The sequence below is a fragment of the Maribacter sp. MS6 genome (assembly GCF_056839185.1).
In genome coordinates, this window is record NZ_CM166389.1 from 1095591 (window position 1) to 1210933 (window position 115343).

The following is a 115343-nucleotide window of genomic DNA, read 5'->3' on the forward strand; positions in this document are numbered from 1 at the left end:
TTCCGCATGTAGGCTTTCTATCTCCGCAATTCTATCGGTATGATAAGACTCTGGAATATATACCTTACAGGCTATTCCTGCTAAATCCGCAGCCAAGGCCATCGCTACCCCATAATTACCGCAGGTGGCAAGGGATACAACGTTATATTCCCTACGTAAAGCGTCATAAAGTTGAGCGAAGGCAATCCTATCCTTTTGGGTACCGGTAGGGTTATCGCCTTCATATTTTATATACAGTTGTCTTAGGTCAAATTCACGCTCAAGCGTTTTTGCACGGCTCAGTCCCGTATCGCCAACTTCCAAGCTTATAATATCTTCATAACACTCCAGTCTATCCACTAAAGATTTGGAAGTATCCTTCACTAGTTCACTTAGCTTTCTTGCCTCTGAAGATACTTTGTTATCCGAGGTTTTTACACCATCTTTAAGATTCATATTTCATTGTTCTATGCTTCCTTTAAAATACATTAAAATTAAACAACAACTGCTTCTCAGTAAAGTAACTTTTTTTCTTTGAAAAAGGATGCATAGGTACGTAGTTTTGAATTTTATTTTTAGAATTTAACACTGTTTTTATGCATGTAGATGACAGTAGTACATTTTACTTGGTTGTTGCTTATGTACTCAAAGTAAAAATTAACAATAATAAATGGTGTCATCTGTCTATTTTTAGAATTATTTTTAAAGCTTGAAGAACAAGCCTGGTACAAACCACCTAGTTTTAGACCAACCATTACATGTTTAGATATCCTTTTCATCCAGTACTTAAAAGCCACGTACTCCTTTCCTTTGCACTGTTCATTTGGATATTTATCTTTTTATACCTGACCGCACCCTTGGATGTAAGTGAACTCACATCTGCTGAAAAGTTAACCTATTTGCCCCTATATGGGATTGTAGGAGCTATATCCTACCTCGCCATGCTCCCTTTCCAAAACTGGCTATTGAAAAAACGAAAGCAAATCTGGTTTTTGGTAGATGAACTTCTCTTTTTTACAGTATTTCTTGTTTTAGGTTTTATACTGGCACGTTCAGTTTACTTATATGTTATCGTTTACGGGGAACCCAATCCGTATCCCATAGGGTATTATTTTTTCAATCTGTATTTACCGGCGATCAGCATCGTTTTGCCCATTATTCTAATCGGCAGATGGGGCATGGGAAAATATCATGAAAAACAACTGGAGGATAAAAAGGTAGAAATAAAAGGAGAAGGCAATTATGAAGGATTACGCCTAGCACTTAACGATATTATCTGTATAAAATCTGACGATAATTATATTGAAGTTTCCTATGTTTCTGGGCCAGTAGTCAAAAAGCAATTGATCAGAGGGAAACTATCGCAGGTGGAAACAGATATTGATGCCCTTACGCGAACCCATCGTTCCTTCCTCATCAATCCCTATCATTTTTTACAATGGAAATCGGAAAACGGTAAGACAAGTATAGAGCTTACCCATTCCATTTTCGTCCCAGTCTCCAAGACCTACACCACGGCCCTAAAATCCCAATTACATTTCGCCACAAACTAGGAGTATTTCACCCCAAAGCCCATATAATATAGGTTTCTATTGGGTACTGTAGCGTAAGTTTGTTTCATCATAAATCTATAAACAAACCGGCATGCAAACAAAATCAAGCTTAAAATTAAAAGAAAACCATACACTATCTACCGGTAACTTTAAACACAGGATATTCCTTTTATTAGTGGCTCTAGCTTTTTACACATCAGGGTACGGACAAGACCAATCTTGTAATTGCATAGATGACATTACATTTCTGGATGAGCGATTGAAAAAGACACCTGCCTATTCCAACTCAAAAGCAAATTATGCGAAAGTGTTCAACGCCGTATCCGAACAGGCAAAACAGAACCCAACGACATTTGAATGTTACTACCTTATGAACAAACTGGCATTGGCTATTAATGACAGACACCTTAAAATCTATGGTGCTAAAACAGAAATGAACAGCGAATTACTTGCGGATAGTATTGCGGTAGATTCCTTCAAACTAGCTGAAGATTACAAAGTATTTCCAAAATTGAACATCAATTTAGATAGTTTAGAAACCAAACTGAGAATGACAACCAGAGATAGTAACGAAGGTAGCTACTACCGAGGTACTGCGATGAAAATAGGGGTCGTAAAAAGTGCGGATATTAACGAATTTATGATGGTGGTACTAGCCTCGGAGAACCCAATTTGGGTAAGAGGCGAGGTAGTGGGAAAACTGATTCCCTATGGCACCGATTATCTTAGATTTATTGGCGGTAATTTGAATTCAAAAAGATTGATCACCTTCGCCGAACGCATTAAGAATGGCATTTTCTTAACCTATGGCTTTCAAAAAGACCCCGACCGGACCAACTTTTCCAAGGACAATAAAATTGAAGAAACTTTTGGGATAAAGGAGCTTTCCAACACGCTTACCTATTTAAAAGTGAGAAGTTTTAATTCCTTTTATCCAGAATTGGCCGAAGCTGAGAAATTTTACAAAATAATAGCTACGGAATTAGGCGACAAAGAATTGGTGCTGGATCTGAGAAATAATGGAGGTGGCGGTAACAGAAACTCCAATATACTACTAAAGCTGCTAAAAGACATAGATACCGACAAACAAATCCATGTGCTTATCAATCATAACACAGGTAGCAATGCGGAACAGTTTGTAGCAAAATTAAAATCATGGAAAAACGTAACCTTATATGGAGATAAAACTAACGGCACCATAAGCTACGAAATAAAAAACAGTGTTTATACGTTACCCTGCAGTGGTTTTATTGCCGAGCTAACCTCCAAGAAACACAGTAAATTTATAGCCTACGAATCCAAAGGGGTACAGCCAGACGTGACATTGGATTATAACAAAGATTGGCTGGAACAGCTTATTGCGTTAAGCACAAAATAATAGAAATATCCTTAATTTCTTAGTGATACCATGGTCTAATTATTTGACGGTTTGTAAATTAACGGTGCCCTTTAAGGGAAGTCTACGAAAAAGTTGACTTCTCTTTTTAACTAAGATTAGGATGAATTCTCGCATTTAGCATGTGGGTATTCATCCATTTCATTTAAAAAATTTAACATTTGATTTGGACTAACGGAGTTGTTTTCAGTCATTCCATTAGCTTTGTCGATGAGCGACATCCTGTAAAAATTAACACACTACCAACTAGTGTATTATCTACTTTTGATTACATTTTTAAAAACCATAAAAAATCAATGAAATCAAACCTTTTGTTTTTTGTTTTAACACTGTTATCGGTGGGTACATTAGTCGGGCAGCAGGAGCTTCCCATACAGATAGATGACACCAAGATCAAACCTCTGAGGAAACTGGTAGATAGTTCCCTTCAAGTGAATTTAGAACGGGAAATTGCAACGCATGCTGACTGGAGCCGACTAATTGCACAAAAGAAAATGGCGATAGGTATCGTAGATTTAAGCACCCCCGAAAATGTAAGGTTTGCCAGTGTTAACGGAAACCACATGATGTATGCTGCCAGTTTGCCTAAAATAGCTATCCTCCTTACCGCTATGGATGCCATAGATAAAGGAGAATTAAAAGAAACTACGGAAGTAAAGAAGGATATGCGATTAATGATCAGCAAATCCAATAACGCAGCCTCTACCCGTATGATTGATCGTGTAGGCTATGAGCGATTGGAAGCTGTGATGACGAATCCTAAATATGAATTTTACGATGAGGATAAAGGTGGTGGTCTTTGGGTAGGAAAGCGATATGGTGGTGGTGGTGACACGAACCGCGAACCGCTTAAAAATCTGAGTCACGCAGCAACGGTAACCCAAGTATGTAGGTATTACTATCTACTTGCCAATGGAAAGCTTGTTAATGAAAAACGTTCCAAACAAATGTTGGACATTATGGAAGATCCAGAGCTACATCACAAATTTGTAAATACTTTGGACCAGATTGCCCCTAATGCTCGTTTGTTCCGTAAATCGGGCTCTTGGCGTACGTTTCACTCCGATTCAGTATTGGTATGGGGAGAAGACCCAGACCGTAGGTACATTCTTGTAGCCTTGATAGATGACGCCGACGGAGAACAAATTATTAGAAGTTTAGTGAAACCGATTGAGAAGGCCTTAAAAAAGCCAGTACTTTAGTAGCGGAATAATTCTAAGGTCCTGTTAAGTAAATGATCAAGAGCTTCCTAAAAAAAATATTCGATATACGGGAGGGCGAATTCAAAGTATCGCTTTGGATGCTCTCCTATATATTTTTGACCATTGCGGTACTATTGATCGTAAAGCCTACGGTAAATGCAATATTTCTCTCGGAACTTGGCGTAGAACAATTGCCTTTTGCCTTTTTGTTGGTGGCCATTACAGCTATTGGAAGTTCCCTCTTTTATTCTAAAGCTGTATCTAAATATGCCCTAAATAAGATCATAAGAACTTCTTTACTAAGTTCCATACTTATTTTAGTTGCTCTAGGCGTCTTGTTGAACACCGGTATCGTAAATACTTTTTTGCTTTACTTCTTTTATACTTGGGTGGCTATCTATGCTGTACTATCTGCCTCCCAGTTTTGGGTACTTGCTAATTTAATTTATAACGTAAGGGAAGCCAAGCGATTATTTGGCTTTATAGGGTCCGGTGCTATCCTGGGAGGAATTGTGGGCGGCTACCTCACTACTATTCTTGCACCCTTCATCGGGAACGAGAATTTGGTATTCGTTGCTGCATTTTTGTTGTTGCTCTGCATTCCGCTTTTAAGAAAAATATGGGCGGCCAAAGCCAATACAACGGGCAAGGGAACGAAGAGGGAAAGTACACTAATCAATAGCGAGAGACCATTTCAACTTATACTTAAATCCAAACATCTTACCTATATCGCTTCTATCGTTGCCGTTAGTGTTCTGGTTGCCAAACTAGTGGATTATTTGTTCAGTGATTATGCCTCGGCAGCGTTCAGTGATGCTGATGAGCTTACCGCTTTTTTTGCGTTTTGGTTTTCTACCTTTAACCTGCTTTCCTTGGTGATGCAATTATTCTTTACCCACCGTATCGTAGGTATATGGGGCGTAGGTTTTTCATTGTTATTGCTTCCCATAGGAATATTTGGAGGCAGCATCTTTTTTCTACTGCTACCAGAACTTTCTGCCGTGGTAGTTATAAAAGCAATGGACGGAATTTTAAAACAGTCCGTGCATAAAAGCGCATCGGAACTCCTGGCCTTACCCTTACCTTTTGAACTAAAGAACAAGACAAAATCATTTATCGATGTTGTTGTAGATAGTATCGCCACAGGAATTGCAGGATGTTTGCTGATTTTTGTAATTAGGGGATTGGAACTTCCCTCCTTTTACATCGGCATCTTAATTCTAGTACTCGTAATGGTTTGGCTACTTTTCATCTTTAAGGTACGCAAAGAATATTACAAAACCTTTCGCACTAATTTAGAGGTACTCACCGATAAAAAGGTCATTGACAAGAAGCTAGTGGAGAAGCCCATTTCAGTGGTCGATGGAATGAAAAAAGTATTCCATAACGGCACAGAGGCACAGCTCCTTTTTATGCTGGATAAATTAATGGAAATCAATGACAAACGTTTTGAAGAAGATGTTGAGGGTTTATTGGAACACCCCTCTGTAAAGGTAAAAACAGCCGCCATTCAGAACCTTTATTTCTTAAATAGCCAAACCATGTCAGCAGATGTGGGCGCCTTATTACAGATTGATGATACCGCTCTTACTGTGGCCACACTCGCTTATATACTTCATTTTTCCGACAAGGATACTTCCTTCGTTTACGACCATTATCTAAAGCACGATACACCACGTATTGCGAATGCAGCCTTATACTGTTTGGCGCGTGAGGCGCGTGCAAATCCTGCGCTACAAAACAGCTATTCCCTTAAATCCAGAATTACAGAGAAAATAAGCAGTATAGAAAAAAAAGAAGCTCCGAAAACTGAGGTAATTGCAGTGTTGGATACGATTGGAGTAGCTGGTTTATCCAACTTTTATCCAGTACTCACAACCTTTAGTCAAAGTGAGACCGAAGTATTATCCTCTGCGGCGATAAGTGCAATGGGACAGACCTCGTACCTACCATTTTTAAAACACATTATTCCCTATTTAGCAAAAAAAGCACAACGAAAAACGGCACTTGTTGCATTGCACAACTATGGAGTACAGGTAATACCTACGCTACGCGATGTTATTCAGAACAGAGAACACCCCTTACCTGTACTCCGTTTTATACCAATGGCAATACAATCGTTCAACTCACAAGTGTCCGTAAAGCATCTATTATCGCTTTTGAAGGATACCGATGTAACCATTCGTTTAGAGGTCATTCGTGCATTGAGTGTTATACGGAGTTCCCATCCGCAGCTCAAGTTTGACCGCTTTAAAGTGGTCTCCGGTATTTATGAAGAGTGTAAATTACACCATCAGACCTTGGCTGCCATGCATACTCAAATTATTATTTCGTATCGTAATCGCAAAAAGTCAAAAAAAGAAATCAGTGATGCCGAACGTAACGCGCGTACTAGCTTGCTGGAATTACTGGAGCGCCGTTTGGATGCAGGCTTAGAGCGGATTTTCAAACTTTTAGGCCTACGGTACCAACAAAAGGATATGGATATCGCCTACGAAGGACTCCTAAGCGGAAAATTGGAAGCACAGACCAATGCCATAGAATTTTTGGATAACCTGTTAACGGGCGACTTAAAACGTAAACTACTTCCCATAATTGAAGATTCTGCATTGGATATCTCCTCGGAGGCGGAACTTCAAAAAATAAAGCATAAGGTACCTTCCGAAATAGAGTGCTTTCAATTGCTGCTACAGGAAAACGATCTTAAGGTGAAATTGGCCGTATTGTTCTTGATACAGCAACAGAAAGAGGTAAAGTACCTTCCTATTGTAGAAAACTACTTGCACAGTGAAGATGTGAAATTAAGAACCTTTGCGATGAATGCTTTTGCTGCATTAAGCTAAGGTTTTTATGTATGATTTCATTGCGTGTTTCACAAACAGATTTAGTAAACAAAAACGAACACGAGAAAATTCCTTCGGAATTTTCCAAATGAGCAATGACCAAAGCAATTAATTATACACTCCTTTATTGGCAAATGTTTTTATTAGAGGTAATTGAAGAATAACTCCACAAAGCAACCAAGAATAAAACTAACTAAAGCTACTAAAAACGATATACGTTTTAAATTATATCTATTTGAAAATGCGAGCCACAGGCAAAACAGAGCACAAATAGAAAGAACAATAGTTCCATATAGAGGTACTATACTTTCGAAAAGGCCAATCTGATTAAAGAGAGGATCTAACAAAGCAGTAAAACCAAAAAGAGCTAAAGCGAAATTTGTCTTTTTGTCTGCGATCAACAGGTAATAACCGGCAATTACTAATTCAACAGTTAATGCTAATGGACCAAATTGGTTATAATATTCTCTTTTAAAATATGCCTCGAAACCTTTAGGAAAGTCAATCTTCATTATAAAGACAACGCTCAAAGCAAGTCCAATAGTCATAAGTATTATGGCAATCGTTTTTCTTCTCTTCACAAGGTATTTTTACATGTTTGCCAACCTCTGAGCTAGGCGCATTGCGGGGGAAAGGAAACGTTGAGTTTCCGTCTATGCACGAAGCTAAAGCTTATTGTTTTGATTTAATAATTCTGGTCTAAAGCTAAATCCATAAGATTTAACGGTTTAATAAATATACACAGACCTTTTGATTTAGCCTTAAAGTCCGCGTTAAGTATAGGTTTTGTTGTCATTAATTAGGATACATTTGAGTAAGAACGTTCCCTTACGTTTTACATTTATTCCGTTCGAGTGAAGTCCATCTCGGAAATGCAATCGTCTAAAATAAGTCCTTCAATAATGCAGCGTTTTAACAAGCTACTAAGAGATTGAATTATTCTAATTTCTCTAAATTTTTTTATATTCCTTAATAACTTTTAAAGATTTATCAAGATCATTATTTGAAACCATAACTTTTACTTGAATAGAGCCACCAGGTAATGAAGAAAATGTATTTAGACCCGCCATAATTTGATCTTTTACGTATGATTCAATTTGTTCGTCTTCCAAAAGACTTTTAATCATTCCGGCTTCCCATAGTGTGCCTGAAAAAACTTCAACGGATTTAATGTTATTGTTTGCATCCATAATTAAGAATTAAATAAGTTTTTGAACGAATTAATTTTTTGAGTAATTAATGACAACGATTAGGCTATGATTAGTTGCGGTGTGAAATCCGAAGGATTTCCGCCCGTGAAATAAACATACTAAATATGCGTGGATTTTCCGAAGGTAAAATCCGACAGCAATTAATTATAGGTGTTGTTAGGCAACGTTATTTCTGTTCGATACTTTTTACAAGATTTTCGATAACTCCGTTATACCAACATGTTTGAAGTCCAAGTTTTTCATTTACAGGAACTTTTTTAAATCCATCTATTTTTATTTCTCCATTCTCTAGTTTATATATTGGCTCGTCCTCCTCCCCAACCTTTTTTGATATTGAAGCACTATGAATTCCTAAAAAGAAAGTCCGAGGTTCTTGGGAAAAAGTAATTCCTCCTTTAATTCCGTAACTAGATGAAGGTTTTACAATAACTGGAGCACCGCTCATTCCCGGCATAAGATTTCCATCCATTAAGAAATATGGTTTTCCTTCGAAAGGAGTCTGAAGTGGTGTAGAGATTATGCAGGTTTTTGCAATTGGTGTAAGATTTATATTGTCAGTAAATCCTCTTGGGTAACCTAAAACCACTAAATCTGAACCTACTTCTAAAAATATTTCTTGAGGTGGAAAGTCCGAAGCTGAAAAACTAGCAATAATGCAATCTTCAATTAAAGCTTTATCAATTGGTATTGCAACAACATCAACTTCAGGTTCAGAATAGCCATACCATTTTAGTTCATCTTTATCACGGAGTGGTATTTCAACGGTTTTGAATTTTTTTAAATCGTTTTCATCCGTATGAAGTTTAATTACCAATTTTGAGTTTAGATTATTCAATGAATAATCAACAACATGCCTATTGGTAATTAAATATATCCTGTTTTGATATTGATAAAAAAAGCCCGTTGCAGTGCTAAATACTTGGTTGTTGTTTACCTGGAAAAGCATAACAACTGAAAATATTAATTTATCCATCATCTTTGTTTAATGTTGCCTAACAATCGGGTATAGATCATATGATCTATATCTCTTTTATAAGTGCAATGTAGTGAAAATCGTTTCAACCCCCATGTTCATTAATCATAGTCGTATAGTATCCGTTTACAATCGAAAACAAACGTTTATCATCTGATAAAAAAGGGCCCTACTGATCAAAGTAGGGCCCTTAAAACTAGCGCGTGCATCAACACTATTTCTTCCTTATAATCTTATCAATGTTCCCTGCCAAATACATGTGGTCGCTAGCCGAGTTTTTACGGAGTACATTGGTCATTAACACCACTATATAGTTGCAGTTATCCGGGTGTTCTACAATAGCAACGGAGTTCATAAAATTAGTAACGTTGCCCATATATTTACCGCAGGCCTCTCCTTGGCTTCTATCGCATTTATATAAAGACCCGGATTTAAAATAGACCGCTGCTTCCTTTAAGGCCGGAGCTTGTGCATAGCGTATTCTGCGATCTGTCATATACATTAATCGTTTCATTTCTAGGCTAGACTGTTCATCTACTACCTTCCCTTGTTCCAGTTGTATTAAAAATTTCATCATGCCTTGTGGGGAGCCTATGCTACCCCCCTTTTCCCCTACGAACGCATTTGCCCCTCTGGTGAAAAAGCGACCTAAACGCCATTCGTCTTCAGCGATACCCAAATCGCGTAGCGGCAGGTTCACGACATCATTGCCTAGATCGGTGATTTCCTTTCTTGGGGTATCCTTAAAATAGGTATCGGCCTGTTCCTGGCTTAAATCGGGGTATTCCGCTCCAAACGCAGCCATTAACAAGACTTCTCTCCATACGATACTTGCGGCGCCGTTATTGCTTACAGAAAGCATGTGATCCGCCCATTCGTACAAGGAAAATACATCACTGGCTATTACTTGCCGTTTAACCAGGGTATTCTTTTCTACATTATAAATAGGAATGGTGTGCTCGTCCGTTAAGCCCCAAGGCCCTGCCTTTACCGATTTGTTTTTCAACAAAGCGACCCGGCTTTCCCAAGAGTCTGGATATAGCTTTGCCAACTGCACGAACAAGCCATGCAGCACGGCCAGCTTCCCTACGCTGCCTGGTTGATACCCTGCGGTCTCGTTACGTTCCGCATAGCGAATGTTGTTTGGGTCGGACATATCCAGCACCGTTAAGGAGTAACTTTTGTCCAAGCCCCGAAATAGGGTGCTTATTTCCTTTTGAAAATCGGCATCTACCGTCATTAAGGCCATAGCACTATCGGCCTTTCTGTCCAAGAGGTTCAATTTAATAGCGCTCCAAGATTTCATGGCGCCCGCAGGCAGGGTAGCGGCATCCTTGATTTCCCCTTTTTTAATAAGCTCTAAGCGCTTTAGACGTTTAATGCCCGTACGCTCATAGCCATCGATGGGATAATAGGTATAGGTTGTAAACGCAGACCCTAGGATAAGAACCAATAGTAAACCTGTGATTTTTTTCATTATAATTTTTTAGATAGTAAAATTGATTTATTGGCATCTATTGTAGGGGTAATGGACTCCAAATAACTAGAGCTTACCGCCTTTTTATTTTCTACGAAGGGTCGTATCTGAAACAACCATAATTTATCATTTTGAAAACCGAGTTCTACATCGTAGGCACCATCGTAATCCGAATTTGTGGCGTTTGGCAAGGTTTTACGAATGGTATTCGCCAAGGTCCGTATGGCATCAATATTCCTGGTCTTCAAGATCGATTGTTCAAAAGAAGCCGATTGTTTACCCGTACCTCCGGTAGCTGGCAAACTATTAAAGTAGGGGTCTCTGGCGGGTGCCAACAAGCGTGCCCCACCTTTGTTATAAATAGTATAGGTTTCTGCGGATTGTCCATCTACGGCACCACCGGCACCACGGCTAAAAGCAACCGTAAGATCTTCCTCGTTCCCGGAGTTGATGCCCTTCGTTATCAATACACCGGAATAGTCCACAGCTACACTTGGGATGACCAATATAGAGGGGAATACGTTCTCTGGGTTAAGCAGATACTTCTGACGCCATTTAAAACTACGTTCCGTGTATGGTGATGCCCAAACCTCCTTAACACCATTAAGAATCCTATCCTTATCCAATACATTGAACAACGTAAGGTTGAGACCCGCACCGGTAAAATCCTTTAAATCTTCCATGTTGGTATCACTGCGCAAGAATACCGGAATTTCTCCCAATGGCTTACCTAAGATAGAGGTGAACTTCTCCCCTATTTCTGTCAAAAAATCGCTTTTCAAGGGCATCTTTTTAATGGCTTCCCGTAGGGTTTCCAATTGACGCAACTGGTAGTTTTCTACCTCTGGTTCCGAAACACCAGCGGTTCGCATCTTTTCGGCTTCGGCGAACATATCGTTCAAATAGTCCCAATACGATTTCCCTTGGTCCGGCATCGGTTGGTTCATATGGTCCCTAAAAATCCCAAAAGGAATTACCAGTCCTTCTACCACCTGCTCTGGAAATAGTTGTTTAAGCTGTCCCAAATTCGCTGCTTTGGGGCCGCATAATTCCCCAGAATCGCTTGCATCTACGTCTCGCATATTTAAAACACTGGTATTGTCTAACCGTATTTTTTCGATGGGCACTTCTATCTTATCCGAATTGCGTTCTTTTTTAACAAACAGTTCCCGTTCCTGCAGTGTCATCTCCGCTTCTGGTTTTAGGATGACATTCCCTTTATTGGAAACCGCATAGAACACCCGTTGGCCATCATACTTCTTCAGGCTTTGTAAGTTTTGATCCGATAGGGCGGCATTGGGTATCCCCAAATTACGGGCTAGCAATTGTACATGGGAAACCATATTCCCCTCTGCCACCGTGGCAATTCCGGCAACAGGTTTTAAGTCGGATGGTGAACGTTGAAAAATATAGATTTTGTCCGATGCGACTTCAATATCTTCGGACGAACCCCCGATGACCACCAATTCTCCAAACGCATATCCGGGGTTAAGACCACGGAAGGTACTTTGGTTGGGGATGTCCATCACTTTGTTGGTCAACGAGGATTCTTTTGCAATAAAATCGCCCAATTCCCCTACACTTTTCCCTAAATGTAGCGCAATAGAGCCTCTAATACGGTCATCTATAAAACCATAAGCCTTAGGTTCAAATCCGGTATAAATATCCACGATATCTTGATAATTCGCTTTCACCATAGCGGCACTCCATTCTACCGTTCCTCGTGCTGTTTCTAACATAGTAGTAAGCTCCGCTAAGGATAATTCCTCCATTTCAAACTGACTAAGCACACTAACAATCTGGTTCCATTCCCAGAGTTCTATATACCCTGCGCCAGCCGCGGCCGTTCCCAGGGTACAAATTTTTTCGAGTTGTTCGCCTACCGTACTTGGTTCCCATTTTTGGCTGCTCACAAACAAAATCTCCTCTAATTTTAAGCTTACATCCAACAATTGCAAGCGCGCCATAGGGCGTTTCTCTTCTAAAATACCTTCTCTAATATCCAGCAATAATTGTGCTGTTTGAGATACCATATTATTTACGGGTGTTACTTCTGATATACCGTTGGCATACCCTGCAATCTTATCACCTAAAACAGTTCCTTGCAAAAGCTTGGCCTTTTCAACCATGCTTATGGGGTTTACCGGAGCAAAAAAACGATTCATAGTCTTTACCAATGCGTCCAATTGTTTGTCCAAATCAGGAGTTAACTTGGCACTGTGCTTTTGTTTAAAATCGACAACCTTTTGGATATCCGTCTTTTCCGGTAAACTGTGAATCTTCACACGCAAATCCATGAACGGAAGATATAAATCGGAAATCACCTTAGATTGACTTCGCATTAATTGAGAAACGTTATCATCTCCACTATGCGGAACATCCCTCAAGGATTGCCGTACCAAAAAATAGCTTTGTTCCAAGACATCATCCTTGGCCAATAACCAGGTATAAAAATCGATACCCCAAGCCTCTTCATCCTCTACTTGCACTGCACCCCTATAAAACTGGCCTTTTTGGTTTACCCAACCGTTGTCTATGGTGCGCAAATATTTATCCAATTGATATTGTTTAAGCCGCGACTGGTTTTTAGTCCCATCCCAAAATTCTTCTTTGGTGGTATAGGACAAAATCTGCCCTAAATAAATATGATGCTCTTTTCCAAGCGTTTCTACCGCCTCCTTATACCTTGCATGCTGTACGCCTGGCCCTATATTATCTGGGCATGGATCTTTTGGGGCACGTACACTACCATCTGTACAAAACCAACGTATGTCTCTGTACGGACCTCGAATGTCGTCTTTAAATGTGTTGATTTGATTTGTAATTTTTGTGTTCGGAACTTCTTTCTGTCCAAAAGAAACCATGGTCCCCAAAAACAATACCCATACAACTACACCACACTTTAATTTCATTACTTATCGGATTAGAACCAGTTTTAATTAGGGCCCAAAGGTAGTATCTATTTTGAATTACAAACGTTTTAACAACGAAATTATTAACCCAAAAAAATGAAACTTAGCTTTCTGTAATTCAGCAATTTAGAGTCCAATAAAAGTGTCATAAATAAATCATAAAAAAAGATATCTGCATGTGATTATTTCCTTCATTTGCTGCGAAAATTCCAAGCTATATTCCTGGCAGGAATCCATTCAAAAAAATAGATAAACCTTAAAAAAACAATCAAATGAAAACACTATTTATTTCTTTGCTGCTTGTGGTCACCTCGCTTTCCAGTACACTACCACAAGAGACCGAAACAATGACCGCTACTTTTGACGGTTACGAAGAGGGCACCTATTATTTTACCGATAGCGATGGCTATTCCAACGAGTTTGGTCAACTTTCCAATGCAGCCAAGAAGATGTACGACCTTTCTTCAGATAAATTTGTGGGTAGTACCTTTCAAATTACTTACACCAGCGAAAGCGAAATCGATGATTCAGACGAAGAAATCACCATCAATACGATCGTTGCTTTAAAGTTAATGGAATAGTTCCGCCTGTACACCATCATTCTATTAGGGCCGTTAAGGCCCTTTTTAGTTGTTTAAAATATAGTCCTATCCTTATGGTAGACAAGTTTTCATAGCCGATTCTTTTTTGTTACTTTGCGGCTCTCCTAACATAAAAAAACAACATGGTAGTTCTTGGTATTGATATAGGCGGTTCTGGTATTAAAGGAGCCTTGGTAGACTCCGTAACCGGAGAGATGTTGACCAAAAGGCATCGTATTCCTACTCCAAAAGGCAGAAAGCCAAAGGATATGGCAGAGGTGGTGGCCGAGCTAGTGAAACATTTTGATTACAAAGGACCCGTTGGTATCGGCTTTCCTACGATTATCAAACACGGTATCTGTAAATCTCCGGGCAACCTGCATAAAAAGTGGTTGGGTATGGATGTAAAAGCGCTTTTCAGTAATGCCACCGGTTTACCGGTTACCGTCATCAACGATGCAGATGCCGCTGGATATGCAACAATGAACTACGGTATTGGCAAGAACAAAAAGGGCTTGGTAGTTATGATCACCATTGGTACGGGTCTGGGAAGTGGTGCGTTTTGGGATGGAGAATTGATTCCGAATTTTGAATTGGGCCAAATCCCTTATAAAAAGTATAAGAAAATTGAATTGTGGGCCGCAGATTCTGCCAAGGAACGCGATAATCTTAGTTATGACAAATGGGGAAAACGCTTTAATAAATTCCTTAAATATGTGGAGTTGATCATTGCCCCTGAATTGATTATCCTGGGCGGTGGTGCTTCAAAAGATTTTTCCCAATTCAAACACCGCATTACTATAGAAACCCCTGTTGTTCCGGCAGAATTACGAAACTCTGCAGGGATTGTTGGTGCAGCAGCGGCGGCACTACACCAAGCACCTGTGGACTAGCGCAGGGCAAGAAACGATAAAAAATCCCCAAGTGTTCGCTTGGGGTTTTTTATTTGGGAACTAGTTACTCTAATACTTTAGCACCTTTTGGAACAGTAAAGAAATCTTTGTTCAGCTGCTGTTCAAAATGAATATCCGAAACTTCTATCTTGGTAATATACGCACCTGGTTTTGCATCCTCCGTTAGCCAATGGGTTTTATAACCGCTAGGGAAACGAATCCCGTCAACGGTTTCTTCGCCTATGACCTCCATAAACTTTTCTGGCAAATGACCACCATCCTTAAAATATGCCGGGTAAGACACAATGTAACGAATGGCACTCAACAAATGCGTGTCCTCTTGAAAATAAAGTATATAATAATCATCCGGTGCATCTCCCGTACCCGCATCAAAGGTGACTTTAACTACATCTTGAGATACCTCTTTATAGACCGTCTTAGGCAAGAGCTCCAAGTTCACCCCAGCGCCATCTAGAATAAAGGGCTGGCCTAAAAAATAAATTGGCGTTAAGGCCCAAAACTTGGTGTCATATGCAAATGCCGTACTATCGGCAGCCTGTACCCATGCTGTTTTTCCCGTCCACCCAAAGTGAGCGGTACTATCGGTTGCACTGGTATGCCTTGCCCTATTACTCCAAGTATCTATGGTCTGATAACTATCTCGTGGAGTTTTGCCGTCTAAGGGTCGATAGTTAAACCTGAACGATAATGGTCCGTTACCATACCATGTTTCCAAACCACCATGAGCTTCCATCGCTTTCCAAACTATTTTCCCGGCATCGGTATTATTTAATTCGATTTTTGCTTTTTCTACACGTTTTGTTACCCAAGAGGTAGGAGTGTATTGGACCGCGTCATTTTCCATGGCAGCTATTGTCGGTTTTTCTAGGGATGTTTGTTTCTCTTTACAGGAAGCAGTCAATAGTAAAAACAGCGTAATAAAGACAATTGAATAAAATTTCATAGCTAGGTTCGTTTTTTGATATTACGTTTTAGATTAAATAGCCTTATGACCCATACTGGCTTCTTTTCTATGCTCATAATGCTCAGCAATCTGTTCATCAAACTTTGAAGGATCTTCAAAATTCAAAACATTTTCTTTGAGTCGTTCCTCACCTCCAAAAATTACATGTAATTCTTTGTTTTTTAATCCTTCCAAAGATCTTTTAGCGACCATTTCTGGAGAATCCATTTCGCGGTCTTTAAATTTCTGCATCATATCGGTATCCGTTGCCGTGGGATAAACACAGGTGACGGTAATATTTTCCGGAGCCAATTCTCTACGAATTGAATCAGAAAATTGACGTACGGCGGCTTTAGTACTTCCGTACACTGCGTAAAAAGGCATTCCCAACAATCCAAGTCCGGAAGAAACATTTAGAATTGACGCTTCCTTAGAGTTCTTCAAGAGTGGAATACAATATTTGGTCAATAAAAGTATTGCCGTAAAGTTCACGGCCACCTGATCGTAAAGATCTTCGTCCGAAAGGTCCTCAAGTGGTCCTGCGGAAACAATTCCGGCATTGTTTATTAAAATATCCAAAGAACCCCATTTATCCTCTATTCTCGCAGCGGCCTCCCGCAAAACATCTATATCGGCAACATCTCCAGAAATACGGATGAATTTCACCTCTTCATAATGCTTGGATAGTGCCTTTAAACTTTTTTGATCTCGGGCAATAATGGCAATATGCTTAACCCCGTTCCGTACTAATTCATCAACCATACATCTGCCTATACCACGGGTACCACCGGTTATCAAAACCTTTTTACCTTCAAATTCCATGTGCTTTGTTATTTTGGATTACGTTGTGACTATCAATTTAAATTATGAAAAATGTAGCAGGAATACTATAAAAAACTAGCATGTTTAAGTAGAATTACGGAAGCGCTAATTTTTGATGTGCGTCCTTATGGAATCATTAAAAAGGAACGCTATTTTCTTTCCTTATTCTCCGGACTTTGAATATTTTAAAATAATAAAGGCATAAAAAAACCCTGAACAGGTCAGGGTTTTTATCTATATAACAATCAACTAAGATTATGCTATTTTATAACGCTTACGGTCTACTTCCGTTAAGTGAATTTTACGCAACCTTAAGTGCTTTGGCGTCACCTCAACATATTCATCTTTCTGAATATATTCTAATGCTTCCTCTAAAGAAAACTTAATGGCCGGCACAATTTTGGCTTTATCGTCTGCTCCAGAAGAACGAACGTTGGACAATTTTTTTGTTTTTGTTATATTAATGGTCATATCATCTCCGCGAGAGTTCTCGCCAATAACCTGCCCCTCATAAATATCCTCACCCGGATCTACAAAAAACTTACCTCTGTCCTGTAGCTTATCTATAGAATAAGGAATGGCTTTTCCTTTTTCCATAGACACCAAAGAACCGTTCTGGCGTTGTGGAATATCCCCTTTCATAGGCTGGTATTCCAAAAAGCGATGTGCCATAATGGCCTCACCTGCCGTAGCGGTCAATAATTGATTTCTAAGACCAATAATTCCCCTAGACGGAATTTGGAATTCGCACAACATACGATCTCCCTTTGCCTCCATACTGGTCATTTCTCCTTTACGTATAGAAACCATCTCCACTGCCTTACCGGATACTTCCTCCGGAAGGTCAATAGTTAAATGCTCTATAGGCTCACACTTTACACCATCAATTTCCTTGATAATAACCTGTGGCTGACCAATTTGTAGTTCGTAACCTTCTCGTTTCATCGTCTCTATCAATACAGAAAGGTGCAACACACCGCGGCCAAAGACCAAAAACTTGTCTGCACTATCGGTTTCGTTTACACGCAAGGCCAGGTTTTTCTCCAGCTCACGCTCTAAACGTTCCTTGATATGTCTCGAGGTCACAAATTTACCATCCTGACCAAAAAATGGACTATCATTTATCGTAAACAACATACTCATCGTAGGCTCGTCGATTGCAATCGTTTTTAAGCCTTCCGGGTTTTCAAGATCAGCAACCGTATCGCCAATCTCAAAACCTTCTACACCTACAAGCGCACATATATCTCCTGTTTCTACTTCGGTTACCTTTTTACGTCCCAAACCTTCAAAGACAAAAAGCTCTTTTATTTTAGATTTTACGATGTTCCCGTTCCGTTTTACCAACGAAATTTGCTGACCTTCTTTTAGCGTACCTCTTGTTAAACGCCCAATAGCGATTCTTCCCGTAAACGAGGAGAAATCCAGCGACGTAATTAACATTTGTGTATTTCCCTCTTTGGGCTCAAAGGTTGGTATGTGTTCGATAACCATGTCCAAAAGTGGCTCAATGTTATCGGTTTCGTCCTTCCAATCCTCACTCATCCAATTGTTCTTGGCAGAACCGTATACGGTAGGGAAATCCAACTGCCATTCTTCGGCTCCCAATTCGAACATTAAGTCAAATACCTTTTCATGTACTTCGTCCGGAGTACAGTTTTCCTTATCCACCTTGTTGATAACAACACATGGCTTTAAACCCAAATCTATCGCCTTTTGCAATACAAAACGTGTTTGTGGCATTGGCCCCTCAAAGGCATCTACCAACAACAGTACCCCATCGGCCATATTCAAAACACGCTCCACTTCACCACCAAAATCGGCGTGACCCGGAGTATCTATGATATTGATCTTCGTATCCTTATATACTACAGAAACGTTCTTGGAGGTAATGGTAATACCACGCTCACGCTCCAAATCGTTGTTATCCAAGATAAGGTCGCCCGTGTTTTCGTTCTCACGAAAAAGGCTGCAGTGATACATAATTTTATCAACCAAGGTCGTTTTGCCGTGGTCAACGTGCGCAATAATTGCGATATTTTTTGTATTGGACATTAGGGTCTATTTTAAGCGTGCAAAGATACTTGATTTTCTTATACGCACACTTAATCTTTTGTTATTTTTATCTTACTGATTTTGAGGGGGTTTCGAAGTTTTATTTGTTTTTTCCTTTTCCCAATACCCACCCTAAGCTTACACTGATAGTTGGACCAAATAAGTCATCGTCAAAAAAGTTGTCAAAATAATAGCCTAGGCCAAACTCCATGCTATAATTGAATCCCCTAGGGTAGGTACGTTGTATCCCATAAACTGGACCTACAAAACCGGAATACCCATCGCCAGATTCCAAATTACCGATTACAACCTCTTGAATGAAAAGTGTACCGGATGCAGAGATGTAATTACCTGAATTTCCCATAATTCTCTTGTCCTTTCGTAGTCTGCGTTCCATATTATAATAATATCTGTATTGTCCGTTTAAGGCAGGAAAGAACGCATATCCCTCGGTATTTGCCCCAAATTGTAAACCCACATTAGCATTCAGTGTTTGATTTTTACCTAAACCCACTTCATACTCCAGACCTGGGTTTATGAAATTAATTTTAAACTGATTGTCCTCAACATTTTTGCCGGATTGTGCATGTGCTCCAATAAAAGAGGTAAATAAGAGAAGTAAAACAAATTTTTTCATAATTGTGATCGGTTAAAATTGATTCAACACTATGAATCAATTCCTATGCCACTTAGTACTATTCAATTCTATTTTTTTCCTCTTCCAGTCCCGTTTTCCTACTTCGTGCTTTTTTAATTTCGTCCCTTCCAAAATCATAGCTTAAACTAAAGGCAACTTGTCTACTATCGCTCCCACCACTACCATCTATAAACAAATTGCCAAATTGGTTGGTTCCCTGCCAGGGTATCGTGTATAGGATGTCATTGAAGGATAATCGTGTTGTAAATTTACCCTTCAAAAATTTCTTTTGAAAAGCCAAGTTTAAAGAGCCCAAAGCTTTTATAGTGTAGGTTCCGCCCCAAACGCTAGGTGAACTGTACCAGCCCGATACTTCCATTGTTATATCTTTTGGCAACGTAAATGTGTTCTGGGCATAAAGGGATAGTGTTTCCTGCTTCAGGGATATGAATTCCGTACTATTGGCGGTATAGGAACTCGTGTAGGCGTTAAGGCTTATATAGATATTCCACCAATTATTGATTTTTCTGGGGTACGAAATACCCAAATTAATGATTTCCTGATCGGCTACGTTACGCGTGGTGATAAAACTCCTGTTCCGCGACTCCGCCACCGTAACCCGGGCAAAGTAATCCGATACATAACTATAACTCAAAGACGTCGTTAACCTATAATTGAAGGTGTGGGAGAACTTTACATTATCCGTGTACTGTGGTTGTAAAAAGGGATTTCCTACGCTCGAGTACAATTCGTCTATTACATATTCAAACGGATTCAAAGATTCATAGTTTGGTCTTTGTATCCGTTTACTATAGGTCAAGGCAAACTGATTTTTCCGATTTAATTGGTACGTTAGTCCACCCGATGGAAACCAATTTGTATAATTTCTGTTCACCTGATTCTGTTCATTTTCTTGCGTACTCAACAAATTACCTTCAGAAATTGTGTTTTCCATACGAAGCCCTGCCTGTAGGTTCCATTTTTCCCACTTGTAATTATAGTTGATATAAGCGGCGTTTATCTTTTCTGTATATTCAAACGTGTTGCTTCTTGTGTTGTCCAGTACAAAAATGCCATTGACTCCATTGAAAAAGTCAAAGACGTTATTCGTGTGTATGTCGGAAAGCTTAAAGCCAAGTCCTAATTTTCCTTTCAACAGGTCTTGTTCATAGTCCGTTTTAAAGGTGACGATGGTAATATCCGTAGGAGTTATCTGTCTGGTAGCATTTTCTCTAAGGATTTCGGTTTCATCGTTGTTAAAGTAGATATTTGGTTGAAAAGACTCCCGATCACTATCATACTTTCCAAAATCTAAATCAATGTTCAATGTATACCCTAAAGTATCGGCATATTTATAATTGAGGTTTCCATTCAGGTTATAGGTAGTGCTTGAACTTCTGTTATCGGAAACCAGCACGCTGTCATTAACCATCGCACCAACTAGGCGAATAGGGGTGCGGGAATTATTATTATTGAAGCTGTTGTTGAAATTTCCATCTAAAATCACTCCGAGTGTACTTTTTGCTGATGCGTAGAAATCGTAACCCAATTTTATATTATTGCTGTTCCTATCATACAGGCTATTTGTGCGGGCCAATAATTGAACATCACCCTGTGTTCTTAGTAGATTCAAGTATCCCGTACTTTTACCAAAACGATTGCTATAGGTACCGAATAAATTTCCTTTTCTGGAACGGTTATTAAAATTAATGCTGGTATTGGTTCGGCCAAAATCTCCCACGGTCAATCCTGCAGTTACGGTGCCGTTTGTACCCAAGCTTTTATCTTTTTTCAATTTTATGTTGATAATCCCTGCACTGCCAGCTGCATCATATTTTGAGGATGGTTGGGTTATGATTTCTATGGCTTCGATATCCGTAGCTTGAAGGCTTTCTAAATAATTCATCAGGTCCTCCCCTTGTATAACGGATAAGCGACCATTTATAAAAATTTGCACTCCAGCCTTGCCTTCCACAATGATACCGCCGTTATTGTCAATAACCACCCCGGGAGCTTTTCGCAAAAGTTCAAAAGCACTTGTTCCGGTCGCATTTATGGTATTTTTTACATTAAATACCGTTTTATCCGCCAGAACCTGTACCAATGGTTTTTCTGAAATCACTTCCACTTCATTCAGTTGTTCGATGCTGCTTTCCATACTGATTTCACCTAGAACCAAAGGACTTTGAAGCACCAGAAGTTCTTTTTGAAAATCCTTAAAACCTAAACTGGTGATTTTCAAAAAATAGGCGCCCTGCACTATTCCTTTAAGTTCAAAGCTACCGTCTTCCATACTTATCGTCGCCTTCACCAAACTTGAGTCAGACGGGGCATAAAGGACAACTGCAGCAAAAGGAAGGCTTTCTCCCGTATCGGAAACAAGTTTACCAGATATATTCTGTCCATTAAGTAAAAATCCCCAAAGACCTATGATAACAATAACATATCGTTTCATTTTTCTGATTTTTACAGTTCAATGCAAAGGTGTAATCTTAGGCTATTACTATAAACTAGAATCAGCCCAACGGTGCGTTAGTGGTTACGAATTGTCTGAAGGCGATTTATCCGGTTATAGGACCACTCATCAGAAAGTCCTTTTAGAAATTGGATTTGCGCCTTAGATTTAAGCTTATATTTAAAAAACATATTATGAGATTTTTACTTTTACTCTTGGCCCTGCTTTTCAACTACTTAGTTTCGGCACAAGACTATTTTGCCCTGGTAGTAAAAAATGACAACACTACTTATAACTATCCCGAGAACGTCATAATTACTGTAATTGATAGTATGGGAAATAAAACGAATATTGGGAAAAAGGAAGGAATCACCCTCAAAGGTAATTATACCTTATCTATTGCAACTCCATGGAAAAAGGAACCAGAGATTCTAAAAAGCGACGGAGGTGTTCTAGAAATTTTCATACTGCCCGCCGAAAGAAAAAACTGGACACCAGAGGTAGATAATCGAACGGTAACAACCCGTTACGATACGAATCCAAATAAACCTTCCCTTGAACTTAAAGAAATACTGGTTTCAGACAAAAATCCTAACCACTATAACTTACTGGCAGTGTTCAACAACGGTTTGGTTTTTAAATATGAAGATGGCGATGTTAGGGCCTGGCTGGATAACGAAGAAGTTGAAGTCACAAATCACTATCTTGTAAAGACACCAGAAGGTTTATTAAAAGCAAGTTTTGACCCAAAGGGAGGTGAATTTTGGTATGTTTTTGAAATTTAATGAACCAGATAACCAAATAATGGACAGGAAAACGACTACTACATTCAATAATACCAAAACGAAGGAAGTCCTAGCAGTTTTACTTTTCTACTTTGTTTTTGCATGGTTATATCGAGTTGTCCTCTGGTACAATGGGATGCGTTATATAGATGAGGGGTTTTGGGGCTGGTTAAATCTTCGTGGATTCTGGTTGGCCTCTGGAAGACAATATTCCTTTTTACTTTTAGGTTCTTTTGTCATATGGTTTTTTGGGTATTATGTATTACGTAAAATATCAAGAGTATGGCAAATTTCCGCTGTACTATTTCTTCTTCCGGTGGTTACCTATGTGGTTCGGGAAATGAGGTATGCAATTATTGACACATTAGGAGAAAGAAGATTGACAGGGTCTGGAGAAATTTGGGATTGGTACATTCCGTTACTCTTCCTATTCGTGCAGTTTGGATGTTTTTTTGCCTATCGTTATTTCATTGATAACCAACGTAAACTTAAAATAGAAGGCGAATTAAGGCAGGCAGCACTTAAAAGCGAGCTTTCTGCTATAAAGGCACAGCTTAATCCACATTTTCTATATAATGTATTTAATACCATCAACGCTTCCCTACCACCCGAAAACGAAAAAACAAGAAATATGATTGCCCAGTTAAGCGATCTATTTCGCTACCAATTACAGGCCTCACAATCGGAACTTGTTCCTCTAAGAGAGGAATTAGAATTCGTGAAAAAATATCTGGATTTGGAAAAAGCTCGATTTGATGAAAGACTGCAGATTGACATTGATGTGCCCGAGAATTTATTGGACGAGAAGATTCCCCCTATGCTATTGCAACCCTTAGTTGAAAATTCTGTAAAACATGGCCTTTCCAGTTTAATCGATGGTGGCTCGATTACGATAAAAATTAAAAAAGCCGATGAGAAACTAAAGTTTGAAATTTCTGATACCGGAATTGGAATCAAAGAAAAAGCTAGCGTCTTTGATAAAGGAATAGGTTTGACGAACACCCGTTTACGTTTGCAAAAAATGTACAATTCACGTTTAGAATTATTGGATAATGAACCTCGAGGTCTAAAAATCAGGTTTAGCTTATGAAACAAGAAATTTAAATAGTTAAATAGTTTGAGAACATGTAATAACGAAATACATCTGATAATTTAAAAACTAATACAAATACGCAGATGAAAAAAGTACTGATTGCGGATGATGAAAAGGCCGGTCGCCAGCTTATAAAAGAGTATTTAGGAGATTTCCCGGAACTGATCGTCATTGGGGAGGCCAATAATGGTGTAGATGCCGTAAAAGAAATAAATAAGTTTAAGCCAGATCTGGTTTTTTTGGATATTCAAATGCCTGGATTCACTGGTTTTGAAGTATTGACCCGATTAGAAGAAATTCCAAATATCATCTTCTCAACTGCATACGATAAATATGCACTACAAGCCTTTGAGGTACACGCTATAGATTACCTACTTAAGCCTTATACCAAGGATCGATTCAAGAAATCCATAGAAAAATTGAACCAAACCACTGAAAGGGTGGGTTCTTTGGCACAATCCCTTATTATGGATAGGACCGATTATCCAGAAAGGGTGCTGGTAGAAAAAAAGAATAAGTGGATTACCGTTGCAGTTGCGGATATTATTTGGATAGAAGCCTATGGAGATTATTCAAAACTGCATATTGCGAATGCTATTTTGGTAAGCAATTATGGCATATCTGCCCTCGAAGATAAACTAAATCCAAAATCTTTCTTACGCATCCACCGTTCGTCCATAATCAATTTAAACAAGGTAAAGGAACTTCATAAATACGGCAAATCCTACGATATAACCATGGAAAATCGTGAGATAGTTCGCGTGAGCAGAGGGTATTTGAATGTTATCAAAAAAATAACATTTTAATTAAATACAGGTTTTCTTGATTTCCGTTTGGTAGCCACCCAACCAAATGTAAACCCAATTAATGGACCATAACCACTTTCGACACCATCGCCTCGATAATATCCTGCGCCCAATTCTGCATTAAAATTAAATCCTTTGGGATATGTTCGTTGAATACCGTATACCATGCCGTAAAACCCTACATTAAAATCATCAGGCCCAATGATATTGGTCGTTAATCTAGCTTGCGAAAAGAAAATGGCCTGGGCCGCAGCAATATAATTGCCAGAGTTACCCGATACGTTTTTATCCTTGTTGATCCTTCTTTGAAAATTATGGTAGTAACGATATCGATTATTCAAGGCCAAACCAAAAACATATCCCGGTTCGTAGGCTGCCATGCCCAAACCCAAAGCCGTAGAAACAGTTTGATTTTTGAATAATCCCAATTCATAACTGATTCCTGGACTCAATAAATCAAATTTCAACTGATGACGCTCTAAGTTAACAATACCAGTGCCTTTCTCACTGGTTTTTTGCGCCAAAAGAGTATTCCAAAGAAAAGGAAGCAAAAATAAAATCGATACTACAACCATTCTTCTCATACTATGCGACTTTTTAAAAATGCGTTCAAATGTGTTTAAGAATTTAATGCGCTTAACCTTTCAAAACCTATTGTTTTACATCTATATGAAAAGGATAAATAGATCTCAATTCTTTGGCTTTATCACAACATACCAAAACGAAGTTATTTGGTATGGAGTTTTAATTAACATTGTGAGCCTATTTAATCAAAAACAGGTTTGCGAGCCTTTCGTTTGGTTGCTACCCAGCCAAAGGTAAAATTGAGCAATGGGCCATATCCGCTTTGGATACCATCTCCTTGATAGCGGCCAAAACCAACTTCCGCATTTACATTAAATCCCTTTCTATTGGTACGCTGGACACCATAGACCCCTCCAAAAAACTCCATTGCATAATCATTTCCAATGTCAAAGTTGTCCGTTAACCGTAAGGGTCCGAAAAATGCAGTTCTTGCCGCAGAAACATAATCTGCCGAATTTCCGGTCACATTTTTATTAATATCCAGTCTATTCTCAAAATTCAAGTAATACCGCAGTCTGGTATGCCATGCAAAGCCGTAAGCATAGCCTGGTTTCCAATACGCTAACGCTGGATTAAAACTGGTCGAGACACTTACATTTTTAAACAATCCCAGTTCATAACTCACACCCGGGCCAAAAATATTGAACGTTACTTGGTGCCGCTCCAGATTAACAATACCATAGCCTTTCTCGCTCATACGTTGTGCCTGTACTTGGAATCCAACAGCACATAATAAGAAAAATATCGGAAATGCTTTTTTGTACATCATTAGGTGATTTACTGTCTAAAGCTAAACAGTTACTTGAGACCAGCGCCACATTTTAATGAAATTTTATGAAAATGAAATTAAATACAAAGATGCCCGCTGTTGGACTTGTCCTCTGAAGAAGTAGTGTTAAACTATCAATCTCGATACAACGTGAAACCACAGATGCTTGAAACCTGAAAGCTCAAACTAAACACCACACTGTAAAACTAACTCACCTTCCCACACACCATCGTTTCTCGCTGAAAATCCAGCCGATACTCAGGTTTACTACGGGATAAATTGCGCCATCGAAATCCCCTGTATAACAGGCAGCTCCGGCATCCACCGAAAAATTAAATCCAGAATCATAGCTCCGCTGCAATCCGGTTACGACTCCTGCGTAACCAAAGGGTCCTTTTACGAGTTCATTATTAATGGTTCTGGTATCGGGGAAAAATGCAGCTACCGCCGGAGCAATGTAATTTGCAGAATTTCCGTAAATGGTTCTTCTGTTCCGCTGCCTGGCTTCAAAATTATAGTAGTAACGATACTGAGCGGCTACCGCTGGAAAAAAACCTAACTCTTCGTATACATCCGGCAACAATGGGTCCAAGGCCACTTGCAACCCAGCTTTTATATCCAAGGTGGTATTTACGCCGAGCGCCATTTCATATTCCAAACCTGGATTTATCAGGTTTACCTTAAACTGGCGGAGCTCACAGTTCTTACCAAACTGAGCCATTCCATTGCCGGCGATTAAAAGCACAGAAAAAAACAATAAAGTTCTTAGGCGTATCATCCGTAGATTTGGGTTTCTCACAATAGTACCCCTATACAACAGAAAGAAGCTTAAAATAGTATCTTTGTTATCTTAAAATATAGCCAATATGAACCTTACCTTAATTCCACAACTAAAACATACCCATTCCAAGAACTTCTTTCTCCTTTGTGGTCCTTGCGCCATTGAAGGGGAGGACATGGCGTTGCGTATCGCGGAGCAAGTTGTTGCCTTAACGGACAAACTTCACATTCCTTATGTGTTTAAAGGCAGTTTTAAAAAAGCCAACCGCAGTAGATTGGATTCCTTTACTGGAATAGGTGATCAGAAGGCACTTAAAATATTGCGTAAAGTTTCTGAAACCTTTAAGGTTCCAACGATAACGGACATTCATACAGAACAGGATGCGGCCATGGCAGCTGAATATGTGGATGTGTTACAAATTCCTGCGTTCCTGGCAAGACAGACCGATTTATTAGTTGCGGCGGCCAACACAGGGAAAACCGTGAACATAAAAAAAGGACAATTTATGAGTCCGGAAAGTATGAAACACGCCGTAACCAAAATTACCGAAACCGGAAATGAACAAGCGCTTATAACAGATCGTGGAACCATGTTCGGATATCAGGATATGATTGTAGATTTTAGAGGGATACCCACCATGAAACAATACGCTCCGGTAGTATTGGATGTAACCCATTCTTTGCAACAACCCAATCAGTCCTCTGGAGTTACGGGCGGTAGACCGGCCCTGATTGGTACCATGGCCAGAGCAGGCATTGCCGCTGGCGTTGACGGACTGTTCATCGAAACCCACTTTGATCCTGCAAATGCAAAAAGTGATGGGGCAAATATGCTCGATTTAAGTTTACTTGAAAAACTATTGACCGACTTAGTAGCGCTACAGACTACCATGAACAGTCTCTAAGAACAATCCAATAGTGTTTCGAAAGCATAAATACATGATGAAAAAGTCATTTCCGATTTTACTGCCAATTTTATGGATCGTGCTATTGTTCTCCTGTAGCGAACCTACGCTAAAGAAAAAGGTTAAAACACCCAACATCGTTTTCATCATATCGGACGACCACGCTTACCAAGCCATTAGTGCCTACGACAGCACATTAATCAGAACGCCCAACATAGACCGTTTGGCTCATGAAGGTATGTTGTTCACAAATGCATCGGTAACCAATTCTATCTGCGCACCCTCGAGAGCTGTTATTCTAACTGGAAAACACAGCCACATCAATGGAAAAATAGACAACTTAAGTCCTTTTGACACTACGAATACCACGTTTCCCATGCTACTTCAAAAAGCCGGTTACCAGACCGCTATGTTCGGAAAGCTTCATTTTGGAAACAATCCCAAGGGCTTTGATGAATTTAAAATACTCCCCGGACAGGGCGATTATTACAATCCAAAGTTTATTACTGCTACAGGAGATACCGTTATACAAGGCTACGTCACAGATATTATCACAGACCTGACCTTAGATTGGATGGAAAAGAAACGGGATACAACAAAACCGTTTTTATTAATGTACCTACACAAGGCACCGCATAGGAGCTGGTTGCCGGCTGCACGTCATTATCCTGAATTTACGACCAACGAATATGCGCTCCCGGCCACCCTATTTGATAATTACAAGACACGAGGCGATGCGGCCAAAACTGCGGAAATGGGTATTCTTAAAGACATGCTATTAACGTATGATCTTAAAGTCCCAAAAACAGTATTAGATGGTATGGGAATCTCCGAACGACTAGGTTCGGGTGGTGTTGACAGATTGAACCCGGAACAGCGGGCAGCTTGGGATGCCATTTACAAACCTATTGCCAAGGACTTTATGGAGCGCTACCCAGATATGAACGATAGCACGCTTACCGTATGGAAGTTTCAACGCTACATGCAGGATTATTTGGGAACTATTGCCGCCGTAGACGAAAATGTAGGTCGGTTGTTGGATTATTTGGATACCGAAAACCTCACTAAAAACACTTTGATAGTCTACACTTCCGACCAAGGCTTTTACCTTGGGGAGCACGGCTGGTTCGATAAGCGGTTCATGTACAATGAATCCTTTAAAACACCTTTATTGATTCGCTGGCCTAATGTGATTACACCAAATACAACGGAAGACGAGATGGTTCAGAACTTAGATTTTGCCCAAACGTTTTTAGAAGCAGCCAACGTGGAAGCTCCGGAAGATATGCAAGGCGAGAGCTTAATCCCCCTATTGAAACAGGAAAAGGACACCTGGAACCGTGAAGCGGTATATTATCATTATTACGAATACCCTGCAGAACATGCCGTAAAACGGCATTATGGAATTACCACCAAGCGTTATAAACTAATGCACTTTTATCACGATGTAGACCAATGGGAACTTTACGATCTTGCCAAAGACCCTACAGAAACAAATAATGTGTATAATTCGTCGTCGTATCATGATATCGTAAAGGAAATGAAGACAAAACTAGCGGAAACAAGAAAAAAATATAAAGATTCAAAAGCCATGGATAGCATGTACATTAAGCGCTACGAAAACTTAAAGAAGGACTAACTTTTCCAGAACTTTTTATCCTTTACGGAGTATGCATCAACTAAAATTTCCTTGAGTATGGGTTCCTCTATTTCCGTTAGGGATGTATACCGCAGGGATTTAATCATTTTACGACCTTTCATTGTCATTTTATCCGAATGCTTGGTCAAGTGGGCAGAACGCCAAAAACCCACATCTACATATCCTTTTTTCTCTGAAACGTTGAAGTAACAAAACGGACTATCTTCCAAATAGTAGCAGGGTAATTTCCATTTGAATTTTAAAGTAGCATCGGGCACCGTGCGCTCTATTATAACTTTTAGGTACAAAAGTATTTCCCTAAAAGGTTCCTCTTGATTTAAAATATAATTTTCAGCTTGGTTCATTTATTTCTGGTCATTTGCTCCTACAATTTACCATTTCTTAAACAGAATAGGAGTAATTTATATTGGCCTATCTAGTATATTTGAAGTAAACCTGAACCAATGAAAACCTATCTTTTTGTATTAGCACTTTTTGGAACCTTTATTTTGTATGCCCAAGATCACTCCCATACCGGTGCACGACCATTCAACTACCCTAATATTGAAGGGTATCAAACCTTAAAAACAGATTTACATATTCATACCGTATTTTCCGATGGGAAGGTATGGCCCAACATAAGGGTACAAGAAGCCTTGCGTGAAAATTTAGACGCTATTTCCTTAACCGAACACTTGGAATACCAACCGCATTTGGACGATATCCCGCATCCGGACCGTAATCGCTCCTATGAAATTGCAATGCAAGAGGCAAAAGACCATGATTTATTAATTATTCATGGGTCGGAAATCACACGCTCAGCTCCCATTGGTCACAACAATGCCATTTTTATAACAGATGCCAACACATTGATGGCAGATGACGGACTCACGCCCTTTAAAGCAGCCAAAAAACAAGGCGCTTTTGTATTTTGGAACCACCCGGCATGGTACGCCCAAAACCCAGATGGGAATCCCGTACTGAGCGATTTTCAAAAGGAACGTATAGCGAATGGAGAACTACACGGTATAGAAGTAATAAACTCCGTTGATTACGCTGAAGAATCCCTAACCTTGGCTTTAGAGCAAAACTTAACGATTATGGGCACCAGCGATATTCACGGACTTATAGACTGGGACTATACTGAAAAACAAAAGCAACGCCCTATAACCCTAGTTTTTGCGAAAGAGAGAAGTATAGAAAGTATACAAGAGGCTTTATTTACAGGTAGAACCGTTGCCGTTTACAACGACTTGTTGGTTGGGAAAGCCGAATTTTTGAAGCCACTTTTAAAAGCGAGCATTCAGGTAAAATCTGCCAAATACATCGATAAAACCCAAATACTTGAAGTGGAACTTGAAAATGTATCCAGTAGTCCCCTACTCTTTCAAAACGAAATGCAATATAGCTTTTACAGCAGTTCCCCAGTTTTTGAAATTCCGGCAATGGGCACATACACCCTTCGTATTAAAACATTGGAGGCAAAACAAAGCATGGATTTAAAGCTAAAAGCCATAGGCACTTTTACCGCACCGAAGGTATCTCCGGTTATCCAGTGGAATATATCCGTTGAACAGTAAGCCCTGTACTTTTTTTGCATCAAACGATACAAAATTGAAAAATTTGATTTAACTTTGAATTTCAAAGTACTTTTAAATGGAATCAAAAAAATATCTCGACGACCTTTCCAGCATCAAGGATTTAATGAGTCGTTCTTCCCGCTTTATTTCACTAAGTGGCCTTTCTGGAATCATGGCAGGTGCTTACGCATTAGTTGGTGCGGCGGTAACCTACTTATACCTTTTACCAAAAGAAGGGGATTATCTTACATTACACAGTTGGAATTTTCAAATCATTCTCGGTATCCTTATCGCGGTAGCTGCACTCAGCGTAATTACTGCATTCTTGTTAACTTCTAAAAAAGCAAAGAAAAATAAGGAGAAAATATGGGATGCTACGACCAAAAGACTGCTAATCAGTTTTTTGGTGCCTTTAGTCGCCGGTGGGATTTACATACTCATCAAATTATCCAGTCAACATTACGGACTTACAGGTGCTTTAATGCTTATCTTTTACGGACTTGCATTGATCAATGCCTCTAAATACACCATCAGTAACATTCAATATCTGGGATATGCTGAGCTTATTTTAGGATTGATTTGTGCGGCCCTACCCGGTTACGGATTTTGGTTTTGGATTTTAGGTTTTGGCGTTTTTCATATCATTTACGGCAGTCTCATTTATTTTAAAGAGGAAAAAGCCTAACATGGGGTTAATAGACAACATTAATAAATTATTTGACCATCGCATTCGTTTAGGGATGATGTCCATTTTGGTAGTCAATGATGACGTAGATTTCACCAGATTAAAAGAGCTTTTGGCCGTGACGGACGGCAACCTGGCAAGCCACACCAAAACTTTGGAAAAGGCAAATTATATAAGGATTGAAAAGTCTTTCATCGGTAAAAAACCGAACACCAAATACAGCATTACCAAGGAAGGGAAATTGGCCTTTCAAAAACATATTGAAGCACTTGAACATTTAATACGGCAACAAACATAATTTTTTTATCATTTTACTTTGAAATACAAAGTACTTTTAAATCTAAAACATGGAAACATTAAAAAAGAACAAAGGATTTGCACATTGGATCAGAACGAGTATCACCGCTAGAATGTTTATGGTAGGCTTTCTTATTTTGGTACTGTTGATACCACTTGTTTTCATCAAGGAACTCATAAAAGAACGCTCTGAACGGCAAGAAGAGGTCGTTTCGGAGGTAGGTAATTTATGGGGAACGGAAGTGCTACTGATGGGACCCATACTAAAAGTTCCCTATAAAACCTATACAGAATCTACCACCTACGATACCGAAACCAAAAAAGGAATTACCAAGCGTAAGATACATATCAACTACGCCTATTTTTTACCCGATAACTTAACAATCGATGCTCATGTGGACGCTATTAAAAAAGAAAGAGGAATATATGAAACATCTGTTTTTTCAAGTGAAATGGTGCTTAAAGGTACTTTTGGTATTCCCGATTTTAAACAGAAAGATGTACTACCTGAAGATGTGGTTTGGGAAAAAGCTACCATCCTCGTAAAAAGCTCGAATCTCAAAGGGATAAAAAACCAGATTGAAATGCAGTTGGGAGGCGAAACGACCTCTTTTTTGCCTAGATACAAGGATCAACAAAACCAATCTTATCTAGCAGATTTTGTACCCATGCACGAACTGGAGAGTCCGTTTTTGGATGAGGTCACACTCCCTAAAACCAAATCCATCGCTTTCAACACGGCTATTACCATGAACGGAAGTTCCAAGATTAGATTTGTTCCCGTAGGAAAACAAACAAAACTGCACATGACCAGCAATTGGAAAGACCCTAGTTTTACGGGTAACTTTCTACCGGAGGAAGACGAAGAAAAAAGCGTGACCTCAGATGGTTTTGTAGCCAACTGGAACATATTACAAATCAACCGACAATTCGAACAATCTTTCTTTGGCACACTGCCAGATTTAAAGGAATTTTCATTTGGAACAGCACTTTTTGTACCGGTTGATGAATATCAAAAAAGCGAACGTTCTGCAAAATATGGCTATCTGGTCATTGCACTTACTTTTCTAGTTTTCTTTTTGATACAGACCATTAGCAAAATAAATATCCACGCCTTTCAATACTTAATGATAGGAATCGCCTTGCTTATGTTCTATACCTTGCTCATCTCCATATCCGAGCACCAAAATTTTCTAAAAGCCTATCTCATTGCCAGTGCAGCGGTCATTGGTTTGATTACCATTTATTCCAAAAGCATTCTAAAACATAGGAAATTCATCCTACTCATATTTGGGTCGTTAACAGCTTTATACTCGTTTATTTTCGTGATTATTCAATTGGAAAGCTATGCGCTTTTGGTAGGGAGTATTGGATTATTCATTATTCTAGCTATTGTAATGTTCGCATCGCGGAAAATAGATTGGAGTTCGGGTGCTTAAGCCAATTTAAAATAGAAAGGTGTCTACCTTAGTTTTAGACACCTTTCTAAAACAAGAATCATGATATTAACCGAGCATGCCGCAACTCAATTAAGTACAGGAGCCATTGCCATCGCCTTATTTTCAGCAATTTTAGGAGGGCACCTCACGGCAAGTTACCTGCTATTCTTACCCGATTCCGATGTGATCGCTATTTTTATGAAAATCGTATTGGGTGTCGTACTGCTGAATATAGTATATTTTCTGATTTGCTTTTCTGCGCTGTTGACCAACATTCCAAATAAACCACTGATACTAAAAGCTGGGTTATTTATGGGAATTAATATTCCTATAGCCATAGGCTATTTAATTATAGTAATGACACAACTACCGTTTGGATAATACTAACAGATGAATTTTTTAGTGTCTACTCCTTTCCATCTATATAATCCTGCAAATAACTATACCGTTCGGTCAATTTTCCGTTTTGGGTCATTCTAGCTCTGTGCAAGACTCCGTGTTTGTCACTATTAAAAAAGGCGGGGATTACGTTCTTTAAAAAAGCTTCCCCAAAACCTACACTTGCATCCCTTGGTAATTCACAAGGTAGGTTATCCACGGCCATAACGGCAATGGCATTTGGACTTATAAAATCGGTCTCGGTTTCCGTTTGTGGGTCATAGCCATAAATAGGATCCGCAATGGTGGAAGGTTTTATGGTTGTTGCTACCGGACCATCGATATCGCAGCTCACATCGGCCACTACCGTTATTTTAAACTCGGGATGTTTGGCATCTTCACGGGTATAAAGATAGGGTGCCCCTTGCCCATAAAAATGACCGGCAATGTAAAAGTCTGTTACTTTGGCAAAACGGAAAAAATTGCTTTTGTATTCTTCGGGATTTGCAAAAAAGTCGGCCTTATTGCCTCGTACTCCGTCCTTACGTTTGTTGTATTCGGAAGCATCTATCTGGCAATACACGGGCTCTTGAAAATCTTGCTCCAGATATTCGGTTACGTTTACACGTCGCATTCCCATACCGTCCAGCATTTCACGGGAGCCATTACCCACTCTTCCCCTACCTGTCAACAACACCTTGATGTTCGGTAGTTCTATTCTTTTCAGTTCCGAAATGAGCTCTTGTTGGTCCGACAGGGTTTCTGCCTTGGGTAAGGCAAATGTTTTATATTTTAATCCGTAGGCCCTAAAGCCATTATAAGCGCCAACAATCCCAGCATACCTGCCAAAAGCGACCAAACGTTGTTCTTTTTCGTTGGTAATGACCTCATGATCATATAATTCAATATTTTTCGCTAGAATAGCTTGGAGCAAATCGCGATTGTAGGGCTGTTTTTTAATCGTATGCGAAAAGAAGAAATACTTTTTGTTGGGAATCAAGTTTTCGATTGGTACTTCTTTAACACCGATAAGGACATCACATTCTTCCATTTTTGAAGCTACTGTAATTCCTGCTTTTTTATAATCAGCATCTAAAAATGTGCGTATGGGTGAGGGCTCCACTATTATTTGGGCTTCCTTAAACGACGAAAGGACTTTTTGACATGCCTCTGGTGATAGTACTACCCTGCGATCTGGGGGATTTTTGCGCTCTTTTATGATTCCGAACTTCATGTATGCTCTTTTGGTATAAATTTTGACCTAAATGTAGTGGGTTCTGTATAGGTTCGCAAGTTTTTGTTAGCTTTGCTGCCCGCGTTAGGGATAGAGACAAGTACCTTGTACGGCCAACAGCCCGACCCTTTTGCAAAAAAGGGTAACGCCCAACCTTAAAATTAGTCTTGAGGTTTAGTTCTTTAACATATTGGGGCCGACTGGTTTTGACAGCGAGACCAATGGCATTGTAAGCATGTCGAGCGCTGGGGTACAGCTCGTTAATATCATACTTCACACTTTTAATTGGCGAAAATAATTACGCTCTTGCCGCATAATCTGAATTATAGTAGGATTTGCCTCGTCCCTACCAGGTAGGGAAGCGAGATGTTCCTGGGTAGCCCTTGTTGATGGCGACCCATTTAGGAGCACCAGAAAAGTCAACATAAGGTTGTTGTTCGCTTTGGCAATAACACTAAAACTTAAGAAGCTAAGCGTTTGTTAGGCCGTTTCCGGTCAGGCCTGCGTCGAAAATTAATCGGAAACTAAACATGTAGAAAGCACTGACGTTGCTTGTTTGGACGAGGGTTCGAATCCCTCCGGCTCCACTTCTAAAAAGCCACCCTCTGGGTGGTTTTTTTATATAAATAATACTACTTTGTTTAACCATACCATTGCATTCCAATCGTATAGATTTGCGGATAAAGCTAACATAACAGCTTAAAAATTAAGGTATCATCCCAAAATATTGACATTTTATTGCCCCATTACCAACCTCACTTGTGCCGATGAAACTTCAGCCTTTTCAATAACTATACTGAGCGCGCCTTCTTGCACGATATTTCGGTCAATTACAATTTTGATTTGATTTATACCTACTGAAAGACTTATGGTAGCAACCCTATTCTTTAATTCCAAGGGCATTTCTCCCACCCATCCCTTTATACCGGCTTCTAAATTAAACCCGATGTTGACGTTTCCTTCGCTTAAGGCTTCTAAATCAAACCTAACAAAGCTGTACTTCTGGTCAGGACCCACTTCTATAATAGGAATTTCCTCAATTGGTAAATCACCGGATACCTTGCTATACATAGGTGAAAAGGACAAGGCATTCTCTTCACTAAAGAGTTTGCCTAGATTTTTCTTATCAATTTTTTCCAAAATCTCCTGCTTAGCAGATGCCATATCCCAACGCCTTACTAACTGCTCAATGGGTACGCGATAATCACCTGACTCCCCAAGCTTTGATAAAAAACTAACCAAATCAATAAATTCTTTTTTCTCTATGCTCGCCGTCAAACCTGCAGGCATGAGTGAACCTGACACCTTTTCAAGCTTCTCAATAGCGTTTTTAGGTATTGTAACAATTTCGCCGCTCATCCCTCGTATATCAATTTCTGACGATTTAACACTTACTAAATACCCCATTACAATACTACCGTCGGTTCTGGCTACCCGTTGAAGTTCATAGCCTTCCTTAATTGATGCCGAGGGTTCCAGTATAGATTTGATAATGGTCTCCACGGGAGAACTCGTTCCAAGGCTACTTAGATCTGGACCCATGAGCCCACCTGCACCACCAATGGCATGGCAGGAAACACAATTTATTTTCCTAAAAACTTTTTCGCCCCTAGCCGGATCCCCATTGGCCCGATTGATATCCAATACCAAACTTGCCATTTCCTCATCACTTAATTTTTGGGGCATATTTTCTGTTGATAAGATACCACCCGAAGCTTCCAATGCCTTAATCATTAAGACGACGTCTTCATGCTGATGTCTGCCCCATGGAATCTGACGCTCAAATACAGGTCTAATAGCCATGGCTATAGCTTCCGGCACCTTCTGTTTCATCACTAACTCCGCTAACGCTTTTGTCGCCTCTTGCGAAGCCAGAAACGCTTTAAAAAACGCGGAGGCATCCTGTTCCATTGGCCAATCCCTTAATAATTGGAACCCAAAAGTGGCTGCTTTTGAAGAATTCAGAACTATCAGCTTGGTCGTTGCCAGAATTCGTAAATCAAAGTCGTTCTCGCTTTTGGTAGCCAGTTCGGTCAATAAACGTTCTGTTTGGGGTTTGTTTAATTTGGACAAAGCATCAACTGCGGTGTTTTTGACGTCCAATGCATCTTCTCGAATCAATCGAACCAATTCATCGTTCATTGCTGTGAGCCCCCAATGACCAATCAGACGAATCGCATTCAGTATGATTTCTTGATTATTGCTTTTCAGAAAAATATGAATTCGATCTAGGTTACGGTCAGGTTTCATACCTGTTTGACTTGCAGCTTGCACAAGAGCATCAAGTTTTTCAGTTACCCCTTTTTCTTGGGCACTATAATTTTTTAACGCCAGGTCCAGGAGAATGTTCAAATGTTCTTTAGTACCCCATTTTGAAATCACAGAAAGCACATCTTGTTGATATTGCCTAGGTACTTCATGATTGCGATACAGCGTAACGAGCTGCGCAATGGCATTCGGATCTTTCATAGATTTAAGCGCAAAAACGGTCTTATCTGTACTCTCTAAAAACGTTGGTTCGGCCGTTAGGCGTTCCATCAAGGGAATTTCAAGTTCTTGTACGGTTTGCCATAGGGCATAATCCAAAAACTCATCCATAGGATATTCTAGAACGGACAATGCCGACCTGGCAGCCTTGGCGGTACCCACTTTTCGAAGCGCAATAACCGATTCAAGTCGCACCCTCGGATGTTCATCATTGCTTGTTCTTTCCAAAACTTCCATAATGTTCGCCACGTCATTATGCCAGAATTGAAGCGCTCTTATCCCGGCTGCACGGGCATTGTGGTTGTTTGAATCGATAAGCTCCAAAAGAAGTTCTTCATGGACCACATCCAAAGATTGATATACCCAAAGCGCCTCAAGCAGGTGATGGTGGTAATCCTTATTTTGATCATCTAACTGCACTATCCAATTTTTCAGTTGCGGTAACACATCATTCGCGCCCTTTTCTTTCAAAAGTTGTTTTGCATGCGAACGTCGCCAATTTTCCGACAGTTTCAGTGATTCGAGAAGTTCATAAATGGTTGCCTTTGATAGATCGAGACGCTCCACAAGCGGACGATTCTTTGCTGTAATCCGCCAGATTCGACCATGTTCTTTGTCCCTCCTTGGGTCATGAAAATCTTTCTCCCCATGTTGAATGATTTCATTAAACCAATCTGCCACATAAATTGCACCGTCGGGACCCATTGCCATATCTACAGGCCGAAAAGTGACGTTGTCGGACCACAATAAATCTTCAACCTGCTTGGAAGCATACCCACTTGAGCGCTCTTCCAATTCAAATCGATTAACCCTATTTGCACGAAAATCACCCGCTATAAAGCTGCCTTGCCAATCTTGCGGTACATGCCGACCAGATAGGATTTCTAAACCCGAATGTTTTGGTTGACCCGGATTTAAGCCACGTAAAATTCTTTCCGCACCAGGAGATGTTACAAATGTGGCGCCAGGAAAGGCGTAATTAATACCTTCGCTACCTGCCCCATCCGTGAGAAAGGACTGGCCCCACCGATTGAACTGTAGGCCCCATGGATTAATTAACCCTTTGGCGTATACCTTCAAGTCAAGCGTTTCTGGCTTTAATTGCCACACACCGCCGCCTTCTAAACGTTTCACTCCTGTGGGAGTTTCTACATGGCTATGGATATAGATGGATTGGTTAAAATAGAGGCGACTTGCGGGTCCTCTTCTAAAGGTATGTATCAAGTGGTGGGTATCTCCGGTTCCAAAACCACTCAAGACAACACTTCTTTTGTCTGCTTTTCCATCACCATCCGTATCCGAAAGATGTAAAATTTCTGTAGAGTTTGCCACATAAACACCACCATCTCCCGGGAGAATACCGGTGGGCACAAGCAGTCCCTCGGCAAAAATAGTGGATTTATCTGCCTTTCCATCGCCATCGGTATCTTCAAGGACGTATATCTTGTCGTTTGCTTCTTCCGCAGTTTTTAGATGCGGATAGATAGTGCTACTGACCACCCACAATCTACCCTTTTCGTCCCAATTCATCTGAATCGGCTTCACCACCATTGGTTCCTCGGCAAAAAGAGTTACCTCAAATCCTTCCGCAACATGTAAAGCATCAGATTCTGTCAAAAACCGGGTAGCTTCACCATCGTTTGGATTTCCTTTAAACTTGAAAAACAGGATGACCGCTACAACCAATATCAAGGCAAGCATAGCTCCCAATTGCAAAAAAAACTTCTTTTTATTCATGTACAACTATTTGTAAAATTTGCGTGGGACCAATCATGCATTTCCTATTGTCCTTCTTCTGGTTAATTTCGCTTGTGACTACTGCGTTGGTTTAAGTTGATATAGCTGTGGTTCTGGTTTTTGGCTTAAAAAAATCTTTTTCTCGTATTCTTCGATTATGGTACTTAAATCTTCTAACCCTTCTGCATGGCGACCTTGTTCATGTGAGCGAAAACCAATAATATAAGTTCTGTTCATAGGACGGTATTGGTGAAAAAACATTTCATTCTTTTTCAGGATAGTTTTACGCAGCATATTCGCTTGATCGAGGCCAATTTCTCGGTTTACCTCTACACCGCCAGCCCAGACTTTGGCAGATGCGGTCATTAGCTCCAAACTACCGGAAAAGAGCGTGTGATTTCCATCCTTTAGCCCGTCTATTCTTACTAGTAGTCCATTAGCCTGGGCAAACCTATTGGTTTGTGGGCCGGGTAATGGCAGATATGCTTCATTGACCTGAAAATTAAGTTCATCCTTTTCCCCGTCAAGCGCAAGAATACTCGCCTTTGCGGTTCCCTTAATCGACTTAGTGGCGACATCAATGGTTATTGATTGATTCGTGCTAGGGGGCAATCCTAATTCCTTTTGAACACTAGCCGCAAGAACGGAATATCCGTATTCATTCAAGTGTATACCGTTGTCGGAAACCTTGCTATCTTGATTGTATTGCAACAAAGGATTAAAGACATCAATGTATGTTATACGCCGAGCTGCTGCAATTTTGTAGATAGCAGTATTATACAATTTTAACATTTCATTACGATCGGCTTGCGATTTGAATGCTATTGAATAGAGCATTGGAACCGTAGAAAGAAGAATCGACTTCGCCCCAAGTTCGTCAATGGCATTAAGTAATCTGTTAAGCCCTTGAGCAAAAACAGGAATGCCTTTTTCACCCTCAAATGCCTCATTTGCACCATAGGCCAAAAAAACTACCGTAGGACGCGCCTCTTTTAATTGCTTTATAAGTAAGTCATAACCACTAGGGGCGGTGATATAGGTACGCGCCTGCCCAAAAACGGTATCACCGCTCCAACCCAAGTTTCTAAACGTAATATTCTGTTGGGGCCATCTTGTGGTGAGCAACAGTTCTAGATAACCGAATTGTAGATCATTCTCAAAGAGGGAATTTCCAAGAAAAACCACCTTATCACCGTCATTTAAATTAAACACTTTACCAGTGGCTTTCTGACTACCTTCTATATTCATTTGAGCTACCGCATCGGTAAGGGCCAAACCAAAATAAATTAAGAAAAAACCTAAAAAAGGACCAAAATTTTTTTTTATTGTAGAAACAATCATCCCTAAAAATACTCAAAAAAATATGCCCCCTCGAAAGAATATGCATTACCATCTTTCTTCATTTAATCATTTTTTCCTAAATCGATAGATCCAAGGCGTGATGCTATACCAAGTTAGTAGGGCTTTTTAGACTTTCCACAATTTTAGGCTGCCACTAAGCTATTGAAAGGCCTACATGTCCAGTCTAGAATTGACACAAAATCATAAGACGTAAAAAATTAAAATAGGGTTGTAGCTATGAGTACTAGCAGGTTTATATCATCTTAAATAATCATTGGTAAGTCGTGGCAACTAAATAAAGGTTCAAATACATCCATAGAAAAATATTTACTATTCCAAACTCATACTTCTGCTCCACCGCATACCGCAACAGTTCCCCTGCCCCACTTAACTCTAGTTTACGGATCATATTTTTGCGGTGGGTGTCTACCGTGCTTTTTACAATAAACAGTTCCTCGCCTATTTGGTGGCCGGTATGGCCTAAAGAGAAAAGACGAAAAAATTGTATTTTAATTAATTTAACAAGTTTTCACTTATAAAAATACCTATGAACGGGTATTGCCTAAATCAAAAACCACATTTAATTTCACGTCAAACTAAAAAAAGGCTAATTGTGAAGGCAAAACGGGATATTGTAACAGGACGCGAAGCTGTGAGTAAAGCACAACTCCAAAAACTGAGAAAAGACTATGGCTTAAAGGAAATGGATCTAAAATTTACGATTGCATTTCGAAGCAAGTCAGCAACAAACCCACCGTTAATGCTAAGGCAACTTTTATGGAACTAAGGTGGATGACCATGCAAAAGTTCTTACCAAAAAAGCTTTTATTTAAGTTAAAATAACAGATTACTACACACGTATTTCCGTTCTTATTCAGACCTCTTTAAGACAAAAAACATTCACTAGTGAGAGCCTACAAAAAAACTGATTGGAATATCCTTAAAACCTGCGGCAAGAAACCTTTTAGAATAAACACAATTTAGATAATAAAACAACCTAATCCCTTCTTTAAAAAATTACCACATTAGATTCGAGGGAACTCTAAACAGGTAATACAGAGAGGGGGTTTTTCAATTCTAAAAAGGACGCTAAAAGTTATTAACATTTAGTCTTGAAAACTTTTTCGTGCATTTCATCGAAAAAAAATAGCGTTTCATCCGGAAACCATTTTTCTGCTTTATTTTTAGCTCCAGTTAAATAAAATGATAGATATTTTCAAGCGAATGCAAGTATTCAAAGCCCCCAAATCACTTTTATTCTTCCTTCTAATCGGTTTAATAAGTCTGCTTAGCTCATGTAGCAAAGAGCATGATTTGGTATCCGAGTTTGTAATAGCAGAAAAAATACAACTTCAAACCGTTACAGAAGATACGACTATTGAAATGTTGCCTTCGATTGAATCAAAACAAATTGAAAAAGGCACCACCAATGTTGGAAAATAGTAAGCTAAACAATTTAGCAAAACACCCTACCTAACTTATATCCATTCCTGGACTGCTATTTTTATATTGTTTTTAGCAACCTTAGCCCACCAAACGCAGTCAATTCCCATTCTTAAGTGGCGTCTTATCACATAGCCTTTACCCTATTTATTTATCGTTATTATTTCAACTTCACCACTTTATTAATATCTTAGGTTACATAGATAGACAATTATAATGATGTCCAAAATATTTCGACGCAACATTTCACTTACCGGTACGATAACGCTCACGGGGTTAAAATTGACACAAGCGAAAGACTACGCAGCCGGAATACCAGGTATCAAAGTAGCGCTACAACATAGTTTCAAGGAGATGGGGGCACTGGAAGCCCTATCAACCCTTTCCCATATGAACCAAAAAGAAGGATTTGATTGCCCAGGCTGTGCATGGCCAGACCCTGAAGCACCCTCCAAATTGGGAGAATATTGTGAGAACGGAGCAAAAGCATTGGCCGAAGAGGCTACGTACGAAAAAGTAGATGCGGGTTTCTTCAAAAATCACAGTGTTGAAGAAATCTCTACCTGGTCCGATTTTAAAATTGGGAAAAGCGGAAGGCTCGTGAGTCCTATGGTGTTAAAAGAAGGAAGTATACACTACGAACCCATATCTTGGGAGGATGCTTTTTCCCTTATCGCAAATGAACTCAGGTCCCTAGACCATCCTGATGAAGGTGTTTTTTACACTTCAGGAAGATCTAGTAATGAAGCTGCTTTTTTATATGGGCTTTTTGTGAGGGCTTTTGGTACCAACAACATGCCCGACTGTTCCAATATGTGCCATGAAAGTAGTGGTGTTGGGCTTTCTGAAACCTTAGGTATAGGCAAAGGTTCGGTTACCTTAGAAGACTTACACGAAGCCGAAGTGGTCATGGTAATGGGGCAAAATCCAGGAACCAATCATCCAAGAATGCTATCCGCACTAGAGGCCTGTAAAAAAAACGGTGGGAAAATAATCAGTATCAATCCTTTGGCAGAAGCGGGACTCATTCGGTTTAAAGATCCACAATCTGTCAATGGCATACTCTCAGGAACGACCCTGACCGATATTCACTTACAGGTAAAAATCAATCAAGATGTAGCACTCTTAAAACTCATCATACAAAAATTGACTGCTCTTGATGCTAAAGGAGAAAGGGTATTTGACCATGAATTCATAAAAACCTATACCCAAGGTTATGAATCTTTTTTGTTGGACCTGGAAAATTATACAGAGGCGGAACTATTGGAACGCTGCGGAATAGACATAAAACAAATAGACGAAACCGTAGCATTGCTTGCCAAAAAAAATAAAATAATTATTTGTTGGGCCATGGGACTTACCCAACATAAAAACGGAGTTGCCAATGTGAAAGAATGTGTAAACCTACTCCTTCTAAAAGGGAGCTTAGGAAAATCCGGTGCGGGAACCTGCCCTGTTCGCGGACACAGCAATGTACAGGGCGATCGTACTGTGGGCATAATGCATCACGTATCCGAAGAGTTGAACCAAAGCCTAGAAAAAGTTTTTGGTTTTACCCCACCAACAACAGAAGGACTGGACACTGTACATGCTATCCAAGCCATGCATGAGGGAAAAGCCAAGGTTTTTATCGCGCTTGGCGGGAATTTTGCCTCTGCGGTCGCTGATACTCAGTATACGGCAGATGCCCTTCAAAGTTGCAACCTAACGGTACAGATAAGTACCAAATTGAACCGAAGCCATCTCATCACAGGAAAAAAAGCTTTGATACTGCCTACGTTGGGTCGTTCGGAAAAGGATGTAAAACAAGGCAACCCGCGATTTTTGACCGTAGAAAATAGTATGGGAAAGGTACACCGAACAAAAGGAGTATTGGCACCAAAATCCGACCAATTAAAAAGTGAACCGGAAATAATTGGCGGTATTGCGCAAGCATATTTTAAAGGAAAACATCCAGTAGACTGGGAAACCTTAGGTACTGACTACGATGCTATCCGAGATAAAATCGCTGCAACTATAAACGGATTTGAAGCCCTGACGGAAAAATCAGAAGGAACTGGATTCTACCTTCCCAATAATGTTCGTGAACTGGATTTTAGCACACTGCCAAATGGGAAAGCTCAATTTAGCACCTGTGATATTGCCGATCACAAAATGAACCAAAATGAGCTGCTGCTTATGACCATTAGATCCCATGACCAATTTAACACCACCATATACGGTTTAGATGATCGCTATAGAGGCATACATAACGAACGGAGGGTCATTTTTATGAATCAGGCCGATATGACTGCACAGCAACTAGAAAAACTAGAGATAGTAGATTTGGTAAGCAATTATGACAACATCCAAAGAAGAGCCGAACAGTTTTTAGTTGTTCCCTACAACATTCCTAAAGGGAACGTGGCCGCTTACTTCCCGGAAACCAATATGATTATACCCTACAACCATTTTGCAGATTACAGCAATACGCCTATTAGTAAATCGGTAATAGTGAGGGTGGAAAAAAGGTAGTTGGCAGGCTGGCAGTTGAGTTTAATGTTATTTTGAACTTAAGACTAGCATTTGATTTTGACCTTTGTATTTTATAACAAACTTAATAACATGTACTGCATCGTAGATATAGAGACCACTGGAAACGGGATTAAAGGCAACCGAATTACCGAAATATCTATTTTCAAATATGATGGACATATACTAGTAGATGAGTTTACGAGCTTGGTAAATCCACAAGCTGAGATTCCCCATTTTATTACAGGGCTTACCGGTATTGATGACAACATGGTGCGCAATGCACCGGTGTTAGAAGAAATAGCCTCCAAGATACTAGAGATAACCAAGGATACCATTTTCGTTGCACACAGTGTAAATTTTGATTACAACGTTATCAAAAATGAGCTCAAAGGTATTGGCGTGGAGTTTTCCCGTAAGAAACTTTGCACGGTACGCCTTTCAAGAAAGCTATTACCGGGCTATAACTCCTATAGTCTAGGCAAGCTTTGCTCTGCAATAGGGATTCCCTTAACAGACCGGCATCGTGCCCGTGGGGATGCACATGCCACGATGCTGTTGTTTCATAAGTTATTGCGAGCCAAGGGAGCCGATACTGTATTTAAAAGCTTTTTAAACGCACGTTCACAAGAAGCCACCTTCCCGCCTAGCCTTCCAAAAGAAGAATTTGAAAAATTACCTTCTACCTCTGGTATCTATTATTTTAAGGATAACAAAGGAGGTATTATTTACGTGGGTAAGGCTATTAACATTAAAAAGAGGGTACTTAGCCATTTCTATGATAAGTCAAACAAAGAATTGGCCTTATGCAAAGACACTTATTTCTTGGATTATGAGGAAACAGGTAATGAACTGGTGGCCTTACTACTAGAATCGGCAGAAATTAAAAAACATTATCCTAAGTACAATAGCGCTCAAAAAAGAACGATACAGCAATACGCCATTTTTAGCTATGAAGACAGAAACGGAATTTTACATTTAGCGCACAATAAACTTAAGTTAGCCCCAAACCCTTTGCGTATCTTTTATAACCTTACAGATTGTAGAGCCTATATGGAAAAGATATGTGAAGAATTCGAGCTATGCCCTAAATACTGTCATTTACAGGAAAACGTTCAAAGCTGTTCTCACTTTAGACTCAAAAAATGTTGTGGTATCTGTACCGATGTCTCTAAATTAGAAACCTACAATAGGCAAGTAGAACAGGCTATGGCTTCTCTTAAGAAGCGAACCAGCGATTATATCATTAAAGGTAAAGGAAGAAATCAGGAAGAAGAAAGTATTGTACTAGTCAAAAACAGTCTATATGCAGGTTATGGTTTTGTTGACAAACAGGAACAATTAATGGGGTATACGAATCTTGAATCCTATTTAAAACCACAAAAGAATACCTTGGAAAGTCAACGAATTGTGGAGTCCTATGTCATTAAGAACCCTAGCAGCACAATTGAAATTGAAAAAGAAATTTGGGAAGGTATATAAGTCTTAATCGTTTAGGTTTCTATACATCCGCATCACAAAAACAATCCATACCACAAATATGATACCTACAAATATGGAATACAGAAGTACAAAATCCACTATCTTTTACCCTTAAAATAATTCATAAACCCTAAAATGGTAGGAGCCCAAAACGCAATAAAAATACCGTCCAGTTTTTTACCACTAAGAAAAAGTACTTCAGAAACAATAATAATAGAAAAAACCACTAGAAGCAGAATACAATTCATTACCCCAATGCGTTCAATGAAATTTTTAATCATCGCTGTAATACAATCTCTAATTAAAGTTACTAATTATTTTAACACTATGGTTAATCTTGTTAAGTTTTTCTTAACAATTTTCAAAAAAACATTTATTCACGCCTAAAAATAACAAATTCTGAAAAACTTGCTACTTAAACACAATATTTTATCATTTAATAAAAACGCAACCACCGCCCCTTTGCCAAATTCAGCAGTGCTTTCTACCACTAACACGTTTCATACAATTCTCTATAAACGTAGCCAAGCTTTAAAAGCTATGGGAGAAACCTATCCTAGCTATCTGCAGTAGAAGCTTTTTCAAGAGTGAATTGATAATCATGTCATGTCTATTTTTAACTGCAATGGAGAACAACGACGTAGAAGCATTCTTTCCTTGCAATTTGTAACTATATCTTCCAATATGCATGGATTCGCTTTTTTAAGCTCAAAACTCCTACAACATCAAAAATAACAATTACACAAGATGTCTACTCCATTGAAAGAAGGGATCTCAGCGCCAAGGCATCTTACAAAAACCAAACTAATAAGGTTTAAATACTAGCACTAAAAAAATACTGATTCTTATTCTGGGAAACTAATTAAGATGCTAAGCCATAAACACTTTTCGACAGCTACTTTTTTCTTTCGCTATTTATAAAACTAACCAGAATAGCTACTAAAATTACACAGACCAAGGCAAAAACACCTATCATTATAATTCCGTTACTCCAATTGACCAAAGGATAAAATGTACGCATACTATATAAATTAGATTGTTTATTTAAGATTGTCGGTATTTAAACCAAAAACACCATAAAGAGGACAAAAACCCACAATACTGGTTAGAACAAATATTCCAGCTACCGCCATAAGCACATACGCAGAAGAAGCTTCAACCATGCCCAAGTAAACCATGAAACTTCCAATAATTGCAATTATAACTCGTATCGTTCTATCTAATACCCCCATGTTTTTTTTCATACCTAATGTACTTTTGTATCACTCGGTGTTTCCAATTATTATATAAACACGAAACCTAAATCCAAGCTGCAGAAACTATTATATACGAGGTAAAATTACAGTGCGATAAACTGATAAAAAATGATAAATATCAGGTTTATAGGGTAGATGGACACACGTACTCCGATATAGGAAGTCCTTCTTTTTTTAAGGCTCCAAAACCTCCAGATACGTCTATTAGATTGTGAATTCCCCTACTCTTTAAGATGGATGCTGCAATTACGGAACGATAGCCACCCGCACAATGCAAAAAGAAAGTTCCATCCTTAGGAAAATCTGATAAATAGGCGTTGATATTGCTTAGCGGCGTATGTTTCGCATTCAATACGTGTTCGGATGTAAACTCGCCTTCTTTACGAACGTCGAATACAGGAATCTTTTGAGCAGACAATTGCTCTTTTACATTTTTAGCCGTCACCGAGGTAATACTATCCGTTTCCTTTCCGGCGGCCATCCATGCATCGATACCTCCTTTAAGATACCCTACCGTACCGTCGAAACCTACTCTGGACAACCTTGTAATCGCCTCCTCTTCCTTACCTTCTGGTATTACCAAAAGCAATGGTTGTTTGGTATCCGCAACTAAGGCACCCACCCAAGGTGCAAAATCTCCGTTAAGACCTATAAAAATTGAGCGTGGAATGTGTTGCTCTACAAACTCGTTTTGATGTCGTACATCTAAGACCACAGCCTCGGTCGTGTTGGCCGCCAACTCAAATTCTTCTGGAGTCATTGCAGTAGTTCCCCTGTCTAAGACCTCGGCAATATCCTCATAGCCTTCCTTGTTCATTTTTACGTTCAATGGAAAATATTTTGGTGGAGGCAATAGACCGTCCGTAACTTCTTTCACAAACTCCTGCTTCGTCATATCTGCCCGTAGCGCATAATTTACACTCTTCTGATTGCCCAAAGTATCCACTGTTTCCTTCATCATATTCTTCCCACAGGCAGAACCTGCGCCGTGAGCGGGATATACGATAACATCGTCGGCCAAGGGCATAATCTTATTCCGCAGACTGTCATACAAGGTTTCCGCGAGCTGCTCCTGCGTTAAATGTGCAGCTTTTTGTGCCAGATCTGGTCTCCCTACATCCCCTAAGAACAAGGTGTCACCAGAAAAAATAGCATAATCTTTACCTGCTGCATCCTTTAAAAGATACGTTGTGCTTTCCATGGTATGCCCAGGGGTATGTAGTGCTTTAATAATTAACGCTCCTAGTTTAAATTCCTGCCCGTCCGTTGCGATAATCGCTTCAAAAGAAGGTTTGGCAGTAGGACCAAATACAATCGGGGCACCGGTTTTTTGTGATAAGGTAACATGGCCACTAACAAAATCGGCATGAAAATGGGTCTCGAAAATATATTTAATTTTTGCACTGTCTGCCTCCGCACGCTCGATGTATGGAGTTACCTCGCGTAAAGGATCAATTATGGCAACCTCGCCATTGCTCTCAATGTAGTAGGCACCTTGTGCCAAACACCCTGTATATATCTGCTCTATCTTCATATCGCTATTAGTTTTAATTTAAAATATGTCGTCATTAATTTATGAGCTTATACCGCATCCTTTTTACAACGATTTTCATAGGCTACCCGGGAGCTAAGCTCAGAAACAGCCTTTGGGTCATCGAAAAAAGCAACCGCCTCTTTTGTTTTTACGAATAAATATTCTCTTCGTAGCTCATTTATAATACCGCTGCTAAATATAACATCCCTAGTAGGGCCTATTGCTCCCGCAATGTAAAACTGAACTCCCATATCATGAATTTCGCGGATGGTCTTTGTCAGCATATCCGCTGCGGTTGAATCTATATAGTTGATGGCTTCGGCATTCAAAATAACACCTTTTAGCGCCTTACCTTTTTTTGCTACTTCTTTCAATAACTCGGACTTAAAAAATGTGGCGTTTCCAAAATACAGCTGAGCGTCGAACCGTACAATAAGTAAATCATCTCGGTGCGTTACCTCGTCGTTAAAACGCTTTACGTTCTTGTAGTAGTCGGTATTCTTCACATTTCCCAAAACGGCAAAATGAGGTTTTGAGGTTCTATAGACCATCAACAATAAGGAACCTAGCATCCCTATAAAAATACCTTCTTTGATACCTAAAAAAAGTGTGGCCAAAAAGGTTATCAATAGCACTACAAACTCATCCCGCCTGTTATCCCAAAGCGTTTTAGCATAACCAATATCGATTAGTTTGATGACAGATACCATAATAATACTCGCAAGTACCGCATTGGGCAAAAATTGAAAAATTGGCGTTAAGAACAACAATGTCAATACCACCAATGCTACACTGAACAGCGCTGCTAAATTGGTTTTGGCTCCTGATTGATGATTTATAGCCGACCTAGAAAAACTAGCAGTTACGGGATAGGCCTGAAAAAAAGAACCTATAATATTGGAAGAACCAAGGGCTAGCAACTCCTGATTTGGATCAATAGTCTCCTCCCCGCTTTTTACCTCCAGAGCTTTACCAATTGAAATAGCTTCCAAATATCCAACCAAGGCCAAGGCCAAGGCAATAGGCCATAATTGTTCTATGCTATTCCATTGTAAGTCTGGCATCACTAAGCTAGGTAGTCCGCTAGGAACGGTACCTACCAAGGCCACTCCGTATTCACCTAAATTTAATACATAGGTCACCAACATTGCCAATATCGTAACAATTAAAATACCGGGAATACGAGGATTCCATTTCCTAAAAAGCACAATAAAAAGAATCCCTATGCTACCAATAATTAGGGTGTACATATTTACTTCTGAAACATAGTTAATTGCATCCATTACAAGAAGATGGAATTTACTACTGTTACCGGAAGAACCTGTACCAAGGAGATGTTTTAGCTGACTTAAAATAATGATAATCGCAGCACCAGACGTAAATCCACTAATCACAGGTTTGGAAAGGAAATTGACCAAAAATCCCATTCGCATTAGACCTAAAACCATCTGTATTGCACCGACAAGAAAAGCCAAGACGGCCACCATGACGATATACTGCTCTGGACCCGCTATCGAAAGCGTGCCCAAGCCTGCCGCTACAAGTAAGGAATCCATTGCCACAGGACCTACCCCAATTTTTCTTGAAGTACCTAAAAACACGTAGGTGAGCACTGGTAAAAAAGCAGCATACAAACCATAAACCGGAGGAAGCCCTGCAATCATTGCATAGGCCATCGCCTGGGGCACCAAAACGATACCAACGGTAAGACCCGCTATGAGATCTTTTGAAAAGTAGCTCTTTTTATAAGTAGCGACCCACTGTAAAAAGGGAAAAAACCGGTTCACACTACAAAGTTACATAATAATGGCCGTACACCTCAACACCAATACAAAAAGGTGATTAGGCGGTACGGACCGGTAATTAGTCATTGAGTTTACCCAAGAATACATTTACCTTTGGGTTAATAGGATTGCCAGACGCTCTACGAAGTACTACAACCTGTCCTGCGTGCCAAACCGCATCTTCAATAGGACCGTTTATTTGATTCCAAAATGGAAACTCCGAATTACCATTCTTCCGAATAAATGCTATGGTATGTTTTGAGATATCCTCAGAGGCCAAAAAAAGGCTGCTCGCCAACCTGAAATTCTCCAAGGTTGCTGCACGCCTTTCCGATAGATTTAATCTTGGTTGTGCTACAGTTAAATCAGTAGGTTCCCGCTTGGCCGAGTTGACTATGGTTCTAGAAAGTCCGTAAAGATGGTCTAGCGTTTGCTCTAAGGTTCTGCCATCTTCACTTGGCTTGTAGCTTGCATCGATTTCGGTTAAACCTTCTGTGGCCCAATAATACCGGAACCCTAAACCATCTATCATCCTTGAAACGATAGCACCTGGTGTATATTCCATAGGAGCAGTTGGGATTTGGGCATAGAAAAAAGTATCGTCATTCATTTCTTGGGCGTAAATATTAATACCTAATAGGAACATGGATACTACCAGAAGATGTTTCATTTGTGATAGCTATTTTTTAAACGGTTTAATACGTATTGTGAACTCTTTTTTATCAGAATCCAAATTAGCAAAACCATCATGTAGGTTTTCTTGTGCCACGGCGTAGGGATAAAAGGTAATGGGTTCTATACATACCATGTTGGGTACTTCCGTCCACAACATGAAATCTCCAAATCCAGTGGTTGTAATTTCCACGGACTCGCTATCCAACAGTTCAATTTGTTTGCAATTGGATACATGAAGCGCCCTACTCCCAACTGCCATGACCTCGGCAATAGAAATGCTTTTCGTATTTGTTTTAATAGATGCATTCGAAATATGTACTTTAAAAGCAGGATGATAGCCCAACATAAACGGCATATCCTTTTCTCCTTCCACAATAAAAGAAATTCCTAAACCAATATCCGAAAGAACAAAAGCTTTGGTAAATTCAAAGTCATAGGGCCACGACAGGTCCGACTCTACAGATTTGTTAGGGTATTTAGAATTTTTTACTACCGTGTTGGCCTTATATCGTTTCTTAAAAACTACAGTTGTGGCGGTTTGCTCCACTAGCACATATTTTAATTCCCGTAGCAGGCCATGCTGATCCTGTATTGCCTCTCCCTTTGGTGTTTGGACCCTAAAATTAGCTTTGTCCGTTGGGCCTATTATGGGAAACATTTCTGTATCGGAATTGCGCCATCCTGGACTTCCCTTTTGGTGAATAAACTCGTGACCTGCAATTTCATAACCTACCAATTCACCTGCTTCAATCTTTACGGTTTCATTCCCTAAGGATAGTACTACATTTTTCTGCATTCAATTCTTGTTTTCAAAAACTATGTATTAAGTAGCTCACCATACTTTTTGGCATTCCTAAAAGCCATTATAAATTCTCAATCTCTCGATCCATCCACTGCAAACGATCATCTATCCAATCGGTCATATACTCCAATTCTTGCTGGTAGGTATTCCCTACAAAATTATTAGGCCAAATGTAGGTTCCTAATACAGGCCATCTAATAAAGTTGTTTTTTGCCGAACCTGAGGAGTTGAATACTGCCGTATAGGAATCGATTTTGGACAAAATTGAACCGTTGGACAAAGAACTGCCGCGTAGTTCGTTCCATCTAGATTGCAATCTAGCTACATAGATAGGGTCTTCCAACAGGCGTTCCCACCAAAAAGGTACCTGCCAAAAATCATTTGGACAACGTTCATTGAACTGGTAGGCCCAAACGTTAGTTGTTCCACCGGCGCAATAATCAGCGTTACCAAAAGCAAGGTTAAAATCCCAAATGGGTCCCATTTTTAGCTTTCCGTTTTTATCCTTGTGCATAAAGGTGCTTAAACGATAACCATCAACATTGTTAGAAAGCTCGTTCAAAATAAAGAAATCTATAAAACTATCTACATCTATAAAAGCCTGGTAACCAGTTTCGATGTTAGTAAAATCATCAGAAGCCAAAGCAGCCTCGAACCTGCCCACATAATCGGAGATATAGGCTTTTTGCTCCATCGTAATATCCTCTGCATCCGGCTCTTCGTACAAAAAATTTATTTCCTGCCCTACCAAAGAACCAGGAGGTGAAAAGGCCGACCCAAATGAGTTTTGTTCGTTATACCCTTCACCTAAATTGGTACCAGCAGTTTTATCTATTTTTAAAATATAACCTCCGGTAAGATCATCGCCCGAGTTTTCATCTTCTTTTAAATTGTTGATATCGATACGGCCAGAATCCCTTTTTAATTTTTCCATAAAAACGTACACTCCTTGATAGGAGTCGTTTATAGCAACTTCCACAAATTTTGTCCTACTAGCGTATTGGTTCATATCTCTGGACAAATCGTAAATCAACATATTGCGCATCAAGGATTTATCGCTATACGGGGCGTATAGAATCCAATCCTCTTCCTCTGGAAAGCCCAGTATGGAAACATCCAAATCCTCATTGGTGGCATCTCGTGTTTCGAAACCATACGATTTTTTTGGAAAAAGTTGGGAAGAAGCACCACGTATCTCGATACCCATCCGACCTTCATAGGATATCGTATTTCCCTCGGTAACCAAGAACGTAGCATCGACCTTTGGTTCGTCAACAATCTGGTTTCCATTCGTAGAAATAGCGACCAAGGGCAATCTGTCCTCCGGAAGAATTTCCGTGCCTTCCGTTTCTTCTTCCGCTGGCGTGGTAGCAGTTGTATCGTCAGAGCTACAATTGATAAGCACTAGTGATAAAAGCACAAACGCCAAATTACGGCAAACTAACGAATAGAAGGTTGATGAGATTTTCATGTTTCTAATTTTTTAACTAAGATAGTAAAAGCAACCGATGTAAATGGGTCACGTATACAACACTAGAAACAGTCAAAGCCTAGTAACCTTTTATTTTTATTGATTTATTAACCTGTAAATAAGCAAAGCGGTTCTTTTTGTAAGTGCCTCTATGGAATTAAGGTTTACTGTCTCCTCAGGAGTGTGCGCCCCCGTACCCATTGTTCCAAGGCCGTCTAAACAAGCAACATAATCGGCTACAAAAGAGGTGTCCGCAGCACCGCGTTTGCCAGGGTCGTATGCCACTACTTCCCCTTGGCCTAGATCTTGGCTTACTTCATTCAACTGTTCCAAGAGCTCCAAATTCGACTCTTTAGGCCCCATGGCAGGATAGCTATCCGTAAAGGTCACCGTTGCCGAAGTCATGGGTAGATTATCGGCTACGATAGCTCTCATTTTTTCTCTGGCACGTTCTTTTTGCTCCTCGGATATAAAACGGAGTCCGCCTCGCACCTCAGCTTTCTGTGCCACTACATTTGTTTTTCCAAATACGCTACCTTTGCTCGTAGCCTCATCATACTCCACAAAGGTGCCTCCCATGAGTGTTCCAGGATTGAATGTCAATAGATCTTCCCCTTTTACGTCTGTATAAAATTGATGCAAAATGCGGGACATCTCAAAAATAGCACCAGCGCCCGTGCGCTCACTAAAAACGCCTGAGGAATGGGCTCGTTTTCCGGTCACCTCAACTTTCCAACCAGAGGAACCTCTGCGGGCTACGGTCGCATAATTGAACCCTGTAGAGGTTTCAAAACCTAGAGCAATGTCACTGCGCTTGGCGGCATCTACCAAATCCTTTCTACTTACACTTAAAGGGCTCCCTGTACTTTCCTCATCCCCCGTAAAGGCAACGATAATTTGAGAATCATCTAACAGCCCTTGTTCTTGGAGAGCCTTTAGCGCATATAAAATAATGACATTCCCACCCTTCATATCGTTTCCACCTGGGGCATGAGCAGTGGAATCGTTTATTTTGGTAAAGGTTTGAAACGGACTGTCTTCCTCGAATACCGTATCTAAATGACCAATAAGCAATAATTTCTTTCCTTTTTTACCTGAGGTTTCGGCAAAGAGATGCCCGGCGCGATTCATTTCCGCAGGCATAGGAATCCAAGTAGTCTCCATTCCTATCTCATCAAAAGCAGCTCCAAATACATCCCCCACTTTTTTTACCCCGGTCAAGTTTAAGCTTCCGCTGTTAATATTGACCACTTCTTCTAAAAAATCTATGGCTTTGGCGTTATTTGCTTCAATACGCTTAATAATCTTCTTTTCTGTTTTCGATAATTTTTGAGCCGATACCGACCCAATAAAACAAAAACCCAACACGGTGAGCGCAATTTTTACTCTTGACATCTTATTATATATTTTTGCTTAGTTAATTTCTGATTTCCTAGTCTACAAAACCCTGTGCTTTCATCCACTCATCGTTGAACATTTTTCCTACGTACCTGCTCCCATGATCATGAAAAAGAACCACGACCACATCATCCTTTGTAAAATGTTCTTTGAGCTGAAGCAAGCCCTTGATAGCGGCACCGGCAGAATTCCCTAAAAACATAGCCTCTTCCTTTGCCAACCGCTGAGTATAAATGGCAGCATCCTTATCCGTGACTTTGGTGAACCCATCGATGACACCAAAATTCACGTTCAAGGGCAAAATATCTTCCCCAATACCTTCTGTGATATAGGGATAGATTTCTTTTTCATCAAAAATGCCGGTTTCATGGTACTTTTTAAATACCGAACCGTACGTATCTACACCCCAAATCTTCACATTGGGATTCTTCATTTTTAGGTAGGAACCTACACCGGATATGGTGCCGCCCGTACCTACACCAACAACAAAATGGGTTACCTTTCCATCCGTTTGCTCCCATATTTCGGGACCTGTACTTAAAAAATGTGCTTTACAGTTTGAGGGGTTGTCATACTGGTTCACGTACCAAGAATTGGGTATTTCGGTAGCCAACCTTTTAGCCGTACTGTAATAACTTCTGGGGTCTTCCGGAGCAACATCTGTTGGACATACATGCACCTCGCTACCTACCGCCCTAAGAATATCCATTTTTTCCTTGGATTGTTTGTCGCTTATCACACAGATCATTTTATACCCTTTTATGGTGGCCGCTAAAGCGAGTCCCATACCCGTGTTCCCCGAAGTACCTTCAATAATAGTTCCACCAGGTTTTAAAACCCCTGCTTCCTCCGCATCTTGTATCATTTGCAACGCCATACGATCTTTGACCGAATTACCCGGATTAAAGGTCTCGTATTTTGCCAGAACCAAACACGGCAACTCCGCCGTTAGTTTGTTCATCTTAACCATTGGGGTATTCCCTATTGTTCCCAGTATATTTTCTACGTAATCCATGTTTTTTCTTCTTGCTATGCTGGTTTAACTATAAACCAGCACATAAATTCTCAATTTATATCTATCGTAAAACCAGCGATTCCCTAAACCAATACTAAAAATGGTCGCTACTCAAACCGTATGGCCTTTACCGGGGTAATTTTAGTAATGATGTACGATGGCACCAGCAACATTAGAAGGCAGAGCACCAGCACACCCAGATTTAATAAAACTACCGTCATCACGTCCATATGCACAGGAATATATTCTATATAGTATTCCTTAGGATTGGGAAATTTAAAAGGTTTAAAAACCGCTTGTATATAAATAATACCCAAACCAATTATATTTCCCCAAAACAAACCAACTCCTATAAGGTAGGCCGCATTGTATAAAAACACCTTTCGTATGCTCCAATTATTGGTTCCCAATGCTTTCAGGATTCCAATCATAGGCGTACGTTCCAAAATTAAAACCAAGAGTGCGGTAATCATATTAAAACCACATACGACAATCAAAATACCGATAATCAAAATGATATTAAAATCGAAAAGACCTATCCATTCAAATATATTTCGGTATTTATCCTTTAGGGTCTTGGTATCCAAATCGGAGAGCGTTTTACCGTATATCTCCTGGCTTTTTTTATCAATATCCTCAAAGCTTTCCAAGAATATTTCAAAGTTGCCTACCTCATCCTCGGACCATTTGTTCATACGCTGAATATGGCGAATATCAATAAAAACAAAAAGTCCGTCTATCTCCTCGAACCCACTATCATAAATCCCCTTAATGGTAAATTTTCGCTGATTGGGCAATACATTGGCGTCCTCGTTCTTTAAAAAAAAAGTGAAAAAGGAATCGCCTACGGTCATGTTTAATCTATTGGCCATGAGTTTGGACATGAGGATATCCCCGTTAAGTCCGGCATTGTAATTGGGGAGCTCCCCTGCTACCAAATACTCCTCCAATGCCTTCCAATTGTAATCGCTGCCCAGGCCTTTGGTAATAACGCCCTCAAAGGTATCGGCAGTGCGAATAATACCAGCTTTGGTAGCTACCGCCTGCACATGAACAACACCCTCGACACTCGTAAATTCGGGATAAAAATCCTGCTTTTTAGAAACCGGAACCACAGACACCTCGGAGTTATTATTATCGTAGTTATAGATCTGTACATGCCCGTTAAAGGCCGTAACCTTTTCCCTTATCTTATATTTAAGACCTACACCTGTGGCGATGGCAATTAGCATCATAACCAAACCCAAAGCAATAGCGGCAATCGCTATTTTTATTATTGGTGCGGAAATGCTAATTTTATGCTCCTTACCCGTAATAAGCCGTTTAGCAATAAAATACTCTAGGTTCAAATGATGTTATTTATATCCAAGTTCAAAAATACAGTTTTATTATCGTTTTTAATCAGCTTAGGATGCGGAAACCCTACCAAATCAACGGAACAAAATGTGGATAACCATACCCTAAAGGAAGTAACTACGGCCATAGCACCAATTACTGTTGCCGCAAACCGAACAGCCGCGTACATACCGATGCTGGAGGGTAAAAAAATAGCGGTGGTAGCGAACCAGACCAGTGTTATTTATAAAAATGAAGGCCATACACATTTAATAGACTCTTTATTAAAATTAGAGATAAACATTAAAAAGGTCTTTGCGCCGGAACATGGTTTTAGGGGGCAAGCGGATGCGGGTGAGAAAGTAACGGATGGGATGGATAGCAAAACCGGACTCCCGCTTATCTCACTTTATGGTAAGAATAGAAAACCTTCTCAAGCGCATTTGGAGGATATAGATGTTGTTTTATTTGACATACAGGATGTTGGTGTACGCTTTTACACCTACATTGCTACCATGCAATTGGTTATGGAAGCTTGCGCAGAAAAGGGTATTCCTGTAATAGTTCTCGATAGGCCAAACCCAAATGCACATTATGTAGACGGCCCTACCATGGAAGCGGAACATACCGGGTTTTTAGGAATGACGGAAATACCCTTAGTGTACGGCATGACCATTGGGGAATATGCTCAAATGATCAAAAAAGAAGGATGGTTAGATGGGGAAAAGCAAGCAGACCTAACTGTAATCCCACTTGAAAACTGGACAAGGGACATGGCCTATCACCTGCCTATACGCCCTTCGCCGAACCTACCCAACGACACCTCCATATTCTTGTACCCTAGTCTGGGTCTTTTTGAAGGTACCAACGTTAATGCGGGCCGTGGAACGGAATTTCAATTTCAGCGTTATGGTGCTTCTTTTATGAATGCCACCCAGTACGATTTCTCCTATGTCCCAGAGCCCAACTTTGGCTCCAAAACGCCAAAGGAGAACGGTAAAATCTGTTATGGAAAGGATTTATCCAATATTACAAGGATGAACGAAGTTTCCCTAAAGTGGCTTATGGACGCCTATCAAAACACGACGGATAAGACTGATTTTTTTCTTACCTCCGGGTTTACCAAACATGCCGGTACGGAACAATTACAAAAACAGATTGAAGCGGGACGTTCCGAAGCAGAAATAAAGATGACATGGCAGGCCGATTTAGAAAAATTTAAAGGGATCAGGGAGAAGTATTTGATATACAATTAATCTATTGCCAAAAATACTACTTAGCAGCGTTTAAGTCCATATACCCTTTGAGTGCAATTCCTGTGCTCGCTATGGCTCCCGAAATACCGATAAACCATTGTTCTTCAAAAATCAAGAAAATTCCTGAAATACATCCGATTATACCAATTACTAAAGCCAGCTTTGAGGCGTTTTTTTTGTTCTTATCCATTACTTTAGATTGTCAAAAATTGAAATCAACATCTAGTCTAAAACCTCCCTACAACCATAAAATTAATATTTACCTTTCTGCTCCTACACTAGTGGTAGGCCTTCGATATTTATGAAACGGTTGCTTCAAGAGCCCTCTGATACTTGAATTTTCCTTTTCATCCGGGAAGGTATCTACACCGTACACAATCTTATCACGGTCAAACTCCATGTACGTTCCGAAAAGACGGTCCCAGATGGAGAAGATGTTACCATAGTTGGAATCGGTGTAAGGCAGTTTATAATGGTGGTGTACCTTATGCATGTCAGGAGAAATTAGCAACCAGCTAATCGCTTTATCTATTTTTAAAGGCAACTTTATATTGGCATGATTAAACTGTGACAACACTACGGACAAACTTTGGTACAACATAATAATACCTACCGGAGCACCCACCAAAAACACACCGATCAAGGTAAATAGATATCGGATAACACTCTCTAAAGGATGGTGCCTGTTTGCGGTTGTCGTATCTACGTTATGATCGGAATGATGCACCAGATGTACCATCCACAATGGTTTCACCTTGTGCTCTACCAAGTGTGCCGTGTAGGCACCTATCAAATCCAATAGCATAACACCTAGGACTACGTATAGCCATAAATGCATTTGTGGCAACCAATTAATTATTCCGAAATCGTTCGCAATGGTCCAATCCGAAGTCTTCAACAGTAAAAATGCCAGAGGGAAATTAACGATTATTGTTGTTAGGGTAAAAAATAGGTTGGGCAAGGCATGCTTCCACTTTTTGTACCCCACGCTGAACAAAGGCATAATACCTTCCAAAATCCAAAAAAACGTAATTCCTCCTACAAGAATTATGGTTCTATGCAATGGGGGTATGGTTTCAAAATAGGTGATTAACTGTTCCATGTTTTAAAGATAGGTATTTCCTCAAATACAACTTATAAACTCAAATACAAAATACATCAGCTAACATCGAATCAACCCGTTGCCTATTCATACCTCCTCTCAAAGACATCCATTTTTTTCACTTAGTATTATCTTCCTACTGCAATAGTCCATTAAATCATTACTTTCTTTTTCATTTCCTCAACAATATTAAAAGCAGCGGGGCAAATGGCAATATTTTTCAAAGTAAGTTTACTAATCTGCTGAAACTTTTTACGATCCGTATGCGGAAACTCCTTGCATGCCTTGGGCCTTACATCATAAATAGAACAATAATTGTCCGCCCCTAAAAATGCACATGGAACTTCTTGCAGCACATAATCGTTCTCTTCATCTAGTTGCAAATAGGTCTCAATAAATTTTTGAGGTTTCAACCGAAAGTGTTTTGCAATACGCTCAATATCCGCATTGGTAAAAAGCGGCCCGGTTGTTTTGCAACAATTGGCACAGGTAAGACAGTCGGTTCGTTTAAATTCTTCCTCGTGCAATTCTGCCATTACATAATCTATATTTTTAGGCGGCTTCTTTTTCAGTTTGGCAAAAAACTTGGTATTCTCGGCTTGCTTTTCCTTGGCCTTGAGTGGTAATTCCGCTATAATTCTTTCCATCAGATAAAAATTTCGATTCAAAACTAGGGAAGTCGTTCCAAAAATCGGGATTTTTGTAAGGTAAAACCATCACTTTGAAAAAAGATATACTAGGCTCTGCTTTACTGGATTATTACAATGGAAACTATTTTGGGGACATCGCCACGTATTCATCCTTAGACGAAAAAGATGTGTTACCGCTCCCCTATCTTTTTAGGGATTATTCCCAAATGCCCGACCTTGAAAAGGAAGCTTTAAAACTCTGTAAGGGTACTGTCCTGGATATTGGCTGTGGGGCCGGCAACCATAGTTTATATCTACAAGAACATGGTTTTGATGTATCCTGTTTAGATCAATCCGAAGGAGCCATACAAGTATGCAAGGCCCGAGGCATCAAAAAATACCATAAAGGAGACCTGCTAAAAACTGACCTAGGCACGTTTGATACCTTGCTATTGCTGATGAACGGCATTGGTATTGCGGGGGAATTAAAAAATATCGACGTATTTTTAAACAAACTAAAATCACTTTTGAACGAAGATGGACAAATTATCTTGGACTCTAGCGATATCCTCTATATGTTTGAAACTGACGAAGATGGCGGATATTGGATTCCGGACGATGTGGCCTATTATGGAGAAGTTCGGTTTAACATGGAATATAAAAAACTAAAAAGCGATGAATTTCCCTGGCTCTATTTGGATTTTAATACCTTAAGACGCGCTTCGGAGTTTAATGGCCTTACTTGTGAACTGGTGTTTGAAGGCGAACATCATGATTATTTGGCAAGACTAACCCTTGAAAACTAATTCGGGGCATACTTTTTGCAATAAATTGCTATAAAAATTGACTATGAAGAATTTCAAATTTCTGCTGCTATTTACGTTAGGCATACTCCTATTGGCATGCTCCAAAAATGAGAGTAACGAGAGAGAAGTGACAATAGATAGAAGTGCAAACCTAAGAACAACGGGAGATTCTGCAAATGATATTCTTTCCAATACCAATTTTGATAAAATGTTAATCGAAATAGGCTACGTTTCCGGTTTTAAACCAACAGATGGTGCTATAGCCCAGTTTACCGATTTCCTAAGGCAACATACTTTTAAACAAGACATAGAAGTGCGGTATTTGGAGCTGGACTCTCCGGACGAAGAAGATTTGGAACTACAGGAAATTGCAGACTTAGAGAAGGATAATCGAACGGCATATAACGATGGTAGGACCTTGGCCATTTATATTTATTTTGCTGATGCGCCATCTGAAGATGACGACATGGCCGAGGGTTTGGTAACGGTAGGTGCCGTTTATAGAAACACTTCCATGATTATCTATAAGGATACAATTATACGATTAGCCTCACAGAGTTCATCCATATCGGTTGAAGATATAGAGTCAGCTACCTTAAACCATGAGTTTGGACACTTATTTGGATTGGTAAATTTGGGCACGGAAATGGTTAATCCCCATGAATCCCAATCGGAAAATGAAGAAGGAGAACTAACCGGAAACAACCATTGCGATGTGCCTGGTTGTTTGATGCGTGCAGAACTGCAATTGGGAAGTAGAACCGGAAAAGGCGGTGTAGCCTTAAGGGGATTACAATCTATCTGTAATCTTTCTGGAACTACAGTTTTGAGCATGCTGAAATCGAAGACAGCTAAGGGAAATGCGGTTGCCTTGAGTACGGAATGTATGCTAGACCTACAGGCGAACGGCGGAAGATAACCGTTACAAGCTAGGTTTGGCGTTTAGGCCCACAACACTTCCTTGCCGTTTAGAGCGCAAAACCATCTAGATTATTAAATTCAAATAGATTAGGCGTTTTTCATAGTTAAGTCAATCCAGCACAGGTTGTCATCATGACTCACAGAAAACCAAGCTGCTAATTTTATTAGTGAGCATTGGGGTTTAACCTCTTTAAAAAACGTGTAATAACTAAAACCCTACTATTTAAGGAATATTCAAATACTTATGCGTCTGCAAGGACACCTTCCATTTGGGATTTTTCATCACGTAATCCACAATCATTGGGGTTACTTTATCGCGAACGCTCCACTCTGGCTGCAGGTATAAAATACAGTCGGTATTGGTTTTTGCGGCCTGTTCCTCGGCAAAAATAAAGTCATGTTTATTATATACAATTACTTTAAGTTCGTGGGCCTCATCGTAAATCCTTCCTTCGGGCAATTTGTTCTTTTTAGGGGAAAGGCAAATCCAATCCCAATCTCCACTTAATGTATATGCACCAGAGGTCTCTATATGGGTTTTTAGCTGTTTTGCCTTTAAAGCAGTAGTCAGCGGTGTCATATCCCACATTAGCGGCTCCCCACCTGTAACAACGATAGTATCCGAATACTTGGCGGCGTTTTCCACGATATGATCAATATTAGTGGGCGGGTGGGTATCTGCATTCCAGCTTTCCTTCACATCGCACCAATGGCAACCTACGTCGCAGCCACCAACACGTATAAAATAGGCAGCAGTTCCTTTATGAAAACCTTCGCCCTGTATGGTGTAAAACTCTTCCATTAATGGAAGCATAACTCCTTTGTTTACCAAGGCTAGTACCTCTTGTTTTTCCATCGGGCAAAGATAAGCATAACAATTTCTAAAAATTAATAACTCTAGGTTCCTATTTTAGGTTAAGAGCGTGTTGAAGACCAAGAATAGAAACATAGCTGTTAATTACATTTGATAACCCCATGGAAAATGTACCGCCGCATTCAGCAAAATCAGCTATTTTTATCAAAAAATAAACAAGATGGCTTCCAAAGAAGATTTCTTTGCACATATTGAAAAAGGATACACGACCAAGGGCGATTTTATAACGATGGGAGCTGCCATGTTAGACCAAGAGGCAGTTACCAATGCCTTGGTGAAAATCCCTTTAAAAACATTAAATCGCCACGGACTGATTGCCGGGGCTACCGGAACGGGTAAAACAAAAACCTTGCAAGTTTTAGCAGAAAACCTATCCGAAAAAGGTATTCCCGTATTGTTGATGGATTTAAAAGGGGATTTAAGTGGATTGGCACAGCCAAGTCCGGGACATGTAAAAATTGACGAACGCCATGCTAAAATAGGGATACCGTTTGAAGCAAAAAGTTTTCCGGTAGAAATCCTTTCCCTTTCGAAACAAGATGGCGTAAAAATGAGGGCAACGGTTTCCGAGTTTGGACCTACCCTGTTATCCCGTATTTTAGACCTTACAGAAACCCAAGAGGGTATCGTTGCCGTTGTATTCAAGTACTGTGACGATAATAAGTTGCCATTGTTAGATCTTAAGGATTTTAAAAAAGTATTGCAATATGCCACTGGTACCGGTAAGGCCGAGTTTGCCAAAGAGTACGGGCGTATTTCTACAAGTTCTACAGGCACTATTCTTAGGAAAATAATTGAACTGGAACAACAAGGTGCCGATTTATTCTTTGGGGAAAAGTCCTTTGAGGTAGACGATCTCACCCGAATAGATGAAAATGGTAGAGGCTACATAAATATTCTTAGATTGACCGATATTCAAGACCGGCCCAAGTTGTTTTCGACCTTTATGCTTAGTTTATTGGCTGAAATCTATGATAGCTTTCCGGAACAAGGCGATAGCGACCGGCCAGAACTGATTCTCTTTATTGATGAAGCACACCTCATCTTCAAGGAAGCCTCAAAAGCGTTGTTAGATCAAATAGAGAGTATTGTAAAATTGATACGATCCAAAGGAATTGGACTTTATTTTGTAACCCAGAACCCTACAGATGTTCCAAATGAAGTGCTTGCACAGTTAGGACTTAAAGTACAACATGCCCTAAGAGCATTTACGGCAAGAGACAGGAAAGCGATAAAATTGACTGCGGAAAACTACCCTATTTCAGAGTTTTACAACACAAAAGAAGTACTGACTTCCTTAGGAATCGGAGAGGCGCTGATTTCTGCATTGGACGAGAAAGGAAGGCCAACCCCACTTGCGGCCACTTTATTACGGGCACCCATGAGTCGTATGGATATTCTTACGGACAAGGAACTAAACGAGGTAATCGACAAATCTAAACTAGTAAAAAAGTATGGAGAAATTATAGATCGTGAAAGCGCCTACGAAATACTGAATGAAAAAATTGAAAAAGCAGAAGCCCTGGCCGAAAAAGAAAAAGCAAAACCCAGCGCAAGAAGAACAAGTTCTAGAACCAGCACAAGGCAGAACCCAATTATCAAGGTACTTACCAGCGCTACTTTTATAAGAGGTGTATTAGGGGTGCTTAAAAAAGTAATGCGTTAAACACTAAACCATCAAACAACGAATACACTTAATGAAATCGATTAGAACAATCCTACTTATTTTTAGTGGTCTACTTGCCACCCAATGCGAAAAAGAAAAAGACCCGAATTTTTTGATTTCCTCCAATCATATTGGAAAACTGGAAAAAGAAAGCTTGGCACGAGACCTGGAACTTATCTACGCTGAAGACTCCTTGGTCATGGATACGGTTAAGCTAAACTATGGCAGCGGTGCAAGTAAGATTAAAATTTTCGAAAAAGGTGGAAGCCATTTACTAACTATTACTCCAAATTTAGATAGTATCCCAACGATACAGAACGTGCTCATAAAAGATCCACGGTTTACGACAGCCAATGGAATAACCATAAATAGTACCTTTAAGGACATCAAGGAAAAATATAAAATCAAGAAAATCATCACCTCTATCAACAATGTCGTTATTCTGCTCAAAGAGAACGATATTTATTTTACAATAGATAAGGCAGAACTACCCGCCAGCTTGCGCTATAATGCGAACACAAGCGTAGAGGAAGTACAAATTCCCGATGCTGCAAAAATCAAGTACATGATGGTGGGGTGGGATTGATGTTAGCTGTTCGATCATGCTTATCGCTAAACCTGAAAATTTTAAGGTTTGTTCTATAAAAACCAATAACGTAGATTCCTTAGTATGAGCGAAAAATTCGCAATCCAAAAATCCCCTTTTATAGTGCCTACTACGGGTAATAAATATATTGCCGAGCACTTTGGCAAAGCTACAGACGGTAACGACAACCTTAGCATTGCCCACATGATTGCTCCGCCCGGATGGAGCGAGCCGGCACAAACTCCGAAATTTGATGAATATACCTTAGTCGTAAACGGTAAGAAACAAGTGGTAATCGATGGCGAAGCCATTGTTTTAAATGCCGGGGAATCCATTAAAATTAGTAAGAACGTAAAAGTTCAATATTCCAATCCTTTCGAGGAGGCTTGCGAATATATTTCTGTTTGCACGCCTGCCTTTAGTTTGGATAAAGCTAACAGGGATTCATAGTATTCGTAGCTTTTAAATTGCTATAACTACCATATGCGACACGTACTTTTTGCTCGTTCTATTTCTTTCGATCACTTTCTAGTTTTACCCTTTATTTTACCATCGTAGCCGCTATGAGTAAGTAATCAGAACTATATGTTACAAGCTCTCAAAATAAAAAGCTTTACGTATTTTTGTGCTCCAATTACTATGAAAAAACAACTTACCCAAACAATCCAGAAACTTTATGGTGTATTCTTAAACGCATATGCCCTTATTTCACCAAATAAAGCGGCTAAAAAAGCCTTCCATATATTTTCCAAAGTTAGAAAAGGAAGGGTACTACCGCACCAGAAAGACTATCTAGATTCAGCAAAAGATAGGCAACTTGATATTGCCGATCACACAATACAAACTTACCGCTGGAAAGGCTCCAAAGAAACCGTGGTGCTGATTCATGGTTGGGAGAGCAATGCCTGGCGTTGGCACAAACTCATAGAAAAACTACAAGCCAAAGATTTTAATATCATTGCTTTTGACGCCCCGGCCCACGGATATTCCAGCGGAACACACATGTATGTTCACTTATATGCCCAAACACTACAGACAGTCATAGCAACCTATTTGCCCAAACATATTGTAGGGCATTCCGTTGGTGGCATGACTGCGCTGTACAATGAGTACCTGAACCCAGAACCAAATATTAATAAGATAGTGACCGTTGGTTCGCCTTCAGAATATCATGCGATTTTCACCCATTACAAAGAACTTCTAGGTTTCAATAATCGTGTTGACAGAGCATTGGCAGAATATTTTACAAAGCGGTTTGGTTTTACACAAAAAGAAATTTCTTCTTCTAAATTCGTACAAACGAATACCAAATCGGGATTGTTGTTTCATGACCGCTTCGACCTCATTACGCCTTACCACGCTTCCGAACAAGTACACGCCGCATGGAGAGGCAGTCAATTGATTACTACGGAAGGCTTAGGACACTCCATGCACCAAGATGAAGTAAATGAGCAAATTGTTTCTTTTTTAGGTTCTTAAAATGATGTAAATTTATATAAACAAATAGCCTATGTCTTCCGTTACACCATTTCACATTGCCATACCGGTCCACAACCTTACAGAATGCAGAACTTTCTATAGAGAAGTATTAAACTGCGAAGAAGGACGCAGTAGCGATCATTGGGTAGATTTTAATTTATTTGGACACCAACTGGTCATTCATTACAAACCTAAAGCAGAAGAAACAGAGGTACACAGCAACCCTGTGGATGGGAAGGATGTACCTGTTCCACACTACGGCGTTGTACTACCATGGGGAACTTTTGAAAGCTTCTCTTCCGAGTTGCGAGACAAAGGCGTAAAATTTGTGATTGAACCTTACGTGCGGTTTAAGGGTGAAGTAGGCGAACAAGCGACCATGTTTTTTTTAGACCCTGCCGGAAATGCGCTGGAGTTTAAAGCGTTTAAGGATATGGGACAGTTGTTTGCGAAATAATGTCTTTGCGAAGAGGCAAAACAAAGCGATCTGTTGATGTTGTGGACAAAACTGTTTAATCATTCCCAAATCAAACATTAAATTGTTTTAAGTGATGGTTTAGATGATAAACAACAAGTTCAACCCAACGTTTTAAGTCCAAATTACCGAAATAAGGATGTTCTGCAAATTCATAATCCTGGTCCATTTTTGAAAATTCGAGAATATATTCTTTCAGAATTTTCTTGTCACTTTCTAAGTCAGTAGGAGAAGTTCCGTCTCCTTCGGTCTGTCCAAATCCTTTGGGAGCAGGAACTGTCTTTCGAGAATTAGAAAGTTTGAGAATTTCATTAGGATGTATAACTCCATATTCCTTCGGTTTTTTATTTCCATTTGCCATTCTAAAAAAGTCGGCACAATGACATACCATTTGATTGACATTCATTAGTCCGAATTTAGGTTTCTGCGAACAATCCAACTTATCTATTCTTTCAAAAAAATCCTCTATTTGTTCTTCTGATAAATTCATTTTTTCAACATGTAACTAATAAAATCCTATTCTTAATTGAACTTCAACAAAATAAATAAGTTTCCTTACTGAGACCATTCCGTAGGAACTCTGTCCCAACGGTGCTTTAAAAGCTCATCATAAAGCTCCTTAGGTAGACCATTCCCGTCACTCGTAGCGGTATTTGCCAATACATTGCGTTGTTTGCGCATACCAGGGATGGTCGTGCCCACATTATCATTCATTAATATAAATCGAAGCGCCATTTCGGCCATAGTCATTCCCTCAGGAATTAACGGTCGGAGCGCATCTGCATGTTCCACGGAAGAAATCAGGTTTTCCGGCACAAAATAGGTGCCTCTCCAATCGCCTTCTGGAAAGGTTGTATCCTTTGTCATAGTTCCCGTTAATGTGCCTTCATCAAAAGGTACACGGGCTATGGTAGCGATATCCATTTCGGCACATAAGGGAAAAAGATGGTCCACCGGTGCTTGGTCAAATATGTTATAAATGACCTGTACGGCATCTAACATTCCTGTTTTGAGGGCATTTATACCATTCTCTGGTTCCCAGCGGTTCATACTTATCCCCATGGCAGCAATTTTACCCGAGGTCTTTAAATCTTCAATAGCGCGTTGCCATTCTTCGCGTTCGCTCCAGCCATCGTCCCAGGTATGAAACTGCATAAGGTCTAGCTGCTCAGCTCCCAAGTTCTTTAAGGTCTTATGGGTAAAATCCATGATATGCTCTGTGGGATAGGAATCCTCAAACAGATACTCTGGTTTTGCGGGCCATTGGAAATTTTTGGGCGGAATTTTACTCGCCGTATATAATTTTTTTGAAGGATGCCTTCGGACTAAATCTCCTAGCAATTCTTCACTATGCCCTTCTCCATAGCCCCAAGCGGTATCAAAAAAGTTGACACCATTTTCAACTGCTACATCCAATGATTTTGCGGACTGGGCATCATCACTAGCCGTCCAACCGGCCATTCCCCACATACCATAACCGACTTCACTTACCTGCCAATCGGTGCGACCAAATCTTCTGTACTTCATTCTATTATATTATTTCGTTTTTCCTTTAGTAATAATTTCAACCCAATTGCAAGCCTTTTCTCCTCACCCAGAAATAGGCAAAAATAACGTTAGGCACCCAACATAGCCATGCCACAACGCGATAGGCCGGAACAAAGTCACCAAACCCTATCGTTAGCAAAGGCAACCATATTCGTAAGGTTACTGCTGCAAAGCATAAGGCATAACTATAAATCATGAAAGCTTGATGGAGTTCTATATCGCCACTGCGCACCGCTTTATAGGCGGTAGTGGTGGCGTACAACCAAAAAATACCTAACAAAATAAACCCCATGGCAGCGATAACACCTCCAGTGGCAAAAAACCCGATCCCAATACCGCAAACCCCACTTATTAGGGCAGAACCTACATATATCTTACCTACTAGACGATGCCTGTTCAAATTATGGGTTCTCATTTTTTTACTGAATTGCATCCATCCTATTAACAAAGCGATACCGCCAAAGAGAATATGGCCATAAAAACCAATATTCCAAAATACATTCGATAAAAGGGATTCACTCTTTGAGGCCAATAAACCAAACTCACGGTCTACAAAAAGATAGAATAACGGATATAATCCAATGGAGATTGCCAAAGCGACAAAGACAAACCAAGCAACCTTATTCGTATTGTTCATATGCTCCTATTTATACCTCCAACTGGTTAAATCGGCATCTTTTGGTGCGCTTTCCGCTATGCGCTTCATAATTTTTGGCACGTACATGCTGTTATAGCGCAATCTGGTGATGGCGTTGGGCAATTCCGGATCGCCGTTCCAACAATGTTCTGCTCGATCTCCGTACAATACTTCTCCACCATAATATGGCTCGGTCGTACTTTCTAAAAAATCTTCCATGAGGTAAACGGCATTGTTCAAATAGTAATTATCCATATCCCCACAGTAAATATGTATTTTGCCTTTTAGGTTTTCGCCCAACTTATCCCAGTCTCTTTCCAAGATATGTCTTAAATCATAGTTTTCTTTCCAATACTCGGCAACAGAATGGTCAATTTCACCAGTCATTTTATCCCAAATCCGCACCGGATAGCCATCTTCCCCTTGGGGCGAATAGGTGGCCTCCCAAATATCCCATTGTTGCCCCGAACGAGATTTGTCTCCTAATACGAGTTCCAAATGGTTGCTTTCACGGACGGTGGCTTGTATGTCGCCCAAATAATCCCGATGCGAAGGCACCTCCAGCTTTTTGTTCGCACTATCATAGTAGTAAGCGTTCTGATCCTCATAAATATTTGTGAGACAGTAGGCCCTAAAGTCTATCGGGTCTGGACAGGCAGCAAAACAGCCGTTGTATTCCTCCGGATATTTTACCTGTGCGGCCAAAGCTTCCCAACCGCCTGTAGAACCACCATATAGAAACCTAGACCAGCCTTCGCCCATTCCCCTAAATTCTTTTTCTATGTGTGGAATAAGTTCGTAGGTAATGGCATCGCCATACGGGCCTTGATTTGCAGAATTTACGGCATAAGAATCGTCATAATACGGAGTTGGATGCTGAATTTCTATAATCAACATTCTTGGAAAATCGGGTTCGTTCCAGCGTTTATAAAAATCGTATGCTTCCTGTTGTTGAATAACATTATATCCTTCTAGGTTAAAACGTTCGGAATATTCCGGTTTCATTTCTGGGTCCGGTGGGGTTGTCCGAAATCCACCGAAGTCACTTGGAAAGTGACCCTGGAATACCATCAAGGGATATTTGGCCTCCGGATGCTCATCGAATCCCTTTGGCAAGAGAACGTGCGCTCCCAAATACATATCCCTACCCCAAAATTTGGATAGTTTTTCCGATTTTATCTTGATGTGCTTTATCCACTCGGTGTCCTTTGGTTCTTCTATAGGAGGAATCACCTGATCCATGACAACTTCAACATTGGCTATGCCATTATCCGCCACTCTTATCTTAAATGGTTTGCTGTATAAATTTCCGGGAGACCGCTGCCACTGCTGTCCTTCACCATTATCCATTGGAAGTTTTACCGTTTGCCCGGTAGCCAGATTAAATGTTTCATAAACGTGCAAAAGCGCTTGCACGTTATACTCTCCAGCAGGTATTTCCGCTAAACTGGAAAACGGATAACCAAACACTGTATCGTCAAAAGTGATAGGGACACCAGGTGCCATAGCATCCGCATTCATACCAAAAACCAATTGTCCGTTTAGCCCATCATTAATCTGAAAACGAGGTTCTTTTTCGTCGTTATTAGAAAACATAAGCAGCAGTCGGCCGTCTTTAGGTAAATCGCCAACGTCAGAACTAAAAGAAACGTTTACCGAGTTCGTGGATTTCAATTCTTCTTTACAGGAAAATAGCAACGTAATAGCAAGTAATAGGAGGATGGTTTTTTGCATGGCCAAAAATGTTTGTAAAAAGATACGCTATTGTAGCTTAGGAACAAATACCAAAACTACATTTTTGGCGTTGTTGTTTTAGGCTAAATCCCAAAATTATAACAGAATGAAAAGACTACTCCTCTCCTTGTTCCTTGTGACAGGAATAATAGGCCTAAACAGTTGCGATTACGACGATAGTAACGATATCGATTTCATAACGCCTGTAGATTCTGCGGCAACGGGCAGAACTGTAATTGAATTGCCGAGATAGGAAAAGAAGTTTAGCGCTTATTTCGTTTACAACGTAAACGCCATGGTTAACGTATTCCCAAAATTGTTAATATGGCCGTGTTAAACAAGATAGCTAAAACTGGGGTTCGGGTTTAAAATCCTACGATTTTCCTTTACGGCTATGGTAGAGAAATACCTGCGCTTGTCTCAGGGATAGTAGCTATTAATCCGTAGTTCTTTACTAAAAGTCTAATCACGACTGCGGTGACGCTCCCTAGCTAATAAGGTATTCTTTAAAAGCATAGCAATTGTCATGGGACCAACACCTCCTGGGACGGGTGTAATGAAAGATGCCTTTTTACTCACGTTCTCAAAATCGACATCTCCAGTAATATAATACCCCTTGGGTTTAGAATCATCCGGTACACGGGTAATTCCGACATCGATGACCACGGCATCGTCCTTTACCATTTCTGCTTTTAGAAAATTGGGTACACCTAATGCCGAAATCACGATATCTGCTTGCGAGATAATCTGGGTTATGTTTTTAGTGTGACTATGCGTTAAAGTAACGGTAGAATTTCCTGGCCAACCTTTTCTTCCCATCAAAATACTCATGGGCCTACCTACAATATGGCTTCTGCCGATTACTACGGTATGTTTTCCTTTGGTATCTACTTTATAACGCTCCAATAACTCTAGAATACCAAAAGGTGTTGCGGGAATAAAGGTGCTCATATCAAGGGCCATTTTACCAAAATTGGTTGGATGAAATCCGTCTACATCCTTATCCGGATGCACGGCCATAATCACCTTTTGTGTATCTATTTGTTCTGGTAATGGCAGTTGTACGATGAACCCGTCTATCTCATCGTTCAGGTTAAGTTCCTTAATTTTCTTTAAGAGTTCCTGCTCCGATGTGGTGCTGGGCATTTGAACCAAAGTAGATTCAAAACCAACACGCTCACAAGACCTTACTTTACTGCCTACATAGGTTAAACTAGCTCCATCGTTCCCAACGATGATAGCTGCCAAATGCGGCACTTTTTCGCCGTTCGCTTTCATTTTTGCCACCTCAGCAGCAATTTCTTCCTTTATCTGATTGGATACTTTTTTACCGTCGAGAATTTCCATCTTTATATGTGCTAATTACTGCTTACTATTTACTTTACAGGAACAACTTACCTCATATTCTGCATCATCTGCATCATCTTTTTACCCCCACCACCTTGCATCATTTTCATCATTTTGCTCATCTGGTCAAATTGTTTTAACAACTGGTTTACCTCCTGTACATCTCTTCCGCTTCCTTTTGCGATGCGCTTTTTACGGCTTGCGTTTAATTTAGATGGATTGGAACGCTCGTCCGGCGTCATCGAATGGATTATCGCTTCTATATGCTTAAACGCATCATCGTCTATATCCAATCCTTTTAACGCTTTTCCAGCACCGGGAATCATACCCATGAGGTCCTTCATGTTCCCCATTTTCTTGATTTGCTGAATCTGACTTAAAAAATCATCGAAACCGAATTTGTTCTTCGCAATTTTCTTTTGAATCTTGCGGGCCTCCTCTTCGTCGAATTGTTCTTGCGCGCGCTCTACCAATGAGATAACATCACCCATTCCAAGAATACGATCTGCCATACGGGATGGATAGAAGATATCTATAGCCTCCATCTTTTCACCAGTACCTATGAACTTAATCGGTTTGTCAACAACAGATTTAATAGAAATAGCGGCACCACCTCGAGTATCACCATCTAATTTGGTGAGGATAACCCCATCAAAATTAAGAATATCGTTAAATGCTTTTGCAGTATTTACAGCATCTTGACCTGTCATGGAATCCACAACAAATAAAGTCTCTTGAGGCTGTATGGCTTTGTGGATATCGGAAATCTCCGCCATCATCTTTTCGTCCACGGCCAAACGACCCGCGGTATCTATAATGACCACGTTATGACCATCGGCCTTTGCTTTGGCAACCCCTGCCTTCGCAATAGCAACAGGATCTGTATTTTCCCTGTCCGAATATACAGGAACACCTATCTGCTCCCCAACCACATGCAATTGATCGATTGCCGCAGGACGGTACACATCACAAGCTACCAACAGTGGGTTTTTGGATTTTTTCGTTTTTAAGAAATTTGCCAATTTACCTGAAAACGTAGTCTTACCCGACCCTTGAAGTCCAGACATCAAAATCACGGATGGATTTCCCGATAAATTGATTCCCTCGGATTCCCCGCCCATAAGCTGGGTAAGTTCATCCTTAACAATCTTGACCATTAATTGGCCCGGCTGCAAGGTGGTTAGTACATCTTGTCCCAATGCCTTTTCTTTTACCCTATTGGTAAATTCCTTGGCAATCTTAAAGTTAACATCGGCATCTAGAAGTGCCCTACGAACTTCCTTCGTGGTCTCCGCTACATTGATTTCAGTAATCTGTCCATGCCCTTTAAGGACGTGAAGGGCTTTATCTAACTTTTCGCTTAAATTATCAAACATATTTTATCGCAATTTTAAGGGGAATGCAAATTTAACAATATCAACGCTAAGTAGCTGAAATGAACGCTAAAATTCTATAAAACAAAAGAGCGCACATGTTTCATGAGCACTCTTTCTGGGATGTGGGGCAAAAAAGGTTTTACGTTTTCATAACAATTCCCAGTTTTTAAACTCCATCACCACCGCCAACGAGGCCCAACTCTTTACTGTTGGCGGTGTATATCTGGATGTTTACTATCATAATTTATCGCTAATACTAAATATATTACTGCTTTTCTAAAACAAGTCGATCTACCTCCACATCGTCCGTATCTTCTAGTTCAATCCTAGTGTTGCTAAAAGAAACGATATCCCAATCTTCCGAAAGCTCCGAAAAATTTTCAGGGGATGAAAAAAAGATGTTAAAATCGATATCCTGTTTGGAATCATCATCGTCCGAGGTAATTGACCAAGCGCCGCTGATGGAGTTATTACCACTGTCGGCTCTTAGAACACCACCTTCATTAAAGGTAAAACTAAAGCTAGCAAAATCCATAGTTTCGTCAAGGCCATCTTCCTCATACAAGGTAACGATCCATGGACCGGATATGACGGCAGCCTGAATATCCGTTACACTGACCTCTGTTGTTTCCATCTCATCATCAGAAGATTCACAAGAGATAAATATAAGGCTCATCATTAAAAAAACACTGATGTAAAAATTTTCTAATTTCATAGGAATCCAATTAAAGTTTAGGGCACTAAAATAGCTTCTGGGAATTACTTCCCAGAAGCTTATATTTATTACTCTCTTTCTAAAATCAAGTGATCATAACCACCATCTTCGTTTTCATGTTTGAGCTCCATTCTATTTTCCATGATTTCCAAAATTTGATAATCATTTGCCAATGGAAGGTAATTACTACCCTGCGCAAAGGAAATAATTAGCTCTAACTTGTTACTAGATGAGTTTCTATAAGCGAACCACCTACCAGTGCTAAAGACCTCTCCTTCACTATTTCTAACTTCTAAGCTTCCGTCATTAGCGATATACAATTTAACATCGGCATACGCCTCTGTAGTTTCATCACCATTTTCAGCAAAGTAAGCAATATTCCACTCCACGTTATTGAATAAACTTCTGATGTAGACTACATCATCGTCGTCATCGTCACCTTCACAGTCTCGTACGATCACAAGTTCATAGGCTGTTCCTTCAACATTAAACTTGACAAATCTATTTCTTAAATCAGATAATAACCACTCAAAGCTAACACCTGGCTCATCACCCATAGTAATTGCAACTACAAAACGGCCTTGTGCGTTGGTAGTTATGGCCCACGTACCTTCAGAAACGGTTTCCTCATGGGTCAAGGTGATTACACCATCAGCCTGAAATTCGAACTCACTTCCAAGTAATCTATTGATTTGATTGCCATTATTTTTAACTCTTTTTATTACCCAGTTGCATTCTCTTAAAATCTCTCGGATTGATTCGGGATTAATCTCTGGCAGGTCTTCCTCACAAATTTGCTTCATGATGATACGGTTACCTTCGCCATTGAATAATTTAATTCTGTCATCTCCAATGTCATACACATTCCATTCTAAATTAAAATCAACAGATAAATCAAATTCCATGTTCAGTTTGGCTCCATCATCATTAACCGTGGTACTCCAAGTACCCTCTATAGTTGTAGCGCCTCTAAAACCTGTTACCACTGTTCCATCTTCCTTAAAGTTGAAGATATAATCTACATACTGCCCTGACTGATCAACACTATTCCTTTTAAATTCTTTAACGAACCAAACACACTCTACCAATTCTTCATTAAAGTCATCCTTGTCAAAATCATCATCATTATAGTCATCATCATCATCTTCATCACAAGCTTCTCGCGCACCTTCTATAGTCCGTGCTAACTCCGCGTTGCTATTCACCTCAACGATAGTATCATCATAAAGCTTCAAAGAAACAGGAAAATCAAAACTCAAGAAATCGTCGTCATCAAGACCTTTAAAAAACAATCTAAGATCCCTATCGCTTTCAACAACCACAGACCCTGTTTGTTCCAAACTTGCATCAAAAGTAAACACCGTCATAGGGTACACAAAGTCTATACACTCAATATCATCATCATCACCACCTTCTTTACATTCAGCAGCCAACTCCCTTAATTCTTCAAAACTAGAAATAGTAATTTCTGTAAAATCACCAGCGGTAATTGTTATTGGAAAGAAAATTTCTAGAAAGTCCGTGTCATCATCGACCTGGTCAAAAATCTCTTCGATTAAATGAAGATCTTCCCTCGAATCTATAGTGATTTCCAAACCGTTTACTTTAACAGTATAAGGGAATTTAATATCAAAGCAACTCGCTCCATCTACTATATTATCAAAAGAGCCATCCCTAGTAGAGGTATTCTCAATTAACTTAGCGGTAGAAGAACTAGATGTAATTGGCTGATCTTTTGCTTCTCCACCAATTTCCTCAAATTCTTCTTGACAAGACGTAAAACTTAACGCGGCCATTAGTAGGCTCAAATACACTGTGTAACTAAAAAACTTTTTCATAACGATTTGGATATTTATTGTTCGTACCATCCTAAAACAACCCCCTACAAAAATACCCTACTTTTTTGGTTAAGTTTTTTTAAAATATCTTTAAGGAAAAATCCAACCTTTGTAAATGGACAACAAAGAACATGTATGTGAGGAAATGGTTTTCCAGGGTTTATTCCAGACCAACTCCAAAATAATTTTCAACCATATTTTCTACAAGTATGGAAATGAAGAGAAGGCTCAAGATGCTGTGCAAGAAGCTTTCATGAAACTTTGGGAGAATTGTGCCAAGGTTCCACCTAAAAAAGCAAAGTCATTTTTGTATACTGTCGCCAATAACCTATATCTAAATGTACTTAAAGCCGAAAAAGTACGTCTAAAATATGCCGATAAAACCCTAAAGACTACCAATGAAAATCCAGAATTCATCCTAGAGGAGAACCAGTTCAAGGAGAAACTTGATGCTGCTTTGAACAGTCTACCGGAAAACCAACGTGCTACATTTTTAATGAACAGAATAGATGGCTTAAAGTATGCAGAAATAGCGCAACTGGAAGCGGTAAGTATAAAAGCAATAGAAAAACGGATGCATTTGGCCCTAAAAAGTCTAAGAGAAAAGATTGATGGAATTTGAAATAAGCTGTTAGTGAGTATTAGGTGGTTTTAGGTTGATTGTGAAAAAAATTACAATTTAAAAGTGCTCATTAACGAATAGATAAAATCAAAAGGGAGTAGTTATAGTATGGCTACATCTAGAACGAAACAGTACTTTTTCACTTTTTCCTAAATTTTAAATTAGGGATACAAAGTAGGGTTTTTATAAAAGGAATTGTTATTAACGTATAAAGTTAGAACTGATGCAAGAAGATTACCTGGCAAAATGGCTCAACAATGAACTTTCGGAAGCAGAACTTTCGGAGTTTAAGAAGTCCGATGCGTATGCCACGTACCAAAAAATCCTAAATACTACTAACAACTTGGAAGCTCCGGATTTTGACACAAACCAAGCCTGGGAGCAACTGAAAGGCCAGCGCGCACAGAATGAACCAAAGGTTGTGACCCTGTCTCCATTTAAATCCTTCCTAAAGGTTGCAGCAGTAGTAGCCGTAGTGTTAGGGAGTGCCTATTTTTATCTAAACTCGCTAAACGAGTCGGTGGCTACCCAATATGCGGAAACCAAAGAAGTTGTATTACCGGATTCTTCAGAGCTTTTATTAAATGCAGAATCACAGGTGTCTTACGATAAAAAAAACTGGAACAAAAAACGAAATATTGTCCTACAAGGAGAGGCATTCTTTAAGGTAAGCAAAGGAAACACCTTTACCGTAACTACCGACCAAGGAATCGTTACTGTATTGGGAACCCAATTTAATGTAGAAAACAGAGAAGGTTTCTTTGAAGTTAGCTGTTTTGAAGGTTTGGTAAGTGTTACTTATGACGGGCAAGAAACTAAACTACCTGCCGGGAATTCTATGATAGTAGTTAACGGAAAATCCTCAAAAAGTAGCGTAGTAATAAACGGAAACCCCTCCTGGATGCAAGACGAAAGTAGTTTTGAGAGTATTCCTTTACACTATGTCTTGGCCGAGTTACAACGGCAGCATAATATAACAGTAAAGAGTAAAGGAGTGGATACCAACATGCTCTTTACGGGATCATTCAGCAACACGGATACGGACCTTGCACTTAAAAGTATTAGTATTCCTCTTCAAATTAAGTTTACTTTAGAGGGGAGTAACGTGCAATTTTATGAGGAAAACGCACCTGAATAAACTTACTTTTTGTCTTTTTTTTATTGGTCTTTTGCTTCAATTAGGAAAAGGCATAGCCCAACAAATGCCTAATACTTCCATTGGTGTCATTGCACTCGTTAAAGAGTTAGAAAAAGACTATCAAGTAAAATTTTCATACTTAGATAGCGACCTCATTGGGATTGAACTTGTTAAACCTTCTGGAAATAGCTTGGACACGATATTGGCGCAAATCAGGCGCCATACGCAATTAAATATCCAAAAATTAAGTGACAGGTACTACAGTATTTCTAAAAGTAAGACCGTAAATATATGTGCTAAGGTTCGCGATAATTTTGAACAGAATACGATACCTGGAGCTACCGTACAGGTATTAGGAAACCCCCAAGCAATAATAACCGATTTTAATGGTGAATTTTCCCTTTCGGATATTCCCAGAACCGCCACGCTACAAATCAAACACATAGGTTTTAAAACCCTATTTGTACCTGCAGAAAATCTCATTGAACAACCCTGCTCCATAATTGCTATGGTGCAGAACTATCAAGAATTGGAAGAAGTTGTTGTTTCTAAATTCTTAACAGAAGGATTAACCAAACTAACGGATGGCAGCATAGTACTCAATACCTCAGGTTTTGGAATTCTTCCTGGGCTTAGCGAACCTGATATATTACAAAGCATACAGTCTCTCCCCGGTATAAAAAGCGTGGACGAAACGGTGTCCGACATTAATATAAGAGGCGGCACAAACGATCAGAACCTCATCTTGTGGGACGGAATTAAAATGTACCAATCCGGACATTTTTTCGGTTTAATATCTGCCTTTAATCCTTATTTGACAGATAACGTCACCGTAGTTAAAAATGGTACGAGCGCTCAATATGGAGATGGTGTGAGTGGTGTATTGAATATGCAGACCAAAAACACCGTAGAAAATACATTTTTTGGTGGAGCGGGGTTTAACCTTATTAGTGGCGATGCTTTCGCCCAAATTTCACTTAAGGACAACCTTGCCGTACAATTTTCCGGTAGGCGTTCACATACCGATTTTATTGACACCCCTACGTACAACACATTCTCCCAAAAAGCTTTTCAGGATACCGAGGTACAAGCCGATAGTGATTTCTACTTTTATGACTTTACGGGTAAGATCATGTATGATATGAATGAAAATCATCGCCTTCGCTTGAGCCTGATACATATGAAGAACAACTTAGACTATCAGGAAAACGAGATAGACGGAAGCATAACCAACCAAAGTTCCTTGGATCAGACTAATCTTTCCTTTGGCGGTATTCTAGAAAGCGACTGGAGCATTGCTTTTTCCACGCAATTGAGTTTATACTACACCAATTATCAGTTAAACGCTTTAAGTATTTCCAATGACGCAAGACAAAGGCTAATTCAAAACAATCGGGTTATTGAAAAAAGTGCTAAACTCAATACCTCATTTAAACTTAATAAAGACCTAAAATGGGACAATGGCTATCAAATAACAGAAACAGGGATAGCGAACCGAACAGATCTTAACGAGCCAACTTTCATCCGTAACATAAAAGGCGTAGTCTATAACCACTCGCTGTATTCAGAATTAAGCTACCAATCGCCAAACCAAAAACTTATGGCAAGGGCCGGAGGCCGCTTCAACTTCATACAAAATATAGATACCTTTTCCGAACTGTTGCTAGAGCCCAGACTTAATGTTAGCTATGAATTGTTTCCGTTTTTCAAAACTGAGCTCTTGGGGGAATTCAAAAGTCAGACTACGAATCAGGTTATAGACTTAGAGCAGAACTTTTTAGGAATAGAAAAACGTAGATGGGTGCTTGCTGATGGAGAAAGTCTACCAATTACAAAGAGTAAACAAGGTTCTTGGGGTTTTAACTATGACCAAAATAGTTTCTATGCGGGTGTGGAAGCCTTTTACAAGGAAGTAAACGGAATCAATGTTAGCACACAAGGGTTTCAGAACCAAAATCAATTTAACGGCGAAGTAGGCAGCTATGCGATAAAAGGGGTAGAATTACTCCTTAATAAAAAGTCGAATAGGTATAGCACGTGGCTCAGTTATACCTTTAATGAGAATGTTTACACGTTTAATACACTTGTCCCAAACACTTTCCCTAATAATCTTGACGTCACCCATTCGCTTACCTTGGCCGGAAACTACACCTACAAGAGCCTTAAATTGGGGCTGGGCTTTAACTACCGTTCCGGACGACCCTATACCCTACCCGATGTTCCTAATTCAGTTGACGATAGTACCGTGCCGAACCAAATTATATATACAGCACCTAACAGTACCAGGTTGTCCGAATATTTTAGAGCGGACGTTTCAGCTATCTACGATTTCTCGGTGAGTAATTCGGTTAAAGCGTCTGCCGGAGTTTCGGTTCTCAACTTTACCAACCGAAGGAATAATCTAAATACTTTCTTTAGATTGAACGATGCCAATGAAGTGGAAAGAGTGGAACGCGTTTCTTTGGGTGTCACCCCAAATGCAAGTTTTAGGATTCGATTCTAGCTTTTGTAAAGTCTATTAATTACCAGAACGTGCGGAAAGGTAATAGCTGCCAAAAATGAAAAAAACAGAGCTAATGAGGCTTCTGGTCTATCCTTAAAGAGGTAAATAAAAATACCCATTCCTAAAACGGAAACCAACCAATACGGGAAAGAGGAAATTACATACTTTTTAATCGTCCCTGCACTCACTTTCCCATACAGATACCGTGTTTGATCTAGCATAGATGGTAAGGAATGCCAAAAAATAAAATAAATAGCAAAGGACCACATAAGGGAAGCAGTGTTGAAAACTATATAAAATACCAAAAGAAAAAACACCTGTTTCCAAGGATTGAATTCAATATTTTTCTTAAAATACCCATAGCTACCGAACACACCGGTAAACACGCCTAGTACAAGAGCTCCTGACCGATAGATTGTATTAGGTAAATCATAACTGGAAATCTTCTCGATTACTTGTGAAACCTCAACGCTGTGCGCAGAAAAAATTAAAAATAAAATGAAAATACCATAGATGACAATAAATGTATAGTTGAATATGGAGCGTTGTCTAATTTTTGAAATCCAATGTTGTTCCCCAAAATGATAACCGCTGAACACAATAAACAATAACAAAGATAAAGTGGGCAGAAAATAGAACAATAGGGCACTACCAACGATAAAGACTGCGTAATAAAAAGAGGCCTTAAGCAGCTCTTTTTTTGTTTTAGTATGCTTATTGCTCCTTTCCAATAGCTTTATATCGTTGGATCCATGAAGGATGCCAAAGGTGAGTATGAGTGTAAAGGCAAGAAAATCCTCAATAGAACTTTCAAAAACAACGGATAACCACAACGAAAAAAAGGTAGCCACAATCGCGAAACTCTCGAGTTCGATATTTAAGAGTCTATTATTTTTCAATTTGTTGAATAATTTAACATATTTATTAAACAATTATTGTTTAGGTATTTGTAAATTTACTTCAACAAAATCTAAAAAACTAAATATATGGAAAATTTAATGACTTCTTTTTCGCTCGTAACCAAAATGGCTACGAATGATTATGTTGGCTTTACCTTCTTTGTAGGGTGTATGGCCATGATGGCGGCTTCGGCCTTTTTCTTCTTTTCTATGAACGATTTCGATAGAAAGTGGAAGACCTCGATACTTGTATCGGGTATTATTACATTTATCGCCGCGGTACATTATTGGTACATGCGAGATTATTGGGCAACCGTAGGGGAATCGCCAACATTCTTTAGGTATGTAGACTGGGTGCTTACCGTACCGTTAATGTGTGTGGAGTTCTATCTAATTCTTAAAGTTGCCGGAGCTAAACAATCTCTAATGTGGAAATTGATTGCCGCATCGGTAGTTATGTTGGTAACCGGATACTTTGGAGAAGCAGTATATAATACAGGAAGTGGGCCAGCGTTCTGGGGTCTAATTTCAGGATTAGCGTATTTTTACATCGTTTACGAAATATGGTTTGGAAGTGCGAAAAAGCTCGCAGAGCAAGCAGGTGGAGCAGTTTTAACTGCGCACAAAGCGCTTTGTTGGTTCGTACTTGTGGGATGGGCAATTTATCCCTTGGGATATATGGCTGGTACACCAGGGTGGTATGATGGACTTGGAAACTTAGGGCTAAACATGGATGTTATTTACAACATTGGTGATGCTATCAATAAAATTGGATTCGGACTAGTCGTTTACGCAGCAGCCGTAGCTTCGACCAAAAAAACTGCTTAATTACTACTTAGCAACCCTATTTAGTTGGTTATATATTAAGTTGCTATGTGAAAGACCGCCTTTGGCGGTCTTTCTTAGTTTTAAGAGCTCATCAATAGGATAACCGACAATAGTTACAACCTTAAACAAATAGTACTACGGCGAAGCATAAAAACAATTTGAATATTGTTTAATAGTTTGCGCTATACTTACAACAAAATAATTATGGCAGTTTATAAAATCCTAGGTTCAGCATGAACTTAACAATATGGAACAGATTTGGAAAATGAGCCTCAAACTCTTTTGGTGTCTCCACATAACTTTCTACCGCAACGGCAAAAAACTCATGGACGTTTGTTCTGCCGTAATCCCTAAAGTAGTTGTTTCTTTTCCACTTTTCTACAAAGGTTGTATCGCTCAACATCCCACTCATCTTTTTCATCCCATAGAGAAAAAGAAATGACCTAATGTTTAGCTTATTAGATACATTGAAACTCAACGCATGCGCAAATTCGTGAACGGCCAAGTTTATATTATCATTTGGAATTCTAAATCCCGCAAGTAACTGTTCTTCAGAAAAAATTGCTGTTTTAAGACCCGGATTGTATTCTCCGTAATGTTGTTGTTTCGTTAATGGAGAATAGTATTTAGAAGGATAAACGATAATTTTATGAATAGAAAGAATTAGAAAATCTGCCATTCCAAGCGTTAACATTGCACCTGTGGCAGAGAGCAACAGTTTAATCTTATCCACTTCCTTTACATCCTCATGAAACACCATTTTCTTGCGATGCCTAAAACGCACTACTCTTTTTTCGAATCTTTTGCTTCGCTTATGATTCAGTGTGGTATAAAATGGCAGCTCTTTACGGATAAGGTTTTTCTCCATTGCCGTTAATGACGGAATCTTCTTGAAAGGGTTAAGAAAGAATAAATCAAGTGTATAATAAACGATATACAGAAAGTATCCAAAAATGGATATCAAGCAGCCTATTGCAAAAATATCAACTAAAACTTCCATTTATATCGCAGTATCTTACATGCGCTCGGGAACGGAAATCCCCAACAGTCTAAATGCAGATTGGATTACCTCTCCTACCTTTTGGGATAATTGAATTCGCAGCACTTTCTTTTTAGCATCTGCTTCTCCTAAGATAGATACCTGTTGGTACATGGAGTTAAACTCGCGAACCAGATCATAGGTGTAATTTGCGATTACGGCCGGACTGTAATTCTCTGCTGCCAACTGAATAGTATCTGGAAACAGTTGCAACTGCTTCATCAGCTCCTTCTCCTTTGGATGCAACTCCGACAGGTCAACATGATTTTTCCAATTGACCTCAGTATCATTAGCCTTTCTTAATATGGATTGAATCCTAGCATAGGTATACTGGATAAACGGACCTGTATTTCCCTGAAAATCTACCGATTCTTCCGGGTTGAATAAAATGCGCTTTTTAGGGTCTACCTTTAGGATGTAGTATTTTAAAGCACCAAGACCGATTATTTTATAAAGCGATTGCTTTTCTTCCTCAGAATAGTTTTCCAATTTTCCCAAATCCTCAGAAATAGCACCTGCAGTTTGGGTCATTTGTTCCATTAGGTCATCGGCATCTACCACGGTTCCCTCCCTACTTTTCATTTTACCGCTGGGAAGGTCTACCATGCCATAGCTTAAGTGATATAATTTATCGGCCCAAGAAAAGCCAAGCTTTTTGAGAATTAGAAATAACACTTTAAAATGGTAATCTTGCTCATTGCCCACCGTGTATACCATACCACTTATATCCGGGTGATTTTTGACACGCTGTATCGCTGTACCAATGTCTTGCGTCATATAAACTGCAGTACCATCGGACCGTAATACTATTTTTTCATCTAGACCGTCATCGGTTAAATCTATCCATACACTGCCGTCCTCTTTTTTATAGAAAACGCCACTTTCAATCCCATCGGCAACTACATCCTTTCCTAATAGATAGGTGTCACTTTCGTAAAGATAAGAGTCAAAATCTACACCCAAGTTTTTATACGTTGTATCGAAGCCAGCATACACCCATCCGTTCATTTTCTTCCATAAAGCCACAACATCTTCATCACCAGCCTCCCACTTTAAGAGCATTTGCTGTGCGGCTAACAAAATAGGAGCCTCTTTTTCAGCAACTTTCTTATCAATTCCTTCACCGACCATAGTGGCAACCTCTTCCTTATAGGCCTTATCAAAAGCCACATAGTAATTACCTACTAATTTATCACCTTTAAGACCTGTACTTTCCGGAGTTTCCCCATTTCCAAAACGCTGCCATGCCAACATGCTTTTACAAATATGTATGCCGCGATCATTGATAATCTGGGTTTTATACACCTTCTTACCGGAAGCCTTTAATATTTCTGCAACAGAATACCCTAATAAATTGTTTCGAATATGGCCAAGGTGTAACGGCTTATTGGTATTTGGCGAGGAATACTCTACCAGTATGGCATCGTCCGATGGTGGAACGAGTCCGTAAGTTGTGTTTTCTAATATCTCATTGAAAAAATCAAGGTAGTATGCATCTGAAATCACTAAATTCAAAAAACCCTTCACCACGTTGAAACCACTAACTATTTCCAACTCTTTTTCCAAATAGGTACCCACTTGCTCGCCTATCTGAACCGGATTACCTTTTACGTGCCTGAGCATAGGAAAAACCACCACGGTAACATCACCTTCAAAATCCTTTCTTGTGGGTTGAAACTCAACGGCCGGTAAGTTTACATCATAAATATGGCTAATGGCCTCGGTCACTTTTTTCTCCAGTACATCCTGAATCTTCATACATAGGTAATTAAGGCTGCAAAACTAATCATTTTTACACTTATCGCTCTACAACTTCAAATTTCCATTTCCCTTTTATTAACTTTAAAGAAAAATGCTGCATGTTAGTAAACGTATCTTATAATAATAAAGCAATAACCAAAAAAGTAGATGAGGCAGTCGGAAAACCATTTGCCTTAAAAGAACGATGGAAAATGGGCGGTATTGGCTCCCCTAAGCTTATAATTACGGAAACCAGTGTAGAAATAAGAAATCTTCTTATTCTCGATAACAATAGGGATACCTGTAATATAGAAATTAGACCTAAGGGAATCATCGTCCGATTTAGGTCTTTATTGGAAACTTTTGCCTTGGTGATTCCCTACTACAAATTAACCATTTATAAAGGTCAAGCTTCTGTATATTCGGTATACCGGGATAATTATTTTATTAAGGTGGAATCCGATACCAAAGCGGTTCAGAAGTTCTTTTCAAAACTCTTAGGCTATAAGGCCGATAATGCGCCGACCTCCATCGATGACCTTTGAGGTGGTAGACATTGGAAACAAGTGTTTGGGAAAAATACAATAACTGAGCTCACAAAATTCTATTACACTAGTATCACGAAAATGAATTAAGAATTCTCCTTTCAGGGAATAAGAGTCTCAACATAATACTATGAAAATACTCCTTACAGGTGCGAATGGTTATATAGGAATGCGACTGCTACCCCAATTATTGGAAGCGGGTCATGAAGTGGTTTGTGCCGTTAGGGATGAAGATAGATTATCAGTAGATTCGGAAACACGCAACCGAATAGAAGTGGTAGAAATAGACTTCTTAAAGGAAGTAAACCCCAATGTACTTCCACAAGATTTGGATGCTGCCTACTTCCTTATTCATTCCATGAGCACCTCAACTACAGATTTTGATGAGCTAGAGGCAAAAACGGCAACCAATTTTAATGCCTATACAGCTAGAACCAAGATAAAACAGGTAATTTACCTCAGCGGTATCGTAAACGATGCCAATCTATCCAAGCACCTGCGGTCTCGCAGACACGTAGAAGAGCTACTGTATAAAGGCGATTTTAGTCTTACCGTTCTTAGGGCAGGAATCATAGTAGGTTCTGGAAGTTCATCATTTGAAATCATACGAGATCTTTGTGAAAAACTTCCATTTATGATTACGCCTAAATGGGTCCTCACGAAAACACAACCCATAGCAATACGAGACGTAATTGCATTTTTAACCGGTGTTTTAGGTAATAAAAAAACGTATAATGACTCTTTTGACATCGCTGGTCCAAACGTACTAACGTATAAAGAAATGTTGCATCAATATGCAAAGGCAAGAGGGTTTAAAAATTGGATTTATACTGTTCCAGTGATGACGCCGAAACTCTCGTCCTACTGGTTATACTTCGTGACCTCCACTTCTTATACGCTTGCACTTAACCTTGTAGATAGCATGAAAATAGAAGTCGTTGCGAAAGATCAGCGATTGGCAAAACTATTGGGCATTAAACCACATACGTATCGCGAGGCAATAGATATGGCGTTCGTGAAGATAGAACAGAACCTTGTAGTGAGTAGTTGGAAAGATAGTATGGTCAGCGGTCGTTTTAATAAGAATTTAGAAAAATACATTCAAGTACCAAAATTTGGTGTACTGCGCGATGTACAAACAATGAAAATAAGCGACCCGAAACAAGTACTTGGAAATATTTGGAAAATTGGCGGTAAAAATGGCTGGTATTATGGAAACTGGTTATGGAGAATTCGTGGGTTTTTAGATAAACTTATCGGAGGAGTGGGATTAAGACGTGGTAGAACACATCCAGATAAAATATATGCTGGCGATGCATTAGATTTTTGGAGGGTACTTTTAGCAGACAAAAAAGGAAGGAGATTACTTCTTTTTGCCGAGATGAAACTTCCTGGTGAAGCTTGGCTAGAGTTTAGAATAGATGATAAGAATATACTTCACCAAACAGCTACTTTTAGACCTAGAGGCCTAAGAGGGAGACTATATTGGTATAGCATCGTACCACTACATTACTTTATTTTTGGTGGGATGATTAGGAACATAGCAAAATCGAAAAGTAAAAAAGAATAACGCTTTCACTCAGGCTAACTGTAAAGGCATTTCTCGTAATCGTTGTCCTGTAAGCCTGAATACCGCATTCGCAATGGCAGCACCTATTGGTCCCAGTGGGGGTTCACCAACCGCTCCAGGGGTGTCAGAACCTTGTAGCAATACCACATCTATATCCTTCGGAGCATGCTTCATTAGTGCCATTTGGTACGGGCCGTAAATGGTTGGCGTAAGTTCCCCATTCTCAACCTCCATTTTTTCGAACATAGCCGCACTCATTCCCATAATAATAGCTCCCTCACATTGCGCACGTACCTGATCTGGGTTTACGGCTAATCCTGGGTCCATTGCACAAGTTACCTTATGTACTTTTATCTCATTGTTTACAATAGAAACCTCTGCAATTTCAGCACAAGGCGTATTCGCATCGGTAGAAACGGCAAGTCCCATTGCCCTTCCGTTGATTATTTTATCTGTATATCCGGCTTTTTCCACCACTGCGGTTATAACCGATTTTAAACGTTTTCCCCTATCATCATCGGGTATTTGAGCCAAGCGAAATTCAGCCGGATTCTTTCCTGCGGTTACGGCGAGTTCATCCATAAAACTTTCAATTGCGAAGGTATTGGCCAACAATCCTAGACTGCGCCACCAGCTGGTCGCAAAAGGCAGTTTTACACGCCAAGATATTGCTTGATAATTAGGTATACTCCCATATTGTATCATCCCTCCACGCCAAGCTCCCAGATCAGCTCCTAAAACGGTTTCCAACACATTAGGAAGCATGGGAGAACCAAAGGCAACATCTCCACTAGATACATTATGCTCCAAAGCTTCTATTAATCCATTAGCGTTCAGCTTTCCTTTCATTACATGATGTGTAGGCGGGCGAAAGGTATCGTTCTGAAACTCTTCTTTTCTTGTAAAAAAGCATTTTACGGGCCTTCCTACTGCTTTTGATAGTACAGCCGCCTGAATACCATTTGGGGTATGTAGCCGTCTACCAAAACCGCCCCCTAAAAACGTGGGAACAATATGCACTTGTTCAGGCTCAAAATCTAGTCGTTCTGCAATTTCATCCCTTGTAATACTCACTACCTGTGTAGAAATCATTATAGTGGCCTTATTGTCCTCGACAAAAGCAAGGGCACCACTTGGTTCCATTTGGGCATGAGCACCAATTGGACTCCAATACTCGGAAACGATTGTTTTATCGTTAGTTTTTAAACTACTCTCGGTATCCCCTTCTTTCTGAATTGTAAAGGGAGTTCCCTGTCCAACTTCTACCATTGACCGTATATCGGATGTCTGGATATCTCCCTGGGTTTCCCACTGGGCCTCAATAAGCTCTTTTGCGTTCTCGGCTTCAAGTAGTGAATTTGCAACTACGCCTACAAAATCGGCTTCTTTTACAATTTTCACCACACCGGGCATTGCTTCCGCTTTGGTGGTATCCGCCCCTAGATAAGTTGACCCAATTCTAGATGATTTTACCACGGCACCGTAAAGCATTTCAGGCATCATAGCGTCCATTCCAAAAATAGGTGCACCGAACACTTTGTCCGCTAAATCTACTCTAGCTATAGGTTTACCAATAAATTTATAATCAGAGATAGGTTTTAACCCTGGAACCTCCGGAATTTCCCATTCCGTTACGCCGCTGACCGCTTGGGCATACGACATCGTTTTGTCACCTTTAGAAATAATACCATTTTCTATGCTTAGCTCCGCAACATTGACCTGCATTTTTTTAGCTGCTTCAACTTTTATCATTTCCCGCATAGTCGCCGCCAATTCTCGTAGCGGTACCCAAAGCGCTGATACGGACGTACTACCACCTGTAGCAAAAGCATCTATATTGCCGGAGGCGGAATTCGCATGTACCACGCTGATTTGCCTCATGGAAACCTCCAATTCATCCGCAGCCATTTGTGCCAAACTGGTAAACGTGCCCTGTCCCATTTCTACCTTAGGACTGTGAAGCACCACTTCATTGTCTTTGGTAATTTCAAACCATATAATTGGTGTATCCGTATTTCCTTGATACGGGGCATCCGCAGTATTGATGTACCCTGCGATTTTTCTTCGAATAGGATTTCTGAATACATAGGTACCAACGGCAAGTACGCCCACTGTTCCCAAACCTCCTCGTACCAAAAACTTGCGTCTAGACATTTTTTTCTTTACTACCATCCTCTAAGAGTTTTGAGTTTCTGTAGATTCGTTTAGAGTATGTAAACTTGCAGCTTTATGTATGGCTTTTCGCATACGGTAGTATGTGGCACAACGGCACACATTCAAAATATTATTATCAATATCCTCATCCGTAGGATTTGGAATCTTGTTGAGCAATGCAGCCGTTGCCATCATAAATCCAGGTTGACAATAGCCACATTGTGGCACAATTTCGTCTATCCACGCTTGCTGCACAGGATGAGGATGCTCTTTAGTTCCCAATCCCTCAATTGTTGTAATCTGCTTCCCATCGGCAAATTTGACGGCATACGAACATGACCTAACAGCTTCACCATCTACATGCAAGGTACACGCACCGCAGGCAGCTTTACCGCAGCCAAATTTTGTTCCTTTCAAACTCAATAAATCGCGAATGATCCAGAGCAAGGGCGTATTCCCGTCGGCTACGGTTATAATATGCTCCGTTCCGTTTACCTGTAATGAAATCTTCATATGTATCTTTTCTATTCGGATGGTATTATTGCACCGTTACTAAACCACTCTTTCACTGCATTCTTAAAATCCTCTTCGGATACTGGCGGAAGTTCCCTTGGCACCCCGTTTATGCCTACGCCTGGTTCCCATGCCCAAAGCACCAATTCATCCTCCGTCATGTGCCTGATCAATTCTTCATGATTTTTACCACCATTCAGTTTCTCATTTAACATTCGCGCTGCGATAGCCTTCCTACCAAGTCCTTGCCACCCCATGGAAGCCGGTGCCAAAGACCAATGTGGAGCTCCCGGAACCCCAGAATACTCATTATTTTCAGACTGATGACACGTAGTGCAGGAAGTTGCTTGAAAACCTGTATTCTCCGGTCCTCGCGAAATTCCAAAATAATGGGGATGGCTATCGTCCCCTTGTTTTGGCACATTATCATTGGGATGACAATTAATACACCTTGGGTGCATTACTACATCCATCATCCTATTAAAAGCAGCATCTGATTCCAATTTGCTAGCGTTGGAAGGAATATTATAGCTGGAAACAAACGGTTCTTTCTTGGTAGCAAATAGCATGGAAATGCCTAAAACAAGTACGACTAATCCAATGTAATTCTTTACCAAAATTTAAAGTTAAACTGTTCCTTATTTAAATCCTGATTTAAGTTACTTTTTTTATTCCAACAAAACACTATAGATTACCTATAAGTATTGACTCAAAAGGAGGTTATATTGCCTTTGGCAAGAAAACCTCGGCCATCATACATCTTGCACTACCACCTCCGCAGGTCTCTATGGTCTCCAATGAGCTATGAATAATACCGCAGTGTGCTTTTATTGACTTTATTTGATCTGGATTCAACGAATTATAGGCAGCTGAACTCATTACCATAAAACGTTTATCGTCAGCACCGATTACCTGTAACATATTACCAGCAAAGTGGTGCATCTGCTGTTCTGTGATGGTTATGATTTGCTTACCATCGTTCCTCAAATGATCTAATACATTTTTACGCTCTTTGTTGTCATCAATAGTATCCGAACATATAACAGCAAACGTTTCTGCCATCGCCATCATCACATTGGTGTGGTAGATAGGCATTCGCTTGCCGTTTACAGATTGATTTGCAGTAAAAATGACGGGAAAGCAATCAAAATCTTCACAATATTCTATGAAGAGTTCTTCATTTGCACGTTCGGATAATGCACAATAGGCTTTTTGATTTACCCTGTCTTTCAAAATACTGCCTGTACCCTCTAAATAAATACCTTCTTCTTCCGCCGAGGTATAGTCCATAATCTCTTTGATTACAAAACCTTTCTCTTCTAGAATATCAAAAATATCGGTTCTTCTTTCCCTACGCCGATTTTCTGCAAACATCGGATACACCACAACCGTTCCCGATTTATGGAAGGATACCCAATTGTTAGGAAAAATTGAGTCTGGCGTATCGTTTTCCTTTATATCTTCTACAACAACTACGTTAATTCCCTTTTCTCTTAAAACAACTACAAAGTCATCGAATTCTTTCTGCGCTCTTTCATTTATTGTTTGGCTTTTAATGTCCAAATCTTCCTGAAAATAATTATTCACTGCCGTCTGCTCATTCATACGAAAAGCAACCGGACGTATCATCAATATTGTATTGGTTATCTGCATAGTTCAATTTAATTAGTCCCTAATCAAGGGTAATGTGCTACATCTCAAAAGTCCTTCTTGCTTGGCAATTTCAGAATAAGGTATTTCCTCAACGGTAAATCCATTTGCTCTTAACCAATTATTGAGTCGTGTAAAGTTCTTTTCCGAAACGACTATATTTGGAGAAATAGAAAATACATTGCTGAACATGTTGTACATCTCGTCTGCAGTAATTTCGAATATGTTTTCCGAACCAAAAAAATTCACCAACCACCGATATTCTTTCTCTACTAAAAATCCGTTTTTATGAAGAATTGCTTTTCCATTACCTAATGGCTGAAAACAACAATCCAAGTGTAAGGCATTCTCTTTTGCATTAAGTGATTTCCTTAGTTCAAATGATTTAATCTTTTTGTTCGGGAATTGTTGCTTTATCCACTCTACGGCTTGCCAATTTGTTCTTGCGGTAATATGGGAAGCATAATCTGCTCCGGTATATGTTCCTACGAATATATAATCGTTCCAAGGCATAACATCGCCTCCTTCAACATGAACTTCATCAGGAGGGTGAAGTATATATTGATCATCTATTTTATCCAAAACATGCAAGATTGCTTCAACTTCCTTCTCTCTCTCTGGTAGGATATTGGCAATCACCAACTTGTTTTCAATCACAAAAGCGATATCCCTAGAAAAAATTTGGTTGCAATTTTCAAGCACTTCAGGTCTAAAAACAGTGACATCATACTTTTTAAAAACGGCGGCAAACGCTTCCATTTCCTTTATCATATCCACCTCTTTTGGATAGGTACCCGCCAGTATATGTTCCAAGGATTTTGGATCATACGCCTCTTCCGGAATAGGAGTAGGACCACAACTTTTCGCCGTACCCAGTACAACTGCTTTTAAGGGCGATATTTCATCTTTAATATTCAGTTCTAGCATTATTTTATCTTAAAATTAATCTCGTTTTAAACCAAAAAGAAGCTCCTTTAAACTAAAAGGAGCTTCTTTGTTTTTTTTAGAAGGTAGCAATCTACCTTTTATCAAGGTCAACGAAAGATCTATGTGTTTCACCAACGTAAACTTGGCGTGGTCTTCCAATAGGTTCATTATTCAAACGCATTTCTCTCCATTGTGCAATCCAACCCGGTAGTCTTCCTAAAGCAAACATCACCGTAAACATTTCTGTAGGAATACCTAATGCCCTGTAAATAATACCGGAATAGAAATCTACATTCGGATATAGTTTACGATCTACAAAATAAGGATCTTCCAACGCTTCTTTTGCCAATCCTTTGGCTATTTCCAAAATAGGATCATCTATACCCAAATCTGCCAACACTTCTTCTGCAGCTACCTTAATTATTTTTGCCCTTGGATCAAAGTTCTTATAAACCCTATGTCCAAAGCCCATAAGCCTAAAGGGATCATTCTTATCCTTAGCCTTAGCCATATATTTTTTAGTGTCGCCACCATCCTCTTGAATAGCCTCCAACATTTCTAGCACAGCTTGGTTTGCTCCACCATGCAAGGGGCCCCACAAGGCGGAAATACCTGCTGACAGCGAGGCAAACAATCCTGCATGGGAAGATCCTACGATACGTACGGTGGATGTAGAACAATTCTGTTCATGATCGGCATGAAGAATCAACAGTTTATCTAATGCATCAATTACAATCTTGTTTCTTTTGTATTCTTGAGAAGGCTTTTTGAACATCATTTTATGTATGTTCTCCACATACCCAAGAGTATCATCGCCGTAATCTAAAGGCAAGCCCTTTTTCTTTCTGAGCGTCCAGGCAACCAAAACTGGAAACTTAGCCAAAATACGTACAATAGCTCCGTACATTTCATCTTTAGAAGTAACGTTAACGGAAATTGGATTAAATGCGATCAATGCACTAGTCAAAGAGGAAAGAACGCCCATAGGATGAGCAGATTTTGGAAAAGCATCCAAAATCTTTTTCATCTCTTCATCTACATGGGATTCGTTTTTGATATCAACATGAAAAGCCTCTAATTGTTCTTTGTTGGGCAACTCACCAAAAATTAACAAATAGGCAACCTCTAAAAAACCTGCTTTCTCGGCCAATTCTTCAATAGCGTATCCACGATATCTTAAAATTCCTTTTTCTCCGTCCAAAAAGGTGATTTCGCTTTTACAGGACCCCGTGTTTTTATAACCAGGATCTATAGTAATGATTCCATTTGTAGTGGAACGTAATGCTTTAATATCTATAGCGAGTTCATCTTCAGTTCCCATGATTACAGGAAACTCATACTTAGTACCATTATACTCTAAAGTAGCTTTATCTGACATTCTTAAACTTTTTATATGAAGAAGTAAACTTACATAAAAGCACCCATTTTAACAATTAAGTAAATCGCTTTAGATCATAATTAACACGGCCTACTAAGCGTTTAAAAATGGAGCACAAGACATTACAATAAATAAAGCGATTTATAATATTCATCCAATGATTTTTCCCATGTAAATCTCGCCTTTTTTGCGTTTGCCTTAATTTTTTTCCATTTTGGCTGGTCTTGCTCCCAAATCGTCAACGCCTCGTCGAAAGCACGAACCATGTTTTCTATTTTTTCGTCATACGTGTCACCATCAAAAACAAACCCTGTTTTCATATGATGCACAGTATCCTTCAAGCCTCCCGTATGGTGCACTAAACAAGGGTTTCCATTACGCATTGCCAACATCTGACTTATACCACAAGGTTCAAATAAGCTTGGCATAAAGTACAAGTCGGTCTCTAAATACATGGAATCTATCAAATCTTCCGATTGACCATTCGTGAAGATGAAGTTTTTATAACTGTAGCTCATCTCGCGAAAGTGCTCTTCGTAATCGGGATCTCCAGTACCCAAAAGCATAAAAATACCACCTACAGCTTCTAACCGTTTTAAAATTTGCTCCAAGGCCTCAGGGGAGCGTTTTAAAAAATAGAATTTCTGCTCCGTTAATCTTGCTACACTTGAAACTATGAACTTTGGTCTATTACCTACGTACTCCATGATTTTCTCTCCTGTATGGGCCAGAAAATCAGCTTTATATTTTTTAGATTCATCTTGCAGCCACCTAAAAAGTGCTTTTACGGTATTACGGTACAAGAATCCTGTTTCCGCTACCCTAATATTACTATAATTGGAAGCGTTCAATATTCCAAACAACCTACCTTCATCATCCGCTTTTTGTAAATCGGACTCCAGACTTTCGCCTCCTATAAACTCAGGTTTTCTACTGGGCAACAGTACGTCCTCTTTATAAGAAGGTGAAACCGTATGCACGGCATCCGCTAATCTAATACCTACGGCCATAAGATTAATACAATCATGATAACGAGGATCCATAAGCGCTTCATGATCTAAGTTGATTTCCGGAAACCAATGATTTACAGATGCATAATTATTATAAAATGGACGGATACCCTGTATCGCAAGATTATGTATACTGTATACATAACGCATCTTTTTTAACTCGGTATAATTGGGATGATAGGCCTTTAACAATAATACTGCACTAGAGTGCCAATCGTGCATGTGTACCACATCTAAGTCACCGAAGGCATTTATTTTCATTGCTTCTGCTACCGCAGTACAAAATATCATGAATTTGACAAAATCATTAAAAAATGGTTCCGTGGGATCATCGTGATAAATATGTGCAATCCCTCCGCCCTGAATCTCTGGATGATGAATAACGTAATGGGTAATATTCGAAATTATTTTCTTTGGAACTACCCGATATAGCGCTGCTGTATAAGTGACACCTTTAAGGCTAAAGTTAAGGTCAGTAATAAATTCCCCATCCTTATGTAATCTAGAGTACGACGGTACCACAACATGGACAGCATCTCCACGAGAGGCAATTTCTCTAGGAACATCGCGCACCACATCACCCATACCTCCCGCTTTACAATTTGGAATAGCATCGTTTTCTGCGGCAACAAAAAGAAAATTGTTCATATAAAAGGGGGTAAAGGAGGATTAATAATATATCTCAAAAAGATAGGTATCTTTTTTGGATTACACCAAAAAAAAAGCCTTTCTTAATAAGAAAGGCTTTTCAGAAATTATTAGGACCCTAATCAATTAATGTTAAATGCTTTTTCTTGAGGATAATAGGCCATGCTGCCCAATTCTTCTTCAATTCTTAATAATTGATTATACTTTGCCATACGATCAGATCTTGATGCAGAACCCGTTTTAATTTGCCCGGTATTCAAAGCTACAGCCAAATCTGCAATGGTGTTATCCTCTGTTTCACCTGAACGGTGTGACATAACTGAAGTGTAGCCGGCATTCTTTGCCATATTCACGGCTGCAATAGTTTCGGTGAGCGTTCCTATTTGATTTACCTTAATTAATATAGAGTTTGCAATTCCTTTTTCAATACCCGTAGACAGTCTTTCTACATTGGTAACAAAAAGATCGTCTCCTACCAACTGTACCTTGTCCCCTATTTTATCGGTCAAGGATTTCCATCCATCCCAGTCGTTCTCATCCATCCCATCCTCAATGGAAATAATTGGATATTTAGCACTTAAATCTGCTAAATATTGCGCTTGCTCCTCCGAAGTTCTCACTACCCCTTTACTTCCTTCAAATTTAGTGTAGTCATACGCACCATCCACGTAAAACTCTGCAGCAGCACAATCCAAAGCGATCATTACGTCATCACCTAGGCTATAGCCCGCATTTTCCACTGCTTTTGCAATGGTATCCAAGGCATCTTCTGTTCCTCCAGCCAGGTTTGGCGCAAAACCTCCTTCATCACCAACGGCCGTACTTAAACCCCTATCATGTAACACCTTTTTTAGATGGTGGAAAATCTCAGTTCCCATTTGCATAGCATGAGAAAAACTCTTGGCTTTTACCGGCATCACCATGAATTCTTGGAAAGCGATAGGCGCATCAGAATGTGAGCCACCATTAATTATGTTCATCATAGGTACGGGTAACGTGTTAGCACTTACACCACCAACATATCTAAACAGTGATAATCCCAACTCGTTTGCAGCAGCTTTTGCTGCAGCTAGCGAAACTCCTAAAATAGCATTCGCACCCAATTTGGATTTGTTGGGCGTACCGTCTAAATCTATCATTGTTTGATCCAATAGGTTCTGCTCAAAGACAGACATTCCCAAGATTTCCTCGGCAATTGTTGTATTAACATTGGAAACCGCTTTGCTAACGGCCTTGCCCATGAAGGCACTTCCGCCATCACGAAGCTCAACAGCCTCGTGCTCTCCAGTAGAAGCTCCTGAAGGAACGGCTGCTCTTCCCATTACACCATTTTCCGTGATTACATCTACTTCTACGGTAGGATTACCTCTTGAATCTAAAATTTGTCTTGCATGAACACTTAATATAATACTCATTCTATTATTTTTAATTTGATGATTTATTATTGAAAGATAAAGGTACAAAACAACATATGTTTAGCGATTCCAATACCCTGTATATTCCTTAATTTCTAATGAATTACTAAACTTCAGCAGACAATTTTGTGTTTTTACTGATCAATTCAAAGAAATCGTCAAAAAGATAATCAGCATCATGTGGACCAGGGCTAGCTTCCGGGTGGTATTGCACTGAAAACACATCCTTGTTCTTCATCCTTATGCCGGCAACGGTATGGTCGTTCAAATGAACATGCGTAATTTCCAACAGTTCATTGGCTTCAGCTTCCCCTCTATTAATGGCAAAACCGTGATTTTGCGAAGTGATTTCTCCTTTACCGGTAACCGTATTTAAGATAGGGTGATTGATTCCTCTGTGCCCATTATGCATCTTATATGTAGACACCCCATTCGCTAGGGCGATTACCTGATGACCTAAACATATACCGAATAATGGTTTACCTGAATTTATCATTCCCTTAGCTGCAGCTATAGCATCTACTAAGGGCTCTGGATCGCCGGGGCCATTGGAAATAAAATAGGCGTCGGGATTCCAAGCGGACAAGTCATTAAAACTGGAATTATAGGGAAACACTTTTATGTACGCATCTCTTTTTGCGAGATTTCTAAGTATATTTTTCTTAATCCCAATATCCAATGCTGCAATCTTATAAGTAGCACCCTTATTACCAAAATAGTAGGCTTCCTTGGCCGATACCTTAGAAGCTAGCTCCAAGCCTTCCATGCTTGGTACTTCATTTAACTTTGCCTTTAGTTCTTCAATATTATCTACGGCAGTAGAAATAACAGCATTCATGGCACCATGATCTCGAATGTAACTAACAAGTGCCCGTGTATCTACGTCAGAGATTGCAAATAGATTGTTGTTGTCCAAAAACACTTCCAGGCTACTATCGGCTAATGGCCGAGAATACTCATAACTAAAATTCTTACAAATTAACCCTGCAATTTTAACAGACTCAGACTCCGTTTCTTCACTATTAGTCCCGTAATTACCAATATGAGCATTGGTTGTTACCATCAATTGTCCAAAATAAGACGGATCCGTAAAAATCTCTTGATATCCCGTCATGCCCGTGTTAAAACAAACCTCTCCAAAGGCAGTACCTTCCTTATCCCCAACTGCCTTACCATGAAAAATAGTTCCATCGGCCAACAATATCAGTGCTTTCTTTTTCGATTGATATTTCATCTCTTATCTTACGTATTAAAATTTAACAAAAAAACATAAAAAAAGGATAAGCATTGCCGCTTATCCTTTTAAAATTATCAATATTTATTGACATCCTATTTTTCAGAGTCATCGTTTTTCTTCGTGTCATCTGCTTTTGCTTCAACCTCTGTGGGTACGTCAGCAGCTGTATCAACTTCCGCTTGTTCCACAACATCCGTAGGAGCAGCCTCTGTTTTAGACCCAGAACCTCTTCTACTTCTTCTTGTAGATTTTTTAGCTGGTTTCCCTGCGTTGTAAATCTCATTGAAATCTACCAACTCGATCATTGCCATATCAGCGTTATCTCCCAAACGGGTACCTAACTTGATTATTCTTGTATACCCACCTGGTCTATCCGCTACTTTTTCGGAAACCACACTAAATAACTCAGTCACCGCAACTTTATCCCGCAAGTTTTTGAAAACGATACGTCTGTTGTGCGTACCTTTCTCGGAAGACTTATTGTTCTCTGCCTTTGATTTTGTTATCAATGGTTCAATAAACTGCTTTAACGCTTTAGCTTTTGCAACTGTTGTATTAATTCTCTTATGCTCAATTAAGGAACAAGCCATGTTAGCTAACATTGCGTGTCTATGCGCTTTTTTTCTTCCTAAATGATTAATTTTTTTACCGTGTCTCATGTTTCTATTTTATCATCTTGCTACCAAACTCGTTAGAACGAGGAGCAAAATATGATTGTTTAATCCTTATCTAATTTATATTTTGACAAATCCATTCCAAAACTTAAGCCTTTGTTGATAACAAGTTCTTCTAGTTCTGTCAACGATTTCTTTCCAAAATTTCTGAATTTCATCAAATCATTTTTATTGAAAGAAACCAAATCACCTAGCGTGTCCACTTCAGCAGCTTTTAAGCAATTCAATGCACGTACAGACAAGTCCATATCTACCAGCTTAGTTTTTAACAACTGACGCATGTGTAACGACTCTTCGTCATACGTCTCAGTTTGTGCAATTTCATCTGCCTCTAGAGTAATACGCTCATCCGAAAACAACATAAAGTGATGAATAAGGACTTTAGCCGCTTCAGTTAAGGCATCCTTAGGATGGATAGAACCGTCTGAAACAATTTCGAAAACAAGCTTTTCGTAATCTGTTTTTTGTTCAACACGAAAGTTCTCTATACTGTACTTTACGTTTTTTATTGGTGTAAAAATAGAATCTATTGCTATTGTTCCTATTGGTGTACCAGATTTTTTATTTTCCTCTGCAGGAACATAGCCTCTACCCTTTTCAATGGTAATTTCCATATTGATACTCACCTTGGAGTCCATGTTACAGATTACCATATCAGGATTTAACACCTGATACCCGGAAATGAACTTTTGAAAATCCCCTGCTGTCAATTGATCCTTACCGCTAACGGAAATAGAAACTATTTCTGCTTCTGAATCCTCAATCTGTTTTTTAAAGCGTACCTGCTTTAGGTTTAAGATAATTTCGGTTACATCTTCAACAACTCCCGGAATTACCGAGAACTCGTGTTCTACCTTGTCGATCCTTACGGACGTAATAGCATGACCTTCCAAGGAAGAAAGCAATACCCTTCTTAATGCATTCCCAACAGTTAATCCATAACCAGGCTCCAAAGGACGAAATTCAAACTTCCCTTCGAAATCCGAGGAATCGATCATTATTACTTTATCGGGCTTCTGAAAATTAAATAATGCCATAATTCGATCAGTGTTGTTTATTTAGAGTATAACTCGACGATTAATTGTTCCTTGATATTTTCAGGAATCTGAATTCTTTCTGGAACGGCAACAAAATTACCCTGCATTGTTGCAGAGTTCCATGTCATCCATTCGTAAACTGCACTATTGGCAGCCAAGGAATCCTGAATACTTTGTAAAGATTTTGACTTTTCTCGAACACCTACAACATCACCGGCCTTTAAACTATAAGAAGGTATATTCACCAATTCTCCATTCACCGTAATATGTCTGTGCGAAACCAACTGTCTTGCACCACTTCTTGTAGGGGATATTCCCATTCTATAAACCACATTGTCTAAACGTGACTCACATAACTGAAGAAGTACCTCACCAGTAACCCCTTTACTCCTATTTGCTTTTGCAAAAAGATTTCGAAACTGCTTTTCTAATATCCCATAAGAATATTTAGCCTTTTGTTTCTCCATTAACTGAACAGAGTATTCAGATTTTTTTCCTCTACGTCTTGCATTACCATGCTGTCCTGGAGGATAATTCTTTTTTTCGAATGATTTGTCATCTCCGAAAATTGCTTCGCCGAACTTACGGGCGATTTTTGACTTTGGTCCTGTATATCTTGCCATCTTCTTAAATTATGAAAGTGAGATTATGAATTAAGGCTTATCCTTCGATAATCGTAACTACACTTTCTATGAAATATTAAATAATTAAACTCTTCTTCTCTTCGGAGGCCTACAACCGTTATGCGGCATAGGAGTAACGTCAATAATCTCAGTTACCTCGATCCCTGAATTGTGTAATGAACGAATTGCTGATTCCCTTCCATTCCCGGGTCCCTTAACATAAACCTTTACCTTTCTAAGACCTGCCTCATGTGCAACCTTTGAACAGTCTTCTGCCGCTACTTGAGCTGCATAAGGAGTATTTTTTTTAGAACCTCTAAATCCTAGCTTACCTGCAGAGGACCAAGAAATAACATCTCCCTTTTTATTCGTTAAAGAGATGATGATATTGTTAAACGAAGCACTTATGTGTGCCTCACCAACAGAATCAACTATTACTTTACGCTTCTTGGTTACCTTAGTATTTGCCTTTGCCATACCTATATATTATTTAGTAGCTTTCTTCTTGTTAGCTACTGTTTTACGCTTTCCTTTTCTGGTCCTAGAATTATTTTTTGTACGCTGACCTCTTAACGGCAATCCTGATCTATGACGTATACCTCTGTAACAACCAATATCCATTAATCGCTTAATGTTCAATTGCGTTTCGGAACGGAGCTCGCCTTCAATTGTAAACGCTGAAACTGCCTCCCGGATTCTTCCGATTTCATCATCGTTCCAATCGGAGACCTTAGTATCCTCACTTACCTGTGCTCTCTCTAAAATCTCTTTAGACCTACTTCTTCCGATTCCAAAAATATAAGTCAAGGCTATCACGCCTCTTTTTTGTTTTGGTATGTCTATACCCGCGATTCTTGCCATAATTACCCTTGTCTTTGTTTAAATCTAGGATTCTTTTTGTTGATTACGTACAACCTCCCTTTTCTACGAACGATTTTGCAGTCCGCACTTCTCTTCTTAACTGATGCTCTTACTTTCATCTTGTATCTTAATATCTATAAGTAATTCTTGCTTTTGTAAGGTCATAAGGGCTCATTTCCAACTTCACCTTATCTCCTGGCAACAACTTAATATAATGCATACGCATCTTACCAGATATGTGTGCAGTTACCACATGACCATTTTCCAATTCTACACGAAACATTGCGTTTGACAATGCCTCTATGATAGCCCCATCTTGTTCTATTGCTGCCTGTTTAGCCATAAATTATGCTACTTTTCTATTTTTCCCAGTTTTCATCAAACCATCGTAATGTCTATTCAACAAATAAGAATTTACTTGTTGTACAGTATCGATTGCTACACCCACCATAATCAAAAGCGATGTACCACCATAAAACAATGCCCATCCTGCTTGAACATTTAGCAAAGATACAACCACTGCCGGAAGTATAGCCAATAATGCTAAAAATACTGAACCTGGCAATGTAATCAACGACATAATCTTATCTAGAAAATCACCTGTCTCTTTTCCCGGTCTAATTCCAGGAATAAAACCACCGCTTCTTTTTAAATCATCGGCCATTTTATTCGTTGGCACGGTAATAGCCGTATAGAAGTAAGTGAAAATTATTATAAGTACGGCAAACAATATATTATATGCCCACCCAAATATATTCGAAAACTCTACCTGCATCCATTGCCCAAAAGCGGTATCATCAAATGTGCTTCCAATCAAACCAGGAACAAACATTATTGCTTGCGCAAATATGATTGGCATAACGCCAGAAGCATTTAATTTTAATGGTATATATTGTCTGGAACCCATTACGTTTTTCTCATAACCTCCAGATGCGGTTCTTCTTGCATACTGTACCGGTATTTGTCGAGTTGCCATGACTAATAAAATACACGCCAGTATAACTAAGAACCATAGAATCACTTCTATTAGGATAAACATGAGACCTCCATTATTTTCTGTGGTCCTAGAAATAAACTCTTGCACAAATGATTGTGGCATGGTTGCTATAATACCAATCATAATCAAAAGTGAAATACCATTACCGATACCTTTATCCGTAATTTTCTCCCCTAACCACATAGCAAAAACACAACCTGTTACCAAAATGATTACAGCTGGAACCATAAAGTCCAATCCTTTACCTAATAAAAAAGCAGTATCCCTTACTCCAAAAGCTTCGAGACCGTATAAATATGCCGGTGCCTGAACGATACAAATTGCTATCGTCAACCATCTAGTAATCTGATTGATTGTCTTACGACCACTTTCACCTTCTTTCTGAAGTTTCTGAAGATAAGGTATCGCAATACCCATGAGCTGAACAACGATAGAAGCGGATATATAGGGCATAATACCCAACGCAAAAATAGAAGCATTAGCAAACGCTCCTCCCGTAAATGCATTCAACAAACCAAAAATTCCTTGGTCTGTACTATCTGCTAATCCACCCAACTGCGTGGTATCAATACCCGGAAGAACAATTTGGCAACCAAATCTGTATACCAATAGAAGACCTAAAGTAATAAGTATCCTATTTCTTAGCTCCTCTATCTTCCAAATATTGGATAATGTATCTATAAACTTCTTCATGTTCTCTTTGTATGCTTATAAACTTATGGCTTCACCACCAGCAGCCTCAATTGCAGCTTTTGCCGTAGCGCTAAATTTATGTGCCGAAACCTTAAGCGAAGCTTTTAATTCACCGCCACCTAAAATTTTAACCATCTCGTTTTTACGTGCTAGTCTGTTCTCCACAAAGGTATCCATATCAACGCTACCCTTGACACCTTTGTCATCAACCAACTGTTGTAAAACATCCAAGTTTATACCTTGATATTCTTTTCTATTGATATTGGTAAAACCAAACTTTGGAACACGACGCTGTAATGGCATTTGACCACCTTCAAAACCAATTTTCTTAGAATAACCTGATCTTGACTTCGCGCCTTTATGACCTCTAGCGGCAGTACCACCTTTTCCAGAACCTTGACCTCTCCCTAAACGTTTTCCGTCTCTATTAACTGAACCCTCAGCAGGTTGTAGATTACTTAAATTCATTAGATCTTAATATTTAAGCTTCTTCCGTAGAAACTAAATGTTCAACTTTATTTATCATTCCAAGGATATTTGGCGTGTTGTCATGCTCAACAACCTGACCAATCCTCTTCAATCCAAGAGCAACCAAAGTCCTTTTTTGATTTTGGGGCTTTTTAATGCTACTCTTAACCAGCTTTACTTTAATCTTTGCCATAATTGCTTTCTTAGCCTTTAAATACTTTTTCCAAAGAAACTCCTCTTTGCTTTGCTATTGTACCTGCATCTCTCAATTGTAACAAGGCATCGAAAGTTGCCTTAACTACATTATGGGGATTGGATGAACCTTGAGATTTTGATAGTACATCATGTACACCAACAGCTTCGAGTACCGCTCTTACGGCCCCACCGGCAATAACACCTGTACCTTGGGATGCCGGTTGAATATATACCCGTGCTCCACCAAACTTACCTTTTTGCTCATGTGGCAAGGTTCCTTTGTTCAATGGAATACGAATTAAGTTCTTTTTTCCATCTTCTATAGCCTTTGCAATTGCCGTAGCAACCTCCTTCGACTTTCCTAAACCATGCCCTACAACACCGTTTTCATCACCTACCACAACAATAGCTGAAAAACCAAATGCTCTACCACCTTTAGTTACCTTGGTTACACGTTGTATACCAACTAATCTATCCTTAAGATCTAAACCACCTGGCTTAACGGTTTCTACGTTTTTGTATTTCTGAAACATACTGTTATATTAAAATTTAAGACCTGCTTCCCTTGCCCCTTCAGCCAAAGATTTAACTCTTCCATGATATAAATTTCCACCTCTATCGAAAGCAACTTTATCCAAACCGGCTTTCAACGCTTTCTCGGCAATAGATTTCCCTACAATTGCGGCCATCTCACTTTTACTACCTTTCTTGGAAGCAATACTTTTATCACGTGAAGAAGCAGCAGCTAAGGTAACTCCATTAACATCATCAATCAACTGAGCATAAATCTCACTATTACTTCTAAAGACAGATAATCTTGGTCTTAATGCAGTTCCTGAAGATACCTTTCGGATTCTTCTACGGATTCTATATTTTCTTTGTGTTTTTGTTAATCTCATAATATTCTTATTAAGCTGACTTACCTGCTTTTCTTCTTAATATTTCACCAACAAACTTGATACCTTTTCCTTTGTAAGGCTCCGGTCTTCTGAAGGATCTTATTTTGGCAGCAATATGTCCAACCAATTGCTTGTCGTGTGATGTTAATTTTACAATTGGATTCTTACCCTTTTCTGAAATTGTTTCCAATTTTACTTCGGGTGCAAGATCAAAAACAATATTATGTGAAAAACCTAAAGCCAACTCTAATTTTTGACCTTGATTACTTGCACGGTACCCAACACCTACCAACTCCAATTCTTTTGTCCAGCCTTTAGATACGCCTTCTATCATATTTAGCACTAACGAACGGTAAAGACCGTGTTTTGCTTTATGTTCTTTAGAATCAGATGGTCTTGTGACCCAAGCCTGTCCGTCTTCTACTTTTACTGCAACACCAGAAAATTCTTGCGTCAACTCTCCCAATTTACCTTTTACGGTAACTATGTTATCGCTGATTTCTACTGTAACTCCCTCAGGAATTGCTATCGGATTATTTCCTATTCTAGACATCTTCTAACTCTTTAATCGATTAATAAACGTAGCATAAGACCTCACCGCCGACATTTTCAGCCTTTGCCTGCTTACTTGTCATTACTCCGTGAGAGGTAGATACGATTGCAATACCCAAACCATTAAGTACCCTTGGTAATTCTTGGCTTGGAGCATACTTACGAAGACCGGGTTTACTAATACGCTGTATCTTTCTAATTACCGGCTCTTTAGTAATCTTGTCGTATTTCAAAGCAATTTTTATACTGCCCTGAACCTTATCGGCTTCGAATTTATAACTTAAAATATATCCTTGATCGAATAAAATCTTTGTTATTTCTTTCTTTAGATTGGACGCAGGAATTTCAACAACCCTGTGACCCGCTCTACTTGCGTTTCTAACCCTAGTTAGATAATCTGCTATAGTATCTGTTACCATTTATATATAATTCGGTGACGGTTTTTAGCATTATGCTAAACCTGAAACCCGTTAACTTAATCTTTAATCTACCAGCTCGCTTTCCGAACACCTGGTATCAAACCTTGGTTGGCCATTTCCCTGAAAGTAACCCTGGAAATACCAAAAGTTCTCATATAACCCTTTGGCCTACCGGTTAACTTACATCTGTTGTGCATTCGTACCGGTGAAGCATTTTTTGGCAATTTCTGTAGTGCATCATAATCGCCGGCTTCTTTTAAAGCCTTACGTTTTTCAGCATATTTAGCTACAGTTCTCGCCCTTTTTCTTTCACGGGCCTTCATTGATTCTTTAGCCATACTAGTTCTTTTTAAAAGGTAATCCCATTTCTGTTAATAATGATTTTGCTTCCTTATCCGTATCAGCAGAAGTAACGAAAGTTATATCCATACCATTGATACGATTAATCTTATCAATGTTTACTTCTGGAAATATAATCTGCTCGGTAACACCAAGATTGTAATTCCCACGACCATCGAAACCGGTGGCCCGAATTCCTTGAAAATCTCGTACCCTAGGCAGTGCAGAAGTTACCAACCTGTCCAAGAACTCATACATACGCTCACCGCGCAATGTAACCTTAGCACCGATAGGCATTCCCTTTCTCAATTTAAAGGCTGCAACATCCTTTTTGGACATTGTGGCAATTGCTTTCTGGCCAGTTATCATAGTCATCTCGTCAATGGCATGATCGATCAGCTTCTTATCTGCTACCGCTGCCCCAACACCTCTACTGACAACTATTTTCTCTAACTTGGGAACTTGCATTACGTTTTTGTAACCAAACTCCTCAGTAAGCGCAGAAACTATGCGCTCCTTATATTCTTTCTTTAATCTTGCAACGTAAGCCATAACTAAATTACTTCATTGGATTTCTTGGAAAATCTTACTTTTTTACCATCTCTTACATCGTATCCCACTCTAGTTGTTTCACCAGATTTAGAATCAATCAACGCAAGATTTGATATATGTAGTAACGCCTCTTTTTTGACAATGCCACCTTGAGGGTTTTTAGCACTTGGCTTCTCGTGTTTCGAAACAAGATTTACACCTTCTACTATGGCTTTGTTCTTTTCAAGATTTACTAATACAACCTTACCTTCGGAACCTTTATGGTCTCCAGCAGTAACCCTAACCGTATCTCCTGTTTTTATTTTTAACTTCTTCATCTTCTGAAATCTATTATAGTACCTCTGGGGCCAATGATACAATTTTCATAAACTGCTTATCCCTAAGCTCTCTTGCGACAGGTCCAAAAACCCTTGTACCTCGCATTTCCCCAGTAGGATTCAAAAGCACACACGCATTATCATCAAATCTGATGTACGAACCATCCGGTCTTCTTACCTCCTTTTTGGTACGTACGACTACTGCGGTAGAAACCGCACCTTTCTTAATACCTCCATTAGGAGTAGCTTCCTTTACAGTTACCACAATCTTATCACCAATAGAAGCATACCTTCTTTTGGTTCCACCGAGGACACGAATAGTTAATACCTCCTTCGCTCCTGTATTATCCGCTACCTTTAATCTAGATTCTTGCTGTAACATAACTTATTTGGCTCTTTCTAAGATTTCTACTAACCTCCAACATTTGGTTTTACTCATGGGACGTGTCTCCATGATTTTAACTGTATCCCCTTCTTTGCAGTCGTTTTTCTCGTCGTGTGCAACGTATTTTTTCGTCTTTAAAACGAATTTACCGTACATAGGGTGCTTTACACGTTTTACCTCGGCAACAACTATAGACTTCTCCATCTTGTTACTGGTTACAACCCCAACTCTTTCCTTTCTTAAATTTCTCTTTTCTTCCATAAAGCAGAACCAGTTATTGGTTTTCCCTATTTGTTAATTCCGTAGCCAATCTAGCAACAGTTCTTCTAACTTTCCTAATCTGAAGAGGATTCTCCAAAGGCGTTACAAAATGAGCCATTTTTAAATCCGCATGTTGTTTCTTATACTCGATAAGTTTTTCCGTAAGTCCTTCTACAGACAATTCTTTTACTTCTTGTTTTTTCATAATTCCTTACGATTAATTATCAAGTGAATAATCCCTTGCAACAATAAACTTTGTTTTAACGGGAAGTTTTTGAGCTGCCAATCGAAGCGCTTCCTTAGCAATATCCATAGACACGCCCCCTACTTCGAACATAATTCTACCCGGCTTTACTACGGCCACAAAATATTCTGGAGCCCCTTTTCCTTTACCCATACGTACCTCTAAAGGCTTTTTGGTAATAGGTTTGTCCGGAAATATTTTAATCCATAACTGACCTTCCCTCTTCATATATCTAGTAGCAGCAATACGTGCAGCTTCAATTTGTCGTGAGGTTAAAAAAGCCGCATCACCAACAGACTTTATACCGAACATACCATTTGAAAGCTGATGACCTCTTCCGGTGTTACCCTTCATACGGCCCTTCTGCATTTTACGAAACTTCGTTCTTTTCGGTTGTAACATTTCTTTACTTCTTTAAAATTACTTTCTACGACGTGGCTTTCTCCCACCATCTTGATTTCCTGAGCCCTTTGACTGACCTTTCTTCATTCCTACCAACGGAGACAACTCTCTTTTACCGTAGACCTCACCTTTCATAATCCAAACCTTGATACCTAACTTTCCGTAGGTAGTTTGAGCCTCATGCAGCGCATAATCGATATCAGCTCTAAATGTAGACAATGGAATTCTACCGTCCTTATACGATTCTGAACGCGCCATTTCTGCACCATTCAGTCTACCTGATATTTGAACTTTAATACCTTCTGCATTCATTCTCATGGCAGCAGTAATAGACATTTTAATAGCTCTTCTAAACGAAATTCTACTTTCTATCTGACGTGCTATGCTGGCAGCAACGAGATTTGCGTCTACTTCTGGTCGCTTAATCTCATAGATATTTATTTGTACCTCCTTACCTGTAATCTTCTTGAGCTCCTCTTTAAGCTTATCTACTTCTTGACCACCTTTACCAATAATGATACCAGGTCTTGCGGTAGTAACCGTCACGGTTATCAACTTTAAAGTACGCTCAATAATTACTCTAGATACACTAGCCTTTGACAACCTAGCGTGAATATATTTTCTAATCTTACTGTCCTCGGCAAGCTTATCACCGTAATCGTTTCCACCATACCAGTTAGACTCCCAACCTCTGATGATTCCAAGACGATTTCCTATTGGATTTGTTTTCTGTCCCATTCTAGCTTGCTGTATTATTGTTAGACCCCAACACTAATGTAACATGGTTGGAACGTTTTCTAATTCTGTGTGCTCTTCCCTGAGGAGCTGGCCTAAGTCTCTTTAACATAGTGCCACCATCTACCCTAATTTCCGCGACAACCAATTCTGCATCTTCCACATTGGAATCTTCGTTTTTGGCTTGCCAATTAGCTAAAGCGGACAACAATAGTTTTTCTAGCTTTCTTGAAGCTTCCTTACTATTAAAACGCAATATTGCTAATGCCTTCTCTACTTTCTCACCACGAATTAAATCCGCTACAAGTCTCATTTTTCTAGGAGAAGTTGGACAGTTGTTCAGCTTTGCAAAAGCAACCTTTTTCTTTTCTGCCTTTATTCTTTCGGCCATTTGTTTTTTACGAACTCCCATAGCTTACTTTTTACCTTTATTTTTCGCACCGGCATGACCTCTAAAAGATCTTGTAGGTGAAAATTCTCCCAGTTTATGCCCAACCATATTCTCAGTTACAAAAACCGGAACAAATTGTCTTCCATTATGAACTGCTATTGTCATCCCAACAAAGTCAGGAGTAATCATTGAAGCTCTTGACCATGTCTTTATAACCGACTTCTTTCCAGAAGAAGCGCTCTGTTGGATTTTCTTTTCCAAACTATAGTGAACGTAAGGTCCTTTTTTTAGTGAACGTGCCATTTCTTTCTAGTTTTATTTCTTTCTACGTTCTATTATATACTTATTTGTGCTCTTAGTCTTAGAACGCGTTCTAAAGCCTTTTGCAGGAATACCGTTCCTAGATCTTGGATGACCACCAGAAGCTCTTCCTTCACCACCACCCATTGGGTGATCTACAGGGTTCATTGCAACCGGTCTTGTTCTAGGTCTTCTACCCAACCATCTACTTCTACCAGCTTTACCAGAAACTAATAATTGATGATCTGAATTGGATATCGCACCTATAGTCGCCATACATCCCGAAAGAATTAATCTTGTTTCTCCAGAAGGCATCTTAACCGTCACAAACTTACCGTCCTTTGCCATTAACTGAGCGAAAGTACCCGCACTACGGGCCATAACTGCTCCCTGACCAGGTCGTAACTCTATACACGAAATAATAGTACCTAAGGGTATTTCACTCAAAGGCAATGCGTTTCCAATTTCAGGTGCCGCATTTACACCTGACATTACTTTTTGATCAACTTCAAGACCGTTCTGAGCAATAACATATCGCTTCTCACCATCTGCATAGGTCAACAGCGCTACAAACGCAGTTCTATTAGGATCATATTCAATTGATGAAACGGTCGCTACTACGTCCCGTCTATCTCTCTTAAAATCGATTACACGATATCTTCGTTTATGACCTCCACCTTTTTGGCGTATGGTCATTTTTCCTTGACTGTTTCTACCTCCGGACTTTTTTAACGGAGCGAGCAAACTCTTCTCCGGCTTATCAGTAGTAATGGCGTCAAATCCGTTTACTACTCTAAAACGCTGTCCAGGAGTGACTGGTTTTAATTTTCTAACTGACATTTCTTGTCTTTATAGATTACTGTAAAAATCGATTATATCACCTTCAACTACATCAACAACCGCTTTCTTGATAGCGTTTGTCTTTCCATGCTGTACTCCAGTTTTTGTAAATCTGGACTTTCGTGATGGGCCGTAATTCATTGTACGCACCTTTTTTACCGACACACCATAAGCTGCCTCAACAGCATCCTTTATTTGAATCTTGTTGGCCCTAGGATCTACTATAAACCCATAGCGATTGTTTAGTTCGCTATCCGCTGTCATTTTCTCCGTTATAATGGGCTTGATTAACACGCTCATGGTCTTACTTGTTTAAATTCGATTCTATTCCTTCCAAAGCACCTTCCAACAATACAACACTATTTGCATTTAATATTTTGTAAGTACTTAATTCTGAGCTTGTTATAACCTCTGAATGGGTAAAATTACGAGAAGACAAATATACGCCTTTATTTGAATCGCCCAACACAATCAAAGACTTTTTGTTTTCTAAGCCCAAAGACTTTAAAACCTGTACAAAATCCTTCGTTTTTGGTGTATCAAAATCAAAATCTTCAACGACCAAAATTGACTTCTCCTTCGACTTTAAGGTCAAGGCAGATTTTCTTGCCAAACGCTTCAAATTTTTATTCAATTTTTGAGAATAATCCTTTGGTCTTGGACCAAAAATGCGTCCACCTCCTCTAAAAATTGGAGACTTTATACTTCCTGCTCTCGCCGTACCAGTCCCTTTTTGCTTTTTGATTTTTCTTGTACTACCTGCTATCTCCGCTCTTTCTTTAGCTTTATGAGTACCCTGCCTTTGATGTGCCAAGTACTGCTTTACGTCTAAATAAACCGCATGATTATTAGGCTCTATACCGAACACTTGATCTGAAAGGTCTGCCTTTCTACCCGTGTCTTTTCCTTTAATATCTAAAACTGCTACCTTCATTACTTCTCAATAGTTACATAAGCGTTTTTATGACCAGGAACACAACCTTTAACAACCAAAAGATTTTTTTCCGGAACAACTTTCAATACCCTAAGGTTTTGAACCGTTACCCTATCGGTTCCCATTCTACCTGCCATTTTCATTCCTTTGAAAACTCTTGCTGGATACGATGCGGCACCAATAGAACCTGGAGCTCTAAGCCTGTTATGCTGACCGTGAGTTGCTTGTCCAACACCGGCGAAACCATGGCGCTTTACAACACCCTGGAAACCTTTACCTTTTGACGTACCTACGACATCAACAAATTCTCCTTCTACAAAAACGTCAACACCTACGGTGTCTCCTAATTTGTAATCCCCATCAAAACCTGAAAACTCAACGACTTTTTTCTTAGGAGAAGCACCTGCCTTTTTAAAGTGACCGATTTCGGCCTTATTAGCACGTTTTTCTGCCTTGTCATCGAAACCAAGCTGAAGAGCATTATACCCATCAACTTCCTCGGTTCTGACTTGGGTAACCACACATGGTCCAGCTTGAATAACGGTACATGGAATATTCTTTCCATTCTCGTCAAAAAGACTAGTCATGCCTACTTTTTTTCCTATTAACCCAGACATACTATTTATATTAATTATTACTATTTAAACTCAGTTCAAAAAAATAGGGTCAAAATAATTTAACCCTAAATTATTTTTATCCGTTTTTCCCTAGCACGCAGCTAGAGACATGTACACCCTTCCTACTAAAAAGGTTTGCAAATTTAGACTTTTATCTCAACTTCAACACCACTCGGCAACTCTAATTTCATAAGTGCATCAATAGTTTTTGAAGACGAACTATAAATATCCAACAATCGCTTATAAGAACTCAATTGAAACTGCTCTCTTGACTTCTTATTTACGTGCGGAGACCGCAATACTGTAAATATTTTTTTATGTGTTGGCAAAGGAATTGGACCCGTAACTACAGCACCGGTAGTCTTTACCGTTTTTACGATCTTCTCAGCGGACTTATCTACCAAGTTGTAATCGTAAGATTTTAGTTTTATTCTGATTTTCTGACTCATTGCCTTAATTTATGCTGTTATACCTTTTGCCTTTTTAATAACCTCTTCCGATATATTAGAAGGTGTTTGGGCATAATGTGAAAATTCCATTGTTGAAGTTGCTCTACCAGAAGACAAAGTTCTAAGTGATGTAACATATCCAAACATCTCTGATAATGGAACAGTTCCTTTTACCACTTTAGCACCAGCCCTATCCGTCATATTGGTGATTGTTCCCCTTCTACGGTTTAAATCTCCAACAATATCACCCATGTTTTCTTCCGGTGTAATTACTTCAATCTTCATTATCGGCTCCATGATTACAGCACCGGCCGCTTTACCCGCCGCTTTGTAACCCATTTTTGCAGCCAACTCAAAGGAAAGTGCATCCGAATCCACAGCGTGAAAAGACCCATCCTTTAGCACTACTTTCATAGTATCCATTTCGAATCCTGCTAAAGGTCCGTTTTGCATTGCAGCAGCAAATCCTTTTTCAACAGACGGGATAAACTCCTTTGGAATACGCCCACCTTTGATTTCATCTACAAACTGCAATCCTTCTCCTTCAAAATCTTCGTCCGCAGGACTCATTTCAAAGACGATATCTCCAAACTTACCACGACCACCAGATTGCTTCTTATATGTCTCACGGTGTGCAGCTAACTTCGTTAGTGCCTCTTTATATTCAACTTGCGGCTCACCTTGGTTTACCTCAACCTTAAATTCCCTTCTTAAACGATCTACGATGATATCCAAGTGAAGCTCTCCCATACCAGAAATAATCGTCTGACCGGAAGCCTCATCCGTTTTCACCTGAAAAGTTGGATCCTCTTCGGCTAACTTCGCCAAAGCCATTCCTAATTTATCAACATCAACCTTTGTCTTAGGCTCAACGGCAATACCAATTACCGGATCGGGGAAATCCATACTTTCCAGTATAATAGGATGCTTTTCTGAAGACATAGTATCCCCAGTCTTTATATCCTTAAATCCTACCGCAGCGCCAATATCTCCTGCCTCGATAAAATCGATAGCATTTTGTTTATTGGAATGCATCTGATAAATACGTGAAATACGTTCTTTTTTACCTGAACGGTTATTCAATATATAGGAGCCGGCGTCCAAACGTCCAGAGTAGGCACGGAAAAACGCCAAACGTCCAACAAAAGGATCTGTAGCAATTTTAAATGCTAATGCCGAAAAAGGCTCTTTTACACTGGGCTTACGCAATTCTTCTTTTCCGGTATCAGGATTTACACCAATAATATTATCCCTATCCAAAGGAGAGGGCAAATAACGACATACGGCATCCAATAAAAACTGAACCCCTTTATTTTTAAAAGAAGAACCACATACCATAGGTATAATGGCCATATCCATAACAGCAGCTCTTAAGGCGGCATGTACTTCATCTTCGGTGATAGAGTCTTCGTCTTCCATAAATTTCTCTAGAAGATTCTCATCGTAGCTTGCTACTTCCTCAATCAACATAGCACGGTACTTACGCACCTCTGCCTTCATTTCTTCGGGAATATCGACTACGTCAAATGTAGAGCCATAATTATCTTCATGCCATACAATTGCCCTATTCTTAACCAAATCTACGATACCTTTAAAATCGCCTTCTTCTCCAATATTCAATACGATTGGAACTGCATTTGACTTTAACATATCCTTTACTTGAGCACAAACACCCAAGAAATTAGAACCTTGACGGTCCATCTTATTCACGAAACCAATTCTAGGTACTTTATAATTATCAGCTAGTCTCCAGTTAGTCTCGGACTGTGGCTCAACACCATCAACCGCACTAAACAAAAAGACCAACCCATCAAGAACACGTAACGAACGGTTTACCTCTACGGTAAAATCTACGTGGCCAGGGGTATCAATTATATTGAAATGGTAGTCCTGTGCCTCATCGGTAGGCTCACCATTTTCCTTAGGAAATGTCCAATCACATGTTGTAGCGGCAGAAGTAATTGTAATTCCACGTTCCGCCTCTTGCTCCATCCAATCCATAGTTGAAGCACCATCATGCACCTCCCCTATCTTGTGAGAAACTCCTGTATAAAAGAGGATTCGCTCTGTAGTTGTAGTTTTACCGGCATCAATGTGCGCGGCAATACCTATATTTCTTGTAAGTTTTAAATCTCTTGCCATCTCTGATTAAAATCTAAAGTGAGAAAATGCCTTGTTAGCCTCGGCCATCTTGTGCGTATCAACTCTTTTCTTAACAGCAGCACCCTCCTCTTTCGAGGCAGCCAATATTTCTCCGGCTAACTTTTGGGACATACCTTTCTCATTACGCTTTCTAGAGTAACTAATCAACCATTTCATAGCGGTAGAGATTTTCCTGTCCGGACGAATCTGCATTGGTATTTGAAATGTTGCACCACCTACTCTCCTACTTCTAACTTCAACGTGCGGCATTACATTGCTAAGCGCATCCTTCCAAAGCTCTAAAGCTGTTTTTTCCTCATCTGTTTTCTTAGCATCTACAATGTCAATAGCATCGTAAAATACACTAAACGCCACGGATTTTTTACCATCCCACATCATCATGTTAACGAATCTGGTCACTAACTGATCATTAAATCTTGGATCTGGTAAAAGTGGACGTTTTTTTGCCTGTCTTTTTCTCATTTCTTCTTTTTAAAAAGTGTTATTACTTCTTAGGTCTTTTTGCTCCGTACTTAGATCTACGCTGTGTTCTACCGGCCACACCTGCTGTGTCCAATGCCCCACGAACGATATGATATCTAACTCCTGGCAAATCTTTGACTCTCCCGCCCCTTACTAATACTATCGAGTGCTCTTGCAGATTATGTCCTTCTCCAGGGATGTATGCGTTTACTTCCTTACCGTTAGTCAACCTTACCCTAGCAACTTTACGCATTGCAGAATTTGGTTTTTTGGGCGTAGTCGTGTAAACACGGGTACAAACCCCTCTTCTTTGAGGACACGAATCCAAAGCAGCCGATTTACTCTTCTTAGTAATTGTGGCTCTTCCTGTTCGTACTAATTGTGATATTGTTGGCATACTATATAAATATGTAAAATTACCCCTTCTTTAAGGGTCGGCAAATGTAATAATAATAACTAAAACTTCAAACCCTCATTCATTTATTTTTAAAGTTTTTTTAAAAAGGGTATTTGAAGCGCACCACCATATG

Annotated in this window: 119 protein-coding genes and 1 other RNA gene (1 of these 120 only partly in view); 35 read left to right on the plus strand and 85 right to left on the minus strand. The window is 39.6% G+C overall.

The genetic code is table 11. The features are described from left to right. Positions 1-435 carry the start of a pyridoxal-phosphate dependent enzyme gene (locus MS6x_RS04935; protein WP_482605747.1) on the minus strand. Its footprint begins 627 nt before the window's first position, so 435 of the gene's 1062 nt are visible here — the first part of the coding sequence; the start codon lies at positions 433-435; its stop codon lies beyond the left edge, outside the window. Positions 436-737: 302 nt separating this feature from the next. Between MS6x_RS04935 and MS6x_RS04940 the strand changes: the two genes are divergently transcribed. From MS6x_RS04940 to MS6x_RS04955, 4 genes are all read left to right on the plus strand, one after another. Beyond that, positions 738-1532, plus strand: a complete 795-nt coding sequence (locus MS6x_RS04940) for a LytTR family DNA-binding domain-containing protein (RefSeq protein ID WP_482605749.1) — start codon at positions 738-740, stop codon at positions 1530-1532. A 91-nt stretch (positions 1533-1623) separates the two neighbouring features. Next, a complete protein-coding gene (locus MS6x_RS04945; protein ID WP_482605750.1) occupies positions 1624-2910 on the plus strand; it encodes a S41 family peptidase in 1287 nt (428 codons plus the stop codon). A 314-nt stretch (positions 2911-3224) separates the two neighbouring features. Beyond that, positions 3225-4130 (plus strand): serine hydrolase, encoded by a 906-nt coding sequence (locus tag MS6x_RS04950; protein WP_482605752.1) that lies wholly within the window; start codon positions 3225-3227, stop codon positions 4128-4130. 32 nt (positions 4131-4162) lie between these two features. Beyond that, entirely contained in the window at positions 4163-6973 is a 2811-nt protein-coding gene (locus MS6x_RS04955; protein WP_482605754.1) for an Npt1/Npt2 family nucleotide transporter, read from the plus strand. Between the two features lie 143 nt (positions 6974-7116). On the opposite strand, the gene MS6x_RS04960 is transcribed toward MS6x_RS04955, so the two are convergent. The 5 genes from MS6x_RS04960 to MS6x_RS04980 all read right to left on the minus strand — a co-directional run bounded on the left by MS6x_RS04960 (position 7117) and on the right by MS6x_RS04980 (position 13546). After that, on the minus strand, positions 7117-7554 hold the full coding sequence (locus MS6x_RS04960) for a hypothetical protein (protein ID WP_482605756.1): 438 nt from the start codon (positions 7552-7554) through the stop codon (positions 7117-7119). Positions 7555-7923: 369 nt separating this feature from the next. Further along, a complete protein-coding gene (locus MS6x_RS04965; protein ID WP_482605758.1) occupies positions 7924-8163 on the minus strand; it encodes a DUF2007-related protein in 240 nt (79 codons plus the stop codon). A gap of 187 nt (positions 8164-8350) precedes the next feature. Continuing rightward, positions 8351-9160 carry a S1 family peptidase gene (locus tag MS6x_RS04970; protein WP_482605760.1) on the minus strand — a complete coding sequence of 270 codons (810 nt, stop codon included), beginning with the start codon at positions 9158-9160 and terminating at the stop codon, positions 8351-8353. 211 nt (positions 9161-9371) lie between these two features. Further along, entirely contained in the window at positions 9372-10634 is a 1263-nt protein-coding gene (locus tag MS6x_RS04975) for a serine hydrolase (protein ID WP_482605762.1), read from the minus strand. After that, complete coding sequence (locus MS6x_RS04980) at positions 10634-13546, minus strand: PEP/pyruvate-binding domain-containing protein (RefSeq protein WP_482605764.1); 2913 nt, start codon at positions 13544-13546, stop codon at positions 10634-10636. The genes MS6x_RS04975 and MS6x_RS04980 overlap by 1 nt, the downstream gene beginning before the upstream one ends. A 272-nt stretch (positions 13547-13818) precedes the next feature. On the opposite strand from MS6x_RS04980, the gene MS6x_RS04985 reads away from it, so the two are divergent. Together MS6x_RS04985 and ppgK are read left to right on the plus strand one after the other, a co-directional pair. Beyond that, positions 13819-14127, plus strand: a complete 309-nt coding sequence (locus MS6x_RS04985; RefSeq protein WP_482605766.1) for a hypothetical protein — start codon at positions 13819-13821, stop codon at positions 14125-14127. 143 nt (positions 14128-14270) lie between these two features. Beyond that, the gene (gene ppgK / locus MS6x_RS04990) at positions 14271-15020 is read left to right on the plus strand and encodes a polyphosphate--glucose phosphotransferase (RefSeq protein ID WP_482605768.1); all 750 of its coding nucleotides are present in this window, start codon (positions 14271-14273) and stop codon (positions 15018-15020) included. A 64-nt stretch (positions 15021-15084) separates the two neighbouring features. Here the strand turns inward: ppgK and MS6x_RS04995 are convergent, their stop codons facing one another. The 5 genes from MS6x_RS04995 to MS6x_RS05015 form a co-directional block, all read right to left on the minus strand. Then, a complete protein-coding gene (locus MS6x_RS04995) occupies positions 15085-15984 on the minus strand; it encodes a hypothetical protein (protein WP_482605769.1) in 900 nt (299 codons plus the stop codon). Positions 15985-16017: 33 nt separating this feature from the next. Next, the gene (locus MS6x_RS05000) at positions 16018-16806 is read right to left on the minus strand and encodes an SDR family NAD(P)-dependent oxidoreductase (RefSeq protein ID WP_482605771.1); all 789 of its coding nucleotides are present in this window, start codon (positions 16804-16806) and stop codon (positions 16018-16020) included. Positions 16807-17061: 255 nt separating this feature from the next. After that, positions 17062-18861: a translational GTPase TypA gene (gene typA / locus MS6x_RS05005; protein WP_482605772.1), complete on the minus strand. Its 1800-nt coding sequence runs from the start codon at positions 18859-18861 to the stop codon at positions 17062-17064. A gap of 100 nt (positions 18862-18961) precedes the next feature. Continuing rightward, complete coding sequence (locus MS6x_RS05010) at positions 18962-19498, minus strand: hypothetical protein (protein ID WP_482605773.1); 537 nt, start codon at positions 19496-19498, stop codon at positions 18962-18964. 58 nt (positions 19499-19556) lie between these two features. Continuing rightward, on the minus strand, positions 19557-21953 hold the full coding sequence (locus MS6x_RS05015) for a TonB-dependent receptor (protein WP_482605775.1): 2397 nt from the start codon (positions 21951-21953) through the stop codon (positions 19557-19559). A 194-nt stretch (positions 21954-22147) separates the two neighbouring features. On the opposite strand from MS6x_RS05015, the gene MS6x_RS05020 reads away from it, so the two are divergent. From MS6x_RS05020 to MS6x_RS05030, 3 genes are all read left to right on the plus strand, one after another. Next, positions 22148-22738, plus strand: coding sequence for a hypothetical protein (locus tag MS6x_RS05020; protein WP_482605776.1), 591 nt, complete (start codon positions 22148-22150; stop codon positions 22736-22738). Between the two features lie 19 nt (positions 22739-22757). Beyond that, positions 22758-23828 carry a sensor histidine kinase gene (locus MS6x_RS05025; protein WP_482605777.1) on the plus strand — a complete coding sequence of 357 codons (1071 nt, stop codon included), beginning with the start codon at positions 22758-22760 and terminating at the stop codon, positions 23826-23828. Positions 23829-23914: 86 nt separating this feature from the next. Then, the gene (locus tag MS6x_RS05030) at positions 23915-24637 is read left to right on the plus strand and encodes a LytR/AlgR family response regulator transcription factor (protein WP_482605779.1); all 723 of its coding nucleotides are present in this window, start codon (positions 23915-23917) and stop codon (positions 24635-24637) included. Here the strand turns inward: MS6x_RS05030 and MS6x_RS05035 are convergent. From MS6x_RS05035 to MS6x_RS05045, 3 genes are all read right to left on the minus strand, one after another. Beyond that, positions 24634-25221, minus strand: a complete 588-nt coding sequence (locus tag MS6x_RS05035; protein ID WP_482605780.1) for a hypothetical protein — start codon at positions 25219-25221, stop codon at positions 24634-24636. The genes MS6x_RS05030 and MS6x_RS05035 overlap by 4 nt on opposite strands. A gap of 182 nt (positions 25222-25403) precedes the next feature. Next, positions 25404-25991, minus strand: coding sequence for a hypothetical protein (locus MS6x_RS05040; RefSeq protein WP_482605781.1), 588 nt, complete (start codon positions 25989-25991; stop codon positions 25404-25406). 211 nt (positions 25992-26202) lie between these two features. After that, entirely contained in the window at positions 26203-26790 is a 588-nt protein-coding gene (locus MS6x_RS05045) for a hypothetical protein (protein WP_482605783.1), read from the minus strand. A 67-nt stretch (positions 26791-26857) separates the two neighbouring features. On the opposite strand from MS6x_RS05045, the gene kdsA reads away from it, so the two are divergent. Then, complete coding sequence (gene kdsA, locus MS6x_RS05050) at positions 26858-27676, plus strand: 3-deoxy-8-phosphooctulonate synthase (protein WP_482605784.1); 819 nt, start codon at positions 26858-26860, stop codon at positions 27674-27676. Positions 27677-27710: 34 nt separating this feature from the next. Next, positions 27711-29315: a sulfatase family protein gene (locus MS6x_RS05055; RefSeq protein ID WP_482605785.1), complete on the plus strand. Its 1605-nt coding sequence runs from the start codon at positions 27711-27713 to the stop codon at positions 29313-29315. Here the strand turns inward: MS6x_RS05055 and MS6x_RS05060 are convergent. Further along, positions 29312-29680: a DUF1801 domain-containing protein gene (locus tag MS6x_RS05060; RefSeq protein WP_482605787.1), complete on the minus strand. Its 369-nt coding sequence runs from the start codon at positions 29678-29680 to the stop codon at positions 29312-29314. The genes MS6x_RS05055 and MS6x_RS05060 overlap by 4 nt on opposite strands. A gap of 99 nt (positions 29681-29779) precedes the next feature. On the opposite strand from MS6x_RS05060, the gene MS6x_RS05065 reads away from it, so the two are divergent. From MS6x_RS05065 to MS6x_RS05085, 5 genes are all read left to right on the plus strand, one after another. Next, positions 29780-30895 (plus strand): Sb-PDE family phosphodiesterase, encoded by a 1116-nt coding sequence (locus MS6x_RS05065; RefSeq protein WP_482605788.1) that lies wholly within the window; start codon positions 29780-29782, stop codon positions 30893-30895. Between the two features lie 76 nt (positions 30896-30971). Then, entirely contained in the window at positions 30972-31580 is a 609-nt protein-coding gene (locus MS6x_RS05070; protein WP_482605790.1) for a hypothetical protein, read from the plus strand. A 1-nt stretch (position 31581) separates the two neighbouring features. After that, positions 31582-31878: a winged helix-turn-helix domain-containing protein gene (locus MS6x_RS05075; RefSeq protein ID WP_482605792.1), complete on the plus strand. Its 297-nt coding sequence runs from the start codon at positions 31582-31584 to the stop codon at positions 31876-31878. 49 nt (positions 31879-31927) lie between these two features. Further along, entirely contained in the window at positions 31928-33316 is a 1389-nt protein-coding gene (gene creD, locus MS6x_RS05080) for a cell envelope integrity protein CreD (protein ID WP_482605794.1), read from the plus strand. A gap of 60 nt (positions 33317-33376) precedes the next feature. Further along, positions 33377-33697 carry a hypothetical protein gene (locus MS6x_RS05085; protein ID WP_482605796.1) on the plus strand — a complete coding sequence of 107 codons (321 nt, stop codon included), beginning with the start codon at positions 33377-33379 and terminating at the stop codon, positions 33695-33697. Positions 33698-33722: 25 nt separating this feature from the next. Here MS6x_RS05085 and MS6x_RS05090 read toward each other — a convergent pair whose 3' ends face one another. After that, a complete protein-coding gene (locus MS6x_RS05090; protein ID WP_482605798.1) occupies positions 33723-34928 on the minus strand; it encodes an NAD(P)-dependent oxidoreductase in 1206 nt (401 codons plus the stop codon). 192 nt (positions 34929-35120) lie between these two features. Here MS6x_RS05090 and ssrA point away from each other — a divergent pair. After that, positions 35121-35518: a transfer-messenger RNA gene (ssrA, locus tag MS6x_RS05095) on the plus strand. Positions 35519-35663: 145 nt separating this feature from the next. Here the strand turns inward: ssrA and MS6x_RS05100 are convergent. The 3 genes from MS6x_RS05100 to MS6x_RS05110 form a co-directional block, all read right to left on the minus strand. Next, positions 35664-39152: a PVC-type heme-binding CxxCH protein gene (locus MS6x_RS05100; protein ID WP_482605800.1), complete on the minus strand. Its 3489-nt coding sequence runs from the start codon at positions 39150-39152 to the stop codon at positions 35664-35666. A 78-nt stretch (positions 39153-39230) separates the two neighbouring features. Beyond that, positions 39231-40493: an SGNH/GDSL hydrolase family protein gene (locus MS6x_RS05105; RefSeq protein ID WP_482605802.1), complete on the minus strand. Its 1263-nt coding sequence runs from the start codon at positions 40491-40493 to the stop codon at positions 39231-39233. 271 nt (positions 40494-40764) lie between these two features. Continuing rightward, positions 40765-41007, minus strand: coding sequence for a LuxR C-terminal-related transcriptional regulator (locus MS6x_RS05110; protein ID WP_482607145.1), 243 nt, complete (start codon positions 41005-41007; stop codon positions 40765-40767). A gap of 689 nt (positions 41008-41696) precedes the next feature. Here MS6x_RS05110 and MS6x_RS05115 point away from each other — a divergent pair. The 3 genes from MS6x_RS05115 (at position 41697) to MS6x_RS05125 (ending at position 45929) form a co-directional block, all read left to right on the plus strand. Beyond that, positions 41697-41936, plus strand: a complete 240-nt coding sequence (locus MS6x_RS05115; protein ID WP_482605804.1) for a hypothetical protein — start codon at positions 41697-41699, stop codon at positions 41934-41936. Between the two features lie 219 nt (positions 41937-42155). Then, a complete protein-coding gene (locus MS6x_RS05120) occupies positions 42156-44450 on the plus strand; it encodes an FdhF/YdeP family oxidoreductase (RefSeq protein WP_482607146.1) in 2295 nt (764 codons plus the stop codon). 90 nt (positions 44451-44540) lie between these two features. Then, entirely contained in the window at positions 44541-45929 is a 1389-nt protein-coding gene (locus MS6x_RS05125; protein WP_482605806.1) for an exonuclease domain-containing protein, read from the plus strand. An 895-nt stretch (positions 45930-46824) separates the two neighbouring features. Here the strand turns inward: MS6x_RS05125 and MS6x_RS05130 are convergent. The 10 genes from MS6x_RS05130 to MS6x_RS05175 form a co-directional block, all read right to left on the minus strand. Continuing rightward, positions 46825-46950, minus strand: coding sequence for a hypothetical protein (locus MS6x_RS05130; RefSeq protein WP_482605808.1), 126 nt, complete (start codon positions 46948-46950; stop codon positions 46825-46827). Positions 46951-46969: 19 nt separating this feature from the next. Further along, a complete protein-coding gene (locus tag MS6x_RS05135; protein WP_482605810.1) occupies positions 46970-47173 on the minus strand; it encodes a YgaP family membrane protein in 204 nt (67 codons plus the stop codon). Positions 47174-47309: 136 nt separating this feature from the next. Continuing rightward, complete coding sequence (locus MS6x_RS05140; protein ID WP_482605812.1) at positions 47310-48719, minus strand: MBL fold metallo-hydrolase; 1410 nt, start codon at positions 48717-48719, stop codon at positions 47310-47312. 47 nt (positions 48720-48766) lie between these two features. Then, entirely contained in the window at positions 48767-50506 is a 1740-nt protein-coding gene (locus tag MS6x_RS05145) for a SulP family inorganic anion transporter (RefSeq protein WP_482605814.1), read from the minus strand. Between the two features lie 76 nt (positions 50507-50582). Beyond that, positions 50583-51173, minus strand: a complete 591-nt coding sequence (locus MS6x_RS05150) for a hypothetical protein (RefSeq protein WP_482605816.1) — start codon at positions 51171-51173, stop codon at positions 50583-50585. A gap of 9 nt (positions 51174-51182) precedes the next feature. Beyond that, positions 51183-51974, minus strand: coding sequence for an aldose epimerase family protein (locus tag MS6x_RS05155; RefSeq protein WP_482605817.1), 792 nt, complete (start codon positions 51972-51974; stop codon positions 51183-51185). A gap of 67 nt (positions 51975-52041) precedes the next feature. Next, entirely contained in the window at positions 52042-53451 is a 1410-nt protein-coding gene (locus MS6x_RS05160; protein WP_482605818.1) for a CotH kinase family protein, read from the minus strand. 96 nt (positions 53452-53547) lie between these two features. Continuing rightward, a complete protein-coding gene (locus tag MS6x_RS05165) occupies positions 53548-54846 on the minus strand; it encodes a M20/M25/M40 family metallo-hydrolase (protein ID WP_482605819.1) in 1299 nt (432 codons plus the stop codon). Between the two features lie 37 nt (positions 54847-54883). Next, positions 54884-55864: a PLP-dependent cysteine synthase family protein gene (locus tag MS6x_RS05170; RefSeq protein WP_482605821.1), complete on the minus strand. Its 981-nt coding sequence runs from the start codon at positions 55862-55864 to the stop codon at positions 54884-54886. Positions 55865-55971: 107 nt separating this feature from the next. Then, positions 55972-57213: an ABC transporter permease gene (locus MS6x_RS05175; protein ID WP_482605823.1), complete on the minus strand. Its 1242-nt coding sequence runs from the start codon at positions 57211-57213 to the stop codon at positions 55972-55974. A 3-nt stretch (positions 57214-57216) separates the two neighbouring features. Between MS6x_RS05175 and MS6x_RS05180 the strand changes: the two genes are divergently transcribed. Further along, positions 57217-58455, plus strand: coding sequence for an exo-beta-N-acetylmuramidase NamZ family protein (locus MS6x_RS05180; RefSeq protein ID WP_482607147.1), 1239 nt, complete (start codon positions 57217-57219; stop codon positions 58453-58455). 16 nt (positions 58456-58471) lie between these two features. Here MS6x_RS05180 and MS6x_RS05185 read toward each other — a convergent pair whose 3' ends face one another. The 3 genes from MS6x_RS05185 to MS6x_RS05195 all read right to left on the minus strand — a co-directional run bounded on the left by MS6x_RS05185 (position 58472) and on the right by MS6x_RS05195 (position 60204). Further along, a complete protein-coding gene (locus MS6x_RS05185) occupies positions 58472-58645 on the minus strand; it encodes a hypothetical protein (protein ID WP_482605824.1) in 174 nt (57 codons plus the stop codon). Between the two features lie 69 nt (positions 58646-58714). Beyond that, positions 58715-59557 carry a sterol desaturase family protein gene (locus MS6x_RS05190; protein ID WP_482605825.1) on the minus strand — a complete coding sequence of 281 codons (843 nt, stop codon included), beginning with the start codon at positions 59555-59557 and terminating at the stop codon, positions 58715-58717. 152 nt (positions 59558-59709) lie between these two features. After that, positions 59710-60204 (minus strand): YkgJ family cysteine cluster protein, encoded by a 495-nt coding sequence (locus tag MS6x_RS05195; RefSeq protein ID WP_482605826.1) that lies wholly within the window; start codon positions 60202-60204, stop codon positions 59710-59712. Positions 60205-60278: 74 nt separating this feature from the next. On the opposite strand from MS6x_RS05195, the gene MS6x_RS05200 reads away from it, so the two are divergent. Then, entirely contained in the window at positions 60279-60992 is a 714-nt protein-coding gene (locus tag MS6x_RS05200; RefSeq protein WP_482605827.1) for a class I SAM-dependent methyltransferase, read from the plus strand. A gap of 43 nt (positions 60993-61035) precedes the next feature. After that, positions 61036-61911 carry a hypothetical protein gene (locus MS6x_RS05205; protein WP_482605828.1) on the plus strand — a complete coding sequence of 292 codons (876 nt, stop codon included), beginning with the start codon at positions 61036-61038 and terminating at the stop codon, positions 61909-61911. Positions 61912-62136: 225 nt separating this feature from the next. Here MS6x_RS05205 and MS6x_RS05210 read toward each other — a convergent pair whose 3' ends face one another. After that, positions 62137-62769: a 7-carboxy-7-deazaguanine synthase QueE gene (locus MS6x_RS05210; RefSeq protein WP_482605830.1), complete on the minus strand. Its 633-nt coding sequence runs from the start codon at positions 62767-62769 to the stop codon at positions 62137-62139. Positions 62770-62947: 178 nt separating this feature from the next. Between MS6x_RS05210 and MS6x_RS05215 the strand changes: the two genes are divergently transcribed. The 5 genes from MS6x_RS05215 (at position 62948) to MS6x_RS05235 (ending at position 66975) form a co-directional block, all read left to right on the plus strand. Continuing rightward, positions 62948-64453 (plus strand): helicase HerA-like domain-containing protein, encoded by a 1506-nt coding sequence (locus MS6x_RS05215; protein ID WP_482605832.1) that lies wholly within the window; start codon positions 62948-62950, stop codon positions 64451-64453. A gap of 31 nt (positions 64454-64484) precedes the next feature. Next, positions 64485-65039 carry a hypothetical protein gene (locus MS6x_RS05220; protein ID WP_482605834.1) on the plus strand — a complete coding sequence of 185 codons (555 nt, stop codon included), beginning with the start codon at positions 64485-64487 and terminating at the stop codon, positions 65037-65039. A gap of 84 nt (positions 65040-65123) precedes the next feature. Further along, positions 65124-65489 carry a cupin domain-containing protein gene (locus tag MS6x_RS05225; protein WP_482605836.1) on the plus strand — a complete coding sequence of 122 codons (366 nt, stop codon included), beginning with the start codon at positions 65124-65126 and terminating at the stop codon, positions 65487-65489. A gap of 189 nt (positions 65490-65678) precedes the next feature. Then, on the plus strand, positions 65679-66518 hold the full coding sequence (locus MS6x_RS05230) for an alpha/beta fold hydrolase (protein WP_482605838.1): 840 nt from the start codon (positions 65679-65681) through the stop codon (positions 66516-66518). Positions 66519-66549: 31 nt separating this feature from the next. Further along, positions 66550-66975, plus strand: a complete 426-nt coding sequence (locus tag MS6x_RS05235; RefSeq protein ID WP_482605839.1) for a VOC family protein — start codon at positions 66550-66552, stop codon at positions 66973-66975. A gap of 70 nt (positions 66976-67045) precedes the next feature. Here the strand turns inward: MS6x_RS05235 and MS6x_RS05240 are convergent, their stop codons facing one another. From MS6x_RS05240 to MS6x_RS05255, 4 genes are all read right to left on the minus strand, one after another. Further along, complete coding sequence (locus MS6x_RS05240; protein ID WP_482605841.1) at positions 67046-67483, minus strand: DUF1569 domain-containing protein; 438 nt, start codon at positions 67481-67483, stop codon at positions 67046-67048. A 65-nt stretch (positions 67484-67548) separates the two neighbouring features. Further along, positions 67549-68520 carry an aldo/keto reductase gene (locus MS6x_RS05245; RefSeq protein ID WP_482605842.1) on the minus strand — a complete coding sequence of 324 codons (972 nt, stop codon included), beginning with the start codon at positions 68518-68520 and terminating at the stop codon, positions 67549-67551. 37 nt (positions 68521-68557) lie between these two features. Then, positions 68558-69178, minus strand: a complete 621-nt coding sequence (locus MS6x_RS05250; RefSeq protein ID WP_482605843.1) for a DUF2306 domain-containing protein — start codon at positions 69176-69178, stop codon at positions 68558-68560. 6 nt (positions 69179-69184) lie between these two features. Continuing rightward, a complete protein-coding gene (locus MS6x_RS05255) occupies positions 69185-70912 on the minus strand; it encodes an alpha/beta hydrolase-fold protein (RefSeq protein ID WP_482605845.1) in 1728 nt (575 codons plus the stop codon). Positions 70913-71018: 106 nt separating this feature from the next. On the opposite strand from MS6x_RS05255, the gene MS6x_RS05260 reads away from it, so the two are divergent. Then, entirely contained in the window at positions 71019-71165 is a 147-nt protein-coding gene (locus MS6x_RS05260) for a hypothetical protein (RefSeq protein ID WP_482605846.1), read from the plus strand. 209 nt (positions 71166-71374) lie between these two features. Here MS6x_RS05260 and MS6x_RS05265 read toward each other — a convergent pair whose 3' ends face one another. The 4 genes from MS6x_RS05265 to MS6x_RS05280 form a co-directional block, all read right to left on the minus strand. Then, positions 71375-72259 carry a bifunctional 5,10-methylenetetrahydrofolate dehydrogenase/5,10-methenyltetrahydrofolate cyclohydrolase gene (locus MS6x_RS05265; RefSeq protein WP_482605847.1) on the minus strand — a complete coding sequence of 295 codons (885 nt, stop codon included), beginning with the start codon at positions 72257-72259 and terminating at the stop codon, positions 71375-71377. Positions 72260-72306: 47 nt separating this feature from the next. Further along, positions 72307-73635, minus strand: a complete 1329-nt coding sequence (gene ffh, locus MS6x_RS05270; protein ID WP_482605848.1) for a signal recognition particle protein — start codon at positions 73633-73635, stop codon at positions 72307-72309. Between the two features lie 265 nt (positions 73636-73900). Continuing rightward, positions 73901-74350 (minus strand): hypothetical protein, encoded by a 450-nt coding sequence (locus MS6x_RS05275; protein WP_482605850.1) that lies wholly within the window; start codon positions 74348-74350, stop codon positions 73901-73903. Between the two features lie 68 nt (positions 74351-74418). Continuing rightward, positions 74419-76188, minus strand: coding sequence for a hypothetical protein (locus tag MS6x_RS05280; RefSeq protein WP_482605851.1), 1770 nt, complete (start codon positions 76186-76188; stop codon positions 74419-74421). Positions 76189-76303: 115 nt separating this feature from the next. Here MS6x_RS05280 and MS6x_RS05285 point away from each other — a divergent pair, with 115 nt between their 5' ends. The 3 genes from MS6x_RS05285 to MS6x_RS05295 all read left to right on the plus strand — a co-directional run bounded on the left by MS6x_RS05285 (position 76304) and on the right by MS6x_RS05295 (position 80451). After that, the gene (locus MS6x_RS05285) at positions 76304-76810 is read left to right on the plus strand and encodes an RNA polymerase sigma factor (protein ID WP_482605853.1); all 507 of its coding nucleotides are present in this window, start codon (positions 76304-76306) and stop codon (positions 76808-76810) included. 223 nt (positions 76811-77033) lie between these two features. Continuing rightward, positions 77034-77948 (plus strand): FecR family protein, encoded by a 915-nt coding sequence (locus tag MS6x_RS05290; protein ID WP_482605855.1) that lies wholly within the window; start codon positions 77034-77036, stop codon positions 77946-77948. Continuing rightward, a complete protein-coding gene (locus MS6x_RS05295) occupies positions 77926-80451 on the plus strand; it encodes a TonB-dependent receptor (protein WP_482605857.1) in 2526 nt (841 codons plus the stop codon). The genes MS6x_RS05290 and MS6x_RS05295 overlap by 23 nt, the downstream gene beginning before the upstream one ends. On the opposite strand, the gene MS6x_RS05300 is transcribed toward MS6x_RS05295, so the two are convergent. Continuing rightward, positions 80448-81350 (minus strand): Brp/Blh family beta-carotene 15,15'-dioxygenase, encoded by a 903-nt coding sequence (locus tag MS6x_RS05300; RefSeq protein WP_482605858.1) that lies wholly within the window; start codon positions 81348-81350, stop codon positions 80448-80450. The two genes, MS6x_RS05295 and MS6x_RS05300, sit on opposite strands and share 4 nt — an antisense overlap. Positions 81351-81437: 87 nt before the next feature. Here MS6x_RS05300 and MS6x_RS05305 point away from each other — a divergent pair, with 87 nt between their 5' ends. Beyond that, positions 81438-82178 carry a bacteriorhodopsin-like gene (locus MS6x_RS05305; protein WP_482605860.1) on the plus strand — a complete coding sequence of 247 codons (741 nt, stop codon included), beginning with the start codon at positions 81438-81440 and terminating at the stop codon, positions 82176-82178. Positions 82179-82380: 202 nt separating this feature from the next. On the opposite strand, the gene MS6x_RS05310 is transcribed toward MS6x_RS05305, so the two are convergent. Next, entirely contained in the window at positions 82381-83178 is a 798-nt protein-coding gene (locus MS6x_RS05310) for a zinc-dependent peptidase (RefSeq protein ID WP_482605862.1), read from the minus strand. Between the two features lie 15 nt (positions 83179-83193). Continuing rightward, positions 83194-84975, minus strand: a complete 1782-nt coding sequence (gene argS, locus MS6x_RS05315) for an arginine--tRNA ligase (protein WP_482605863.1) — start codon at positions 84973-84975, stop codon at positions 83194-83196. Between the two features lie 101 nt (positions 84976-85076). Here argS and MS6x_RS05320 point away from each other — a divergent pair, with 101 nt between their 5' ends. Beyond that, positions 85077-85502 (plus strand): hypothetical protein, encoded by a 426-nt coding sequence (locus MS6x_RS05320; RefSeq protein ID WP_482605864.1) that lies wholly within the window; start codon positions 85077-85079, stop codon positions 85500-85502. A 130-nt stretch (positions 85503-85632) separates the two neighbouring features. Beyond that, positions 85633-87072: an SDR family oxidoreductase gene (locus MS6x_RS05325; protein ID WP_482605865.1), complete on the plus strand. Its 1440-nt coding sequence runs from the start codon at positions 85633-85635 to the stop codon at positions 87070-87072. Positions 87073-87081: 9 nt separating this feature from the next. Here the strand turns inward: MS6x_RS05325 and MS6x_RS05330 are convergent, their stop codons facing one another. The 41 genes from MS6x_RS05330 to rpsL all read right to left on the minus strand — a co-directional run bounded on the left by MS6x_RS05330 (position 87082) and on the right by rpsL (position 115210). Next, the gene (locus tag MS6x_RS05330; RefSeq protein WP_482605866.1) at positions 87082-89244 is read right to left on the minus strand and encodes a xanthine dehydrogenase family protein molybdopterin-binding subunit; all 2163 of its coding nucleotides are present in this window, start codon (positions 89242-89244) and stop codon (positions 87082-87084) included. A gap of 3 nt (positions 89245-89247) precedes the next feature. After that, positions 89248-89739, minus strand: a complete 492-nt coding sequence (locus MS6x_RS05335; protein WP_482605868.1) for a (2Fe-2S)-binding protein — start codon at positions 89737-89739, stop codon at positions 89248-89250. An 11-nt stretch (positions 89740-89750) separates the two neighbouring features. Beyond that, entirely contained in the window at positions 89751-90356 is a 606-nt protein-coding gene (locus MS6x_RS05340; RefSeq protein ID WP_482605869.1) for a hypothetical protein, read from the minus strand. 103 nt (positions 90357-90459) lie between these two features. Further along, positions 90460-91392, minus strand: coding sequence for a citrulline utilization hydrolase CtlX (gene ctlX / locus MS6x_RS05345; protein WP_482605871.1), 933 nt, complete (start codon positions 91390-91392; stop codon positions 90460-90462). 12 nt (positions 91393-91404) lie between these two features. Then, positions 91405-92316 (minus strand): dimethylarginine dimethylaminohydrolase family protein, encoded by a 912-nt coding sequence (locus tag MS6x_RS05350; RefSeq protein WP_482605873.1) that lies wholly within the window; start codon positions 92314-92316, stop codon positions 91405-91407. 91 nt (positions 92317-92407) lie between these two features. Continuing rightward, a complete protein-coding gene (locus MS6x_RS05355) occupies positions 92408-93694 on the minus strand; it encodes a citrate synthase (protein WP_482605874.1) in 1287 nt (428 codons plus the stop codon). 122 nt (positions 93695-93816) lie between these two features. After that, positions 93817-95352 (minus strand): glycogen synthase, encoded by a 1536-nt coding sequence (locus MS6x_RS05360; RefSeq protein ID WP_482605875.1) that lies wholly within the window; start codon positions 95350-95352, stop codon positions 93817-93819. Between the two features lie 122 nt (positions 95353-95474). After that, positions 95475-96767, minus strand: a complete 1293-nt coding sequence (eno, locus tag MS6x_RS05365; protein WP_482605876.1) for a phosphopyruvate hydratase — start codon at positions 96765-96767, stop codon at positions 95475-95477. A gap of 106 nt (positions 96768-96873) precedes the next feature. Further along, positions 96874-98001: a glutamine-hydrolyzing carbamoyl-phosphate synthase small subunit gene (carA, locus tag MS6x_RS05370; RefSeq protein ID WP_482605878.1), complete on the minus strand. Its 1128-nt coding sequence runs from the start codon at positions 97999-98001 to the stop codon at positions 96874-96876. Between the two features lie 95 nt (positions 98002-98096). Then, a complete protein-coding gene (gene rplQ, locus MS6x_RS05375) occupies positions 98097-98663 on the minus strand; it encodes a 50S ribosomal protein L17 (RefSeq protein ID WP_482605880.1) in 567 nt (188 codons plus the stop codon). A gap of 59 nt (positions 98664-98722) precedes the next feature. Further along, complete coding sequence (locus MS6x_RS05380; protein ID WP_482605881.1) at positions 98723-99715, minus strand: DNA-directed RNA polymerase subunit alpha; 993 nt, start codon at positions 99713-99715, stop codon at positions 98723-98725. A 17-nt stretch (positions 99716-99732) separates the two neighbouring features. Further along, positions 99733-100338, minus strand: coding sequence for a 30S ribosomal protein S4 (gene rpsD / locus MS6x_RS05385; protein WP_482605883.1), 606 nt, complete (start codon positions 100336-100338; stop codon positions 99733-99735). Positions 100339-100422: 84 nt separating this feature from the next. Further along, positions 100423-100815, minus strand: coding sequence for a 30S ribosomal protein S11 (rpsK, locus tag MS6x_RS05390; protein ID WP_482605885.1), 393 nt, complete (start codon positions 100813-100815; stop codon positions 100423-100425). Between the two features lie 9 nt (positions 100816-100824). Beyond that, the gene (gene rpsM / locus MS6x_RS05395; RefSeq protein ID WP_482605887.1) at positions 100825-101199 is read right to left on the minus strand and encodes a 30S ribosomal protein S13; all 375 of its coding nucleotides are present in this window, start codon (positions 101197-101199) and stop codon (positions 100825-100827) included. 2 nt (positions 101200-101201) lie between these two features. Further along, complete coding sequence (gene ykgO / locus MS6x_RS05400; protein WP_013305171.1) at positions 101202-101318, minus strand: type B 50S ribosomal protein L36; 117 nt, start codon at positions 101316-101318, stop codon at positions 101202-101204. A gap of 8 nt (positions 101319-101326) precedes the next feature. Next, the gene (gene infA / locus MS6x_RS05405; protein ID WP_027078368.1) at positions 101327-101542 is read right to left on the minus strand and encodes a translation initiation factor IF-1; all 216 of its coding nucleotides are present in this window, start codon (positions 101540-101542) and stop codon (positions 101327-101329) included. Between the two features lie 3 nt (positions 101543-101545). Beyond that, a complete protein-coding gene (gene secY, locus MS6x_RS05410; protein WP_482605889.1) occupies positions 101546-102889 on the minus strand; it encodes a preprotein translocase subunit SecY in 1344 nt (447 codons plus the stop codon). A gap of 15 nt (positions 102890-102904) precedes the next feature. Next, positions 102905-103357, minus strand: a complete 453-nt coding sequence (gene rplO, locus MS6x_RS05415) for a 50S ribosomal protein L15 (protein ID WP_482605891.1) — start codon at positions 103355-103357, stop codon at positions 102905-102907. 13 nt (positions 103358-103370) lie between these two features. Beyond that, a complete protein-coding gene (gene rpmD, locus MS6x_RS05420) occupies positions 103371-103550 on the minus strand; it encodes a 50S ribosomal protein L30 (RefSeq protein ID WP_482605893.1) in 180 nt (59 codons plus the stop codon). Between the two features lie 10 nt (positions 103551-103560). After that, complete coding sequence (gene rpsE / locus MS6x_RS05425; protein ID WP_379932597.1) at positions 103561-104085, minus strand: 30S ribosomal protein S5; 525 nt, start codon at positions 104083-104085, stop codon at positions 103561-103563. 9 nt (positions 104086-104094) lie between these two features. After that, a complete protein-coding gene (gene rplR / locus MS6x_RS05430) occupies positions 104095-104451 on the minus strand; it encodes a 50S ribosomal protein L18 (protein ID WP_482605895.1) in 357 nt (118 codons plus the stop codon). A gap of 10 nt (positions 104452-104461) precedes the next feature. Further along, positions 104462-105004 carry a 50S ribosomal protein L6 gene (gene rplF / locus MS6x_RS05435; RefSeq protein WP_482605896.1) on the minus strand — a complete coding sequence of 181 codons (543 nt, stop codon included), beginning with the start codon at positions 105002-105004 and terminating at the stop codon, positions 104462-104464. Positions 105005-105023: 19 nt separating this feature from the next. Next, positions 105024-105422, minus strand: a complete 399-nt coding sequence (gene rpsH, locus MS6x_RS05440) for a 30S ribosomal protein S8 (RefSeq protein ID WP_379932593.1) — start codon at positions 105420-105422, stop codon at positions 105024-105026. 68 nt (positions 105423-105490) lie between these two features. Next, a complete protein-coding gene (rpsN, locus tag MS6x_RS05445) occupies positions 105491-105760 on the minus strand; it encodes a 30S ribosomal protein S14 (protein WP_482605898.1) in 270 nt (89 codons plus the stop codon). A gap of 1 nt (position 105761) precedes the next feature. After that, positions 105762-106313 carry a 50S ribosomal protein L5 gene (rplE, locus tag MS6x_RS05450; RefSeq protein WP_482605900.1) on the minus strand — a complete coding sequence of 184 codons (552 nt, stop codon included), beginning with the start codon at positions 106311-106313 and terminating at the stop codon, positions 105762-105764. 2 nt (positions 106314-106315) lie between these two features. Further along, complete coding sequence (gene rplX / locus MS6x_RS05455; protein ID WP_482605902.1) at positions 106316-106630, minus strand: 50S ribosomal protein L24; 315 nt, start codon at positions 106628-106630, stop codon at positions 106316-106318. Between the two features lie 13 nt (positions 106631-106643). Beyond that, the gene (gene rplN, locus MS6x_RS05460) at positions 106644-107012 is read right to left on the minus strand and encodes a 50S ribosomal protein L14 (RefSeq protein ID WP_013993867.1); all 369 of its coding nucleotides are present in this window, start codon (positions 107010-107012) and stop codon (positions 106644-106646) included. 3 nt (positions 107013-107015) lie between these two features. Further along, positions 107016-107276: a 30S ribosomal protein S17 gene (gene rpsQ / locus MS6x_RS05465; protein WP_482605904.1), complete on the minus strand. Its 261-nt coding sequence runs from the start codon at positions 107274-107276 to the stop codon at positions 107016-107018. Between the two features lie 13 nt (positions 107277-107289). Then, positions 107290-107481: a 50S ribosomal protein L29 gene (gene rpmC / locus MS6x_RS05470; RefSeq protein ID WP_027078356.1), complete on the minus strand. Its 192-nt coding sequence runs from the start codon at positions 107479-107481 to the stop codon at positions 107290-107292. Between the two features lie 12 nt (positions 107482-107493). Beyond that, a complete protein-coding gene (gene rplP, locus MS6x_RS05475) occupies positions 107494-107922 on the minus strand; it encodes a 50S ribosomal protein L16 (protein WP_482605906.1) in 429 nt (142 codons plus the stop codon). Between the two features lie 18 nt (positions 107923-107940). After that, complete coding sequence (gene rpsC, locus MS6x_RS05480; protein ID WP_482605908.1) at positions 107941-108660, minus strand: 30S ribosomal protein S3; 720 nt, start codon at positions 108658-108660, stop codon at positions 107941-107943. 1 nt (position 108661) lies between these two features. Next, positions 108662-109069, minus strand: coding sequence for a 50S ribosomal protein L22 (gene rplV / locus MS6x_RS05485; RefSeq protein ID WP_482605909.1), 408 nt, complete (start codon positions 109067-109069; stop codon positions 108662-108664). 3 nt (positions 109070-109072) lie between these two features. Continuing rightward, positions 109073-109351, minus strand: a complete 279-nt coding sequence (gene rpsS, locus MS6x_RS05490; protein ID WP_027078352.1) for a 30S ribosomal protein S19 — start codon at positions 109349-109351, stop codon at positions 109073-109075. A 12-nt stretch (positions 109352-109363) separates the two neighbouring features. Next, positions 109364-110188: a 50S ribosomal protein L2 gene (gene rplB / locus MS6x_RS05495; protein WP_482605912.1), complete on the minus strand. Its 825-nt coding sequence runs from the start codon at positions 110186-110188 to the stop codon at positions 109364-109366. A 9-nt stretch (positions 110189-110197) separates the two neighbouring features. Beyond that, positions 110198-110488: a 50S ribosomal protein L23 gene (gene rplW / locus MS6x_RS05500; protein WP_482605913.1), complete on the minus strand. Its 291-nt coding sequence runs from the start codon at positions 110486-110488 to the stop codon at positions 110198-110200. Between the two features lie 4 nt (positions 110489-110492). Next, complete coding sequence (gene rplD, locus MS6x_RS05505; RefSeq protein ID WP_482605915.1) at positions 110493-111122, minus strand: 50S ribosomal protein L4; 630 nt, start codon at positions 111120-111122, stop codon at positions 110493-110495. Then, positions 111122-111739 (minus strand): 50S ribosomal protein L3, encoded by a 618-nt coding sequence (rplC, locus tag MS6x_RS05510; protein WP_379932576.1) that lies wholly within the window; start codon positions 111737-111739, stop codon positions 111122-111124. Before rplC ends, rplD begins: the two co-directional genes overlap by 1 nt. Before the next feature lie 143 nt (positions 111740-111882). Continuing rightward, positions 111883-112188, minus strand: a complete 306-nt coding sequence (gene rpsJ, locus MS6x_RS05515) for a 30S ribosomal protein S10 (RefSeq protein WP_008613600.1) — start codon at positions 112186-112188, stop codon at positions 111883-111885. A 9-nt stretch (positions 112189-112197) separates the two neighbouring features. Next, positions 112198-114330, minus strand: a complete 2133-nt coding sequence (gene fusA / locus MS6x_RS05520) for an elongation factor G (RefSeq protein WP_482605916.1) — start codon at positions 114328-114330, stop codon at positions 112198-112200. A gap of 6 nt (positions 114331-114336) precedes the next feature. Then, positions 114337-114813 carry a 30S ribosomal protein S7 gene (rpsG, locus tag MS6x_RS05525; RefSeq protein WP_379932574.1) on the minus strand — a complete coding sequence of 159 codons (477 nt, stop codon included), beginning with the start codon at positions 114811-114813 and terminating at the stop codon, positions 114337-114339. A 22-nt stretch (positions 114814-114835) separates the two neighbouring features. After that, entirely contained in the window at positions 114836-115210 is a 375-nt protein-coding gene (gene rpsL / locus MS6x_RS05530; RefSeq protein WP_027078345.1) for a 30S ribosomal protein S12, read from the minus strand. Positions 115211-115343: the final 133 nt, after the last annotated feature.

Excerpts from the sequence above, each read along its gene's own strand:
- typA (WP_482605772.1), bottom strand. The coding sequence starts at position 18,861 with ATGTCCAATACAAAAAATATCGCAATTATTGCGCACGTTGACCACGGC.
- creD (WP_482605794.1), top strand. The coding sequence starts at position 31,928 with ATGGAAACATTAAAAAAGAACAAAGGATTTGCACATTGGATCAGAACG.
- MS6x_RS05180 (WP_482607147.1), top strand. The coding sequence starts at position 57,217 with ATGTTATTTATATCCAAGTTCAAAAATACAGTTTTATTATCGTTTTTA.
- MS6x_RS05085 (WP_482605796.1), top strand. The coding sequence starts at position 33,377 with ATGATATTAACCGAGCATGCCGCAACTCAATTAAGTACAGGAGCCATT.
- ykgO (WP_013305171.1), bottom strand. The coding sequence starts at position 101,318 with ATGAAAGTAAGAGCATCAGTTAAGAAGAGAAGTGCGGACTGCAAAATC.
- infA (WP_027078368.1), bottom strand. The coding sequence starts at position 101,542 with ATGGCTAAACAGGCAGCAATAGAACAAGATGGGGCTATCATAGAGGCA.
- MS6x_RS05360 (WP_482605875.1), bottom strand. The coding sequence starts at position 95,352 with ATGAACAATTTTCTTTTTGTTGCCGCAGAAAACGATGCTATTCCAAAT.
- ffh (WP_482605848.1), bottom strand. The coding sequence starts at position 73,635 with ATGTTTGATAATTTAAGCGAAAAGTTAGATAAAGCCCTTCACGTCCTT.
- MS6x_RS05025 (WP_482605777.1), top strand. The coding sequence starts at position 22,758 with ATGGACAGGAAAACGACTACTACATTCAATAATACCAAAACGAAGGAA.
- MS6x_RS05035 (WP_482605780.1), bottom strand. The coding sequence starts at position 25,221 with ATGAGAAGAATGGTTGTAGTATCGATTTTATTTTTGCTTCCTTTTCTT.
- MS6x_RS05165 (WP_482605819.1), bottom strand. The coding sequence starts at position 54,846 with ATGTCAAGAGTAAAAATTGCGCTCACCGTGTTGGGTTTTTGTTTTATT.
- MS6x_RS05210 (WP_482605830.1), bottom strand. The coding sequence starts at position 62,769 with ATGGAAAAACAAGAGGTACTAGCCTTGGTAAACAAAGGAGTTATGCTT.
- MS6x_RS05230 (WP_482605838.1), top strand. The coding sequence starts at position 65,679 with ATGAAAAAACAACTTACCCAAACAATCCAGAAACTTTATGGTGTATTC.
- MS6x_RS05280 (WP_482605851.1), bottom strand. The coding sequence starts at position 76,188 with ATGAAAAAGTTTTTTAGTTACACAGTGTATTTGAGCCTACTAATGGCC.
- MS6x_RS05065 (WP_482605788.1), top strand. The coding sequence starts at position 29,780 with ATGAAAACCTATCTTTTTGTATTAGCACTTTTTGGAACCTTTATTTTG.
- MS6x_RS05250 (WP_482605843.1), bottom strand. The coding sequence starts at position 69,178 with ATGAACAATACGAATAAGGTTGCTTGGTTTGTCTTTGTCGCTTTGGCA.
- MS6x_RS05120 (WP_482607146.1), top strand. The coding sequence starts at position 42,156 with ATGTCCAAAATATTTCGACGCAACATTTCACTTACCGGTACGATAACG.
- MS6x_RS05075 (WP_482605792.1), top strand. The coding sequence starts at position 31,582 with ATGGGGTTAATAGACAACATTAATAAATTATTTGACCATCGCATTCGT.
- MS6x_RS05235 (WP_482605839.1), top strand. The coding sequence starts at position 66,550 with ATGTCTTCCGTTACACCATTTCACATTGCCATACCGGTCCACAACCTT.
- MS6x_RS05090 (WP_482605798.1), bottom strand. The coding sequence starts at position 34,928 with ATGAAGTTCGGAATCATAAAAGAGCGCAAAAATCCCCCAGATCGCAGG.
- MS6x_RS05185 (WP_482605824.1), bottom strand. The coding sequence starts at position 58,645 with ATGGATAAGAACAAAAAAAACGCCTCAAAGCTGGCTTTAGTAATTGGT.
- MS6x_RS05190 (WP_482605825.1), bottom strand. The coding sequence starts at position 59,557 with ATGGAACAGTTAATCACCTATTTTGAAACCATACCCCCATTGCATAGA.
- MS6x_RS05275 (WP_482605850.1), bottom strand. The coding sequence starts at position 74,350 with ATGAAATTAGAAAATTTTTACATCAGTGTTTTTTTAATGATGAGCCTT.
- MS6x_RS05355 (WP_482605874.1), bottom strand. The coding sequence starts at position 93,694 with ATGTCAGATAAAGCTACTTTAGAGTATAATGGTACTAAGTATGAGTTT.
- MS6x_RS05150 (WP_482605816.1), bottom strand. The coding sequence starts at position 51,173 with ATGAAACATCTTCTGGTAGTATCCATGTTCCTATTAGGTATTAATATT.
- MS6x_RS05105 (WP_482605802.1), bottom strand. The coding sequence starts at position 40,493 with ATGATTGTTTCTACAATAAAAAAAAATTTTGGTCCTTTTTTAGGTTTT.
- rpsN (WP_482605898.1), bottom strand. The coding sequence starts at position 105,760 with ATGGCTAAAGAATCAATGAAGGCCCGTGAAAGAAAAAGGGCGAGAACT.
- rpmC (WP_027078356.1), bottom strand. The coding sequence starts at position 107,481 with ATGAAAAAACAAGAAGTAAAAGAATTGTCTGTAGAAGGACTTACGGAA.
- rplQ (WP_482605880.1), bottom strand. The coding sequence starts at position 98,663 with ATGAGACACGGTAAAAAAATTAATCATTTAGGAAGAAAAAAAGCGCAT.
- MS6x_RS05215 (WP_482605832.1), top strand. The coding sequence starts at position 62,948 with ATGGCTTCCAAAGAAGATTTCTTTGCACATATTGAAAAAGGATACACG.
- MS6x_RS05195 (WP_482605826.1), bottom strand. The coding sequence starts at position 60,204 with ATGGAAAGAATTATAGCGGAATTACCACTCAAGGCCAAGGAAAAGCAA.
- MS6x_RS04945 (WP_482605750.1), top strand. The coding sequence starts at position 1,624 with ATGCAAACAAAATCAAGCTTAAAATTAAAAGAAAACCATACACTATCT.
- MS6x_RS05220 (WP_482605834.1), top strand. The coding sequence starts at position 64,485 with ATGAAATCGATTAGAACAATCCTACTTATTTTTAGTGGTCTACTTGCC.
- MS6x_RS05225 (WP_482605836.1), top strand. The coding sequence starts at position 65,124 with ATGAGCGAAAAATTCGCAATCCAAAAATCCCCTTTTATAGTGCCTACT.
- rplB (WP_482605912.1), bottom strand. The coding sequence starts at position 110,188 with ATGTCAGTTAGAAAATTAAAACCAGTCACTCCTGGACAGCGTTTTAGA.
- MS6x_RS05060 (WP_482605787.1), bottom strand. The coding sequence starts at position 29,680 with ATGAACCAAGCTGAAAATTATATTTTAAATCAAGAGGAACCTTTTAGG.
- rpsK (WP_482605885.1), bottom strand. The coding sequence starts at position 100,815 with ATGGCAAAGGCAAATACTAAGGTAACCAAGAAGCGTAAAGTAATAGTT.
- MS6x_RS05155 (WP_482605817.1), bottom strand. The coding sequence starts at position 51,974 with ATGCAGAAAAATGTAGTACTATCCTTAGGGAATGAAACCGTAAAGATT.
- secY (WP_482605889.1), bottom strand. The coding sequence starts at position 102,889 with ATGAAGAAGTTTATAGATACATTATCCAATATTTGGAAGATAGAGGAG.
- MS6x_RS04940 (WP_482605749.1), top strand. The coding sequence starts at position 738 with ATGTTTAGATATCCTTTTCATCCAGTACTTAAAAGCCACGTACTCCTT.
- rpsC (WP_482605908.1), bottom strand. The coding sequence starts at position 108,660 with ATGGGACAGAAAACAAATCCAATAGGAAATCGTCTTGGAATCATCAGA.
- MS6x_RS05380 (WP_482605881.1), bottom strand. The coding sequence starts at position 99,715 with ATGGCATTATTTAATTTTCAGAAGCCCGATAAAGTAATAATGATCGAT.
- MS6x_RS04955 (WP_482605754.1), top strand. The coding sequence starts at position 4,163 with ATGATCAAGAGCTTCCTAAAAAAAATATTCGATATACGGGAGGGCGAA.
- rplW (WP_482605913.1), bottom strand. The coding sequence starts at position 110,488 with ATGAGCGTGTTAATCAAGCCCATTATAACGGAGAAAATGACAGCGGAT.
- rpsM (WP_482605887.1), bottom strand. The coding sequence starts at position 101,199 with ATGGCAAGAATCGCGGGTATAGACATACCAAAACAAAAAAGAGGCGTG.
- ppgK (WP_482605768.1), top strand. The coding sequence starts at position 14,271 with ATGGTAGTTCTTGGTATTGATATAGGCGGTTCTGGTATTAAAGGAGCC.
- argS (WP_482605863.1), bottom strand. The coding sequence starts at position 84,975 with ATGAAGATTCAGGATGTACTGGAGAAAAAAGTGACCGAGGCCATTAGC.
- MS6x_RS04970 (WP_482605760.1), bottom strand. The coding sequence starts at position 9,160 with ATGATGGATAAATTAATATTTTCAGTTGTTATGCTTTTCCAGGTAAAC.
- kdsA (WP_482605784.1), top strand. The coding sequence starts at position 26,858 with ATGAACCTTACCTTAATTCCACAACTAAAACATACCCATTCCAAGAAC.
- MS6x_RS05305 (WP_482605860.1), top strand. The coding sequence starts at position 81,438 with ATGGAAAATTTAATGACTTCTTTTTCGCTCGTAACCAAAATGGCTACG.
- MS6x_RS05320 (WP_482605864.1), top strand. The coding sequence starts at position 85,077 with ATGTTAGTAAACGTATCTTATAATAATAAAGCAATAACCAAAAAAGTA.
- MS6x_RS05335 (WP_482605868.1), bottom strand. The coding sequence starts at position 89,739 with ATGAAGATTTCATTACAGGTAAACGGAACGGAGCATATTATAACCGTA.
- rplC (WP_379932576.1), bottom strand. The coding sequence starts at position 111,739 with ATGTCTGGGTTAATAGGAAAAAAAGTAGGCATGACTAGTCTTTTTGAC.
- rpsD (WP_482605883.1), bottom strand. The coding sequence starts at position 100,338 with ATGGCAAGATATACAGGACCAAAGTCAAAAATCGCCCGTAAGTTCGGC.
- MS6x_RS05055 (WP_482605785.1), top strand. The coding sequence starts at position 27,711 with ATGATGAAAAAGTCATTTCCGATTTTACTGCCAATTTTATGGATCGTG.
- MS6x_RS05125 (WP_482605806.1), top strand. The coding sequence starts at position 44,541 with ATGTACTGCATCGTAGATATAGAGACCACTGGAAACGGGATTAAAGGC.
- rpsQ (WP_482605904.1), bottom strand. The coding sequence starts at position 107,276 with ATGGAAGAAAAGAGAAATTTAAGAAAGGAAAGAGTTGGGGTTGTAACC.
- MS6x_RS05285 (WP_482605853.1), top strand. The coding sequence starts at position 76,304 with ATGGACAACAAAGAACATGTATGTGAGGAAATGGTTTTCCAGGGTTTA.
- MS6x_RS05310 (WP_482605862.1), bottom strand. The coding sequence starts at position 83,178 with ATGGAAGTTTTAGTTGATATTTTTGCAATAGGCTGCTTGATATCCATT.
- MS6x_RS05330 (WP_482605866.1), bottom strand. The coding sequence starts at position 89,244 with ATGGTAGTAAAGAAAAAAATGTCTAGACGCAAGTTTTTGGTACGAGGA.
- MS6x_RS05290 (WP_482605855.1), top strand. The coding sequence starts at position 77,034 with ATGCAAGAAGATTACCTGGCAAAATGGCTCAACAATGAACTTTCGGAA.
- MS6x_RS04985 (WP_482605766.1), top strand. The coding sequence starts at position 13,819 with ATGAAAACACTATTTATTTCTTTGCTGCTTGTGGTCACCTCGCTTTCC.
- rplE (WP_482605900.1), bottom strand. The coding sequence starts at position 106,313 with ATGGCTTACGTTGCAAGATTAAAGAAAGAATATAAGGAGCGCATAGTT.
- MS6x_RS04980 (WP_482605764.1), bottom strand. The coding sequence starts at position 13,546 with ATGAAATTAAAGTGTGGTGTAGTTGTATGGGTATTGTTTTTGGGGACC.
- rplN (WP_013993867.1), bottom strand. The coding sequence starts at position 107,012 with ATGTTACAGCAAGAATCTAGATTAAAGGTAGCGGATAATACAGGAGCG.
- rpsH (WP_379932593.1), bottom strand. The coding sequence starts at position 105,422 with ATGGTAACAGATACTATAGCAGATTATCTAACTAGGGTTAGAAACGCA.
- MS6x_RS05115 (WP_482605804.1), top strand. The coding sequence starts at position 41,697 with ATGATAGATATTTTCAAGCGAATGCAAGTATTCAAAGCCCCCAAATCA.
- fusA (WP_482605916.1), bottom strand. The coding sequence starts at position 114,330 with ATGGCAAGAGATTTAAAACTTACAAGAAATATAGGTATTGCCGCGCAC.
- MS6x_RS05010 (WP_482605773.1), bottom strand. The coding sequence starts at position 19,498 with ATGAAAAAATTTGTTTTACTTCTCTTATTTACCTCTTTTATTGGAGCA.
- rplO (WP_482605891.1), bottom strand. The coding sequence starts at position 103,357 with ATGAATTTAAGTAATCTACAACCTGCTGAGGGTTCAGTTAATAGAGAC.
- MS6x_RS05020 (WP_482605776.1), top strand. The coding sequence starts at position 22,148 with ATGAGATTTTTACTTTTACTCTTGGCCCTGCTTTTCAACTACTTAGTT.
- MS6x_RS05040 (WP_482605781.1), bottom strand. The coding sequence starts at position 25,991 with ATGATGTACAAAAAAGCATTTCCGATATTTTTCTTATTATGTGCTGTT.
- ctlX (WP_482605871.1), bottom strand. The coding sequence starts at position 91,392 with ATGCAGATAACCAATACAATATTGATGATACGTCCGGTTGCTTTTCGT.
- MS6x_RS04975 (WP_482605762.1), bottom strand. The coding sequence starts at position 10,634 with ATGAAAAAAATCACAGGTTTACTATTGGTTCTTATCCTAGGGTCTGCG.
- MS6x_RS05265 (WP_482605847.1), bottom strand. The coding sequence starts at position 72,259 with ATGGAAATTCTCGACGGTAAAAAAGTATCCAATCAGATAAAGGAAGAA.
- rplV (WP_482605909.1), bottom strand. The coding sequence starts at position 109,069 with ATGGGAGTTCGTAAAAAACAAATGGCCGAAAGAATAAAGGCAGAAAAG.
- MS6x_RS05130 (WP_482605808.1), bottom strand. The coding sequence starts at position 46,950 with ATGCGTACATTTTATCCTTTGGTCAATTGGAGTAACGGAATTATAATG.
- MS6x_RS05070 (WP_482605790.1), top strand. The coding sequence starts at position 30,972 with ATGGAATCAAAAAAATATCTCGACGACCTTTCCAGCATCAAGGATTTA.
- MS6x_RS05160 (WP_482605818.1), bottom strand. The coding sequence starts at position 53,451 with ATGAAAATCTCATCAACCTTCTATTCGTTAGTTTGCCGTAATTTGGCG.
- MS6x_RS05135 (WP_482605810.1), bottom strand. The coding sequence starts at position 47,173 with ATGAAAAAAAACATGGGGGTATTAGATAGAACGATACGAGTTATAATT.
- rpsG (WP_379932574.1), bottom strand. The coding sequence starts at position 114,813 with ATGAGAAAAAGACAGGCAAAAAAACGTCCACTTTTACCAGATCCAAGA.
- rpsL (WP_027078345.1), bottom strand. The coding sequence starts at position 115,210 with ATGCCAACAATATCACAATTAGTACGAACAGGAAGAGCCACAATTACT.
- MS6x_RS04995 (WP_482605769.1), bottom strand. The coding sequence starts at position 15,984 with ATGAAATTTTATTCAATTGTCTTTATTACGCTGTTTTTACTATTGACT.
- rpmD (WP_482605893.1), bottom strand. The coding sequence starts at position 103,550 with ATGGCAAAGATTAAAGTAAAGCTGGTTAAGAGTAGCATTAAAAAGCCC.
- MS6x_RS05295 (WP_482605857.1), top strand. The coding sequence starts at position 77,926 with ATGAGGAAAACGCACCTGAATAAACTTACTTTTTGTCTTTTTTTTATT.
- rplR (WP_482605895.1), bottom strand. The coding sequence starts at position 104,451 with ATGAGATTAACAAAAACACAAAGAAAATATAGAATCCGTAGAAGAATC.
- MS6x_RS05255 (WP_482605845.1), bottom strand. The coding sequence starts at position 70,912 with ATGCAAAAAACCATCCTCCTATTACTTGCTATTACGTTGCTATTTTCC.
- MS6x_RS05325 (WP_482605865.1), top strand. The coding sequence starts at position 85,633 with ATGAAAATACTCCTTACAGGTGCGAATGGTTATATAGGAATGCGACTG.
- MS6x_RS05170 (WP_482605821.1), bottom strand. The coding sequence starts at position 55,864 with ATGGATTACGTAGAAAATATACTGGGAACAATAGGGAATACCCCAATG.
- MS6x_RS05100 (WP_482605800.1), bottom strand. The coding sequence starts at position 39,152 with ATGAATAAAAAGAAGTTTTTTTTGCAATTGGGAGCTATGCTTGCCTTG.
- MS6x_RS05140 (WP_482605812.1), bottom strand. The coding sequence starts at position 48,719 with ATGAAGATAGAGCAGATATATACAGGGTGTTTGGCACAAGGTGCCTAC.
- eno (WP_482605876.1), bottom strand. The coding sequence starts at position 96,767 with ATGAGTATTATATTAAGTGTTCATGCAAGACAAATTTTAGATTCAAGA.
- rpsE (WP_379932597.1), bottom strand. The coding sequence starts at position 104,085 with ATGTTTCAGAAATACAAAAACGTAGAAACCGTTAAGCCAGGTGGTTTA.
- carA (WP_482605878.1), bottom strand. The coding sequence starts at position 98,001 with ATGAAATATCAATCGAAAAAGAAAGCACTGATATTGTTGGCCGATGGA.
- MS6x_RS04965 (WP_482605758.1), bottom strand. The coding sequence starts at position 8,163 with ATGGATGCAAACAATAACATTAAATCCGTTGAAGTTTTTTCAGGCACA.
- MS6x_RS05000 (WP_482605771.1), bottom strand. The coding sequence starts at position 16,806 with ATGGAATTTGAAGGTAAAAAGGTTTTGATAACCGGTGGTACCCGTGGT.
- MS6x_RS05240 (WP_482605841.1), bottom strand. The coding sequence starts at position 67,483 with ATGAATTTATCAGAAGAACAAATAGAGGATTTTTTTGAAAGAATAGAT.
- rplX (WP_482605902.1), bottom strand. The coding sequence starts at position 106,630 with ATGAAGAAGTTAAAAATAAAAACAGGAGATACGGTTAGGGTTACTGCT.
- MS6x_RS05245 (WP_482605842.1), bottom strand. The coding sequence starts at position 68,520 with ATGAAGTACAGAAGATTTGGTCGCACCGATTGGCAGGTAAGTGAAGTC.
- MS6x_RS05205 (WP_482605828.1), top strand. The coding sequence starts at position 61,036 with ATGAAGAATTTCAAATTTCTGCTGCTATTTACGTTAGGCATACTCCTA.
- MS6x_RS05350 (WP_482605873.1), bottom strand. The coding sequence starts at position 92,316 with ATGCTAGAACTGAATATTAAAGATGAAATATCGCCCTTAAAAGCAGTT.
- MS6x_RS05030 (WP_482605779.1), top strand. The coding sequence starts at position 23,915 with ATGAAAAAAGTACTGATTGCGGATGATGAAAAGGCCGGTCGCCAGCTT.
- MS6x_RS05260 (WP_482605846.1), top strand. The coding sequence starts at position 71,019 with ATGAAAAGACTACTCCTCTCCTTGTTCCTTGTGACAGGAATAATAGGC.
- rpsS (WP_027078352.1), bottom strand. The coding sequence starts at position 109,351 with ATGGCACGTTCACTAAAAAAAGGACCTTACGTTCACTATAGTTTGGAA.
- MS6x_RS04950 (WP_482605752.1), top strand. The coding sequence starts at position 3,225 with ATGAAATCAAACCTTTTGTTTTTTGTTTTAACACTGTTATCGGTGGGT.
- MS6x_RS05015 (WP_482605775.1), bottom strand. The coding sequence starts at position 21,953 with ATGAAACGATATGTTATTGTTATCATAGGTCTTTGGGGATTTTTACTT.
- rpsJ (WP_008613600.1), bottom strand. The coding sequence starts at position 112,188 with ATGAGTCAGAAAATCAGAATAAAACTAAAATCTTACGATTACAACTTG.
- rplP (WP_482605906.1), bottom strand. The coding sequence starts at position 107,922 with ATGTTACAACCGAAAAGAACGAAGTTTCGTAAAATGCAGAAGGGCCGT.
- rplD (WP_482605915.1), bottom strand. The coding sequence starts at position 111,122 with ATGAAGGTAGCAGTTTTAGATATTAAAGGAAAAGACACGGGTAGAAAG.
- rplF (WP_482605896.1), bottom strand. The coding sequence starts at position 105,004 with ATGTCTAGAATAGGAAATAATCCGATAGCAATTCCTGAGGGAGTTACA.